The sequence below is a fragment of the Pseudomonas sp. R5(2019) genome (assembly GCF_009905435.1).
Classification (GTDB): Bacteria; Pseudomonadota; Gammaproteobacteria; order Pseudomonadales; family Pseudomonadaceae; genus Aquipseudomonas.
On the sequence record NZ_JAAAMT010000002.1, the window covers coordinates 1 to 113,180 of the forward strand.

General features: G+C 62.2%; 101 protein-coding genes and 4 pseudogenes (1 of these 105 running past the window's edge). 35 read left to right on the forward strand and 70 right to left on the reverse strand.

Translation table 11 applies throughout. From position 1 onward, the window contains the following. Positions 1-231: 231 nt before the first annotated feature. The 6 genes from prpD to GUY40_RS01665 form a co-directional block, all read right to left on the reverse strand. Entirely contained in the window at positions 232-1,716 is a 1,485-nt protein-coding gene (gene prpD, locus GUY40_RS01640; RefSeq protein WP_166567195.1) for a 2-methylcitrate dehydratase, read from the reverse strand. 68 nt (positions 1,717-1,784) lie between these two features. Continuing rightward, the gene (prpF, locus tag GUY40_RS01645; protein ID WP_166567196.1) at positions 1,785-2,975 is read right to left on the reverse strand and encodes a 2-methylaconitate cis-trans isomerase PrpF; all 1,191 of its coding nucleotides are present in this window, start codon (positions 2,973-2,975) and stop codon (positions 1,785-1,787) included. Positions 2,976-3,081: 106 nt separating this feature from the next. Next, entirely contained in the window at positions 3,082-5,670 is a 2,589-nt protein-coding gene (gene acnD / locus GUY40_RS01650) for a Fe/S-dependent 2-methylisocitrate dehydratase AcnD (protein ID WP_166567197.1), read from the reverse strand. 231 nt (positions 5,671-5,901) lie between these two features. Beyond that, entirely contained in the window at positions 5,902-7,029 is a 1,128-nt protein-coding gene (gene prpC, locus GUY40_RS01655) for a 2-methylcitrate synthase (RefSeq protein WP_166567198.1), read from the reverse strand. Between the two features lie 102 nt (positions 7,030-7,131). Next, on the reverse strand, positions 7,132-8,025 hold the full coding sequence (prpB, locus tag GUY40_RS01660) for a methylisocitrate lyase (RefSeq protein WP_166567199.1): 894 nt from the start codon (positions 8,023-8,025) through the stop codon (positions 7,132-7,134). Beyond that, the gene (locus GUY40_RS01665) at positions 8,022-8,732 is read right to left on the reverse strand and encodes a GntR family transcriptional regulator (RefSeq protein ID WP_166567200.1); all 711 of its coding nucleotides are present in this window, start codon (positions 8,730-8,732) and stop codon (positions 8,022-8,024) included. The genes prpB and GUY40_RS01665 overlap by 4 nt, the downstream gene beginning before the upstream one ends. Positions 8,733-9,046: 314 nt before the next feature. Here GUY40_RS01665 and GUY40_RS01670 point away from each other — a divergent pair, with 314 nt between their 5' ends. The 4 genes from GUY40_RS01670 (at position 9,047) to pabB (ending at position 13,618) form a co-directional block, all read left to right on the forward strand. Then, on the forward strand, positions 9,047-9,583 hold the full coding sequence (locus GUY40_RS01670) for an ATP-dependent zinc protease (RefSeq protein ID WP_166567201.1): 537 nt from the start codon (positions 9,047-9,049) through the stop codon (positions 9,581-9,583). A 5-nt stretch (positions 9,584-9,588) separates the two neighbouring features. Then, on the forward strand, positions 9,589-11,121 hold the full coding sequence (locus GUY40_RS01675) for an inactive transglutaminase family protein (RefSeq protein WP_166567202.1): 1,533 nt from the start codon (positions 9,589-9,591) through the stop codon (positions 11,119-11,121). Beyond that, complete coding sequence (locus GUY40_RS01680) at positions 11,121-12,107, forward strand: alpha-L-glutamate ligase-like protein (protein WP_166567203.1); 987 nt, start codon at positions 11,121-11,123, stop codon at positions 12,105-12,107. Before GUY40_RS01675 ends, GUY40_RS01680 begins: the two co-directional genes overlap by 1 nt. Positions 12,108-12,274: 167 nt before the next feature. Then, complete coding sequence (gene pabB / locus GUY40_RS01685; protein ID WP_166567204.1) at positions 12,275-13,618, forward strand: aminodeoxychorismate synthase component I; 1,344 nt, start codon at positions 12,275-12,277, stop codon at positions 13,616-13,618. A gap of 27 nt (positions 13,619-13,645) precedes the next feature. Here pabB and thrH read toward each other — a convergent pair whose 3' ends face one another. Next, positions 13,646-14,263 carry a bifunctional phosphoserine phosphatase/homoserine phosphotransferase ThrH gene (gene thrH / locus GUY40_RS01690; RefSeq protein ID WP_166567205.1) on the reverse strand — a complete coding sequence of 206 codons (618 nt, stop codon included), beginning with the start codon at positions 14,261-14,263 and terminating at the stop codon, positions 13,646-13,648. A gap of 270 nt (positions 14,264-14,533) precedes the next feature. On the opposite strand from thrH, the gene GUY40_RS01695 reads away from it, so the two are divergent. Beyond that, positions 14,534-15,268, forward strand: a complete 735-nt coding sequence (locus GUY40_RS01695) for a phosphoadenylyl-sulfate reductase (protein ID WP_166567206.1) — start codon at positions 14,534-14,536, stop codon at positions 15,266-15,268. Positions 15,269-15,273: 5 nt separating this feature from the next. On the opposite strand, the gene GUY40_RS01700 is transcribed toward GUY40_RS01695, so the two are convergent. The 11 genes from GUY40_RS01700 to GUY40_RS01750 form a co-directional block, all read right to left on the reverse strand. After that, the gene (locus GUY40_RS01700) at positions 15,274-17,133 is read right to left on the reverse strand and encodes an ATP-binding protein (RefSeq protein WP_166567207.1); all 1,860 of its coding nucleotides are present in this window, start codon (positions 17,131-17,133) and stop codon (positions 15,274-15,276) included. A 13-nt stretch (positions 17,134-17,146) separates the two neighbouring features. Further along, positions 17,147-17,773 carry a response regulator transcription factor gene (locus GUY40_RS01705; RefSeq protein ID WP_166567208.1) on the reverse strand — a complete coding sequence of 209 codons (627 nt, stop codon included), beginning with the start codon at positions 17,771-17,773 and terminating at the stop codon, positions 17,147-17,149. 24 nt (positions 17,774-17,797) lie between these two features. Continuing rightward, on the reverse strand, positions 17,798-18,532 hold the full coding sequence (locus GUY40_RS01710; RefSeq protein ID WP_166567209.1) for a molecular chaperone: 735 nt from the start codon (positions 18,530-18,532) through the stop codon (positions 17,798-17,800). 155 nt (positions 18,533-18,687) lie between these two features. Then, entirely contained in the window at positions 18,688-19,890 is a 1,203-nt protein-coding gene (locus GUY40_RS27960) for a hypothetical protein (protein WP_178117635.1), read from the reverse strand. 55 nt (positions 19,891-19,945) lie between these two features. Further along, entirely contained in the window at positions 19,946-20,458 is a 513-nt protein-coding gene (locus tag GUY40_RS01720; protein ID WP_178117636.1) for a hypothetical protein, read from the reverse strand. Between the two features lie 748 nt (positions 20,459-21,206). Continuing rightward, on the reverse strand, positions 21,207-22,412 hold the full coding sequence (locus GUY40_RS27965; RefSeq protein ID WP_178117637.1) for a hypothetical protein: 1,206 nt from the start codon (positions 22,410-22,412) through the stop codon (positions 21,207-21,209). Continuing rightward, on the reverse strand, positions 22,405-24,915 hold the full coding sequence (locus GUY40_RS01730) for a TcfC E-set like domain-containing protein (protein WP_166567211.1): 2,511 nt from the start codon (positions 24,913-24,915) through the stop codon (positions 22,405-22,407). The genes GUY40_RS27965 and GUY40_RS01730 overlap by 8 nt, the downstream gene beginning before the upstream one ends. Positions 24,916-25,011: 96 nt before the next feature. Beyond that, positions 25,012-25,497: a CS1 type fimbrial major subunit gene (locus tag GUY40_RS01735; RefSeq protein WP_166567212.1), complete on the reverse strand. Its 486-nt coding sequence runs from the start codon at positions 25,495-25,497 to the stop codon at positions 25,012-25,014. An 815-nt stretch (positions 25,498-26,312) separates the two neighbouring features. Then, on the reverse strand, positions 26,313-27,287 hold the full coding sequence (gene cysB / locus GUY40_RS01740) for an HTH-type transcriptional regulator CysB (protein WP_166567213.1): 975 nt from the start codon (positions 27,285-27,287) through the stop codon (positions 26,313-26,315). Between the two features lie 122 nt (positions 27,288-27,409). Then, positions 27,410-27,910, reverse strand: coding sequence for a universal stress protein (locus GUY40_RS01745; protein ID WP_166567214.1), 501 nt, complete (start codon positions 27,908-27,910; stop codon positions 27,410-27,412). A 96-nt stretch (positions 27,911-28,006) separates the two neighbouring features. Next, on the reverse strand, positions 28,007-28,912 hold the full coding sequence (locus GUY40_RS01750; RefSeq protein ID WP_166567215.1) for a 5'-nucleotidase: 906 nt from the start codon (positions 28,910-28,912) through the stop codon (positions 28,007-28,009). A 190-nt stretch (positions 28,913-29,102) separates the two neighbouring features. On the opposite strand from GUY40_RS01750, the gene GUY40_RS01755 reads away from it, so the two are divergent. Continuing rightward, the gene (locus tag GUY40_RS01755) at positions 29,103-29,561 is read left to right on the forward strand and encodes a PilZ domain-containing protein (RefSeq protein WP_166567216.1); all 459 of its coding nucleotides are present in this window, start codon (positions 29,103-29,105) and stop codon (positions 29,559-29,561) included. Between the two features lie 158 nt (positions 29,562-29,719). Next, on the forward strand, positions 29,720-30,796 hold the full coding sequence (locus GUY40_RS01760) for a 3-deoxy-7-phosphoheptulonate synthase (RefSeq protein WP_166567217.1): 1,077 nt from the start codon (positions 29,720-29,722) through the stop codon (positions 30,794-30,796). A gap of 94 nt (positions 30,797-30,890) precedes the next feature. On the opposite strand, the gene GUY40_RS01765 is transcribed toward GUY40_RS01760, so the two are convergent. Next, on the reverse strand, positions 30,891-31,172 hold the full coding sequence (locus GUY40_RS01765; RefSeq protein ID WP_166567218.1) for a GNAT family N-acetyltransferase: 282 nt from the start codon (positions 31,170-31,172) through the stop codon (positions 30,891-30,893). Positions 31,173-31,768: 596 nt separating this feature from the next. Here GUY40_RS01765 and oprI point away from each other — a divergent pair. Next, positions 31,769-32,020 (forward strand): outer membrane lipoprotei OprI, encoded by a 252-nt coding sequence (oprI, locus tag GUY40_RS01770; protein WP_003448337.1) that lies wholly within the window; start codon positions 31,769-31,771, stop codon positions 32,018-32,020. Between the two features lie 128 nt (positions 32,021-32,148). Here the strand turns inward: oprI and GUY40_RS01775 are convergent, their stop codons facing one another. The 3 genes from GUY40_RS01775 to GUY40_RS01785 form a co-directional block, all read right to left on the reverse strand. After that, positions 32,149-33,114 carry a L,D-transpeptidase family protein gene (locus tag GUY40_RS01775; protein ID WP_166567219.1) on the reverse strand — a complete coding sequence of 322 codons (966 nt, stop codon included), beginning with the start codon at positions 33,112-33,114 and terminating at the stop codon, positions 32,149-32,151. 104 nt (positions 33,115-33,218) lie between these two features. Then, complete coding sequence (locus GUY40_RS01780) at positions 33,219-33,500, reverse strand: hypothetical protein (protein WP_166567220.1); 282 nt, start codon at positions 33,498-33,500, stop codon at positions 33,219-33,221. Positions 33,501-33,556: 56 nt separating this feature from the next. Further along, positions 33,557-34,162 (reverse strand): arylesterase, encoded by a 606-nt coding sequence (locus tag GUY40_RS01785; RefSeq protein ID WP_166567221.1) that lies wholly within the window; start codon positions 34,160-34,162, stop codon positions 33,557-33,559. 11 nt (positions 34,163-34,173) lie between these two features. On the opposite strand from GUY40_RS01785, the gene GUY40_RS01790 reads away from it, so the two are divergent. Continuing rightward, on the forward strand, positions 34,174-34,857 hold the full coding sequence (locus GUY40_RS01790) for an ABC transporter ATP-binding protein (protein WP_166567222.1): 684 nt from the start codon (positions 34,174-34,176) through the stop codon (positions 34,855-34,857). Continuing rightward, positions 34,857-37,355 carry an ABC transporter permease gene (locus GUY40_RS01795; protein ID WP_166567223.1) on the forward strand — a complete coding sequence of 833 codons (2,499 nt, stop codon included), beginning with the start codon at positions 34,857-34,859 and terminating at the stop codon, positions 37,353-37,355. Before GUY40_RS01790 ends, GUY40_RS01795 begins: the two co-directional genes overlap by 1 nt. A 6-nt stretch (positions 37,356-37,361) precedes the next feature. Here GUY40_RS01795 and greB read toward each other — a convergent pair whose 3' ends face one another. The 21 genes from greB to GUY40_RS01900 all read right to left on the reverse strand — a co-directional run bounded on the left by greB (position 37,362) and on the right by GUY40_RS01900 (position 59,794). Beyond that, positions 37,362-37,844, reverse strand: coding sequence for a transcription elongation factor GreB (greB, locus tag GUY40_RS01800; protein ID WP_166567224.1), 483 nt, complete (start codon positions 37,842-37,844; stop codon positions 37,362-37,364). Positions 37,845-38,076: 232 nt separating this feature from the next. Then, positions 38,077-39,117 carry a Rieske 2Fe-2S domain-containing protein gene (locus GUY40_RS01805; RefSeq protein WP_166567225.1) on the reverse strand — a complete coding sequence of 347 codons (1,041 nt, stop codon included), beginning with the start codon at positions 39,115-39,117 and terminating at the stop codon, positions 38,077-38,079. A gap of 83 nt (positions 39,118-39,200) precedes the next feature. Continuing rightward, positions 39,201-40,055 carry an SDR family NAD(P)-dependent oxidoreductase gene (locus GUY40_RS01810; protein ID WP_166567226.1) on the reverse strand — a complete coding sequence of 285 codons (855 nt, stop codon included), beginning with the start codon at positions 40,053-40,055 and terminating at the stop codon, positions 39,201-39,203. A 95-nt stretch (positions 40,056-40,150) separates the two neighbouring features. Next, positions 40,151-41,383: a helix-turn-helix transcriptional regulator gene (locus GUY40_RS01815; RefSeq protein WP_256675625.1), complete on the reverse strand. Its 1,233-nt coding sequence runs from the start codon at positions 41,381-41,383 to the stop codon at positions 40,151-40,153. Positions 41,384-41,499: 116 nt separating this feature from the next. After that, on the reverse strand, positions 41,500-43,920 hold the full coding sequence (locus GUY40_RS01820) for an RND family transporter (protein WP_166567227.1): 2,421 nt from the start codon (positions 43,918-43,920) through the stop codon (positions 41,500-41,502). 9 nt (positions 43,921-43,929) lie between these two features. Further along, positions 43,930-44,895 (reverse strand): YCF48-related protein, encoded by a 966-nt coding sequence (locus tag GUY40_RS01825; RefSeq protein ID WP_166567228.1) that lies wholly within the window; start codon positions 44,893-44,895, stop codon positions 43,930-43,932. A 258-nt stretch (positions 44,896-45,153) separates the two neighbouring features. After that, complete coding sequence (locus tag GUY40_RS01830; protein ID WP_178117638.1) at positions 45,154-46,353, reverse strand: acetyl-CoA C-acyltransferase; 1,200 nt, start codon at positions 46,351-46,353, stop codon at positions 45,154-45,156. Positions 46,354-46,363: 10 nt separating this feature from the next. Beyond that, the gene (locus GUY40_RS01835) at positions 46,364-46,834 is read right to left on the reverse strand and encodes a MaoC family dehydratase (protein ID WP_166567229.1); all 471 of its coding nucleotides are present in this window, start codon (positions 46,832-46,834) and stop codon (positions 46,364-46,366) included. Between the two features lie 10 nt (positions 46,835-46,844). Then, positions 46,845-47,642, reverse strand: coding sequence for an SDR family oxidoreductase (locus GUY40_RS01840; protein ID WP_166567230.1), 798 nt, complete (start codon positions 47,640-47,642; stop codon positions 46,845-46,847). Between the two features lie 2 nt (positions 47,643-47,644). Beyond that, positions 47,645-48,823, reverse strand: coding sequence for an acyl-CoA dehydrogenase family protein (locus tag GUY40_RS01845; protein WP_166567231.1), 1,179 nt, complete (start codon positions 48,821-48,823; stop codon positions 47,645-47,647). Positions 48,824-48,829: 6 nt separating this feature from the next. After that, the gene (locus tag GUY40_RS01850; protein ID WP_166567232.1) at positions 48,830-49,969 is read right to left on the reverse strand and encodes an acyl-CoA dehydrogenase family protein; all 1,140 of its coding nucleotides are present in this window, start codon (positions 49,967-49,969) and stop codon (positions 48,830-48,832) included. A 15-nt stretch (positions 49,970-49,984) separates the two neighbouring features. After that, positions 49,985-50,869 carry an SDR family oxidoreductase gene (locus GUY40_RS01855; protein WP_166567233.1) on the reverse strand — a complete coding sequence of 295 codons (885 nt, stop codon included), beginning with the start codon at positions 50,867-50,869 and terminating at the stop codon, positions 49,985-49,987. Positions 50,870-51,037: 168 nt separating this feature from the next. After that, positions 51,038-52,189 (reverse strand): acetyl-CoA C-acetyltransferase, encoded by a 1,152-nt coding sequence (locus GUY40_RS01860; protein WP_166567234.1) that lies wholly within the window; start codon positions 52,187-52,189, stop codon positions 51,038-51,040. A 3-nt stretch (positions 52,190-52,192) separates the two neighbouring features. Further along, positions 52,193-53,251, reverse strand: coding sequence for an acyl-CoA dehydrogenase family protein (locus GUY40_RS01865; protein WP_166567235.1), 1,059 nt, complete (start codon positions 53,249-53,251; stop codon positions 52,193-52,195). 10 nt (positions 53,252-53,261) lie between these two features. Further along, the gene (locus GUY40_RS01870; RefSeq protein ID WP_166567236.1) at positions 53,262-54,428 is read right to left on the reverse strand and encodes an acyl-CoA dehydrogenase family protein; all 1,167 of its coding nucleotides are present in this window, start codon (positions 54,426-54,428) and stop codon (positions 53,262-53,264) included. 10 nt (positions 54,429-54,438) lie between these two features. Next, positions 54,439-55,191 carry an enoyl-CoA hydratase family protein gene (locus GUY40_RS01875; protein ID WP_166567237.1) on the reverse strand — a complete coding sequence of 251 codons (753 nt, stop codon included), beginning with the start codon at positions 55,189-55,191 and terminating at the stop codon, positions 54,439-54,441. After that, on the reverse strand, positions 55,188-56,294 hold the full coding sequence (locus GUY40_RS01880) for a nitronate monooxygenase family protein (RefSeq protein WP_166567238.1): 1,107 nt from the start codon (positions 56,292-56,294) through the stop codon (positions 55,188-55,190). The genes GUY40_RS01875 and GUY40_RS01880 overlap by 4 nt, the downstream gene beginning before the upstream one ends. Next, positions 56,291-57,199 carry an enoyl-CoA hydratase gene (locus tag GUY40_RS01885; RefSeq protein ID WP_166567239.1) on the reverse strand — a complete coding sequence of 303 codons (909 nt, stop codon included), beginning with the start codon at positions 57,197-57,199 and terminating at the stop codon, positions 56,291-56,293. Before GUY40_RS01885 ends, GUY40_RS01880 begins: the two co-directional genes overlap by 4 nt. After that, positions 57,196-58,005 carry a CoA-transferase subunit beta gene (locus GUY40_RS01890; RefSeq protein ID WP_166567240.1) on the reverse strand — a complete coding sequence of 270 codons (810 nt, stop codon included), beginning with the start codon at positions 58,003-58,005 and terminating at the stop codon, positions 57,196-57,198. Before GUY40_RS01890 ends, GUY40_RS01885 begins: the two co-directional genes overlap by 4 nt. Before the next feature lie 11 nt (positions 58,006-58,016). Then, positions 58,017-58,892, reverse strand: a complete 876-nt coding sequence (locus GUY40_RS01895; protein WP_166567241.1) for a CoA transferase subunit A — start codon at positions 58,890-58,892, stop codon at positions 58,017-58,019. 2 nt (positions 58,893-58,894) lie between these two features. Then, positions 58,895-59,794 carry a VOC family protein gene (locus tag GUY40_RS01900; RefSeq protein WP_166567242.1) on the reverse strand — a complete coding sequence of 300 codons (900 nt, stop codon included), beginning with the start codon at positions 59,792-59,794 and terminating at the stop codon, positions 58,895-58,897. Between the two features lie 574 nt (positions 59,795-60,368). On the opposite strand from GUY40_RS01900, the gene GUY40_RS01905 reads away from it, so the two are divergent. Then, positions 60,369-60,680, forward strand: coding sequence for a hypothetical protein (locus GUY40_RS01905; RefSeq protein WP_166567243.1), 312 nt, complete (start codon positions 60,369-60,371; stop codon positions 60,678-60,680). Between the two features lie 121 nt (positions 60,681-60,801). On the opposite strand, the gene GUY40_RS01910 is transcribed toward GUY40_RS01905, so the two are convergent. The 9 genes from GUY40_RS01910 to GUY40_RS01950 form a co-directional block, all read right to left on the reverse strand. After that, positions 60,802-61,737 carry an OB-fold domain-containing protein gene (locus GUY40_RS01910; protein ID WP_166567244.1) on the reverse strand — a complete coding sequence of 312 codons (936 nt, stop codon included), beginning with the start codon at positions 61,735-61,737 and terminating at the stop codon, positions 60,802-60,804. 2 nt (positions 61,738-61,739) lie between these two features. After that, complete coding sequence (locus tag GUY40_RS01915) at positions 61,740-62,951, reverse strand: thiolase family protein (protein WP_166567245.1); 1,212 nt, start codon at positions 62,949-62,951, stop codon at positions 61,740-61,742. A gap of 103 nt (positions 62,952-63,054) precedes the next feature. Further along, positions 63,055-64,653 (reverse strand): DUF1302 domain-containing protein, encoded by a 1,599-nt coding sequence (locus tag GUY40_RS01920; RefSeq protein ID WP_166567246.1) that lies wholly within the window; start codon positions 64,651-64,653, stop codon positions 63,055-63,057. A gap of 60 nt (positions 64,654-64,713) precedes the next feature. Then, entirely contained in the window at positions 64,714-65,802 is a 1,089-nt protein-coding gene (locus GUY40_RS01925; protein WP_166567247.1) for an MBL fold metallo-hydrolase, read from the reverse strand. Then, positions 65,802-67,646, reverse strand: a complete 1,845-nt coding sequence (locus GUY40_RS01930; protein WP_166567248.1) for a long-chain-acyl-CoA synthetase — start codon at positions 67,644-67,646, stop codon at positions 65,802-65,804. The genes GUY40_RS01925 and GUY40_RS01930 overlap by 1 nt, the downstream gene beginning before the upstream one ends. Further along, positions 67,643-68,722 (reverse strand): alkene reductase, encoded by a 1,080-nt coding sequence (locus tag GUY40_RS01935; RefSeq protein WP_166567249.1) that lies wholly within the window; start codon positions 68,720-68,722, stop codon positions 67,643-67,645. The genes GUY40_RS01930 and GUY40_RS01935 overlap by 4 nt, the downstream gene beginning before the upstream one ends. Positions 68,723-68,733: 11 nt before the next feature. Further along, a complete protein-coding gene (locus GUY40_RS01940; RefSeq protein WP_166567250.1) occupies positions 68,734-69,363 on the reverse strand; it encodes a nuclear transport factor 2 family protein in 630 nt (209 codons plus the stop codon). Between the two features lie 8 nt (positions 69,364-69,371). Continuing rightward, a complete protein-coding gene (locus GUY40_RS01945; RefSeq protein WP_166567251.1) occupies positions 69,372-70,145 on the reverse strand; it encodes an SDR family NAD(P)-dependent oxidoreductase in 774 nt (257 codons plus the stop codon). A gap of 10 nt (positions 70,146-70,155) precedes the next feature. Beyond that, positions 70,156-70,887: an SDR family NAD(P)-dependent oxidoreductase gene (locus GUY40_RS01950; RefSeq protein WP_166567252.1), complete on the reverse strand. Its 732-nt coding sequence runs from the start codon at positions 70,885-70,887 to the stop codon at positions 70,156-70,158. A gap of 279 nt (positions 70,888-71,166) precedes the next feature. Here GUY40_RS01950 and GUY40_RS01955 point away from each other — a divergent pair, with 279 nt between their 5' ends. The 4 genes from GUY40_RS01955 (at position 71,167) to GUY40_RS01970 (ending at position 76,750) form a co-directional block, all read left to right on the forward strand. Continuing rightward, a complete protein-coding gene (locus GUY40_RS01955; protein ID WP_166567253.1) occupies positions 71,167-72,492 on the forward strand; it encodes an MFS transporter in 1,326 nt (441 codons plus the stop codon). 20 nt (positions 72,493-72,512) lie between these two features. Beyond that, complete coding sequence (locus tag GUY40_RS01960) at positions 72,513-73,349, forward strand: alpha/beta fold hydrolase (protein ID WP_166567254.1); 837 nt, start codon at positions 72,513-72,515, stop codon at positions 73,347-73,349. 18 nt (positions 73,350-73,367) lie between these two features. Continuing rightward, positions 73,368-75,497 (forward strand): FAD-dependent oxidoreductase, encoded by a 2,130-nt coding sequence (locus tag GUY40_RS01965; RefSeq protein ID WP_166567255.1) that lies wholly within the window; start codon positions 73,368-73,370, stop codon positions 75,495-75,497. A 434-nt stretch (positions 75,498-75,931) separates the two neighbouring features. After that, positions 75,932-76,750 (forward strand): DeoR/GlpR family DNA-binding transcription regulator, encoded by an 819-nt coding sequence (locus GUY40_RS01970; protein ID WP_166567256.1) that lies wholly within the window; start codon positions 75,932-75,934, stop codon positions 76,748-76,750. A gap of 90 nt (positions 76,751-76,840) precedes the next feature. On the opposite strand, the gene otnI is transcribed toward GUY40_RS01970, so the two are convergent. The 5 genes from otnI to ltnD all read right to left on the reverse strand — a co-directional run bounded on the left by otnI (position 76,841) and on the right by ltnD (position 82,127). Further along, positions 76,841-77,623, reverse strand: a complete 783-nt coding sequence (gene otnI / locus GUY40_RS01975; protein ID WP_166567257.1) for a 2-oxo-tetronate isomerase — start codon at positions 77,621-77,623, stop codon at positions 76,841-76,843. A gap of 22 nt (positions 77,624-77,645) precedes the next feature. Beyond that, positions 77,646-79,109 (reverse strand): SLC13 family permease, encoded by a 1,464-nt coding sequence (locus GUY40_RS01980; protein ID WP_166567258.1) that lies wholly within the window; start codon positions 79,107-79,109, stop codon positions 77,646-77,648. A 174-nt stretch (positions 79,110-79,283) separates the two neighbouring features. Beyond that, positions 79,284-79,922 (reverse strand): aldolase, encoded by a 639-nt coding sequence (locus GUY40_RS01985; RefSeq protein WP_166567259.1) that lies wholly within the window; start codon positions 79,920-79,922, stop codon positions 79,284-79,286. Continuing rightward, positions 79,919-81,211 (reverse strand): 3-oxo-tetronate kinase, encoded by a 1,293-nt coding sequence (gene otnK, locus GUY40_RS01990; protein WP_166567260.1) that lies wholly within the window; start codon positions 81,209-81,211, stop codon positions 79,919-79,921. Before otnK ends, GUY40_RS01985 begins: the two co-directional genes overlap by 4 nt. A gap of 10 nt (positions 81,212-81,221) precedes the next feature. Continuing rightward, the gene (ltnD, locus tag GUY40_RS01995) at positions 81,222-82,127 is read right to left on the reverse strand and encodes an L-threonate dehydrogenase (protein ID WP_166567261.1); all 906 of its coding nucleotides are present in this window, start codon (positions 82,125-82,127) and stop codon (positions 81,222-81,224) included. Between the two features lie 417 nt (positions 82,128-82,544). Here ltnD and GUY40_RS02000 point away from each other — a divergent pair, with 417 nt between their 5' ends. The 3 genes from GUY40_RS02000 (at position 82,545) to GUY40_RS02010 (ending at position 86,228) form a co-directional block, all read left to right on the forward strand. After that, positions 82,545-83,561: an iron ABC transporter substrate-binding protein gene (locus GUY40_RS02000; RefSeq protein ID WP_166567262.1), complete on the forward strand. Its 1,017-nt coding sequence runs from the start codon at positions 82,545-82,547 to the stop codon at positions 83,559-83,561. Positions 83,562-83,694: 133 nt separating this feature from the next. Further along, positions 83,695-85,158: an ABC transporter permease gene (locus GUY40_RS02005; protein ID WP_371924690.1), complete on the forward strand. Its 1,464-nt coding sequence runs from the start codon at positions 83,695-83,697 to the stop codon at positions 85,156-85,158. Further along, positions 85,155-86,228, forward strand: a complete 1,074-nt coding sequence (locus tag GUY40_RS02010) for an ABC transporter ATP-binding protein (RefSeq protein ID WP_166567264.1) — start codon at positions 85,155-85,157, stop codon at positions 86,226-86,228. The genes GUY40_RS02005 and GUY40_RS02010 overlap by 4 nt, the downstream gene beginning before the upstream one ends. A 418-nt stretch (positions 86,229-86,646) precedes the next feature. Here the strand turns inward: GUY40_RS02010 and GUY40_RS28660 are convergent. The 6 genes and pseudogenes from GUY40_RS28660 to GUY40_RS02035 form a co-directional block, all read right to left on the reverse strand. After that, positions 86,647-86,751: pseudogene (locus GUY40_RS28660) on the reverse strand (type II toxin-antitoxin system RelE/ParE family toxin); the annotation flags it as partial. Further along, complete coding sequence (locus GUY40_RS02015) at positions 86,741-86,986, reverse strand: type II toxin-antitoxin system Phd/YefM family antitoxin (RefSeq protein ID WP_166567265.1); 246 nt, start codon at positions 86,984-86,986, stop codon at positions 86,741-86,743. The gene GUY40_RS02015 and the pseudogene GUY40_RS28660, both read right to left, overlap by 11 nt. Positions 86,987-87,082: 96 nt before the next feature. Beyond that, positions 87,083-87,826, reverse strand: a complete 744-nt coding sequence (locus tag GUY40_RS02020; RefSeq protein ID WP_166567266.1) for a TraX family protein — start codon at positions 87,824-87,826, stop codon at positions 87,083-87,085. Further along, positions 87,823-88,755 carry an aldo/keto reductase gene (locus GUY40_RS02025; RefSeq protein WP_166567267.1) on the reverse strand — a complete coding sequence of 311 codons (933 nt, stop codon included), beginning with the start codon at positions 88,753-88,755 and terminating at the stop codon, positions 87,823-87,825. Before GUY40_RS02025 ends, GUY40_RS02020 begins: the two co-directional genes overlap by 4 nt. Before the next feature lie 9 nt (positions 88,756-88,764). Continuing rightward, positions 88,765-90,029: pseudogene (locus GUY40_RS02030) on the reverse strand (NTP/NDP exchange transporter). A gap of 105 nt (positions 90,030-90,134) precedes the next feature. Beyond that, positions 90,135-91,103: a TerC family protein gene (locus GUY40_RS02035; protein ID WP_166567268.1), complete on the reverse strand. Its 969-nt coding sequence runs from the start codon at positions 91,101-91,103 to the stop codon at positions 90,135-90,137. A 270-nt stretch (positions 91,104-91,373) separates the two neighbouring features. On the opposite strand from GUY40_RS02035, the gene GUY40_RS02040 reads away from it, so the two are divergent. From GUY40_RS02040 to GUY40_RS02060, 5 genes are all read left to right on the forward strand, one after another. Beyond that, on the forward strand, positions 91,374-91,694 hold the full coding sequence (locus GUY40_RS02040) for a transcriptional regulator (RefSeq protein WP_178117639.1): 321 nt from the start codon (positions 91,374-91,376) through the stop codon (positions 91,692-91,694). Then, entirely contained in the window at positions 91,681-91,992 is a 312-nt protein-coding gene (locus GUY40_RS02045; protein WP_166567269.1) for a DNA-binding transcriptional regulator, read from the forward strand. Before GUY40_RS02040 ends, GUY40_RS02045 begins: the two co-directional genes overlap by 14 nt. Positions 91,993-92,417: 425 nt before the next feature. Further along, positions 92,418-92,798, forward strand: coding sequence for a RidA family protein (locus GUY40_RS02050; RefSeq protein WP_166567270.1), 381 nt, complete (start codon positions 92,418-92,420; stop codon positions 92,796-92,798). Positions 92,799-93,103: 305 nt separating this feature from the next. Further along, entirely contained in the window at positions 93,104-94,201 is a 1,098-nt protein-coding gene (locus GUY40_RS02055) for a carboxynorspermidine decarboxylase (RefSeq protein WP_166567271.1), read from the forward strand. Positions 94,202-94,228: 27 nt separating this feature from the next. Further along, complete coding sequence (locus GUY40_RS02060) at positions 94,229-95,464, forward strand: saccharopine dehydrogenase family protein (protein WP_166567272.1); 1,236 nt, start codon at positions 94,229-94,231, stop codon at positions 95,462-95,464. A gap of 213 nt (positions 95,465-95,677) precedes the next feature. Here the strand turns inward: GUY40_RS02060 and GUY40_RS02065 are convergent, their stop codons facing one another. After that, positions 95,678-96,148 (reverse strand): Hsp20 family protein, encoded by a 471-nt coding sequence (locus GUY40_RS02065; protein ID WP_166567273.1) that lies wholly within the window; start codon positions 96,146-96,148, stop codon positions 95,678-95,680. A 261-nt stretch (positions 96,149-96,409) separates the two neighbouring features. On the opposite strand from GUY40_RS02065, the gene GUY40_RS02070 reads away from it, so the two are divergent. After that, positions 96,410-96,796, forward strand: a complete 387-nt coding sequence (locus GUY40_RS02070; protein ID WP_166567274.1) for a hypothetical protein — start codon at positions 96,410-96,412, stop codon at positions 96,794-96,796. A gap of 78 nt (positions 96,797-96,874) precedes the next feature. Here the strand turns inward: GUY40_RS02070 and GUY40_RS02075 are convergent, their stop codons facing one another. Next, complete coding sequence (locus GUY40_RS02075; protein WP_166567275.1) at positions 96,875-97,930, reverse strand: Gfo/Idh/MocA family protein; 1,056 nt, start codon at positions 97,928-97,930, stop codon at positions 96,875-96,877. A gap of 110 nt (positions 97,931-98,040) precedes the next feature. On the opposite strand from GUY40_RS02075, the gene GUY40_RS02080 reads away from it, so the two are divergent. From GUY40_RS02080 to GUY40_RS02090, 3 genes are all read left to right on the forward strand, one after another. Next, positions 98,041-98,985: a LysR substrate-binding domain-containing protein gene (locus GUY40_RS02080; protein WP_166567276.1), complete on the forward strand. Its 945-nt coding sequence runs from the start codon at positions 98,041-98,043 to the stop codon at positions 98,983-98,985. A 343-nt stretch (positions 98,986-99,328) separates the two neighbouring features. Beyond that, positions 99,329-100,324, forward strand: coding sequence for an Abi family protein (locus tag GUY40_RS02085; protein ID WP_256675626.1), 996 nt, complete (start codon positions 99,329-99,331; stop codon positions 100,322-100,324). Between the two features lie 211 nt (positions 100,325-100,535). Next, positions 100,536-101,648 carry a CapA family protein gene (locus GUY40_RS02090; protein WP_166567277.1) on the forward strand — a complete coding sequence of 371 codons (1,113 nt, stop codon included), beginning with the start codon at positions 100,536-100,538 and terminating at the stop codon, positions 101,646-101,648. A 191-nt stretch (positions 101,649-101,839) separates the two neighbouring features. Here the strand turns inward: GUY40_RS02090 and GUY40_RS02095 are convergent, their stop codons facing one another. Beyond that, positions 101,840-102,796 (reverse strand): AraC family transcriptional regulator, encoded by a 957-nt coding sequence (locus GUY40_RS02095; protein WP_166567278.1) that lies wholly within the window; start codon positions 102,794-102,796, stop codon positions 101,840-101,842. 199 nt (positions 102,797-102,995) lie between these two features. Here GUY40_RS02095 and GUY40_RS02100 point away from each other — a divergent pair, with 199 nt between their 5' ends. The 4 genes and pseudogenes from GUY40_RS02100 (at position 102,996) to GUY40_RS02115 (ending at position 105,213) form a co-directional block, all read left to right on the forward strand. Further along, complete coding sequence (locus GUY40_RS02100) at positions 102,996-103,949, forward strand: diiron oxygenase (protein WP_166567279.1); 954 nt, start codon at positions 102,996-102,998, stop codon at positions 103,947-103,949. Between the two features lie 81 nt (positions 103,950-104,030). Then, positions 104,031-104,465: an MAPEG family protein gene (locus GUY40_RS02105; RefSeq protein ID WP_166567280.1), complete on the forward strand. Its 435-nt coding sequence runs from the start codon at positions 104,031-104,033 to the stop codon at positions 104,463-104,465. Then, positions 104,455-104,550 (forward strand): annotated as a pseudogene (locus GUY40_RS28135) (type II toxin-antitoxin system RelE/ParE family toxin); the annotation flags it as partial. The gene GUY40_RS02105 and the pseudogene GUY40_RS28135, both read left to right, overlap by 11 nt. 240 nt (positions 104,551-104,790) lie before the next feature. After that, on the forward strand, positions 104,791-105,213 hold the full coding sequence (locus GUY40_RS02115) for a type II toxin-antitoxin system HicB family antitoxin (RefSeq protein ID WP_166567281.1): 423 nt from the start codon (positions 104,791-104,793) through the stop codon (positions 105,211-105,213). A gap of 73 nt (positions 105,214-105,286) precedes the next feature. On the opposite strand, the pseudogene GUY40_RS28140 reads toward GUY40_RS02115, so the two are convergent. Beyond that, positions 105,287-105,481 (reverse strand): annotated as a pseudogene (locus tag GUY40_RS28140) (site-specific integrase); the annotation flags it as partial. Between the two features lie 103 nt (positions 105,482-105,584). On the opposite strand from GUY40_RS28140, the gene dusA reads away from it, so the two are divergent. The 3 genes from dusA (at position 105,585) to GUY40_RS02135 (ending at position 109,761) form a co-directional block, all read left to right on the forward strand. Beyond that, positions 105,585-106,595 (forward strand): tRNA dihydrouridine(20/20a) synthase DusA, encoded by a 1,011-nt coding sequence (gene dusA / locus GUY40_RS02125; RefSeq protein WP_166567282.1) that lies wholly within the window; start codon positions 105,585-105,587, stop codon positions 106,593-106,595. A gap of 140 nt (positions 106,596-106,735) precedes the next feature. Continuing rightward, the gene (gene tal, locus GUY40_RS02130) at positions 106,736-107,662 is read left to right on the forward strand and encodes a transaldolase (protein ID WP_166567283.1); all 927 of its coding nucleotides are present in this window, start codon (positions 106,736-106,738) and stop codon (positions 107,660-107,662) included. A gap of 173 nt (positions 107,663-107,835) precedes the next feature. Further along, positions 107,836-109,761, forward strand: a complete 1,926-nt coding sequence (locus GUY40_RS02135) for an alkaline phosphatase D family protein (RefSeq protein WP_166567284.1) — start codon at positions 107,836-107,838, stop codon at positions 109,759-109,761. A 43-nt stretch (positions 109,762-109,804) separates the two neighbouring features. Here the strand turns inward: GUY40_RS02135 and rssC are convergent, their stop codons facing one another. From rssC to GUY40_RS02150, 3 genes are all read right to left on the reverse strand, one after another. Then, positions 109,805-110,287 (reverse strand): anti-sigma factor antagonist RssC, encoded by a 483-nt coding sequence (rssC, locus tag GUY40_RS02140; RefSeq protein ID WP_166567285.1) that lies wholly within the window; start codon positions 110,285-110,287, stop codon positions 109,805-109,807. Continuing rightward, positions 110,284-111,468 carry a two-component system response regulator RssB gene (gene rssB, locus GUY40_RS02145; protein ID WP_166567286.1) on the reverse strand — a complete coding sequence of 395 codons (1,185 nt, stop codon included), beginning with the start codon at positions 111,466-111,468 and terminating at the stop codon, positions 110,284-110,286. The genes rssC and rssB overlap by 4 nt, the downstream gene beginning before the upstream one ends. Before the next feature lie 371 nt (positions 111,469-111,839). Then, a complete protein-coding gene (locus GUY40_RS02150; protein ID WP_166567287.1) occupies positions 111,840-112,541 on the reverse strand; it encodes a VacJ family lipoprotein in 702 nt (233 codons plus the stop codon). A gap of 180 nt (positions 112,542-112,721) precedes the next feature. On the opposite strand from GUY40_RS02150, the gene GUY40_RS02155 reads away from it, so the two are divergent. Beyond that, a protein-coding gene (locus GUY40_RS02155) for a hypothetical protein (protein ID WP_166567288.1) crosses the window boundary here: on the forward strand, positions 112,722-113,180 show its 5' portion. The gene runs 144 nt beyond the window's last position; only the first 459 of its 603 coding nucleotides appear in the window; it begins with the start codon at positions 112,722-112,724; its stop codon lies beyond the right edge, outside the window.

Below are 113,180 nucleotides of genomic sequence, written 5' to 3' on the forward strand. Positions count from 1 at the left end.
CTGGCCGCGATGGGCTGCGAAGCGGCCCCGGCGATTCCGAAACCGCCCGCACTCCCAGGGCTTGTCGTAGATATCACCGGCCTCGGGGGCTGCTGCGCAGCCCATCGCGGCCAGGTCCGCTCCTACAAGGGTTTCGTCGTTCTATTCCTTAACTGACTGGCATTGGGGCAAGCCCGGCTCCTACAACGGCTGTAGGAGCAAGGCTTGCCTGCGATGAATTCACCACCGATCTCAGATCACAAACAAATCCACAAACCGATGAACAGCCGTCGCCTCCAGCTTCACCTGATCCTTGCACAGCGCAAAAATCTCAGCCGAACGCTGGGCCGTGAAGCGGGTCGCCAGGTTTGCCCTGAACTTGTCTTCCAACAACGTGATCCCCTCCAACCGGCGTCGACGGTGACCAATCGGGTATTCAACGCAGACCTTCTCGGTGCTGCTGCCATCCTTGAAAAACACTTGCACCGCATTGGCGATCGAGCGCTTGTCAGGCTCCAGGTATTCAAGGGTGAAGCGCGGGTCTTCGACAATCTCCATCTTCTCGCGCAGCAGATCGATCGCCGGGTGCGCCGCGTGAAATGCATCCTCATAGTGCTCGGCCACCAAGGTGCCGTAGACCAGTGGCACGGCAACCATGTATTGCAGGCAATGATCACGGTCGGCGGCATTGGCCAGCTTCCCAACCTTGGAAATGATGCGGATCGCCGACTCAGTGGTGGTGATCACGATCCGGTCGATGTGCGGCAACCGGTTGCGCACCAGCGGGTGCAAGGTGACCGCCGCTTCACAGGCGGTCTGCGCATGAAATTCAGCCGGGAAGCTGATCTTGAACAGCACGTTTTCCATTACGTAGGTGCCGAATGGCTGCGAGAGCTTGAACGTGCGCGCCTCTTGCGGTTTAAGCGCCAGGTCCTTGTTGGTGTGACTGAACAGCACGTCATAAAAGCCCCACTGCGGCGCGCTCAACACGCCAGGGATGCCCATTTCTCCGCGCAGGGCGATGTCCGCCAGGCGCACACCGCGACTGGTGGCGTCCCCCGCCGCCCAGGATTTGCGCGACCCGGCATTGGGCGCATGCCGGTAAGTGCGCAGGGCCTGGCCGTCAACAAAGGCGTGAGACAGCGCCGACAACAACTGCTCGCGATTGGCCCCCATCAGCCGGGCGGCCACTGCAGTGGAGGCGACTTTCACCAACAGCACATGGTCCAGGCCGACCCGATTGAAGGAATTTTCCAATGCCATTACGCCCTGGATTTCATGGGCCATGATCATCGTTTCGAGCACGGTGCGCATGGTCAACGGCGTTTCGCCATTAGCCACCTGTTTTTGCGACAGGTGGTCGGCCACCGCAAGGATGGCGCCCAGGTTATCCGATGGATGGGCCCATTCCGCAGCCAGCCAGGTGTCGTTGTAATCGAGCCAGCGAACGGCGCAGCCAATATCCCAGGCCGCCTTGACCGGGTCCAGGCGATAGGAAGTGCCAGGCACTCGCGCACCATAAGGCACAAGGGTGCCTTCGACCATCGGCCCAAGGAGCTTGGTGCACTCGGGGAAGCGCAGCGCCAGCAGGCCACAACCCAGGGTGTCGATCAGGCAGTTGCGGGCGGCGTTGAAGGCTTCGGGGGAGTCAATCGTGTAGTTCAGGACATAGTCAACAATGTCCTGCAGAACAGTGTCGTAATCGGGGCGTTCATTCAGATCAACGTTGGCGCTCATCTTCGATTCCCTCTCGCAACTGTAGGAGCAACTTCAGCTGCTCCTACGAAAAGGGAGGGTGTCCCGGTTTAGAAAGCATCCCCCGGCACACGCACCCAGCCTTCCATCAAAACCCGTGCACTGCGGCTCATGATGGCCTTGGTCACGGTCCACTCGCCATTGACCTGCCGCGCCTCGGCACCGACACGCAAGGTGCCCGACGGGTGGCCAAAGCGCACCGCGCTGCGCTCGCCACCACCGGCCGCCAGGTTCACCAGCGTGCCTGGAATCGCCGCTGCCGTGCCGATGGCCACCGCTGCCGTGCCCATCATGGCATGGTGCAGTTTGCCCATCGACAGCGCCCGCACCAGCAAGTCGACCTCAGCCGCCGCGACTCGTTTGCCGCTGGAAGCAGTGTAGTCGGCCGGCTTGGCGACAAAGGCGACCTTGGGCGTATGCTGGCGCTTGGCCGCTTCCTCCACATGGGCGATCAGGCCCATGCGCACGGCACCGTGGGCACGAATGGTTTCGAACATCGCCAGCGCCTTGGGATCGCCGTTGATCGCTTCCTGCAACTCGGTACCGGTGTAACCGATGTCCTGGGCATTGACGAAAATCGTCGGGATGCCGGCATTGATCATCGTCACATTCAGCGTGCCAACGCCTGGAACATCCAGGTCATCGACCAGGTTACCGGTCGGGAACATCGAACCACCGGCGCCCTCCTCGTCCGCTGCCGGGTCGAGGAACTCCAGTTGCACTTCCGCTGCCGGGAAGGTCACGCCATCCAGCTCGAAATCACCGGTTTCCTGCACCTCACCGTCGGTGATCGGCACATGGGCGATGATCGACTTGCCGATATTGGCCTGCCAGATCCGCACCACCGCCACACCGTTGTGGGGAATCCGCTCGGCATCGACCAGGCCTGCGCTGATGGCGAACGAGCCCACCGCCGCCGACAGGTTGCCGCAGTTACCGCTCCAGTCGACAAACGCGGTGTCGATCGCCACCTGGCCAAACAGGTAGTCGACGTCATGCCCGGGCTTGCTGCTTTTGGCCAGAATCACCGTCTTGCTGGTGCTGGAGGTGGCGGCGCCCATGCCGTCGATTTGCTTGCCATACGGGTCGGGGCTGCCGATCACCCGCATCAACAGCGCATCGCGGGCCGGGCCCGGGACCTGGGCGCGCTCGGGCAAGTCCTGCAGGCGAAAGAACACGCCCTTGCTGGTGCCACCACGGATGTAGGTGGCGGGAATCTTGATCTGGGGTACGTGTGGCATGTTTATGATTCCGGGTTGGGGCTGAGGGCCTCTTCGCGGATGAATCCGCTCCCACAGGTAATGCAGAGCCCTTGTGGGAGCGGATTTATCCGCGAAGCTTTTTTACTCAGGCATGCGCCGATTCAAGAAAGTCCTGGGCAAAGCGCTGCAACACGCCGCCCGCCTCATAGATCGAGACCTCTTCGTCGCTGTCCAGGCGGCAGGTCACCGGCACTTCCACGCGCTCACCGTTACGGCGATGGACCACCAGTGTCAGGGTGGTGCGCGGGGTGCGCTGGCCGATCACGTCATAGGTCTCGGTGCCATCCAGGCCCAGGGTCTTGCGGGTGGTACCCGGCTTGAACTCCATCGGCAGCACGCCCATGCCGATCAGGTTGGTGCGGTGGATACGTTCGAAGCCCTCGGCGGCAATCGCTTCGACACCGGCCAGGCGTACGCCCTTGGCCGCCCAGTCCCGGGACGAGCCCTGGCCGTAGTCGGCGCCGGCAACAATGATCAGCGGTTGCTTGCGGTCCATGTAGGTCTCGATCGCCTCCCACATGCGCATGACCTTGCCTTCCGGCTCGACGCGGGTCAGCGAGCCTTTCTTGACCTGGCCATCGACCACGGCCATCTCGTTGACCAGTTGCGGGTTGGCAAAGGTCGCGCGCTGGGCGGTCAGGTGGTCGCCACGGTGGGTGGCGTAGGAGTTGAAGTCTTCTTCCGGCAAGCCCATCTTCGCCAGGTACTCGCCCGCCGCGCTGTTCAACATGATGGCGTTGGACGGCGACAGGTGGTCGGTGGTGATGTTGTCCGGCAGCACTGCCAGCGGGCGCATGCCCGTCAGGGTGCGCTCACCGGCCAGGGCGCCTTCCCAGTACGGCGGACGGCGGATGTAGGTGCTCTGCGCGCGCCAGTCGTAAAGCGGGCTGACTTTCGGGCCGTTGTCTTCGTGAATGGCGAACATCGGGATGTAGACCTTGCGGAACTGCTCGGGCTTGACCGCCGCCTTCACCACCGCGTCGATTTCTTCATCGCTCGGCCAGATATCCTTCAGGCGGATTTCCTTGCCGTCGACCACACCCAGCACATCCTTCTCGATATCGAAACGGATGGTCCCGGCAATGGCGTAGGCCACCACCAGCGGCGGCGAGGCGAGGAAGGCCTGCTTGGCGTAAGGGTGGATGCGCCCGTCGAAGTTGCGGTTACCCGAAAGCACAGCCGTGGCGTAGAGATCTCGGTCGATGATTTCCTGCTGGATGACCGGGTCCAGTGCGCCGGACATGCCGTTGCAGGTGGTGCAGGCAAAGGCCACCACGCCAAAGCCCAGCTGCTCGAGCTCGCTCGTCAGCCCGGCTTCGTCCAGGTACAGCGCCACTGTCTTGGAGCCGGGCGCCAGCGAGGATTTCACCCACGGCTTGCGCGCCAGCCCGAGCTTGTTGGCATTGCGCGCCAACAGCCCTGCCGCAATCACGTTGCGCGGGTTGCTGGTGTTGGTGCAGCTGGTGATGGCGGCGATGATCACGGCGCCGTCGGGCATTTGCCCAGGCACCTCTTCCCACTGGCCGGCAATGCCCTTGGCGGCCAGGTCCGAGGTCGCCACACGGGCATGCGGGTTGGACGGGCCGGCCATGTTGCGCACCACCGAGGACAGGTCAAAACGCAGCACGCGCTCGTACTCGGCGTCTTTCAGGCTGTCGGACCACAGGCCGGTATGTTTCGCGTAGTTCTCCACCAGCTTGACCTGCTCGTCTTCGCGGCCGGTCAGCTTCAGGTAGTCGATGGTTTGCTGGTCGATGGAGAACATCGCCGCCGTGGCGCCGTATTCGGGGGCCATGTTGGAGATCGTGGCGCGGTCACCCAGGGTCAGCGCGCTGGCGCCTTCACCATAGAATTCCAGGTAGGCCCCCACCACCTTCTGCTGGCGCAGGAATTCGGTCAGGGCCAGCACCACGTCGGTGGCGGTAATGCCCGGCTGCGGACGACCGGACAGCTCCACGCCGATGATGTCTGGCAGGCGCATCCAGGACGCGCGACCGAGCATCACGTTCTCGGCTTCAAGGCCGCCGACGCCGATGGCGATGACGCCCAGCGCATCGACGTGCGGGGTGTGGCTGTCGGTGCCGACCAGGGTATCGGGAAAGGCCACGCCTTCACGGGCCTGGATCACCGGCGACATCCGCTCCAGGTTGATCTGGTGCATGATGCCGTTGCCCGGCGGGATCACGTCGACGTTCTTGAACGCCTGCTTGGTCCAGTTGATGAAGTGGAAACGGTCTTCGTTGCGACGGTCTTCGATCGCGCGGTTCTTGCTGAAGGCTTCCGGATCGAAGCCACCACATTCGACCGCCAGGGAGTGGTCGACGATCAGCTGGACCGGCACCACCGGGTTGACCTTGGCCGGGTCACCGCCCATGTCGGCGATGGCATCACGCAGACCAGCCAGGTCCACCAGCGCGGTTTGGCCGAGGATGTCATGGCAGACCACACGGGCCGGAAACCACGGAAAGTCCAGGTCGCGCTTGCGCTCGATCAGTTGGCTCAGCGAGGCGTTCAGGGTGGCGGGGTCGCAGCGCCGTACCAGGTTTTCGGCAAGGACCCGGGAGGTGTAAGGCAGCGTGGCGTACGCGCCCGGTTTGATGGCCTCGACCGCCGCACGGGCGTCGAAGTAATCCAGGGCGGTGCCGGGCAGAGCTTTGCGAAATTCAGTATTCATGGCGCGGGGACTCAATCACGGAATAGTCAGTGCCAGGGGAAACCGGTAACGCTGCTCTTTGTGTAGGGGCCGGGCCTACCCTTGTGGGAGCGGATTTATCCGCGAATGAAGACGACGCGCAATATCTGAAAAACTGCGGTGCATTCATTCGCGGATAAATCCGCTCCCACAGAGTCTATGCCTTAAGCTCCTACAGGCATCAAAGCGTGTTACCGGTGCTTCCCTGGCTTGTCAGCGTTGCTCGATTGGCACGAACTTGCGCTGTTCAACGCCGGTGTACTCGGCGCTCGGGCGGATGATGCGGTTGTTGGCGCGTTGTTCGAACACGTGGGCAGTCCAGCCGCTGGTGCGCGAGCAGACGAAGATCGGCGTGAACAGCTTGGTCGGGATGCCCATGAAGTGGTACGCCGAAGCATGGTAGAAGTCGGCGTTGGGGAAGAGTTTCTTCTGCTCCCACATGGTCTTGTCGATGGCTTCGGAGACCGGGAACAGCACCGTGTCGCCCACCTCCTCTGCCAGCTTTTTCGACCAGCCCTTGATCACCTCGTTGCGCGGGTCGGACTCTTTATAGATCGCGTGGCCAAAGCCCATGATCTTGTCCTTGCGCTCGAGCATCTTCAAAAGCTCTGCCACGGCTTCGTCAGCCGAACCGAAACGCTCGATCAGCTCCATCGCCGCCTCATTGGCACCACCATGCAATGGCCCGCGCAGGGTGCCGATGGCACCGGTGACGCAGGAGTACAGGTCCGACAGGGTCGAGGCGCAAACGCGGGCGGCAAAGGTCGAGGCGTTGAATTCGTGCTCGGCGTAGAGGATCAGCGAGACGTTCATCACCTTCTCGTGCAGCGCGCTTGGCTTCTTGCCATGCAGCAGTGCGAGGAAGTGGCCGCCAATGGTGGCTTCATCGGTCACGCAGTCGATGCGCTTGCCTTCGTGGCTGAAGTGGTACCAGTAGGTCATGATCGCCGGGAACGCGCCGAGCATGCGGTCGGCCACGTCACGCTGCTGGTCGAAGTTCAGCTCCGGCTCCAGGTTGCCGAGCACCGACGCGCCGGTGCGCATCACGTCCATCGGGTGGGCGTCCTTGGGCAGGCGCTCCAGCACTTCCTTGAGCGCTTGCGGCAGGTCGCGCTGAGCCTGCAGTTTTTTCTGGTACGCGGCCAGTTGCGAGGCGTTTGGCAGCTCGCCGTACAGCAGCAGGTAAGCGACTTCCTCGAAGATCGCACCCGCCGCCAGGTCGCGCACATCATAACCGCGGTAGGTCAGGCCGGCGCCTTCCAGGCCGACGGTGGACAGGGCTGTCTGGCCGGCGACCTGGCCACGCAGGCCCGCGCCACTCAGTACTTTTGCTTCAGCCATGGTTATCTCCTCATTCTTGAACTTGTTCTGTGGATCCATCAACCGCAGGTATTCGGTGCCCGGGCCCCTAATGAAACTTGAGGGGCCCGGGCCGGGCCGGGATCAGCCGTTTTTCTTCTGGGCGAACAGCGCGTCGAGATGCTGCTCGAAGGCGTGGTAGTTGATACGGTCGTACAGCTCCATGCGCGTCTGCATGGTGTCGATGACATTTTTCTGGGTGCCGTCGCGGCGCAGCGCGTTGTAGACATTCTCGGCAGCCTTGTTCATGGCCCGGAACGCCGACAGCGGATACAGCGCCAGGGAAACATCGGCCGAGGCCAGTTCTTCGGTGGTGTACAGCGGGGTCGCGCCAAATTCAGTGATGTTGGCCAGGATCGGCGCCTTCACCCGCTCGGCAAAGGTCTTGTACATCGAAAGCTCGGTGATGGCTTCCGGGAAGATCATGTCGGCACCGGCCTCGATGCAGGCAGCGGCACGTTCCAGGGCCGACTCCAGGCCTTCGACCGCCAGCGCATCGGTACGCGCCATGATCACGAAGCTGTCATCGGTACGGGCATCGACCGCGGCCTTGATGCGGTCGACCATTTCCTGCTGGGAAACGATCTCTTTATTAGGGCGGTGACCGCAGCGCTTGGCGCCAACCTGGTCTTCGATGTGAATCGCCGCCGCGCCGAACTTGATCATCGACTTCACGGTACGGGCCACGTTGAAGGCCGAGGAGCCGAAGCCGGTGTCGACGTCCACCAGCAGCGGCAGGTCGCACACATCGGTAATACGCCGCACGTCGGTCAGCACGTCGTCCAGGCCAGTGATGCCCAGGTCAGGCAGGCCCAGGGAGCCTGCGGCAACGCCGCCACCGGACAGGTAGATGGCCTTGAAGCCAGCCCGCTTGGCCAACAGGGCATGGTTGGCGTTGATCGCGCCGACCACTTGCAGCGGGTGTTCGGCGGCAACTGCATCGCGAAAGCGCTGGCCGGGACTGCTCTTCTGACTCATGACTCACCTCGTGGGCTGTTAGCGTCCAGGTAGTGACGCTCTATATTGCGTTTGGAGGCGCCGATGTGGCGGCGCATCAATAGCTCGGCCAGTTCGCCGTCACGGTCGGCAATGGCATCGAGAATCCGGTGGTGTTCGGCGAACGCCTGGCGGGGGCGGTTCGGCGTGGCGGAGAACTGGATGCGGTACATGCGCACCAGTTGATAGAGCTCGCCGCAGAGCATCTGGGTCAGCGTGCGGTTGCCGCTGCCCTGAATGATCCGGTAGTGAAAGTCGAAATCGCCCTCTTGCTGGTAGTAGCCGACGCCGGCCTGGAACGCCGCATCGCGCTCGTGGGTGTCGAGCACCCGGCGCAGTTCGTCGATTTCAGCGTTGCTCATGCGCTCGGCGGCCAGGCGACAGGCCATACCTTCCAGCGATTCACGGATTTCATACAGTTCGATCAGCTCGGCATGGCTAAGTGACACCACCCGCGCCCCGACGTGCGGCACCCGCACCAGCAGGCGCTGGCCTTCAAGGCGGTGGATGGCCTCGCGCAATGGACCGCGGCTGATGCCGTAAGTCCGCGCCAGCTCTGGCTCGGAGATCTTGCTGCCCGGGGCGATGTCACCCTTGACGATGGCCGCCTGGATGCGCCGGAAGACGTTTTCGGACAGGGTTTCCGAATCTTCCTGATTGAGGCCGGGGGCTTGGGCTGCATCCCACATATTGTCGACACCTTAGAATTCCATGCCTGCAAAACTAGCTAAATCGGCGCTGACAGTCAAAGAAAAAATATACATTGTCGACAATTATCTAATAACGAACTTACATAGCCCTGCGGTTGTCTGAAAGCGCATCCGCTGGCGTCATAAAGCCAGCGTGATAGAATGCCGCCCCGCCCCGCCTCGACCCGAGGGGCGAAGTACTTTGTCTGTCATCTGCTTTTTGGAAAGCAAAGAGTGGTAGGCACCGAGGAAGCTTGCGCAGTACTGCCAGTCGCCTTGACCCGAAAGATCGCACAGCACCGCGCCCAGGATTTATGAGACTCAAGCCTTACCTATTGCTGCTTTGCCTGCTCGCCCTGCCCGGCTTGAGCGGGGCCGTTGAAAAGTCCGTGTACGGCCTGAACGAATACGCCAGGCTCGCCGACATCGACCTCGAAGTCGCGGCCAAGCTCGACACCGGCGCCAAGACCGCCTCGCTCAGCGCCCGCGATATCAAGCGCTTCAAGCGCGATGGCGAGTCATGGGTGCGGTTTTACCTGGCGATAGACGCGGCCCATTCCCATCCGATAGAACGGCCACTGGCGCGCGTGAGCAAAATCAAGCGCCGCGCCGGCGACTACAACGCGGAAGAAGGCAAGCCGTACACCGCCCGCCCGGTGATTGCCCTGGACATCTGCATGGGCAATGCCCTGCGCACCATTGAAGTCAACCTGACCGACCGCAGCGCCTTCCAGTACCCGCTGCTGATCGGCTCCGAAGCGCTCAAGCGTTTCGATGCACTGGTCGATCCAAGCCTTAAATACGCTGCCGGCAAACCCGCCTGCGCCACTGACGCTCATACCGCAGAGTAACCCCAATGCGCTCTCTGACTCTTCATCTGAAAATCCTGATCGCCGTGCTGGTGACGCTGGGCATTGCGATCACCGCCTACCAGATTTTCGCCCTCGGCATCCCGGTCACCGAGGATGAAACCGACGACCTGTGGAACATCGACGCCAAGGTCGAATTCGTGGCCAGCACCAAGGACCCGGTCAAGGTGCAGATGTTCGTGCCGCCCTTGAACCGCGACTACGTCAGCCTCAATGAAAGCTTTATCTCCAACAACTATGGCGTGAGCGTCAACCGCGTCGACGGCAACCGCAAGGTCACCTGGTCGGCCCGGCGCGCCAACGGCAACCAGACCCTCTACTACCGCCTGGTGCTGACCAAGCGCTATGCCACCGACAAGGCCAAGGTCAAAGGCCCGACCTTCCGCGACAGCCTGCCGATCGAAGGCCCGGAAAAGATCGCCGCCGAAGCGCTGATGGCGCCGATTCGCCAGCACTCGGCCGACGTCGAGACCTTCGTCGGCGAGACCATCAAGCGTGTCAACAATCTCAACGATGACAACGTCAAGCTGCTGCTGGCCGGCGATACCTCGTCCCAGAACAAGGCCCGCATCATCGACCTGGTGCTGTCGATCGCCCACGTGCCGCTGGAGAAGGTCCACACCATCCGCCTGGTAGCTGACCAGCCGCAAACCCCGGAACTCTGGCTGCGCAGCTTCAACGGCACCGACTGGCTGTACTTCAACCCGGACACCGGCGAACAAGGCCTGCCCGCAGACCGCCTGCTGTGGTGGACCGGCGATGACAACCTGATCACCGTCGATGGCGGCAAGAGGGCCGCCGTCAGCTTCAGCATGAACAACAGCGAAATGAACGCCATTCGCCTGGCCAAGCTGACCGACGAAAACACCGACGCGGACTTCCTCGAATACTCGCTGTACGGCCTGCCGCTGCAAACCCAGCAAACCTTCATGATCATGGTAGTGATCCCGATCGGCGTACTGGTAATCCTGATCCTGCGCAACCTGATCGGCCTGCAGACCCTGGGCACCTTTACCCCGGTGCTGATCGCCCTGGCCTTTCGGGAAACCCAACTGGGCTTCGGTATTGCGCTGTTTACCGTGATCACGGCACTGGGCCTGTCGCTGCGCTCCTACCTTGAGCACCTGAAGCTGCAAATGCTGCCGCGCTTGTCGGTAGTCCTGACCTTCGTGGTGGTGTTGATTGCCGCCATCAGCCTGTTCAGCCACAAGCTGGGCCTTGAGCGCGGCCTGTCGGTAGCGCTGTTCCCGATGGTGATTTTGACCATGACCATCGAGCGGCTGTCGATCACCTGGGAAGAACGCGGCGGTGGCCATGCGATGAAAGTCGCCATCGGCACCCTGTTTGCCGCCTCGCTCGCGCATCTGTTGATGAGCGTGCCGGAGCTGGTGTACTTCGTGTTCACCTTCCCGGCGGTCCTGTTGATTCTGGTGGGCTTCATGCTGGCCATGGGTCGTTATCGCGGCTACCGCCTGACCGAGCTGTTCCGGTTCAAGGCCTTCCTGAAGGCTGAAAGCTGATGTTCGGTCTCTGGAAAACCTGGAAGGCCCTGGAAGCCCGGGGCATCATGGGTATCAACCGGCGCAATGCGGACTACGTCCTCAAGTACAACAAGCGCCACCTGTACCCGATCGTCGATGACAAGATCATCACCAAGGAACGCGCCATCGCGGCGGGCATTCACGTACCCGAACTCTATGGGGTGATCTCCACCGAGAAGGAAATCGACCGGCTGGGCGAGATCATCGGCGGGCGCAGCGACTTCGTCGTCAAGCCCGCCCAGGGCGCGGGCGGCGATGGCATCCTGGTGGTCGCCGACCGTTTCGAGAACCGCTACCGCACGGTCTCGGGCAAGATCATCAGCCACGAAGAGATCGAGCACCAGATCTCCAGCATCCTCACCGGGCTGTACTCACTGGGCGGTCACCGTGACCGCGCGCTGATCGAATACCGGGTTGTGCCCGACCAGATCTTCAAGAGCATCAGCTACGAAGGCGTGCCGGACATCCGCATCATTGTGCTGATGGGTTACCCGGTGATGGCCATGTTGCGCCTGCCCACCCGTCAGTCGGGCGGCAAGGCCAACCTGCACCAGGGCGCCATCGGCGTCGGTGTCGACCTGGCCACCGGCCTGACCCTGCGCGGCACCTGGCTGAACAACATCATCAGCAAGCACCCGGACACCACCAACGCGGTGGACGGGGTGCAACTGCCGAACTGGGACGGCTTCATGAAGCTGGCTGCGGGTTGCTATGAGCTATGCGGGTTGGGCTATATCGGTGTCGACATGGTCCTGGACCAGGAAAAGGGCCCGTTGATTCTCGAACTCAACGCCCGCCCCGGCCTGAACATCCAGATCGCCAACGACTGCGGCCTGACCCAGCGCACCCATGCGGTCGAAGCCCACCTGGAAGCGCTGGCCAAGAACGGCGAGCAGGAAACCCCGGAGCAGCGGGTGAAATTTGCGCAGGAGCTGTTTGGGCATATCCCTGCTCGGGAAGTATGAACAACCTCAAAAGCTTCGCGGATAAATCCGCTCCCACATGTGGGAGCGGATTTATCCGCGAATGACGCCCGCCAGACCAGCAATGTATTCATGCACACCACAAAGCTAGGCGCTTTTCCTGCAGCAGACTACAATCGCTCCCCCGCACCCATGGCAATCCGGCCCTGATGTCTATCTGCACCGTACACCCCCTGCCCTACCACGCCGACCCCGCGGCCTATTTCGCTGGCGTGCGCCACGCCCCCGGCGCCGTGCTGCTGGACAGCGCCCGCCCAGTCGCCGAACGCGGTCGCTTTGACCTGCTCAGTGCCTGGCCGCTGGAGCAGTTCAGCCTCAAGACCGATGAATCCGGACTGGCGTTTCTGCAGCGCTTGCGCGAGGGCCTGGCGCAACTGGGCCGGGCTGAATTGCCGGATGCACTGGAGCTGCCCTTCGCCGGCGGCCTGATCGGCTACCTGAGCTATGATTTCGGCCGCCGCCTGGAGCGCCTGCCCGAACACGCCATCGATGACCTGCAATTGCCCGAGGCCGGGCTGGGCCTCTACGCCTGGGCATTGATCAGCGACCACCAGCTGCGCACCAGCCAACTGGTGTTCCACCCTCGCCTTGCGGCCCGCGAACGGGATCGCCTGATTGCGCTGTTCAGCCAGCCAACGCCGAGCGCCGAACTTGCGTTCAGCCTGCTGACGCCTATGCGCCCGGACATCAGCGCCCAGGCCTATCAGCAGTCCTTCGACCGGGTGCAGGAGTACATCAAGGCCGGCGACTGCTACCAGATCAACCTGACCCAACGCTTCAGCGGCACCTGCCAGGGCGACCCCTGGACCGCCTATCGTGCGTTGCGCGCGGCCTGCCCAACGCCCTTCTCCGGTTTCCAGCCGCTGGCCGACGGCAGCGCCTTGCTGAGCTTTTCGCCGGAGCGCTTTATCAAGGTCCGCCAGAACCAGGTCGAGACCCGCCCGATCAAGGGCACCCGCCCACGCGGGCGCACGCCGGCCGAAGATGCCGCCAACGCCGAAGAGCTGCTGGCCAGCGCCAAGGACCGCTCCGAAAACCTGATGATCGTGGACCTGTTGCGCAACGACCTGGGCCGCAGCTGCCGGATCGGCTCGGTCAAGGTGCCGGAGCTGTTCAACCTGGAAAGCTACCCCAACGTGCACCATATGGTCAGCGCCGTGACCGGCGAACTGGCGCCCGGCAAAGACGCCCTGGACCTGATCGGCGGCAGTTTCCCCGGCGGTTCGATCACCGGCGCGCCGAAGATCCGCGCCATGCAGATCATCGATGAGTTGGAGCCGAACCGCCGTGCGCTGTACTGCGGGTCTTTGCTCTATGTGGACGTGCGCGGCGAAATGGACAGCTCGATCGCCATCCGCAGCTTGCTGATCAAGGACGGCAAAGTGACGTGCTGGGGCGGCGGCGCGGTGGTCGCTGACTCCGAGTGGCAATCCGAATACGAAGAGTCGATCACCAAGGTCAAAGTGCTGCTCGATGCCCTGCAAAACATTTGATGCCGGACCACCGCGAAGTTTTTGACTTTAAAGGCTGAGGGTGCGGCAGGAAGCCTTGATGAACGCCTGCTTCAACGCCGTAAAATCATGCACCGCCGGGAACTGCGGGAACTCGCGAATCACATTCTCCGGCGCATGGAACAGAATCCCCGCATCCGCCTCCCCGAGCATGCTGGTGTCGTTGTACGAGTCACCGGCGGCAATCACCCGGTAGTACAGGCTCTTGAACGCCAGCACCGATTGGCGTTTCGGGTCTTTCTGGCGCAGTTGGTAGCCGGTCACCCGATCGGTCTCGTCGGTGATCAAACGGTGGCACAGCAGCGTCGGGAAGCCCAACTGGCGCATCAGCGGTTGCGAAAACTCATAGAAGGTGTCCGACAGGATCACCACCTGGAAGCGCTCGCGCAGCCAGTTGACGAAGTCAACCGCGCCATCCAGCGGCTTGAGGGTGGCGATCACTTCCTGAATATCGGCAAGTTTTAGGCCGTGCTCATCGAGGATGCGCAGGCGCTGCTTCATCAGCACGTCATAGTCGGGAATATCGCGGGTTGTTACCTTGAGCGCTTCGATTCCGGTTTTTTCTGCGAAGGCGATCCAGATCTCCGGGACCAGCACGCCTTCGAGGTCGAGACAGGCAATTTCCACAGCACACTCCTCGATCAACACAAAATGGAAGCCGAACTCTAGCAACGCCACTGCATCAACGCGACCCGGCCCGAGGTAATAATTGATCGACACCGTTTTGGTAAGAGCCGGGCTCGCCCGCGATGAACGATGACGCGCAATAGCTGTAAAATCGCGGCGTCCTTATCGCGGGCGAGCCCGGCTCCTACAGTTGCCCGGCTTGGGGTCATTTTTTGATAAGATCTGCCTCATACGAGCGCCAAGCGCCATTCAATGACCGGAAGCCGCCTGATGAGCCAACCCTTCGACGTCGCCGCCCTCGCCGCGACTTACGCCAACAAGTCCCCCCAGGACATCCTCAAGCTTGCCTTCGAGCACTTTGGCGATGAGCTGTGGATTTCCTTCAGCGGCGCCGAAGACGTCGTGCTGGTGGACATGGCCTGGAAACTGAACAAGAACGTCAAAGTCTTCAGCCTCGACACCGGCCGCCTGCACCCGGAAACCTACCGGTTCATCGAGCAGGTGCGCGAGCATTACAACATCGCCATCGAGGTGATCTCCCCCGAGCACAGCAAGCTGGAAGCGCTGGTCAAGGAAAAGGGCCTGTTCAGCTTCTACAAGGACGGCCATAGCGAATGCTGCGGCATCCGCAAGATCGAACCGCTGCGCCGCAAACTGTCCACGGTCAAGGCCTGGGCCACCGGCCAGCGCCGCGATCAGAGCCCCGGCACCCGCAGCCAGGTGGCCGCGCTGGAAATCGACGGCGCCTTCTCCACCCCGGAACGCCCGCTGTACAAGTTCAACCCGCTGACACAGATGACCAGTGAAGAAGTCTGGGGCTATATCCGCATGCTCGAACTACCGTACAACAGCCTGCATGAGCGCGGCTTCATCAGCATCGGCTGCGAGCCTTGCACCCGCCCGGTATTGCCAAACCAGCACGAGCGCGAAGGCCGCTGGTGGTGGGAAGAAGCCACCCAGAAGGAATGCGGGCTGCACGTGGGCAACCTGATCAGCAAGGGCTGACGCCATCAGCGCTCGCAGTAGCGCTCAAGATCCTGCTCAAGTTCCAGAATCGCCTGACGCAGTACCTCCACCAGCTGGGTGATGCGATGGGCCGGCGCGCTGTGCGAGCATGCCTGCTCAAGCTGCGCACAAACCCCCAGCAGACCTTGCGCCCGGATAATCCGGGCGCCACCCTTGAGCCGGTGCACCAGGTCGGCAAGCGTGCGCAAGTCCTTGCCATTGTGCAGGCTGTCCAGGCGCCGCAGATCCTGCCGATTGCTGCTGAGCAGATCCCCGAGCAAGGCCTTGACCGCCTCTCGGTCGCCGCCCGTCAAGGCCAGCAGGCTGGACATATCCATCCCCGCCGGGGCCTCCCCCATCACCGGCTCGGCTTCGCTTCGCGACGCACCACTGAGCGCATCCGACAAGCCATTGAGGCTCAGCGGCTTGAACAGACAGGCATCCATCCCCGCCGCCCGACAGCGTTCGTGTTCAGCGGCCTGCGCATTGGCGGTGAGCGCCAGAATCAAACAGGCCGGCTTGCGCCTGCGGCGTTCATGTTCACGGATGGCCCGCGCCAGCCGGTAGCCATCGAGCACCGGCATGTTGCAATCGGTAATCACCACATCGAACGCTTCATTCAGCCAGCTGCGCAACCCTTCACGGCCCTGCTCGCACACCCGGACCCGATGCCCCAGGTAGCTGAGCTGTTGCATCAGCAGCATCCGATTGGCCGGGTAGTCATCCACCACCAGAACGTTCAGTGGCCGGGGCTGACGACGGGTTGGCATGGGCAGCGGCGCAATGGCGCGGGCAGCCAATGTCGGCAAACAGCTAAGGTCCAGGTGCAGCTCAACCCGCGTCCCCACGCCCATGGCGCTCTCCAGCTGCAGGCGCCCGCCCATCAGCTCGCACAGCGAACGGCTGATACTCAAGCCCAAGCCGGCACCGCTACGGGCTGATTGCCGGTTGTTGCTGGCCTGGCAATAGGGTGCGCCGAGGCGCGACAGGTCGGCGGCGGGGATGCCCATACCGGTGTCCTCGACCACCAGCCTGACCGCCAGCAGCTGCCGCTCGCGGGCCGCCTCAAGACAGACCCGCACTTCGCCCTCGAGGGTAAACTTGATGGCATTGCTGATCAGGTTGGAAAGAATCTGCTTGAAGCGCAGCGCGTCCAGCAACACCTCGCCGTCAAGATCACCGGCAACCTCCAGCCGCAACCGCAGCCCCTTGATCATCGCCTGATGTTCGAACATCCGAACAACGCCTTCAACGTGCTGACGCAGTTGAGTACGCCGGGGCTCAAGGGCCAGCTGACCGGACTCGATACGGGTGATATCCAGAATGTCCCCCAGCAACTCCAGCAAACCTCGGGCGGAGCTCAACGCCACGTCAATCGCCAGGCGGTCGAGCACACCCTGATCAGCCTTTTCCAGCGCCAGTTCGAGCATGCCCAGCAATGCGTTCATGGGGGTGCGGATTTCGTGGCTCATGGTCGCCAGAAAGGTGGTCTTGGCCCGATTGGCGGCCTCCGCCTGATCCTTGGCCTCCTGAAGCTCGGCATACAGGCGGCTCAAGGCCTGTTCGGCCTGTTCACACTTGCGAATCGCCTGGTGCAGGTAGTGAATCCAGATCAGCGCCAGTGCCAGCAAGCTGGCGACCAGGGTACAGGCCTGCGCAATCAGTCGACCGTGCTGGTGCCAAAAGCTGTCGACCCTCGACAACGTTGCACTGTGTGCGATCGAGGCCTGCGCCTGCGCTTCGAAGGCCCGTAATCCCCGGACTGCATCCGGCCAGATGCCGCGCGGCGCTTCCTGGGCGGCAGCAGTCAGCGCCAAGCACAGCAGCGCCAGCAACACTGCCCATTGCAACAAACGGTAGCGCACAAAATTCGGCAACCTAGATAAGCAGATTGCGCTTGGCGACATCCGCCAGGTCCACCACCGATTGGACCCGCAGCTTTTCAATCAGCCGGGATTTGTAGGTACTGATGGTCTTGTTGCTGAGCAGCATGGTTTCGCCAATGGCCTTGTTGCTCAGGCCACGGGCCAACTGCTGCAGTACCAGCAGTTCGCGGTCGGTCAGCCTGGCGATGCATTCGGCTTCCGAGCTGCGCACATCAACCTTTCTCACCGAGCTGAGCGACACTTGCGGAAAGTAGCTGTAACCCGACATCACCGCGTGCACTGCCTTGCTCAGTTCGCACAGGTCATCGGTTTTCGACACATAGCCGACTGCCCCGGCTTTCATGCAGCGCAGGGAAAAGTAATCGGCATGTTGGGAGGTCAGGATGAGGATTTTCACCGTCAAGCCCATGGCCTTGACCCGGGCGATGACTTCAAGCCCATCGAGGCTCGGGATACTGATATCGAGGATCATCACGTCCGGCTGCAGCTCTCGCGCCAGCCGCACGGCATCGATGCCGTTGTCGGTCTGGCCGACCACCTCGAACCGCTCGCTCTTGAGCAGCAGGTTGACACTGGAACGGATAAACGGGTGGTCATCAACGATCAATGCCTTGTACATGGCGAGTAGTCCTCGGCGCAGCCCTCAACCCTTGAATTCGATCTCGCGACTGGTTCCACCCTCAATCAGTTCAAAACGGTAGTGTCGGCCACTTTCTTTCTTGAATTCACGGCGGCTGCCCGGCAACAGGTGATGCTTGGTCGCGGCCTCGCACTGTTGGCCATTGGCCTGGCAGTGCTTGAAGTGATCGAGCACGATCGTGGCGTTGCCCTTGTTGGGAACGAAGAAGCGGCCCGGCTCATGTTCAACCTCAGTCTGGTAGCGGGTGTCGCCAGGCCGGACAAACAGCAGCGAACCGTAGCCGGCGAGAATATTGACGCCCACCTTGAGGGCTTGTTCGTACTGCTCGGCTTCGGCTTCGGTGATGGCAAAGCCGTCGTTCGCCTCCGGCAGCACCGGAATGAAGCGCACCCTGAAATAGCGCTCCTGGTCGCGCGAACCGCGGTACAGCAGGCGCACCGCCTGCATGCCATTGGCAGGTACGATCAAGCGTGCGGGGCTGACGATCAGGCCGCGCTGCTCCGCCTGGAGCCCGTCCATTTCAATTTCCCGAGAGCCGCCCGCGCTGTCATACACAAGCTCAGCCACGCTGACCTTGACGAATGCGGTGGTGTCGCCACCGTTACGGACACGCTTGAGCAGCGTGCTCTTGTTGCCGTCCAGATAGTCGTAGAGCCCGCCGATGTTCAACTCGGGCGCGGCGTTCGCCGACAGTGGCAACAGTAACAGCGACAGCAGTGCAATCTGCTTCACTTTCATCCTTTACTCTCCTGATGAGACATAACAAGTAGAGGCCACTTGATATCGCCCTTCATGGGCGCCATGGATTATCCCGGCCTCCATTCCAATCTGCCTACAAGACGTTTCCGATATTGGCAGAGAAATTTCCGATGGTGCTTCACCAGCGCTGTCGGTCATAGCTCCGCATCGAAGACCAGGGTCACGTTGCCTGAATAGGTGGTGCCGGGGTATTTGAGCATCTCGCCAGCGTGCTCTCGGGCTACCTCGTAATGCAGGCGCCCTTGCCGATTGAGGGTCGGGGCAAGGCTGTCGAACACCAGCGCAGCGGTCTCACGGGTGGGGATGGGCAGTTGTTTGACCGGCGTGCCCGAGTGGGTGATGGTTTCCGGCAGAGACAGTGCCACCTGCACCGGCACATCGTGCCCCTCACTGTTCTGGATGGCGCACGCTTCACCCACAGACTGGTCGCAGCGCATGTAAACCTTGAACGGCCCGGAAGACCAGATTCTGAACGGGTGCTCGCGATACAGCCGCTGGGGCTTGCGCCCGCGGTTGACCCAGTCGAGCCAACCGTTGGGCGGCTCAAGTACTGCTCGCTCCGAACCTGGCGGAAAATCCAGCACAAAGGCGTGCTTCACATCCAATTCGAAATTGAGGGTCACGGTCGGCGAGTTCAGGTTGGTTACATTGTTGCCGAAATCAAAATCCGCACCCGGACCGATCGTGTAGATGATCTGCCCTCGATAAAGGCCGTGTTTCATTCGTAAAGGTGAGGGCATGGCCAGCCCGTATTCAATGCCAAAGTCAGTGTTGCGGGTGTCTACCTCAGTCCCTGCGACAGGGCCGTCAGCATTGGAACTGCAACTGGGAGGACTCACAGGATTTGGCACTCCCCACAAATATTGCGACCAATTGACAAAGCCGTAGGTCAGGCGATATCTACAACCCCCGACATACGCAGTGAATACCGGGTTATTGTATAGACCTCCGCTTGCAGCGACCCGTTGACTGATTGCACGGAACTCGAACGTTATAGGGTAAGAACTCCCATTTTCGGCATTCGTTACGGTCACGACACGTGATGCAGGCACTTTCACAAAGAACCGGTCTCGCACATCGGGTGCAGTTTTGACGGCCTTTTTGTCGTAACTGATGGGTAGGCCCACGGTGAAACGACCTAAGCAGTTGCCAGGCCAGCGCCCACAAAACCCGGCCTGAGGCGTAGTGTTTTCAAAGTTGACGCCATTTCCCATATAGCGAGCCGTGATGGTCACTTCGTCGGCGCTCAGTGGCGCGGACTGCAATCCAGACAGCATCATCCCTATGCCTGCCAGTAGCCTGCACCAAAGCCGCTGCTGCCTGAGTATCTTAAACATCGCGCGCTCCTTGCCTATCGGGCTCATTCCGCGATGGAGAGCCCGGCGTTGCCTGTCATAGTTCCGCATCGAAGACCAGGGTCACGCTGCCTGAATAGGTGGTGCCGGGGTATTTGAGCATCTCGCCAGCGTGCTCTCGGGCTACCTCGTAATGCAGGCGCCCTTGCCGATTGAGGGTCGGGGCAAGGCTGTCGAACACCAGCGCAGCGGTCTCACGGGTGGGGATGGGCAGTTGTTTGACCGGCGTACCCGAGTGGGTGATGGTTTCCGGCAGAGACAGTGCCACCTGTACGGGCACCTCGTGCCCCTGAGCGTTCTGAATGGCGCATGCTTCACCCACAGACTGGTCGCAGCGCATGTAAACCTTGAACGGCCCGGAAGACCAGATTCTGAACGGGTGCTCGCGATACAGCCGCTGGGGCTTGCGCCCGCGGTTGACCCAGTCGAGCCAACCATTGGGTGGCTCAAGCACTGCTCGCTCCGAACCTGGAGGGAAATCCAGCACGAAGGCGTGATTCACTTCCAGTTCGAAATTGAGGGTCACGGTGGGTGAGTTCAAATTGGTCACGCCGTTACCCAAATCGAAATCCGCACCCGGGCCAACCGTATAGGTGGTTTGCCCCTTATACAATCCGTGCTTCATCCGTAATGGCGAAGGCATGCTTAACCCATATTCAATGCCAAAAGCCCTGGTGCTGGTGTCTGCCACGGTCTCTGCGGGTGAGCCGATAGCACTGGAACTGCAACTGGCCGGACTTTGAGGGTTGGGCACGCCCCACAGATACTGCACCCAAACGTGAGTGCCATACGTCATTAGATACCTGCAACCCACGGGATATCTAGTGAACACAGGGTTGGAGTAAATACCTCCACTAGAGATGATGACGGTTTGGCTGAATGCCCGAAACTCGAACGTGACAGGGTAAGATGTCCCATTTTCAGTACTCGTTACAGTCACTACACGTGGTGCAGGCACTCTCATGAAGTACCGATCACGCGCATCCGGTGCTCCCTGGACGGCTTTTTTGTTGTAAATGATGGGTAGCGCCACAGTGAAACGGCCGACGCAGTTTTGAGGCCAGGTCACGCAAAACCCTGCCTGCGGCGTGGTGTTTTCAAAGTTGACGCCATTTCCCGTATAGCGAGCCGTGATGGTCACTTCATCGGCGCTCAGTGGCGCGGACTGCAATCCAGACAGCATCATCCCTATGCCTGCCGGCAGCCTGCACCAAAGCCGCTGCTGCCTGAGTATCTTAAACATCGCGCGCTCCTTACCTGCCGGGCTCATTCCGCGATGGAGAGCCCGGCGTTGCCTGTCATAGCTCCGCATCGAAGACCAGGGTCACGTTGCCTGAATAGGTGGTGCCGGGGTATTTGAGCATCTCGCCAGCGTGCTCTCGGGCTACCTCGTAATGCAGGCGCCCTTGCCGATTGAGGGTCGAGGCAAGGCTGTCGAACACCAGCGCAGCGGTCTCACGGGTGGGGATGGGCAGTTGTTTGACCGGCGTACCCGAGTGGGTGATGGTTTCCGGCAGAGACAGCGCCACCTGCACCGGCACATCGTGCCCCTCACCGTTCTGAATGGCGCATGCTTGACCCACAGACTGGTCACAGCGCATGTAAACCTTGAACGGCCCGGAGGACCAGATTCTGAACGGGTGCTCGCGGTACAGGCGCTGGGGTTTGCGCCCGCGGTTGACCCAGTCGAGCCAACCATTGGGCGGTTCCAGGACTGCCCGCTCCGAACCCGGTGGGAAATCCAGCACGAAGGAGTGATTCACTTGCAACTCGAAGTTGAGGGTCAACGTTGAGCTGTTGAGATTAGTCACACCGTTGCCGAAGTCGAAATCTGCGCCTGGGGCAATGGAAAAAGTGGTCTGCCCCCTATACAGGCCGCGCACCATGCGTAACGGTGAGGGCATGGTCAGCCCATACTCAATGCCAAAGTTAAAGGTGCTGGTCTGAACAACCGTGCCTATAGCGCCACCGGTTGCACTGGAGTAGCACCCCACCGGACTCAAGGGGTTACGCACCCGCCACAGATACATCGTCCTGCCTGGCACGCCATAGGCTTGGAGATAGGTACATCCACCCGGGTTATGCGCAATAAACACAGGATTGAGAAGTGTACTTCCAGGCGCATTGACCTGTTGACTGATTGCCCTGAACTCAAAGGTCACCGGATAAGTCCGGCCATTCTCGACACTCGTGACGTTGACGACTCGCGCCCCCGGCACTTGAACAAAATATTGATCACGCGGATCAGGGGCGCGGTTCACGGCACTTTTGTCGTAAGTGATGGGTAATCCGACCGTAAAACGACCTGCGCAATTTTGGGGATATCGAATACAAAACCCCGCCTGCGGCGTGGTGTTTTCAAAGTTGACACCATTACCAGAGTAACGGGCTGAGATAGTCACTTCATCGGCACTGAGGTGTGGGGACAACAGCCCGACCGGCAGGACGCAAGCAGCAATCAGCCACTTGAGCCGTTGTTTCTGCTCCTTCAAGACGTCAAACATCGCCTTTGACTCCCTGCGTTACCTGCACCAACTCAGGCGCCACACACGCCTGATCACCCACCAGCAATACATCGTTCTCCCGCTCTGCCTTGCCCGGTTCAAAGCTGAGCACACACACCGCCCCACCGCCGTGGCGAACCTCCAGGGTCGGCGTCGATTCGCTCATCTCCACCGCAAAAAAGCCGTCCGCCTCACTGACACTGCGGCTGGCATGGTTGATCACCAGGGCGCCCCTGAGCGGTTGCCCCTTGGCATCGACCAAACGCCCGATCACCGTCAGCGTGCGCATCACCCGAATCTGCCGGTACTCGACCCCGCCCCGGTTCAGGTGATACCCCACGCTCGGCGGCTGGATCACGGCGGCATGCGCATCGCCGCTGGCAAAATCGAACTGCACCTGGCCTGACTTGTAGGCTTTCACAGGGATCACGTTGCGCCCGGGTCGCAGCGACGCGCTCTGCCCCTGCGGGTCATCGGCGCGCAACTCCAGGTCTGGAAGGTCAGAGGTTACGTCGACAATCAAGCCGGCCTCATGGGGCAGGTATTGCCCGGTCACTGCCACTTTGCCGGCGCCCACGGCAACGATGCTGTCCAGGTTCAGGCCGGCGCTCAGCGCGCCGTTGAACGACGAGGTTTGCGCATAGGCATCGCCGTGCAGCACGCTGTTCTGGAACTGGGCATTGCCCGACAGCCCTGTGCCATATCGGTCCACGGTTGCGGTGGTACCGACGCTGCGCAAGGTGCTGTGGTCGAGATCCTGCTGATAGGAGAGCGAGGCGTTCTGATCACGACCGCCATCGCGTGAGGTACGGCTACCCAGGCTCGCCGAGACCCGACGGCCGGGGCCGCCCAGGCTCATGTTCAGGCTCAGGTTCACGCCGCGGTTGCGGGCATCGCCGGTGCTGGCGCTGCCGGGCCGGTCAAACACTGAAAGCCGCCAGTTGGCATCGGAGCCCAGCAACTTGCCGTAATAGCCCCAGCCCAGATCAACGCCCGTGCCGCTGGCCGCGCCGGTGCTGTGGGACAAACGCACGGTAGCCGTGCTTTGGCGGTCAATCCGGTGGTTGAGCGACATCGAACTCTGACTCACCTCGCGCACCTGCGAGCGGTCAACCCCATTGTCGTCCGTGCCTTGCAGCCAGGAACGGCTGTGGCTCAGCACCAGCGAACCGAGGTCATAGTTGTAGATGCCTTGCAGGTCGTATCCGTTGCCAAGGCCCTGGGAGTGAAAGACATTGCCGTAGAGTTTCAGGCGGTCGACCAGGTCCCAGTCCAGCGAACTGCCGTACTGCATGCGCTCATCGATGCGCTGGGCCGAGAGGCCGACCACCGCTCGCGGGTGCAACAGGTAATTGGTGAAAATGCCGCTGGTCAAACTGCCCTCGGAATCGTTCTCCCAATTGCTCAGCAAATTGCTCTGGCGCCCCACATAGGCGTTGTAGCGCCACGGCGACTGCGCTCCGTTCCAGTTGGACGGTTTGTAGATGAATTCTTCATTGCGCGAGGTTTCCTGGCCGTCTTCGATCAGGCGCACCTCCACCTCATAGATGCCACCGGGCAGTACCCGGGTATCGAGGGTCTGCAAGCCGAGTTGCACCGGCTGGCTGTTGATCAGTACCCCGTTGCGGTAAATCTCCACCACGCCCGGACGGTTGGGCGTGACGTAAATCGGCGTGGCGCTGGCCTTGCCGTTATCGATGACCAGACCCTCACTGCTGCCGAACATCAGGCCCAGCGTGGTGTCCGGCAGGTTGCCGAGCAAACGTGGCTGGCGCGTCAGCCCTTGCACACCCGGCGTGAAGTAACCCAGCCGATAGAAATGCGCTTCGTGCAGCCGCTCGCCATAGAGCTGGTCGACTCGATGGCGCGTCTGATCGGCGTTGTCGCTGCTGCGATCCACCTGCGCCTCGGCCAGTGCGGTCCAGTGACCGACGCTGCCTTGCCCTTGCAGGGCATAGCGGCCGGTAGTCTGGTTGTCGCCACCGGTCAAATTGAGTTGGTTGCGCACCAGCAAGCCGTAACTGCCTTGCTCGGGCTGCGCATGGTAAATCGCCGCTACGCCGTCGCGCTCGGCTTCACGGGTGAGAATGGAGAGCTGCGAGTTCACCAGGCTGTAGTGCAAGGCCAGTAATTGGTTGGTGCAGTCGCGGGTGCAAGTGCCCAGCGCGCGCTGTTGCGACAGAAACTCGACCCAGCGCTGGCGGGTGGCCTCGGGCTCCAGGCTGTCAGTGGTATCGGTGAACGCAAGCAGTTGGACTCGCTCATCGCGAGAGAGCACCACCATGGCATCCCCCAGGTTGCGACCGTCCAGGTCAACCCGTACAGCCAGGGGCACATCGAAAAAGTGTTCGTCAAATTCCTTCGGCAGCCCTTGAGCCTGGCTCAATACGCCCAGGTAACTGTTCTGGCCCGGTGCGTCGGCCAAGGCCGGCGGCAGGTTCAAGCAAACCGTGCAGCCCAGCGCCAATCGGACTGATGCTGCAATAGACACGTTTTTGGCCATGACCATCTTCGCAGGCAATACTCACCCCGCCCTCAAGCAAGCGCATGAGGAACGAGGTGAACAGAGGGGATGTTGGATAAGTACCGGAGGTGCGACTTAAGGCGTTGGCGCTGCGGTCTCGAACATCATGTTGACGACACCCTGGTAGTTGCCTGCTACATATTTCCCGGCCGCAGGTTTAATGGCAGCGATTTCAAAACCGACGACGGTGCCTGGCGCGGCGGCGGCGGCAGCCACCACAGGCTGAGCGCTGGTGGTCAGTTCAGTGCCGGCGATCGAGACGGCCAGACCGATGCTGTTGGCTCCGCTGGCGATGATCGGTGGATCCAGCAGCCGCGCCGAGATCGCGCCTATGGTGCTTTTGACCTGCAGCTGTTTCTGGATCGGCTCCAGGCTTTCCTGGACAGGGTTCCAGCGCATGGACTGAGGGTCGTTCATCCAGTTGCCACCGACGGGTTCAACGTAGAAGTTCTCGGTAGGGATCGACGCCGTAACCGTGACTTGCTTCTCGATCGGGTCGGCAGCGAAGGCGTTGCCCGCGACCAGCAGGGCCAGAGGCAAGGCGAGAAAGGTGTTCTTCATGAATAAACGCTCCTTGGGTAAGACCTGTGAAATTCGTCACAGATGCCGTGCCAGTACCGCACTGTGCGGTTGGCGAGGAGGATTATTCGGTAGATGACGCGCACAAAAAGTCGGACCGGTCCCAGCGAGCCTCAGAAATTTCCCAAATAAAACGAACGTTTAATTGCCTACGGCAACGGACGACGTATCACCCACTTTGCGGAGAAAATACAGCGTAAAAAAGGTTCATCGCGCAATTGCGGGAAAGCCACACCGAAACCACACAGATCTAAAGCCGAACAAACAAGGCTGGCAACTCCAAATTCACAGGCCATGGCACGTTGCAACAAATGTGGGAGCGGATTTACCGGAGCGCCGGACCGCCGCGAAGCGCCGCGCGGGCGGCGCTCGATTTCGGCAGCGCCGCAAAACCCAAGGCAAGCACCTGGAAGCCTTGATACGGTCCTCAGGCAACCTCTTCATCCTGATGGGGGAGGCGTGGGGGCCTGCCAGCAGATCGCATGAGCCGTGGGAGGTGCCTGCCTTGGTTTTTCCATTGTTCTTGAGATAGCGCGCCGCCCGCGCGGCGCTTCGCGGATAAATCCGCTCCCACATTTGTTGCAACGTGCCATGGCCTGTGAGATTGGGGTTGTCAGCCTTGCTTGTAGGGCGGGAGATCGCGGTGGCGCAAAAAAAAACGCCCCGGCCGGGGCGTTTCAGACTAAGCGTTGACTTCAAAGGCGCCATCATTCTCTTGTTGGAGCGGACCCGGCCGCGATGGGCCGGGACGCCGGACCGCCGCTCCTACAGAGGGTTGCGTTGTTCAATTCCTTGACTCAATGTACCGGCAGTTCCACGCCATCAAACAGCTCTTCAAGTTCCTGCTTGTTATGGCACTGAATCGCCTTGGCCATCACTTCACGGGTCAGGTGGGGGGCGAACTTCTCGATGAAGTCGCACATGAAACCACGCAGGAAGGTGCCGCGACGGAAACCGATCTTGGTAATACTGGACTCGAACAGCTCGCTGGCATCCAGCACCACCAGGTCACTGTCGAGCTTCGGATCGACCGCCATCTTGGCGACGATGCCCACGCCCAGGCCCAGGCGCACATAGGTCTTGATCACGTCGGCGTCGGCTGCGGTGAACACCACTTTAGGGGTCAGGCCACGGTGGCTGAAGGCCTCGTCTAGCTTGGAACGGCCGGTAAAGCCGAATACGTAGGTGACGATCGGATACTCGGCCAGCACTTCCAGCGTCAGCTTGGGCAGCTTGGTCAGCGGGTGCCCCTGGGGCACCACCACGCAGCGGTTCCAGCGGTAGCACGGCATCATCACCAGGTCGCCGAACAACTCCAGCGCCTCGGTGGCAATGGCAAAATCAACCGTGCCGTCCGCGGCCATTTCGGCGATCTGCATGGGCGAGCCCTGATGCATGTGCAGCGCCACTTCCGGGTATTGTTTGATGAAGTTGCTGATCACCGGTGGCAGCGCATAACGTGCCTGGGTGTGGGTGGTGGCGATCGACAGGGTGCCTTTCTTCTCGTTGGAGAATTCCTGGGCGATCTGCTTGATGCTTTCGACCTTGCGCAGGATCTCGCCTGCGGTGGTGATGATACGTTCGCCGGCCGGCGTGACGCGCGTCAGGTGTTTGCCGCTGCGAGCGAAAACCTCCACCCCCAACTCGTCTTCCAACAGGCGAATCTGCTTACTGATCCCGGGCTGGGACGTATACAGGCTCTGCGCCGTAGCGGAAACGTTGAGGTCGTGGTGCGCCACCTCCCAGATGTAGCGCAATTGTTGAAGCTTCATAGGTATCCCTCAAATCAGCCGGATGCCACATGCTCCAGCGACGTGTTTATAACTATATTAACGACACGAAGAATAAATCTAGAACTTTTTATCGAATTGCCTACATTCTTTGGTCGGCAAACCTACGCTTTTCGTCGCCCCAGATGTTGCGACAGCGGCACCATGTACACCGGCACCTTGGACAATTGCAGCACCCGGGCGGCGGTGCGCCCCAACGGAATTTCGGCGCCAGCGCCTTGACTGTGGCTGCCGACGATCACCAGGTCCACCGCCAGACGCTCGGCCTGGTCGAGGATGACTTCTGCCGGGTCGCCCTGGCGGACCCGAACGGCACGGATCAGTGCCAGATCCTGCTGCCCTTCCCCCAACTCTTCACGAAAACTGGCGAGCACCTTTTGCTCGATATTGGCCATGACCGTGGTGACACCCTGGTTCTGCAGGTTGGTCAGGGTCGATTCATCCAGATAGCTCTGCAACACCGACTCGGCGAACAGCCCCATGGGTTCGACGGCGTGGATGACATAGAGCTCGGCGTTAAAGGCACGTGCCAACGTCAGGGCATGCTGCATGACATAAGGAGCGTAAAGACCGAGGTCGGTTGCATACAACAGAGAGCGAATCATGTGACCTCCTCGACTGCCGATACGGCAGGACAAGCTTGAGCTTAGCAGCGCCATTGGCACTCGGAAGCGCCACTCAAGCGTGTCAGAATCAGGGCGTCAGATTTTCCGCTCGTTGCTGATTCCGTGGGGTACATGACCGGTCGCGACCACGCCCAGCGCCAGTTCGCAGTGCCCGGGCTGGTCGTCGAAAAACACGTCGGCGGCGAATGCTTCGAGGAACGCGGCCTTTTCCAGCCCTCCCAGAAACAGCGATTCGTCCAGCCGAATATCCCACTCGCGCAAGGTCCGGATCACCCGCTCATGAGCCGGTGCCGAGCGGGCTGTGACCAGCGCGGTGCGGATCGGGCAGGTACCCTCGGGGAATTCTTTCTGCAGCACATTGAGCGCCGCCAGAAACGGCTTGAACGGGCCGCCCGGCAATGGCCGCCGAGCCGATTCGCGCTCATTGGCCTGAAAGGCTTCCAGCCCATCCAGTTGATAGACCCGCTCGGACTCATCGGAAAACAGCACCGCATCGCCATCGAAAGCAATCCGCAGCTCCGCGCTGTCAGCACGGCGGGCACCGCCGGACAAAATGGTCGCCGCTGCGAAACCGTTGTCCAGGGCGCTGCGTACATCTTCGGCATCGGTGGACAGAAACAGGTGACAGCCAAATGCCGACAGGTACGGATAAGGGCTACGCCCACCGACGAACGCAGCACGGGAAATGCCCAGCCCATGGTGCTGGATGGAGTTGAACACGCGCAGGCCGGTGTCGGCGCTATTACGCGAGACCAGTACCACTTCCACGCGCGCCTGGCCCAGCCGGGCATTGAGGCTGAGCAATTTTTCCACCAGCAGATAGGCATCACCGGGCTCGAGGATTTCGTCCTCATGCTCGATCTGGTACTGGCGGTAGGCCTCTACCCCTTCGGTCAGATAGACCCGATGGCTTTCACTCAAGTCGAACAGCGCACGCGACGAAATCGCGACGACCAGCTTGTCCCCCAACCCCTTGCCCATATCACCGATTCCCCTGCCTTATATGCCGATGCCCACATGGTAGCTGGTCAGGTGCTCGACGGGCCGCCTTGTCGAGCGCATCGGTCAGCGCGCCAGCAGAGCCTGATCTATATTCAAATCAGTGTGTTCCATTTCGCTCACTACACTCACATCAGGACAGTCAGAAAGTCGACGCTCGGAGTCGGTGTTCATGAATCGTTTTCTACCCCATCCCTTCGATGTTCCCGTGGTATTGAGCCCCCGTAAATGCTCAAGTCTTTCCCGGCAACGGCTGCACACGATCAGCCTGGGTGGCGTGGCCTGCAATCATTACCGTGCCTACCGGCGCGGCACCGCCATCGATATGGCCATACCCAGCCTTGGCGAAGACACCCACTACCCGGGTTATGTGGCCTGGTGCTACAAACTCGACGAAGGCTACCTGATCGGCATCGCCTTTACCGACGAACAGACGTTGTTCGGCGCGCGCATGGGCGAGCAGGTGTGCCAGATCAAGCATTACTGCGAGCAGCATGCCCAGCTCGATGGCAGCGACGACGCAGCCATCGCCGCCCTCGCCCAGGAATGGGTCGAGCATCACGCCGTCGAGTTTTCCCATGCCAGTCTCAGCCTGATTCAGGAAGAAGCACCGCCGCCGCTACAACTTTAGTGGCCCAAACGTGCCGCAAAGGCACGAAACCGGGCGCCCCCCATTGTCCGCCCCGGTGTAACGCGCTAAGGTTCCGATCCCCGCTGCGCTCAATCATGCTGCGCTCCGCCGCGCGGGGATCGCTGGCGGCCGGCACCCGTGACCTGACGAGTAACACGATGGCTGATTTACCGATCGACGACCTTAACGTTGCCTCCAACGAGACCCTGATCACCCCCGATCAGCTCAAGAAGGAAATTCCCCTGAGCGCCACTGCGCTGCAGACCGTGACCGGTGGTCGCGAAGTCGTGCGCAATATTCTTGATGGCAAGGATCATCGCCTGTTCGTCGTGGTCGGCCCGTGCTCGATCCATGACATCAAGGCCGCTCATGAATACGCCGACCGGCTCAAGGCGCTGGCCGAAGAAGTCAGCGACACGCTCTATCTGGTGATGCGCGTCTACTTTGAAAAGCCGCGTACCACTGTGGGCTGGAAAGGCCTGATCAACGACCCGTACCTGGACGACTCGTTCAAGATCCAGGACGGCCTGCACATTGGTCGCCAGCTGCTGCTGGACCTGGCCGAAAAGGGCCTGCCGACCGCTACCGAAGCCCTGGACCCGATTTCCCCGCAGTACCTGCAAGACCTGATCAGCTGGTCGGCCATTGGCGCGCGCACCACCGAATCCCAGACCCACCGCGAGATGGCCTCCGGCCTGTCTTCGGCGGTCGGCTTCAAGAACGGCACCGACGGCGGCCTGACCGTTGCCATCAATGCCCTGCAGTCGGTTTCCAGCCCGCACCGTTTCCTGGGCATCAACCAGGAAGGTGGCGTGTCCATCGTCACCACCAAAGGCAATGCCTACGGTCACGTGGTGCTGCGTGGTGGCAACGGTAAGCCGAACTATGACTCGGTCAGCGTTGCGCTGTGCGAGCAGGCCCTGAAAAAGGCCGGCATTCGTCCGAACATCATGGTCGACTGCAGCCACGCCAACTCCAACAAGGACCCGGCCTTGCAACCGCTGGTGATGGAAAACGTCGCCAACCAGATCCTGGAAGGCAACCAGTCGATCATCGGCCTGATGGTCGAGAGCCATCTGAACTGGGGTGCCCAGTCGATTCCGAAAAACCTGGACGACCTGCAATACGGCGTCTCCATCACCGATGCCTGCATCGACTGGACGGCGACCGAAACCACCTTGCGCAGCATGCATGCCAAGCTCAAGGATGTGCTGCCCAAGCGCGCCCGCGGCTAAAAGCCGATCAAGCACACACAAAAACGCCGGGCATCGCCCGGCGTTTTTGTTTGAAGCGTTTCAACCCCGCTGCCAACGCAACAAGGTCGAGAGTTCAGATTTTTGCCGAATGGCGCTGGTGACGTTCCATGTAACGCTCGACATAGGAGCACGACGGAATCACCGTGTAGCCCATGCTGTCGGCATACTCCAGTGCCTGCTCGGTGAGTGCCGCGGCAATGCCCCGGCCTCGCAGCGCGTTGGGTACGAAGGTACGGTAAATATCCAATGTCTGCTTCCCCAGATCCATATAGGTCAGATAGGCACGATGACCGTCGACATTGGTCTCGAATTGATGACTAGCCTGGTCATGGTGGATGGACAACGCCTCGCTCATCACTGCTCCTCGCGGGTCTTGTAATCTGACCCCTACCTTACCGATGTTTTGCCGGCGAAGGAACCTCTACGCCACCCCGTGCCTGTTTCGACACTGAAAACCGCCAAGTCGTTCTCTTCAAAATGTGCACGTACCAAATAGTAGGCGCCAATCCTGCCAACGCTCAAGACATCGATCAACAAATCTCGGATTTGAGACAGCCGAATATCCGAGCCCGAGGTTCGGCAAGAGGGCCTGTTGTTGTGCAGGGGCAAGACGAACTCTGGCAACTAAAGTCACGAGAAGTTCACAAAAAACAACAACAAACTGCTTGCCCTCGCAGGCCAGCCCGAAGAATAGCAGCGGATTGCTTATTGCCACCCTCAAGTATTCGCCAACACAGCGGTGGCGTTTGGCTCCACGTAACAGGGATTGAACCAGCCGGTTGCTGGTTTTTTGCTCAAGGTGTTCAATCACTAGTGCAAAAAGCGTAGATTTTTTCGCAGTTCTTGCGCTCAGTCAGTTTACTTACTACAAGTAATGGGTACTATGTACGCCGGCTATTTTCTCACTCACGAGAGATGGCTATTAATAGAAAGTCCTTGAAGGGGAACACGATGAACAACGTTCTGAAATTCTCTGCTCTGGCTCTGGCCGCAGTTCTGGCTACCGGTTGCAGCAGCGTATCTAAAGAAACCGAAGCTCGCCTGACTGCTACCGAAGACGCAGCAGCTCGTGCACAAGCTCGTGCTGACGAAGCGTATCGCAAAGCTGATGAAGCTCTGGCTGCAGCTCAAAAAGCTCAACAGACTGCTGACGAAGCTAACGAGCGCGCTCTGCGTATGCTGGAAAAAGCTAGCCGCAAGTAATAATCCTTCGGGGTTATTGCAAAAAAAAAAGCCGATCCATTCGTGGGTCGGCTTTTTTATTGGGCGCTGGACTTAATTCAGCGCCAAGGCCTCTCACCCGGCTCACGGGCCAGAGGCTGACAAGGCAGTTACTCCAACTCGACCGGCGCGCTCGAAATCATCGGCGCCTGGCCCGGTACAGCAATCTCGACCGGCATGCCATCTTCGGCAGCAATCACGTCACGTACCAGGTCCCAGTTCATTTGCAGGTTCTCGCCCAGATCCTTGCGGCTGAGCAAGGCATTGATCACTGCGGTGTGTTTATCCACCACCGATGGGTCACCCTTGTCGTCCAGCGGAGTGTGCGCTTCCAAGTAGACCTTGCCGCCGCTCACACCGAACTTGTAGGGTTCGTTGATGATGCGCACCGGCGTGCCGACCGGGGCCATGCCCGCCAGTTCCAGCACGTTGTTGTTGAACATGCGGAAGCAACCGTGGCTGGTGCGCATGCCGATGCCAAACTTCTTGTTCGAGCCGTGAATCAGGTAGCCCGGTAAGCCCAGGGTGAACTTGAACGGCCCCAGCGGGTTATCCGGGCCGGCCGGGACCACGCTTGGCAGCGGGTCGCCGTCAGCCGCGTGCTCGGCACGGATGGAGGCCGGCGGCGTCCAGCTCGGGTTCGGGGTCTTGGCCGCGACCCTGGTTTGCGCAATCGGCGAACCCCAGCCTTCGCGACCAATGCCCAGCGGGTAGGTATGCACCACGTTCTGGCCTTTGGGGAAGTAGTACATCCGGTATTCAGCCAGGTTGATCACGATGCCTTCACGTGGGCCCGGCGGCAGGATGAAGCGGGTCGGCAGGATGATTTCGGAGCCGGCGCCCGGCAGCCAGGCGTCGACACCCGGGTTGGCTGCTACCATTTCCAGATAGCCAAGGTCGTTGGCGGTACCGATGTCGGCAAAAGTATCTTCATACTTGGCCTGGATCGTCTGGATCTGGCCAACGATGTCCTCGCCAGGAGGCGGCAGAGGAAGCTCCAGGGCCGATGCAGAACCTGTCGCGAACAAAGCGGCCACGGAAAGGCAACGGGTAACGGCGGAAAAACGCGGCAACATCCGGAAAATCCTTCGCAAATTCGATTAAGTCAAGGCATCGATTGTACACCGCCATCCGAAAATTCGGGAGGTGCACTGCCGCGCCGCCCATTCGGCGCCGCTGATCAGAGCTCAGGCCAGATAGGCCGGGTGCCGCGCCGTTGCGCGTCGAGGATGGCGCGACACAGTTTGCATAACCGTTTGTCGCGATAAATGGCAGACTCCACGCCCAACCAGCGTGGTTGAGCGGGCAGCAGGGTCCCGCACAATGTGCGGTCGGCCGAGCCCCCGAGTTCCAGTTGACGTGCGACCAGGTGCACCCTCACCTCCTGACAGGCGAACAGGTCCAGCTGCTCGTCAGGTTCGATCAGTTTGTAGGCGTAAAGGGACCAGGCGGGACGCGACATCGAGGGCTCCAGATCGGGGGGCGCCACCTTAGCCCAAAGCCGGTCCATAGAAAAGCTCAAAGCAGCGGTTTTAGCGTCGGCCAGACATTTTCCAGCAACTTGCCCTGCGCCCCCTGGGCGGGATGAATACCGTCGGCCTGCATCAGCTCCGGCACGCCACCGACCCCTTCGAGAAAAAACGGCACCCACGGCAGTTTTTTATCGAAGGCCAGCTGTTTGTAGACACCGGCAAAGGCCTGGGTATAGCGCGCGCCGTAATTGGGTGGCAGTTGCATGCCCAGCAGCAAGACCTTGGCGCCCGCCTCCCGGGAGCGATCCACCATCGAGGCAAGATTTTGTTGCAATTGCGCTGGCTGTTGGCCACGAAGGCCATCGTTGCCTCCCAGCTCAAGGATCACCAGGCTCGGCTTATGCTCGGCAAGCAGCGCCGGCAGCCGCGCCTGGCCCCCGGCGCTGGTGTCGCCGCTGATGGAGGCATTGACCACCTTATCGTCGAAACCCTCGGTTTCAAGGCGTTGCTGCAGTAACGCGACCCACCCCTGGCGGGTATCCAGGCCGAAAGCCGCGCTGATACTATCGCCAACGACCAGGACGGTCCCCGCCGCTGCGCCTTGGGCCAGGCACAGCATGGCCAGACCGGCACTCACTAACCACACTCGCATACGGACTCTCCATGGGCGCAAGCATTCTCACTGCGCGGAACCTTAGCAAAGTGGTTCCCAGCGCGGAAGGCGATCTGACCATTCTGCACTCACTCTCGCTGGAATTGGCCCGAGGCGACAGCCTGGCCATTGTCGGCGCCTCGGGCTCGGGCAAGTCGACCCTGCTCGGTCTATTGGCTGGCCTCGACCTGCCCAGCGTTGGCGCGGTGGTTCTGGCCGGCAACGACCTGAGCACTCTGGATGAGGACCAACGCGCCCAGGTGCGGGCCGAGCATGTCGGCTTTGTGTTCCAGTCGTTTCAATTGCTCGACAGCCTCAACGCCCTGGAAAACGTCATGTTGCCGCTGGAGCTCGATGGCCGCAAGGATGCCCGCTCCCAGGCCCGGCACCTGCTGGAGCGCGTGGGCCTGGCCCAGCGCCTGACCCATTCGCCACGCCAGCTGTCCGGTGGTGAGCAACAGCGCGTCGCCATCGCCCGGGCTTTTGCCGCCGAGCCGTCGGTGCTGTTCGCCGACGAGCCGACCGGCAATCTCGACAGCCACACGGGCGAACGCATCAGCGATCTGCTGTTCGAACTGAACAAGGAACGCGGCACCACCCTGGTGCTGGTGACCCATGACGAGCGACTGGCGCACCGCTGCCATCGCCAGATCCGCCTGGACGCCGGCCGCCTGGTCGGCCCTCTGGAGCCCTGATGACACCTCCCTCGCGCTTGTTCGGCCTGGCCATGCGGCAACTCTGGCGCGATGCCCGCGCCACGGAACTGCGGGTGCTGTTTTTCGCCCTTGTGGTGGCGGTGGCCGCCAGCACCGCCATCGGCTATTTCGGCGCCCGCCTCAATGGTGCCATGTTGTTGCGGGCCACCGAATTTCTCGGCGCTGACTTGATCCTTCAAGGCTCATCCCCAGCGCGGCCAGAACAGATCCGCAGCGGTGTCGACCAGGGCCTGACCCACGCCAGCGTGGTCGAATTCTCAAGCGTGGTGGCCACCGACAACGGTATCCAGCTGTCGAGCATCAAGGCCGCCGACAACACCTACCCGCTTCGCGGCGAGCTCAGGAGCGCGGCCGAACCTTATGGGCCCGAAGTCAGTGGCGGCGGGCCGGCGCCCGGAGAAGCCTGGGTCGAGCCGCGGCTGTTGGCGGCACTGAACCTGAAGGTCGGCGACAGCATCGACGTCGGCATGAAGTCCCTGCGCATGACCCGGGTACTGACCCACGAGCCGGACCGCGCCGGCAACTTTTACAGCCTTACCCCGCGCGTGCTGATCAACCTCGACGACCTGGGCGCCACGGGCGTGGTCCAGCCCGGCAGCCGAGTGACCTACCGGGAACTCTGGCGCGGCAACCCCGAGGCACTGCTGGTCTATCGCAATGCCATCAAAGCGACCCTTGAACCCCATCAGCGCCTGCAGGATTCGCGCGACGGCAACCGCCAGATCGGCGGCGCGCTGGGCAAGGCCGAACGCTACCTGAACATGGCCAGCCTGGTCGCGGTGCTGCTCTCTGGCGTGGCCGTGGCCTTGTGTGCCAGCCGCTTTGCCAGCCGCCGCTTTGACGCCAGCGCCCTGCTGCGCTGCCTGGGCCTGTCGCGTCGGCAGGCCTTGAGCCTGTTCTGCATGCAGTTGGCCGCGCTGGGTCTGGTCGCCAGCGTGGCCGGTGCGTTGCTCGGCTGGCTGGCGCAACTGGTGCTGTTTCAGTTGCTCCAAGGCCTGTTGCCGGCCGAGGTACCGCCCGGCGGCGTGCTCCCGGCGCTGGCGGGCATCGCCACCGGGCTGGTGGCACTGACCGGGTTTGCCCTGCCGCCACTGGCCGCGCTGGGCCGGGTGCCGCCCTTGCGGGTGCTGCGCCGCGACCTGCTGCCAGTCCCGCCCAGCAGCTGGCTGATTTATGGCGCGGCGCTGCTGGCCTTGACCCTGATCATGTGGCGGCTGAGCCTGGATCTGGTCCTGACCTTCGCCCTGTTGGGCGGCGGGCTGGTCGCTTCAGTGCTGCTCGGGGGGGTGTTGCTGCTCGGCCTGCGCACCCTGCGCCGGGCCTTGGCCGGGGCCTCGCTGCCCTGGCGACTAGGCCTGGGCCAGCTGCTGCGTCATCCGCTGGCGGCGGCCGGCCAGGCGCTGGCCTTCGGCCTGATCCTGCTGGCGATGGCGCTGATCGCGCTACTGCGCGGCGAGCTGCTCGACACCTGGCAAAACCAGTTGCCCAAGGATGCGCCCAACTATTTCGCGCTGAACATCCTCCCCGCCGACAAGGACAACTTCGCCGCCCAGCTCAGCGATTTTTCGACACAGGCGGCGCCGCTGTACCCGGTCATTCCCGGCCGCCTGACGCAGATAAACGGCGAAGCGGTCCGCCAGATCGTCAGCAAGGACTCCAGCGGCGACCGCGCGATCCAGCGCGATTTAAGCCTGACCTGGGCCACCGAGCTGCCCAGCGGCAACGCCCTGATCTCCGGCAGCTGGTGGACCGACATCAAGGCCGATGACCTGCCCGGTGTCTCGGTGGAATCGGAACTGGCCACCAGCCTCAAGCTCAATCTGGGCGACCGCATGACCTTCAACGTCGGCGGCATGATCCGCGAGGCCCGCGTCACCAGCCTGCGCCAGGTCAACTGGGACAACTTCCAGCCCAATTTCTACATGATCTTCCAGCCCGGCACCCTGCAAGACCTGCCGACCACCTACCTGACCAGCTTCTACCTGGCGCCCGGCCACGACCAGCAAGTGGTGGCGTTGTCCCGGACCTTCCCGGCAGTGACCATTCTGGAAGTCGAAGCGTTGCTGGCGCAGCTGCGCAGCATCCTCGCGCAAGTCACCCTGGCCGTTGAATACGTGCTGTTGTTTGTGCTGGCGGCGGGCCTGGCCGTGCTCTTCGCCGGCCTGCAGGCGACCCTGGATGAACGTATTCGCCAGGGCGCGCTGCTGCGGGCCCTGGGTGCCGAACGGCGCCTGTTGCTCAAGACCCGGCGGATCGAGTTTGGCCTGTTGGGCGCCACCAGCGGCCTGCTGGCGGCGATCGGTTGCGAGGTGATCAGCCTGGTGCTCTACCGCTACGCACTGGACCTTGCGTGGACACCGCACCCCTGGCTGTTGCTGTTGCCCGTGGCGGGCGCTGTGCTGGTCGGCGGTGCCGGGATCTACGGCACCCGCCGGGCCTTGAACACCGGCCCACTGACCGTATTGCGCGAAGGGTGAGTGGATTCAATCAGGCTTGGGGAGGTAGTGGATGTCATTCACCCACCAGCACATGTCGCCTGAAGGCGTGGGGACGATGACCTCGTCCCCGACTTCTTTCTTGAGCAGGGCCCGGGCCATGGGTGAATCGATGGATATGTAGTCCATGCGCCCATAAATCTCGTCATAACCGACGATACGGAACTTCTTCAGTTCCCCTTCTTCGTTCTCGATCTCGACCCAGGCACCGAAAAACACCCGGCCGTCCTGCTCGGGGGAGTATTCCACCACGCGCATGTCTTCCAGGCGCTTGCGCAGGTAGCGGACGCGGCGGTCAATTTCGCGCAGCAGCTTCTTGTTGTACTGGTAGTCGGCGTTTTCGCTGCGGTCGCCCAGCGAAGCGGCCCAGGCGACCTTCTGGGTGATATCGGGACGGTGTTCGCGCCAGAGGTAGTCAAGCTCCTTTTTCAGCGCGTCGAAGCCTTCCTTCGTGATGATCTTGGTACTCACAGCCTGCTTTCCTTCTCTGCGCACAGGGCAGGAAAATACCACAAGCCCAACTACCTGCGCTGTAGCAGCGCTTGCTTCTAGTGGGAGCGGATTTATCCGCGAATGAAGGCACCGCGCAATACCAGAAAAACCGCGGTGTCTGGATTCGCGGATAAATCCGCTCCCACAGGGTTTATGTCGTTCAATGCCTTAACTGACTGGCATTGAGGCAAGCCTTGGTTTGCCAGTCAGGTCAACGATGATCGGCAGTGATGATCTCCCGACGCTGCGCCCACTCCGCCGGCACCTGCGCCTCGTCCATGTAAAACTGGCTATACCAGTCGCGCAGCTGGTAGATCGGCCCATCGCCCTCGGCCAGCACCGGCGCCTCGACCCGGGTCTTGGTCTTCCAGATGTCGACGTCCTGGTAGAACGAAGTGCGGTTGTTTTGCACGTACTCCAGCGCCAGGGCGCGGTTTTGCTCTTCGCTCCAGCCCGGCACCTTCTTCACCAATACGCCAAAGCGCAATTCGAAGCTGTTGGGCGTGACCGGCACATGGCAGTTGAGCAGGATCGAGTGCACGGTCATGCCGTCGAACTCGGCGCGCATGCGTGTGAAGTGGGTGGCCGGGCCGTAGTAAGCGCTATCCGCCACCAGGTCACCGCCCAGGCGCTCCGAATCGCCGTGGAAAATCTGATGGCCAATATGGCCTTCGAATACGTTGGCGAAGTACTTCACCGGCGTGCCGTGCACCGGGCCGAAGTGCTGGGCATCGGCCAGGTTATCGACCAGCTCGCGCGGGTGGGTCTCGATCGTCAGCAGGTCGATGTGCCAGTCGCTGGACCACTCGTCGCTGTCGATTTCCGGCAGGTAAGGAATCTCGACCCCCTGCGCCGGTGGATTGCCTTCCGGGTTGTTCCAGATAAACAGCAGTTTGTTGACTTCGCAGGTCAGCCAACGGCGGGTCTTGGCCTTGGGTGGAATGCGCTTGCAGTAGGGGATCTCGCTGCAACGGCCGTTGGCCTCGTAGGCCCAGTGGTGGAAGGGGCAGACCACCCGGCCATTGACCAGCTCGCCTTGCGACAGGTCGGCGCCCATGTGCGGGCAATAGGCATCCAGCACGCTGATCTCGCCGGCCTGATTGGCGAAGCCGACCAGGCGACCGCCAAAGATATTCAGGGTGTGCAGCTTGCCATCGCGAAAGCTGTCAGCCTCGCCCAGGCAGTGCCAGCCGCGGGCGTAGCGATAGTCCGCGGTCTCGGCGACCGGCTTGATATCGATCAGTTGGGTCATCTCAAGGTCCTCATTCTCATTCTTGTCGGTGGGCCAAAGACCACATCGTTGTCAGGGAATGATCGCCAAGCCCGCTGGCGTGCTCATCCTTCAAGTGGACTAGGTTCGCGCCAATCGGCCACGATCCGTTGCTCCAGGGCGAAGGGCTGGACGTTGATGGTGCGGCGCTGATGCTTGCCTTCCCGGTCTTCAAGCGCCAGCCAGCGCATCACCTGGGCCGGCACGCTGGGCGGGGCCGAGCCGTTGCGCAGGGCGATCACGCCTTGTTCGCCAATGGTCGCCTGCAAGGCTTCGGTGCGAACCACCCCAGGGTTGATCGTGTAGGCCCGCAGCCCGGCACCGCCCAGCTCGACGGCCAGCACACCCGAGAGGCGCGAGACCATGGCCTTGCCGGCCCCATAGGCATACCCCCAGCCGCCTTGCCCGGCGGGCACCGGCGGGTTGCTCTCGCCCGCCCCGGAGGTGACGTTGATGATCACCCCATCGCCGCGCTCGAGCATGTGCCGCGCCAGCGCCTGGCAGAGCAGCACCGGGGCCAGCAAGTAGGCGCGGTAGATGCGCTCGAGGGTGTCGGCGGTCAGCTGCAACAACGGCAGATTCAGGTCGCTGCCCTGGTAGATCGCATTGTTGACCAGTACATCGACCCGCCCGGCCTCGCGCAGCACCTGCTCGGCAGCGGCAGTGACCGAGGTGGCATCGAGCAAGTCCATGGGAATGATCCAGGCCCGGCGACCGAGGGCTTCGATGGCGGCTGCGGTGCCGCGCAGACTGCCCGCCAGCGGGGCGCCATCGGCGTGGCTCAGGGCGTGGGCATGACGCTCGCCTTCTTCCAGGGTGCGGGCGCTGATGGCCACATCGAAGCCCTGGCGGGCGAATTCCAGCGCCGTTTCGCGGCCAATGCCACGGCTGGCGCCGGTAATGAAAGCTACCTTGTTCATTGACGATCTCCTGGGGTCCGGTCACCAGCATGGCGCCGGACCGCGGGGACTAGCATCGTCAATTCAGACCAGAAGGGCTGGGCGCAACACCGATTCTACCGAACGCGCTTGAGCTCCGGCCGTGGTGCGGCTTCGGCCGGGCGCTGCAACGGCGTCATGCCATTGGCCCCCAGACTCACCACGCTGTTGAGCATCACCCGCACCAGCTCGGCCTGGCGTCGTACCCCGGTCTTGGAGAAGATCGCGCGCAGGTGCGCCCGCGCGGTGTTGCGCATGATTCCCAGCTCTTCCGCCGCCTCTTCCAGCGACAGGCCGTTGGCCAACTCGAGCGCCAGTGCGGTTTCCGCCGGGGTGAAGTTGAACAGTTGCTTGGCGACGCCGTTGTTGGCCTGGGACTTGCCCACCGCATCGCGCACATACACCACCACCCGCGGCTGGCCCTTGCCCTCGCCCCAGCCTTGCGCCGGAATGGCTTCCACCACTACCCCAAGGTTGACCTCGCCCGACGGCCGGGAAATCGACAGCACTTCGCGCGAATCCCGCGCTCCCTGTTGGTGGGCCTGGTCGAAGGCACCATGCAGCAGTTTGTGCAGTTCGCGGTTGTCGCTGGGATAAGTGGCTTCCAGCCGGCCACCGACCAGTTTCAACCCGTCGGCCTGGTCCAGCAGGCTGCGGGCCACGTCATTGAGTTGCAGCACGAAACCGGACTCGTCCAGCACGATGGAGGCCAGCGACAGCCGGTTGATCGCCTGTGCATACAGCTCACCCAGCGACTCGCTGCGGCCCAGCAGGTTGTGCACGTGCAGACTCTGGCGCAGGTGCGGAATCAGCAGGGCGCAGAGCGCGCGGTCTGCGCTGTCAAAACTCGCCCCCTCGCTGGATCGGGTGATGCGCAGGCGCAACACGCCTTCATCAACGGTGGAAACGTTCACGCCCATGATGTGGCGCACGTCGTAGCTACGGCAGCAATCGAGGAAGTAGCTGCACGAGACCCACTGTTCGTCGGTCATCACGTCTTGCTCGGTGAACACGGTGTCAACCGGTTGGCGCGCGAACGGCGTGATGGAGTGACGGTAAGTCAGGTAGGTCACCTGGCCATGGGCCTCGAAATTGCCGACCACCATCATCAGGCCGATATCCTCGACGCCGGGAATGCGCAGGATCAGGGTCACGTAGTTGGCATCGAATTGTACGCGCAAGGCTTCCAGCGCCACGCTCAGCGCCTGGTTCTCCAGGCCACCTTCATGAATCGCGCGAACCAGCCGGTCATAGTCGAACATCGAGATTTGCGGTTGTACCACAGGCGCCACCAAAGACATCGAACGCATGACGTGAACCTCATTGGCCGATCACCTCGCGCGTGCGGGTGTCGGCATTATTGTTTTTGTTCATGGACTCGGCTCGCTGCCCGGTCCAGGCAGTAAGCCACTCTAACCACAGCGTCCTACTTCAACAAGCGGCCCGACACGGCGCCCGTCCGATGACCCGCTGCTGCAGTCGCCTGGCTTGCAGGTTCCACCGCCACCAGCGCCCGCGAGCGGTGGAACCAGGCCGCCAGCCCAGGCAGCAGGAAGATCGCGCCGAACACGTTCACCAGGAACATGAATGCCAGCAGGATGCCCATGTCGGCCTGGAACTTGAGCGGTGCAAACGCCCAGGTGCCCACGCCGATGGACATGGTGAAGGCGGTGAACAAGGCGGCGGTGCCGCGTTGGCACATGGCCTCGTAGAAGGCGTTGCGCAGGTCCTTGCCGCTGGCCAGTTCATGCTGCATGCGCTCATACAGGTAGATGCCGTAGTCCACCCCCACACCGACCCCCAAGGCCAGGACCGGCAGCGTCGCGACTTTCAGGCCAATGTCCAGGGTCGCCATCATGGCGTTGCACAAGGTGGCGACAATCGCCAGTGGCGTGATGATGCACAGCACCGCGCGCAAGGAGCGGAAGGTCAGCCAGCAGAACAGCGCCACCGAACCGAGCAACGCGGCGTGCATCTGTACCTCGGCCCGCTTGACCGCCTCGTTCGAGGCCGCCATGACCCCGACGTTGCCACCGGCCAGGTGGAACTGCACCTTCGGCTGCTCGATGGCCGCAATAATGCGCTCAAGCCCGGCGACCACCTGGGCCACCGTGGCGCCATCGTGGTTGTTGAGAAACACCAGAATCTGCATGGTGCCGCAACCGTCGACCACCAGCCCATGAGAACTGGTGTAGGCCTGGGAACCTGGCTGCAGGCCGCGCTCGGAACCGGGGATGGCGGCCCAGCGCGGGTTGCCTTCGTTGTTGCCGGAGATGGTCACCTTGCCCATGCTCGCCACGCTCTGCACCGACTGCACACCCGGCAGGCTGCGGGCCTTGAAGTCGAGCTCTTCGATGGCGCGCATGACGTCCGGGTCCAGGCAGGCTTCCTTGACCTGGGGGGCTTGCATGTAGACCGCCAGCACGTCCAGGCCGATGGAATAACGGTCAATGATGTTGGCGTTGTCGCGGTTGTAGCGCGAGTCGCTGCGCAGCTCCGGTGCCCCGGTGCCGACATCGCCTACCACCAGCTCGCGGCTTGTCAGCGTGCCACCGACCAGCAACGCCAGGCTGATGGCAAACACCAGCAATGCAGGCTTGGGCTCGGCCACCACCGACAGCCGCCACCACAGCCGATGCTTGTGGCCGGGGGCGATGTAGTTGGTGTGTGCCGAGCCAGGCTCAAGGGTCAGGTGCGAGATGATGATCGGCAGCATCATCTTGTTGGTGACGATCATCAGCATCACGCCGATGCAGGCGGTGACCCCCAGCTCATGGACGATGGGAATGTCGATCAGCATGATCACACCAAAGCCCAGGGCATTCATCAGCAAGGCCAGGGCGCCGGGAATGAAGATCTTGCAGAACGCCGAGCGCGCCGCCTGCACCGAATCGCTGCCGGCCAGCACATCCTGTTTCCAGGCGTTGGTCATCTGCACGGCATGGGACACGCCGATGGAAAAAATCAGGAACGGCACCAGGATCGACATCGGGTCGATACCCAGCCCCATCAGCGGCAGCAAGCCCAGCAGCCAGACCACCGGCAGCATCGCCACCACCAGCGAGACCACGGTCAGCTTGATCGAACGGCAGTACAGCCAGAGCAGGGCCGCGGTAATAAAGAACGCCATGATAAAGAAGCCGACCACCACGAACAGGCCATCGACCACATCGCCGACCAGCTTGGAGAAGCCGACGATATTCAGCTCGATATCGGCGTTGTCATACTTGGCCCGGATCGCTTCCAGCTGCGCGGCGATCTTGACGTAAGAGACCCGCTCACCAGTCTCCGGGTTGAACTCCTGCAAGTCGGCCCGAACCATCGCGGCGCTGAAGTCGTTGGCCACCAGCGCGCCAATCTGCCCGGAACGCGCGGTGTTGCTGCGCACCTGTTCCAGGTCCTTGGGCGTACCGCTGAAATGCGGTGGCACCACCACGTCGCCGAAGTAACCGTCTTCGGTGATCTCGATGTAGCGCACGTCGGGGGTGAACAGCGAGCGCACGCTGGCGCGGCGCACACCGGGGATGAAAAACACGTCGTCGGTGACGTTCTTCAGTGTTTGCAGGAAGGCCTTGTTGTAGATATCGCCCTCACCTTTCCAGCGCACGCTGACCAGCACGCTGTTGGCCCCGGAGAAAATCTCGCTGTAGCGCAAGAAGCTCTGCATGTAGGGGTGAGTGATGGGTATCTGCTTGTTGAAGCCTGGGTCCAGGCGCAGATGCGTTGCGCTGTAGCCCAGCGCTGCGGTGATCAGCAGGAACACCAGCATCAGTGCCTTGCGCCATGCCAGCAGGCGGTCGGCACAGCCGTGCACCCAGCGATTGACCCGATTGTCGCGCTTGCTCATGTTCACCTCTTACTTGCTCGCCGCCGTGAGAAGGCCACTGCGCTGCTGCAACAGGCCACGCTGGCCCGCCACGATCAATGTGCCGTCCGCCAATGTGACCGCCGATGTCAGCGTACCCAGGCCCTTGATGAAACCGCTCTGGCCCAGGCTTCCCTGGCCGTCCAGGCGCACGAAGGCGCCGCCGGTGCCGACAATCACCACCCCGGCGCCCTGGGCAGCCTTGGCATGGCCATACAGCGGAAATTCGTGTTTCAACTCGACCTGCACCCAGTTGCGACCGTCGTCGTGGCTGACGAACACATGCCCGCGCATACCATAGGCGACCCAGTTGTGCTCGCTGAGCAGGGCGACGCCGAACAGCGAACCGTTGTAGAACGGCTCGACCGCGCTCCAGTGCTGGCCATGGTCGTCGCTGCGCAGCACCAGCCCGGCCTCGCCGACCAGCACCTGACGGCCATCGGCGCTGCCATCCAGGCTGTTCAGGTGCTGGCCGGAGATGGGCAGCGCCTGGGCAGTCCAGGTCTGGCCGGCATCGCTGGAGAGGAAGAATTTGCCGAAGCTGCCGAAGGCGTAGGCATGTTTGCCATCGCTCCAGACACCCAGCAGTGGCTCGCCCTGGGCGGTGTCGAGCATGACCTGCTGCCAGTGAGCGCCGCCATCGTGGCTGCGCAGGATCAGGCTGTCATGGCCGACGGCCAGAAGCGTGCTGGCATCCAGGGCGGCGACGTCAGTGAGTGTTACCCGGCTGTCGCTGTTTTGCAGCTGCCAGGTCTTGCCCTCATCCGCACTTTTGACGATCAGCCCGCGCTCGCCCACTGCGACCAGTTGCGAACCAACCCGAATCAATTTGTTGATCTGCACCCGCCCGAGGTCCAGGGCCAGGCCCTGCTGGTCACGTGAATCACGGGGAGAAAAGGCGAAGAGCACCAGTGCGGCCACGACAAGACAAAAGGCATAGCTGATCAGCTTGCTCATGGGCAACCCGTCCTCTAATGATTGTTGTTATGAGTGGGCAGCCAGGCCGTCGGGCCGCTGCCTTGAGCCGATACTCGGCTTGAATGGGGGGGAGAGCATCGTCCGAATGGCTTACTTGGAGGGGGAATGTCTGAGATCGCTGGGGGCCGCTGCGCGGCCCATCGCGGCCGGGTCCGCTCCTACATACACCGCGTGATCAATGTAGGAGCGGACCCGGCCGCGATCGCCTGCGAAGCAGGCGCAGGATCTAACGGCCAATCACAACTCAAACAACCCCGCCGCCCCCATCCCGCCGCCGATGCACATGGAAATCACCACATACCGCGCCCCACGCCGACGCCCTTCCAGCAACGCATGCCCCACCATCCGCGCACCGCTCATGCCGAACGGGTGGCCGATGGCGATGGCGCCGCCGTTGACGTTCAGGCGCTCATTGTCGATGCCCAAGGTGTCGCGGCAATGCAGGACCTGGCAGGCGAAGGCTTCGTTGATTTCCCACAGATCAATGTCCGACACCCGCAGCTTGAAGCGCTCCAGCAGCTTGGGCACCGCCAGCACCGGGCCGATGCCCATTTCTTCCGGACCACAGCCGGCCACGGCGATGCCGCGGTAGGTGCCCAGCGGCGTCAGCCCACGGCGGCGGGCCTCGGCGGCGCTCATCAGCAGGCAGGCTGCCGCGCCGTCGGAAAACTGCGAGGCGTTACCCGCCGTGATGAACTCGCCCTGCTCCACCCATTGGCCATCCTTCCAGGCCGGCTTGAGGCTTTGCAGCCCTCCCAGCGTGGTGCTGGCGCGGTTGCACTCGTCACGGTCGGCAGTCACCTGCTTGTGCCCGGCCGGGTTGCCCTCGGTGTCAAACAGCAACTGCTGCACGGCCAGCGGCACGATCTCTTCGGCAAAAAGCCCGGCCTGCTGGGCGGCGGCGGTACGCCGCTGGCTTTGCAGGGCATATTCGTCCTGGGCCAGACGGCTGATGCCATAGCGACGCGAGACGATTTCGGCGGTTTCCAGCATCGGGATATAAGCGCTCGGCATCCGCTCCAGCACCGCCTGCGACCGCGCACGGTAGGCGTTCTTGTATTTGTTCTGGGTCAGCGACAGCGACTCGACACCGCCGGCCACGGCAATCTCCAGGTCGCCGGTGATGATGCCCTTGGCGGCGTGGCCGATGGCGATCAGGCCAGAGGCGCACATGCGGTCCACGGCCATGCCCGGCACGCTGGTGGGTAAACCTGCGGTGTAGGCGCTGAGGCGGCCGATGTTGTAGCCCTGGGTGCCCTGCTGCACGGACGCGCCCATGATCACATCACCCACCTCGCTGGGGTCTATGCCGGCGCGTTCGACCACGCTGCGCACCACATGGCCGCCCAGCACCGGCGCTTCGGTATCGTTGAACGAGCCCCGGAAGGATTTGGTCAGCGCAGTGCGCGCAGTGGAGACAATGACAGCTTCTTGCATGGGAATATCCTCAAGTCTCGGGGTTGAAGGTGTAACGGCTGATGGTGTCGACCACACAGCCCGGGCGCTGGGCGCCTTCGATCTCGATGCTGACCCGCACGACGACTTGCAGGGCGCCATTGGCCTGAGGTTCGACCGCGGTGATTTCACCGACCCCGCGCACCCGCGCGCCGACCGGCACCGGCGCCGGGAAACGAACCCGGTCGCAGCCGTAATTGACGCCCATCAGCAGGTTGTCGACGCGCATCAGTTGCGGCAGGAAGTAGTTGACCAGCGCCAGGGTCAGGTAACCGTGGGCGATGCAGCCGCCGAACGGCCCTTCGGCGGCGCGAGCCGGGTCGACGTGAATCCACTGGTGATCGCCGGTGGCCTCGGCAAACAGATCGACGCGGGCCTGCTCGATCGGCAGCCAGTCGGTGGCGCCGAGGCTCAGGCCACACGCGCCAAGCAGCTGTGCGGGGCGGGAAAAAATCTTGGTCATGGCACTGCCCTCATGCCTGTTGAGAACTGACCGGCAGAATTTCGCCGGTCATATAGGAGGCGTAGTCACTGGCCAGGAAGATCATCACGTTGGCGACTTCCCAGGCTTCGGCGGCGCGGCCAAACGCTTCCTTGGCCTCCAGTTGTTCGAGCAACGCCTCCGGCGCCGACTTGCGCAGCATCGGGTGCAGCACCAGCGACGGTGCCACGGCATTGATGCGCACATTGATTTCGGCCGCTTCCAGCGCACTGCAACGGGTCAGCGCCATGACCCCGGCCTTGGCGGCGGCGTAATGGGCCTGCTCCTTCTGCGCCCGCCAGCCCAGCACCGAGGCGTTGTTGACAATGGCCCCGCCCTTGCCGCGCGCCTTCATCACCCGCAGCATGTGCCGGGTCATGCGCATGGTGCCGGTCAGGGTCACGTCGATGACCTTGTGCCATTCGGCATCCTGCATGTCGATCAGCGCACAGCTGGTGCCCAGGCCTGCGTTGTTGATCAGCACATCGACGCCTTGCAGGCGGTCTTCGGCAAAGTCGATCAGCGCTTGCACCTGCTCTTCTTCGGCAACGTTGCAGACCTGCCCCCACACCGCGGCGAGCCCGGTTTCGGCCTTGAGCGCTTCGACCGAGGCTTGCAGCCGGCCTTCATGAATGTCGCTGATGACAATGGCGCGACAGCCTTCTTCAATGGCCTTTTTTGCAGCGGCAACACCAATGCCGGCACCGGCGGCAGCGGTGATCAACACCGACTTGCCAACCAGCAGGCCATGGCCAGGAACGTATTCGGGGCGTTTCAGATCAATACTCATGATTAGCGGCCTTTGGATTGCTTGGGCATGCCGAGCCCGCGCTCGGCAATGAGGTTGCGTTGGATCTGGTTGCTGCCGCCGTACAGGGTGTCGGCGCGCGTGAAGAGGAACAGCGACTGCAGGCGCGTGAGTTGATACGGCGCGGCTTCCAGCAGTTCGGCTTCGGGGCCGAGCACGTCCATGGCCAATGCGCCCAAATGGCGGTGCCAGCTGGCCCAGTGCAGCTTGTAGACCAGTGCCGCCGGGTCATCGCCGGCCTTGGCCGAGAGCATGCGCAGGGCGTTGTAGCGCATCAGCCGCAAGCCGGTATGGGCCTCGGCCAGGCGCTGGCGCAAGGCTGGGTCCTGCGCCGCGCCGTTGGCCCTGGCGATGCGCACGATCTCGTCCAGCTCGTTCTGGAACGCCATCTGCTGACCGAGGGTCGAGACACCGCGCTCAAACCCCAGCAAGGCCATGGCGATTTTCCAGCCATCGCCGGACAGGCCAATCAGGTCCGTGGCCTTGGCATCGTCGAAAAACACCTCGTTGAACTCCGAAGTGCCGGTCATTTGTTCGATGGGCTGCACCGTCACGCCGGGCTGCTGCATCGGCACCAGGAAAAACCCCAGGCCTTTGTGCGCCACGGAACCGGCTTCGCAGCGCGCCAGCACAAAGCACCAATGCGCTTCATGGGCCAGGGAGGTCCAGACCTTCTGGCCCTTGATCGTCCACTGACCAGTGGCCGGGTCAAGGTGGGCGCGGGTCTTGACGTTCGCCAGGTCCGAACCTGCCCCCGGTTCCGAGTAGCCCTGGCACCAGAGTTCGGTGCCATTGATGATCCCCGGCAAATAACGCTGGCGCTGTTGCTCGGTGCCGAAGGCGGCGATGGTCGGGCCCGCCAGGCCTTCGCCAATATGACCGACACGGCCCGGCGCACCGGCGCGGGCATATTCTTCAAAGAAAATCACTTGCTGGGCGATGCTCGCCCCGCGCCCGCCGTGCTCGCGCGGCCAGCCGACGCAGGTCCAGCCGCCCTCGGCGAGCTTGTGTTCCCACTGGCGGCGTTCGGCGGCAAAACTGTGTTCATCGCCCGGCCCGCCGCGAAACCGCAGGGCGGCGAATTCACCGCTGAGGTTGGCCTGCAGCCAATCGGCGACTTCCTTGCGAAAGGCTTCATCTTCAGTGCTGAAAGTCAGTTTCATGGCCGTTCAATCCAACAGAAGTCGAGCAATCAGTTCACGTTGCTGTGCACCGTTGCCCAGATAGAGTTCACTGGCCTTGGCGCGCTTGAAGTACAGGTGCACGTCGTATTCCCAGGTAAAGCCGACGCCGCCGTGCAACTGGATGGCGCTGCCGGCGTTGAAGAACGCCGCATCGCTGGCGGTGGCCTTGGCCATGGCGGCGGCCTCTTCCAGCTCGGGCGTGGCTTGCTCGGCGACACAGGCGGCGTAATACACCGCTGCGTGGGTCAGCTCGCACTTGAGTAGCATGTCGGCGGCCTTGTGCTTGAGGGCTTGAAAACCGGCCAGCGGACGCGCGAACTGTTCGCGCTGTTGCAGGTAGTCAACGCTCATGTCCAATGTGCGGCGGGCCACACCCAACTGCTCGGCGGCCAGCGCCACCTTGGCCAGGGCGATTACCTGTTGCAACTGCGGCCAGGCGTCGCCTTCGCTGCCAAGACGCTGGCTGGCCGGAACGATCACCTGATGAAGATGGATTTCACCCTGGCGGCGAGTCTGGTCCATGCCAGGCAGCCAGCGACGCTCGATACCCGGATGGTCAGCGTCGAGGGCAAACAACGAGACGCCCAGTTCGCCACGGGCCGCGATCAGCAGCAGGTCAGCGTTATGGCCGTCGATCACATAGCGCAGGCAACCCTCGAGTTGGTAACCCTCGGCCACGGGCCGGCAGGTGGCACCGATGGATTCGATGCCCCACTGCCCGCCATTGCGCGCGGCCTGCGGCCCGGTGTAAGCCAGGGTCGCGGTCAGTTCGCCGGCGGCAATCGCTGGCAGATAACGCTGCTTTTGCGGTTCATCCGCTGCCAGCAACAGGGTCGGCACCGCCAGGCAGACGGTGGCGAAAAACGGCGAGCACGCCAGCGTGCGGCCCATCTGCTCCAGCACAATCGCCAGCTCCACATAGCCCAGCCCCAGGCCTCCATAGGCTTCTGGAATGCTGATGGCCTGACAGCCCAGTTCCTGGCACAAGCGCTGCCATACCGTGCGGTCATACCCCAACTCGCTGGCCATGGCCTCGCGTACCGCTGTCGACGACGACACTTCACTGAAGAAGGCCGCCGCGCTGTCACGGATAAGGTGCTGCTCATCACTGAAGCGAAATTCCATGCTCAGTTCCCCGACTCAGGTGCCGTAAACCTTCTGCGCCGCCACTTCAGTGGCCAGCAGTGACTGGATCGCTTCGCCGACTTCGGCCGGTGCCCAGCGCGCGCCCTTGTCGACACCCGCCGTGCTGCGCCAGCCATCGGCAATCGAGATGCGCCCGCCTTCGGCCTCGAACACCCGGCCCGTAATGCCGGACGCGGCGCTGGAGGCCAGCCAGGCCAGCAACGACGAGACGTTCTCCGGTGCCCAGTAATCGAACCGGTCACCCTCAGGCTTGGCCATGCGCGTGGCCATCGATTCGACCGCTGTCGTCATGCCGGTGCGCGCCGCGGGTGCCACCGCGTTGGCGGTGATGCCGTAGCGTTGCAGTTCGGCGGCCTGGTTCAGGGTCAGGGCGGCGATGCCGGCCTTGGCGGCGGCATAGTTGGACTGGCCGATAGAGCCTTGCAGCCCGGCGCCGGAGGTGGTGTTGAGAATCCGCGCATCCACCGCTTGCCCGGCCTTGGCCTGATCGCGCCAGTAATGCACAGCGTGGGAGCTGATGCAGAAGTGCCCCTTCAGGTGCACCGCCATGATCGCGTCCCAGTCGGCCTCGGTCATCGAGGCGAACATGCGGTCGCGGTTGATCCCGGCGTTGTTGAGCACCCCGTGCAGCGCACCCCAGGTGTCGAGGGCCTGGCGCACGGCCAGGCCGCTGTCGGCGTAATCGGTGATGTTGCTGGTGTTCACCGCCGCCTGCCCGCCGGCTGAAATGATCTGATCGACCACCGTTTCGGCGGCCTCACGGTTGATGTCATTGACCAGCACGCAGGCGCCTTCAGCGGCGAACACCCGCGCGTGGGCCGCGCCCAGCCCGCCACCGGCGCCGGTGATGATGAATACCCGTTTATCGAGAATGCCCATGATTGCTCCTGATAAATAATTGGTGCCCCACCACCCTGTGGGAGCGGATTTATCCGCGAATGCGGACAACGCGCAACGCCTGAAAAACCGCGGTGTATCTATTCGCGGATAAATCCGCTCCCACATGAATTTCCCACATGGATTACGGCGGTCCATTCCTTAACGGCGTCAGAGCCGTTCGATGATCGTGACGTTGGCCTGCCCGCCGCCTTCGCACATGGTTTGCAAGCCATAGCGGCCACCGCTGTGCTCCAGCTCGTGCAGCAAGGTGGTCATCAACCGCACGCCGGTCGCCCCCAGCGGGTGGCCAAGGGCAATGGCGCCGCCGTTGACGTTGGTGCGCGCCGGGTCGTAATCGAGCTCCTGCTGCCAGGCCATGACCACCGAAGCGAAGGCTTCGTTTATTTCCACCCGGTCGATATCGGCCAGGCGCATGCCGGCTTTTTTCAAGGCGGCGCGGGTGGCCGGTATCGGTGCGGTGAGGTGCCAGATCGGGTCGTCGGCCAGCACGCTCAAGTGGTGAATGCGCGCCCGTGGCGTCAGGCCGTAACGCTTTAACGCCGCTTCCGAGACCACCAGCATGGCCGCCGAAGCGTCACAGGTAGAGCTGGAAACAGCGGCCGTGATCGATGGATACGCTGGGTCGACCGGCTCCAGGCTGGCCATTTTTTCCAGGCTGCTCTGGCGCGGCGTTTCATCGAACGACAAACCTGCCAAAGGCACAATCTCGCGCTCGAAACGCCCTGCTGCCATGGCCCGCAGTGCCCGCTCATGGCTTTGCAGCGCATAAGCTTCCATGGCCTCGCGGCTGATGTTCCAGTGCTCGGCAATGCGCTGGGCGGCATAGAACTGGTTGACCGGCTGGTTGCCAAAACGCGCCTGCCAGCCGCGGCTGCCGCTGAACGGGTCGGGAAAGCCCAGTGGCTGGCCCGCCAGCATGGCTGAGGCAATCGGGATCCGGGTCATGGTCTGGACGCCGCCGACGGCGATCACATCCTGGGTCCCGCTCATCACCGCCTGGGCGGCGAAGTGCAGGGCCTGCTGGGACGATCCGCACTGGCGATCGACGGTGGTGCCGGGCACATTCAGCGCCAGCCCGGCCGCCAGCCAGCTGCTCCGGGCAATGTCACCGGCCTGGGCGCCAATGGTGTCGACGCAACCGAAAATCACATCGTCATAGTCTTCGGACGGGATGCCGTTGCGCTCCACCAGCGCCTTGAGCACGTGGGCGCCCAGGTCAATGGCGTGGACATCGGCCAAGGCGCCCTTGCGCTTGCCGGTCGGGCTGCGCAGGGCATCGACGATATAGGCTTGTGGCATCGTTCAGTCCTCGAAGGTGTAAGACGGACCGATGGCCGCGTCGTCTGCAAGGATGGCGCTGGCCACCCTCGATTTGTGCAACGCGCGGTCGCCCCAGGACGAATCCAGCGCCCAGGCGCGCTTCATGAACATCTGCAAGTCGACTTCCCAGGTGTACCCCATGGCGCCGTGCACCTGGATGCCATGACGCGCCGCCAGCCAGGCCGCTTCGCAACACGCGAGCTTGGCGTGGGAGACGTGCAGGTCCCGGCTGGCTTCGCCTTTGGCCAGGGCATGGGCGGCGCGGTACAGCACCGGCTTGGCGAATTCGATGCGGCTGGCGACGTCGGCCAGTTGGTGCTTGATGGCCTGGAAGCTGCCGATGGCCTTGCCGAACTGCTTGCGCTGCACGGCGTAGTCAATCGACAGGTCCAGCATGCGCTGGGCCAGGCCCAGGCATTGCCCGGCCACGGCCAGGGCGCCACGGTTCAAGGTATCGGCCCACAACGCCTGGCCGACCTTGCCGTCGACCAGCAAGGTGCTGGCGTCCGGGTGCCAGTGCACCCGGCTCAAGCGCCGCGAGCTGTCGATGCTGGCGTTGCGTTCGGTGCCCAGCGCATGGCCCGGCACGGCGTGTACCGCGCCCTCGTGTTCAAGCAGCACCAGGTCGGCCAGGTGCACATCGGCGACCATCGGGTTGACCGGATGCCCCACCGCAATCCGCACATCACCCTCGGCGATGCGCGCCAGCAGCACTTCGCGTTGTGGCGTGCCTTCCGGCAGGCTGCTCAGCAGACCGGTGGCGACATAGGCGGTGTCGGCCATGGAGTCGGGAATCGCGTAGTAACCCAGCTCCTGGGTCAGTTGCGACCAGGCAATGTCGTCCATGCCCAGCCCGCCCTGTTGTTCGGGGACCGAGAGCGCCGTCAGCCCTTGCTCGGCGATCTTGCGCCGCAGTTCGGGGGAGCGGCCCTGTTCGGTTTCCCAGAGGTCGCGGAGCAGTTCCGGCGGCGCTTCGGTCATCAGAAAACGGCTGATGGCCTCGCGAAAGGCGAGTTGATCGTCGGTAAAGGTAAAGTCCATGATCGCCCCCTCAATCTCTGGGCAGGCCGAGCATCCGCTCGGCAATGATGTTGCGCTGGATTTCGTTGGTGCCGGCGTAGATGGGCCCGGCCTGGGCAAACAGGAAACCCTCCAGCCACTGGCCGTGCTCGACCGCCTCGGGGGCGTTGCCGCGCAGCTCGCCACGGGCACCGAGAATGCGCATGGCGGTCTCGTGCATCTTCAGATCCAGCTCCGACCAGACCACCTTGTTGATGCTGGCCTCGGCACCGATCTTGTTGCCTTTGTTGATCAGTCCGACCGTGTGGTACGCCGAGCAGGCATACGCCTGGGCGCCCATCCAGCTTTCGATCACGGCATCACGCAGGCCCGGGTCCTGACGGGCCACGTCGGGGTTGGCCTTGTACAGCGCCACCAGGCGGCGGGCGGTCTGTTGGAAGCGGGCCGGCGAGCGCAGCAGCAGGCCGCGCTCAAAGCCGGCGGTGGCCATCGCCACATGCCAGCCCTGGCCTTCGTCGCCAATACGGTTGCTGACCGGCACGCGCACATCGTCGAAAAACACTTCGGCAAACGCATCCTTGCCGTTCAGCGCCTTGATCGGCCGCACCGTCACGCCGGGGGTGTCCAGCGGCACCATCAGGTAGCTCAAGCCGTGGTGACGACTGCTCTCGGGGTCGCTGCGAAACAGGCCGAATACCCAGTCGGCGAAGCTGGCGCGGGTCGACCAGGTTTTCTGGCCATTGATGACGTACTCGTCACCCTCGCGAACCGCCTTGCTGCGGATCGCCGCCATGTCGGAACCGGCGCCCGGCTCCGACCAGCCCTGGGCCCACATGTCTTCACTGGAAGCGATGCGCGGCAGGAAGTGGCGCTTCTGCTCCTCGGTGCCGAACTCCATCAGGGTCGAGCCGAGCAGCAATTGGCCGTTCTGATTGACCCGCATCGGCGCACCGGCGGCGTAGTACTCCTCTTCGAAGATCAGCCACTCGATCAGGTCGCAGCCGCGACCGCCCAAGTGATCAGGCCACATGACCATGGACAGGCGGCTGTCATACAGCTTGCCTTCCCAGGCGCGGTGCTGCTCGAAGCCTTCGCGGGTGTCATAGCTGGCCAGCGGCCGGGTCGGCGCATTGGCCTTGAGCCAGTCGCGCACGTGGGCGCGGAAGGCCTTCTGTTTGTCGGTGTAGGTCAATTGCATGGCGTGGGTCTCAAAAAGTCGCTTCGCGCTTTTCAACAAATGCCCGGCGGGTCTCGGCCGAGTCCGACTGGTTGTAGGCTTCGAGGGTGAAGCCCTGCTCCCAGCGGTATTTGTCTTCCAGGTTGCCGTCCTCGATACCGTTCAAGGCCTCTTTGGCGATGCGGATCATGGCCGGGCTCTTGGCCGCGATCGATGCGGCGATTTCACGCGCGGTAGCGGCCAGTTCGGTCTTGTCCACCAAGCGCTCGATAAAGCCGTACTGCATGGCGTCCGGCGCACTGATGGCGGCGCCGGTGAAGAACAGGTAGCGAACCTTTTGCACCGGGAACAGGCGCTGCAAGTGCGCGCCGCCACCCATGGCACCGCGGTCGACTTCCGGCAGCGCAAAGCGCGCGCAGGTGGAGGCCACGACGATGTCGGCCGCGCCGGTCATGCCGATGCCGCCGCCGAGCACAAAGCCGTGCACCGCGACGATCACCGGCACCGGGCAACGGTGGATGGCCTTGAAGGTGGCGTAGTTGCCGGCGTTGACCTTGACGATCCGCTCGGGGTGAGCGTCCAGCTCCTTGATATCGACCCCGGCGCAGAAGCCCCGGCCTTCGGCGCGGATGATCAGCACCCGCACCTGCGGGTCAGCGCCGAGTGCATCGATGGCACCCGCCAGGGCCAGCCATTCGCTGCTGTCCAGGGCATTGACCGGGGGTTTGTCGAGGATCAGTTCGGCGATCCCGCCGTCACATTTCACGTTGAATGCGCTGTTCATGCCTGGGCTCTCCCCGCTGGGCTGATGGTGGACGCGTGAGCACGCGCAAAAAGCTGTTGCAGACAGGCCTCGGCCTCGGCTGCGATCTGTTCGAGCAGGGCCTGGCAACTGGGCAATGAGTCGATGGCGGCGGCCACCTGGCCGCTGGGCAGAATGCCTTCGTCGGGCCGGCCTTCGACCATCGAGTGCTGCAGCAGCACCGGCTGGTTGGCGGCCATGACCACCTGCGAAAGGCTGGCCGGGTCTTCCTTGATCGCTTTGAGCAAGGTCTTGAGCATGTGCGCGCTGCTCATGCCGGTCTGCGCCTGCCAGCGCCGGGCGCTGCGCAGGGCCAGCCACAAGCGGCCCAGGGGGCTGGCGCTTTCCAGGCGCTGGATAAAAGGGTTATCGATCATGCGGTGGCGCATGCCGTCGACGGCGGTGGTGACGCGAATCTTCTGCGGGTCATCGACCGCCAGGTAGCGAGCCAACGTGGCACGCGGGGTTGGCGAATCGCTGGTCATCATGAAGCGCGTGCCCATGGCGATGCCGTCGGCACCGGCGGCCAGTGCCGAGGCCAGGCCACGACCGCAGGCATAACCGCCAGCGGCGATCACCGGCACCTTCACGGCGTTGAGCACTTGCGGCAGCAGGATGGTGGTCGGCACGCCGCCGGTGTGGCCGCCGCCCTCGCCGCCCTGCAGGGTGATCATGTCGGCACCCAGTTCCACGGCCTTGAGCGCATGCTTGAGCGCACCGACGGTGGGGATGCACAGCACGTCGGCCTTCTTGAAGCGGGCGATGGTGGCCTTGTCCGGGCCACGGCCGTAGCTGACCGCGCGCAAGCGGTAGCGGATCGCCAGGTCAACGCACTGGGCGGCGTTCTCCTGGAACATATGAAAGTTCAGGCCGAACTGGCTGCCGCCGGTGGCTTCGATCACTTTCTGGATCTGCCCTTCCAACTGCTCGGCGGCAATGGTGGCGCCGGCCAGAAAGCCAAAGCCGCCGGCGCGGGTGGTGGCCGCCACCAGGTGGGCATCGGCGACCCAGCCCATGGCGGTCTGCACCACCGGGTAACGGCAGCCGAGGGCTTGTGTCAGCGGAGTCTGCAACAGGCTGCTCATGACTGCCCGCCTTCGGCCTGGGCCTTGTTGGCGGCGGCCATGGCCTTGCCGTCGAAGCCGCCGAGCTTGTCGCCGCTGATCTGTTCGTTGTGGACATGGGCGAAGTGGTGCCAGGCGAACGCCGCGTCCATGCCGGTGCGCTTGCCCTGCAAATCTTCGATGTGATTGACCGCCTGCTTGGTCAGCGCCAGGCCCATGCGCGGCTGGGCGCCAATGCGTCGGGCGATGTCGAGCGTGGCGCTTTCAAGCTGCTCACGCGGCACCACGCGGTTGACCATGCCCAGCTCATAAGCACGCGATGCGGGCATGCGCTCGCCGAGCATGAGAAATTCCTTGGCGATGCGCGGGTGCATTTCGAAGGCGTGGGCGAAGTACTCGACGCCGGGAATACCCATGCGCACCACCGGGTCCTGAAAGAACGCGTCGTCACTGGCGACGATCAGGTCGCAGACCCAGGCCAGCATCAGCCCGCCGGCAACGCAGGCACCCTGGACCATGGCGATGGTCGGCTTGGGCATCTCGCGCCAGCGCCGGCACATGTTCAAGTACACCTCTTGCTCGCGGGCATAAAGGAACTCGCCGCCGGGCTTGTTGCTGTGGTCCCACCACAGTTGCACGCGCTCGAACGGCTTGTTCACATCGCGACCGGGAGTGCCAATGTCGTGGCCGGCGCTGAAGTGCTTGCCGACCGCGCCGAGTACGATCACCTTGACCGCGTCATCGTCGATGGCGCGGCGAAAGCAGGCGTCCAGAGCGTAGGTCATCTGCGAGTTCTGGACGTTATTGAACTGCGGGCGGCTGAGGGTCAGGATCGCAACGCCGTCTTCGACCCGGTACAGCACCGGCTCCTCGGTCTCGTAGACCGATGCATCCTGCCGGCTGACAAATTCGGCGTCATGGCTCATGCGCGCACCTGCTCGAGTGTGCGGATACCCGCCGGGTTGCCCTTGAGCTGTTTGCTGCGCAGGTCATGCGGGTCGAGGCGGCGAATCAGCGCCAGTTGCGCGTCGGTGGGGTGCGCGGTTTCAGCCAGGCCGGGGGCCTTGAGCAGCTCGAAACCGGTACGTTCCTGCACGGTGGCAAAGTCCACGCCGGGGTGCAGCGACAGCACCTGGGGCGCGTGGTCCGGGCCATTGAAGTCCATCACGCAGAGGTCGCTGACCACGCGGCCGACGCCCATGAAATCGCGGCGCATGCCCGGCTGCCAGCGCTCGGGGTTGAAGCCGACGCCGCTGACCATGTCGACTTCGCCGTCGACAAACACGCGCTTATTGTGGCTCGGCACGAAAAACGAATTGAGGTGGTTGATGCTGTTGCCCGGCAAGCCACGCACACCGAGCATGGCGACCTTGGGCTTGTGGTAGTCACCGACCACCGAGAGGTTGGTCTGGGCCCAGCGATCAATCTGGGTCGGGCCGATCATGGCGTGCCGACGGCCGTGCCAGACGCACTCGAAGATCCGCTCGAAGGGCATGTAACCGGCGTATTTGGGCACGTAGTCGCCGCGCGGGCCGACCGGGATCGGCTCCTCGACCAGGAAGGCTTCGCTGTCGGTCATCAACAGCTCGGGGCTGTGGCTGAGTTTGGCCAGGCCCGCGCCCAGGCGCGGAATAATGCCAAGGCCGGAGGCCAGCAACTCGCCGTTGCCGCGCCAGGCTTCACTGGCGGCGACGATCATCAGTTCAGCCAGGCTGAAGGATTGGTTGGACATGCTGCAGCTCCTCAAAAAATCGGCAGGGGCAGGTTCGCCATGCGTTCGCTGCCGCCGTTACGCTCGCGGTATTCGATGTCGCTGCACGCCACATAGGTGTGCAGGTACTGCTGCCAGCCAGCCTCCTCGTTCGCGCTGTCGCTGTAGGCTTTGAGGTGCGTCATGTCCCAGCCGTAGTCCGGGCCGCAAGCGGTCGGGTGGGCGCCCAGCGGTGCTTCGATCACACCGCTGACCAGGCTGCGCTCGAAGGTGTTGAAGCGCGCACTGTTGGCGTCCAGCTGCAGTTGTGGGCTGACTTGCTCGGCCGAAACGAAGCAGCGCTCGGCGGCGCGGGCGAACAGGTGGTCGAAGTAGCTGTCGGCGCCGGTCACCAGGGTGTTGCCCAGGTAATCGGCGTGGTTGACGTGGACAAAGGCCACGTCCAGGTTCAGCGCCGGCATGGCCAGCAGCACTTCGCCGTCGGCATAGGGCGAGGTGACGGTGCGCAGCTGCGGGTTGTGAGTCAGCACGTCGGTGGCAAGGCCGGCGCGGGCCGGCAGGAATGGCACGCGCATGCCGGCGGCTTTCAGGCCCCACTGGAACAGGCCTTCATCCAGCTCCATCACCGGCAAGCTGCCCGCCTCGCGGGCCTTGCGGAAATACGGCTCCAGCGGGATGGCATCGAGGGTGGCAAAGCCGAACACCAGTTCGCGGACCTTGCCGGCAGCGCAGAGCATGCCGACTTCCGGGCCACCGTAGGCCACTACGCGCAGGTCTTTCACCGGCGAGCGCAGGATCTCGCGCACGATCGCCATGGGCTTGCGCCGCGGCCCCCAGCCACCAAAGCCGACGGTCATGCCGTCGCGCAATTGGCCGACGGCATCGGCCGCTGTCATCAGTTTGTTCATGGTTATTCTCCTTGCGCCTGGCCAACACTGAAGTCATGGCCCCAGACGCTCACGCGGGTGAATTCGAAGGCCGAGTGCTGTTGCCAGTCGACCAGCAGCCCGCCGTAGCCGTATTCCAGGTCGAAGCCGGACGGGGTCTGCATGTAGAAGGAGGTCATGCGGTCATTCAGGTGCTGCCCCAGGGTCGCCGACAGCGGTACGCCATGGGCCTGGAGACGGTCATGGGCGCGGCCGACTTCGGTCATCGAATCGACCTCGACCATCACGTGCACGCAGTTGGACGGCACCGGGTATTCGGCAATCGCCAGGCTGTGGTGACGCGGGTTGCCGCAGTGCATGAAGTGGATGCGGACGGGGTCCGCATCCGGGGCGGGTCGGAAATTGAACATGTCGGAAATTTCGAAGCCCAGCACGTCCTGGTAGAACGCGGCGCAGTCATCGAATTGCGGTGCTGGCAAGACCGTGTGGCCCAGGCCCATGTCACCGGTGAGAAAGCGCGGTACGCCCTGCGGCGAGATGAAAGGCTGGCAGTCGGACAGGTAGCCCCAGCTCAGTTCGTGGCAGTTACCGACCGGGTCGCGGACCACGGCAATGTCCTGCACCTTGCGCTGCTCACGCAAGGCGGCATCACCGCGCTGGTATTCGACGCCGGCGGCCTCCAGACGAGCCAGCAGGCGCTCGAAGGCGGGCTTGCTGCCGGTGTCCCAGCCCGAGGCCAGGTAGCAGGAGGTCGGGCCCTCAACAATTAGAAAGCGAAAGGGGCGATCGTCCATTTTCACGTACAGACCGCCGCCGGGTGCAGGTTGGGTCATCATGCCCAGCACGTCTTCGGCGTAGCGCTGCCAGCGGTCCAGGTTATCGATTTGGGCGACGCAGTAACTCAATGCGCGGATGTCGGTCATGCTGCAGAACCTCAAGCACTGAAGGGGTGGCTTGAGGGGATTGTCGCGGGTGGGGGGTGGGGGCGAATCGTCCGTTGAGACTAACGGGGTGGTACGGGATAACCTCAACACTTGTAGGAGCGGACCTGGCCGCGATGGGCTGCGAAGCGGCCCCGGCGATTCTGAAATCACCTGCACTCGCTGGCTGAATCGCAGATGCCGATCGCCTCAGGGGCCGCTTCGCGGCCCATCGCGGCCAGGTCCGCTCCTACATGGACCGTGCGCACTGATGAAATGTCTTACGCGTTTTGGAGCAATGTTCTGTAGCAGGGCTCAGGGCTTGGGAAATACCCTACGCACCGCGTCGTCTGCCATGAACTTGTCCATGGGAAGCCATGCCCCTAGGCTTTTGCGGTCGCTGAATGGTTCAGCGATCGGGTGTGGTAACCCGGGGGGAATTAGCTGTCTCAATGGCGGCTGTACGCGGGAGAGCTTCGGCTCTGCCGGCCTTATTCCTCCGGTTTACCACCCCGCGTACAGCTGCCACCCACCGTGTGGTAACGAGTGGATTGCGGCTTAGCCCAAGGAATAACTCATGAAAAAAGTAGTGCCCGATCCGCCAAGGAAAGTCCTCGCCAAAACCGCCAAAATGCCCATCGACAACTGCAACGCAGGCCACATGCCTCTGCTTGCCGTCCAGCCCGGCATCCACGCTGAAGACGCACTGATCCACACCACCCTGTTCTTGCAAAACAGCATCGACACCCTCAACAGACTCATCGACCAAGCCCCCGCCCCCTGCAAAGGCCTGGCGTTGACGAGCCTGCATTCCATCGAGATGGCCAAAGGTGTGGTGGAGTCGGTTCTGGGTGGCATGAAGCGGGGTGATCCCGGGACCCGAAACTGACACCTCCACCGGCACACCCTCTAATGTGGGAGCGGATTTATCCGCGAATAGCCTCACCGCGCTTCGCCTGACACACCGTGGTGAAGCAATTCGCGGATAAATCCGCTCCCACAACCCCCACTCACATATACAAAATCACCAGATCATTGATCACCGAAGGCCGCTCCTGCCCGACGATGTGCACATTCACTTCCAGGGTCATCTGCACACCGCGCTTGCCGCGCTCAACCGATTTGACCCGTGCCCGGGAATGCACCAGCGAGCCAGCCGGCACCGGCGAGGGGAAGCGCAAGCGGTCGGAGCCGTAGTTGACCATATTGGTGAAGCCTGTGACTTCGAAGGTCAACGGCACGTTCATCCTCGACGCCAACACCTGCACCAGTGCGCCATGGGCAATGGTGCCGCCGAACGGCCCTTGCTTGCGGGCCCGCTCGGGGTCGGTGTGCAGCCAGTAATCGTCGCCGGAAAGCTCGGCGAAGGCGTCGATCAGCGGCTGGTCGATCAGTACCTGGTTGCTCCAGTCGCTGTACTGGTCGCTGACCAGCGCCTTGAGCGCGGCGTCGTCATTGACGTCGACAGGCGTGCGCGCAGGCGCTTCAGTCTGCACGGCGTCGGGCTGGCGTACGACCTCATCACGGTGATCCAGCGCCACCTCGGCACCGGTGTAGCGCAGCAAGGTGGTGCCATCCTCTTTCACTCGCGCGAACACCGGCTTGACCGGCATGCCGATACGGATCGCTTCCGGGTCCAGACCAATCAGGTTGGTGTTGATGCGCACGCCTTCAGGCAGCTCGACCACCGCCAGAATCTGCGGCTCGGGGCCGCCGAACTCTGGCAAGGTCGGCACCCGCGCCACGGTAAAGGTGTACAGCGTGCCGTGGCCGCTGACGGCCTTCCAGCTCAGGTCATGGGCCAGGCAGTGGCTGCAGTGGCGGCGCGGGTAAAAGGTGAAGCGCTGGCAGACGTTGCACTGCTGCAGGCGGATCTCGCCGGCTTTCAGGCCGTCCCAGAAAGGCGCCGACAGGCTGGTGTGCAGCGGCATGGGTTTGTTTGACATGCTCAAGCTCCCTGAAGAATCAATGCGCCCTGCTCACTCATCACCCCACCGGTGCCGGAGACGAAGACCTGGTCGCAGCGTTTGAGTTGACGGTCACCGGCCTTGCCGGCCACCTGGGCAAAACCTTCGATCACCTGCGAAAAACCGCCGGCGGCGCCGGCCTGGCCAAAGCTGAGCTGGCCGCCGTGGGTGTTCATCGGAAAGTTGCCGCGCCAGGTCAGGTCATGCTCGCGGATAAAGCGCATGCCCTCGCCCTTGGGGCAGAATCCGGCGTCTTCCAGGGTCAGCAGGACGGTGATGGTGTAGCAGTCGTAAATCTGCGCCGCATGAATGTCCGACGGCTTCAGGCCGGCCATCTGGAAGGCGCGCTGGGCGGCTGGGCCGACCGGCGTGCGGGTCATGTCGACGGCGTAGCTGGGCGACTTGTAGCCCAGGTGTTCGCCAAAGCCTGTGATCATTGCCGGGCGGTTGCGCGAGCGTGCGGCCACCTCTTTAGAGGCGACGATCACTGCCGCGCCGCCGGCCACCGGCATGACGATTTCAAGGATGTGCAGCGGGTCGGCGACCAGTTTGCTGTTGAGCACGTCTTCGGCCGTCAGAGACTGGCCGAGAAAGATCGCATCGGGGTTGGCCTGGGCATTGGTGCGCTGGTCGACGGCGATCTTGGCCAGGGCCAGCGGGTCGTAGCCATACTGGGCAGCATAACGCTGGGCGATCATCGCGTAGCCGGTGTTCTGGCCCATATGCCCGTACGGCAAGTCGAACTCGGCCTCGGGCGCGCCGAAGTTCGTGCTGTGGCCACCAAAGCGCATGGAGCGAGCCATGGCGCTCGGGTCTTCATCAGGCCCCATCGGCGCCAGCCGCGCCGGCAGCACACAGAGCACCGCCTGGCACAGGCCCAGCTCGATGGCGGCCGCCGCGCGCCAGATCATCCCGACCGCCGTGGTGCCACCGAGGTCGACCACCTCGGCGAAGTTGACGGCAATGCCCAGGTATTCAGCGGCCATGGCCGGCACGAATACCGAGGCTTCATGAAAGTGCGGGCCGTTGATCACCAGCCCGTCCAGATCGCTGGCCTGAAGGCCGGCATCGGCCAACGCGCGGGCGGCAAGGTCGGCCACCTGCTCCAGGTGAAACATGCGCGGGGCAGTGGCGTAGCGTTCAGGCTTGTACTGTGCAGCGCCAACAATGGCTGCGTGGCCTTTTAGTCCCATGACGGGGTAACTCCTTATTTGAAATATCTGTGCAATTGGGGCTGCTTTGCAGCCCATCGCGGCCAGGTCCGCTCCTACAGGAATCGTGGAGCGGCCCCAACACTCAGAAGGTGTATTTGGCCGAAAAGGTCAGGTAATCCCGGTCTGCCAGCTTGCGGCGCAGCGGGTCGGCCTCGCCCAGGAAGGCGTTGTACTTGGTCGACAGTTCCAGGTTGCCCAGGCGCTTGAAGGTCGCACCGACCGACAGTCGACGGTCACCCGCACCGCCGGCAATGGCCCCGGCCATCGGCGTGAAGCCGTCGACCACGTGGCTGAAGCTGACCGGTACGTTCATGTCCCAGCCCGGGAACAGCCCGGGATAGCCCAGGGTCACGCCCAGGGTGTAAGCCGTCGCCGAGGCGCTCTGGCGTGCCGCGCCGGTGTTGAAGGTGAAATCGTGGGCGCCACGCACGTCCTCGACGCTGGTTACCCAGACCCGCACCACTTCGCCGGTGAGGGTGGTCTGTGGGGCCCAGAAGCGGTCGCCTATCAGGTACACCATCGACAATTGCGCCTGCTGCCCCTTGGCCTTGGTCAAGGCGGTGGCGCCGGTTGCGGTCCGCACGCTGGTCGGCGCGCCGTCGCGGTAGCTCCATTCACCGCTGACCTGCACATCGCCAATGCGGGTCGAGGCACTGAGGCCGCTGAGCTTGATGTCTTCGAAGTACTCGATGGTGTAACGCAGTGCCGGGAAGGTTCCCCCCACCGTCACGCCGGCCGGGTTCTTGTCGTGGTAGTTGATGTGAAAGGCCGACAGTTCCCAGTCGGAGTTCGGCCGGTAACGCACTTGCACCCCGTACTGGCCGCTGTCGCGCGGCTCATTGGTGCCGGCATAGCGGATCGGGATCACAACGCCCGGCGCCACTTGCTGAGCGATAAACTCGCGGCCCGGGCCGACCACGTCGGTGGTCGACAGGTAGCTGCCCACCGGCGGCAGTTCGGTACCCAGCCACTCGTACTGGTAGTAGGCACCGAGGCTGAACTTGGAGTTGATATTCCACAAGCCCGAGACCTGGCCGACCGGCAGGAAGATTTCCTTCACCTCGACCCCCGGCAACGAGGCCTTCACCGCATCGGAAGGCGACTGCGCCCCGGACACGCCCGGGTAGAACAGGCTCTCGCCCCAGGACTCGACATGGCGGCCGGCCTTGACGTCCAGGCGCTGGCCGTTGTCGAAGCTCCAGCCATTGAACGCATAGGCATCCAGGAAGCGGCTGCGCCCACCGCTGTAATAACGCGTGCGGCTGGTGAACTCATCGAAGTCGCCGGCCTTGTTGACGGTGGCCGGCGAGTCATTGTCGTTGTGGCGGTGGTACACCGCATCATAGAAGGTACTGCCGCGCAGCACCGCGCCGTAGCTGTCCTTGCGCACGATCAGCTCGCCCAGCGCACTGACCTGGTTGGTGACCAGGCTGTGGCGATTGAAGTTGCGATCGCCGTCGTCGGCGTTACGCGGCGCGGTGAGTTCGTCCGCCTGCTCTTCCATGCGCATGCCGATGCCGTAGTTGGTGGTCAGGCTCCAGTCCACCGTCGCGCCATTGTCGAAGTAGATCGTTTCACCGGCCTGCGACACCCCCGACTGCAAGGTCAACGCCACCGCCGTAGCGAGGCTGGCGAGGGCGAAGCGTTTGGGCGCAAGCCCACTGTTATTGTTATTTTGCATGTCACTCTCCAGAGAACGGACACAGGCCCCAGGGCCCAACTTTTAACGACCGCGACCGGCTCAGAGGTGGATATCCGCTGACAGGTCAATCGGCTGGTCACCTGAGTGGCTCAGGCAGAATCGGTACACCCCGTGACTGCGCTCACGCAGCAACACTCCCTGCTCGACCAGCAGGTGCAGGTGTGCCAGCGTTTCCCCGAGGGCCATCAACAGGTCGAAGCGGTTCTTGATTTTCGGGAACAGAATCGGGCGGATTTGCGCCGCGCTCATGGGGCCGCGCAGCTGCTCGGTGAGCGCGCGCAGGTGGACCTCATGGTGGCTGCGCAACTGATCCAGGCGCTGGTGCAGGCCATAAAACGGCCGCTCATGGGCCGGCAGCACCAGCACGCTGTCGGGCACGCTGCGCAGCTGCTCGACCGAGTTCAGCCAGTCGCCCAGTGGGTTGGCCAAGGGTTCAGTGACGGCGACGCACACACTTGAAGTGATGCGCGGCAACACCTGGTCACCCGAGATCAGCAGCTGATCCTGCGGGCAGTACAGGCAGGCATGCTCCGGCGAATGGCCGGAGCCGATCACCACCTGCCACCGGCGGGTACCGATCTGCAGGGTCTGGCCGCCTCTGAGACGGCGAAAGCTGCGCGGCAGCTCGCTGTGGAAGACCGAGTCGTTGATCACCGGCACCAGGCCCTTGACCTCCTCCTCCTCAAGCCCGGCCTGGCGGTAGAACTGCTCGAACTCCCAACCCGGCGTGGCGCCCTTGCCGGGCAGCACGTGCAAGGCCTGGAACTCGCCGGCGGTCATGTACAGCGGGCAACGAAAGCGCTCGGCCAGCCAGCACATCAACCCGGTGTGGTCGTGGTGAAAGTGGGTGGCGATCAGCGCGACAATCGGCAGGTTGGCCATGGCAGTGCTCAATACCTGCTCCCAGGTCGCCTTGCCGACGTCGGTGTTCAGGCCACTGTCGACCACCACCCAGCCCTCGCCGTGGCGCAACAGGTAGAGGTTGATATGGTCCAGGCCGAAGGGCAGCGGCATGCGCAACCACAGCAATCCCGGTGCGATTTCCAGCGTATGCCCGGCCGGCGGCGGCTCAATGAAGGGAAAGCGCAGGCCGTTGCGCACTTCCCCACCCGCTTCGATCTCGCCCATTACTGGTCTCCCGCGAAGGGCAGCAAACCGTTGTTTGCCAGCACCTCTTTGCTGTAGGGCAGGTAACGGGCGCTGCGTTCGTCGCGGACAAACAGCGGGTCGTCGAACTGGCGCGGGTCGTAGCCCTGGCGCTGCAAGTCGACCTTGCGCAACTTGAAGGTGCTGGTCAGGTCGGCGCTGGCGCAAACTCGCACGAACAACGGCGCGGCGTAGCGCGGCACGCGTTCCTGGGTCAGCTGGAAGAACGTCTGCGGGTCGAACACCTGCCCCGGCTGCATCAGCACCGCGGCCATGCCGGCCCGGCCTTCGTTCTGCGGCACCTGCACGCCGTAGATATTGATCAGCTCAAGGCCCGGGTAATCGCCCAGCGCATCGGCGACTTCCTGGGTCGAGACGTTCTCGCTTTTCCAGCGGAAGGTGTCGCCGATACGGTCGACGAAATAGCAATAGCCGTCCTCGTCATAACGCAGCAGGTCACCGGAACTCCAGTAGGCATCGCCCGGCTGGAAGACGTTGCGCAGGATCTTGCTTTCAGTGGCTTCGCGGCTGGTGTAGCCCTCGAAGCGCCCGGCGCCGATCTGCGGGTGGTCGATGATAAAGCCGATCGCCTCGCCCACTTCACCCGGCTCGCACTGCACGTAGAAGCCCTGTTCATCACGTACATGGCTCTGGCTTTCGGTGTCGAAGCGGATCAGCCGCACGTTGGTCTTTTCCCAGAACGGAACGCGTCCACAGGAGCCAACGCGGTTGTCGACGTTGAGGATGTTGGCGTTGGCCTCGGTGGAGCCCCAGCCTTCGTAAATCGGCAGGTTGCCGAAGCGCTCGATCCAGCGTTGCCAGATGTCCGGGCTTAATCCCGCGCCCAGCATGCAGCGCAGGCCGTGGTCGCGGTCATCGGGCTGCGGTTCGCGGCTGAGCAGGTAGCGGCAGATTTCGCCGATGTACTGGAACACGCTGATGCGGTGCTGGCGCACGTCCGGCCAGAAGGCGTTGACGCTGAACCGGCGGCGCACCACGATCGAGGCGCCGGCCGTCAGTGCGGTGGACGTCACCGAGGTAGCGGCCGCGCCGTGATACAGCGGCAAGCAGCAGTAGAAGACGTCGTCGGGGCTGACATCCAGGGTCACCTGCATCACATCGCCCGAGCTCATCCAGCGCATGTGGCTGTACCTGGCGGCCTTGGGCAGGCCGGTGGTGCCACTGGTGAAAATCAGCAGCATGGTGTCTTCGGCTCGCACCCCGGCTCGGCACACCGGGTCAATGGGCACAGGCTGCGCCTGGCTCAATTGCTGGCTGAAGGTCGGGTCGACGAAATCGCAGACCGACGGCGGCGCAGTCAGCTGCGGGTCATCGACCTGCCACAAGGGGTAGCTGGCCGTTTCCGGGGTCTGGACGAACGCCTGCAGGCATTCCTGGCCGACGATCACCGCTTTTGCGCCGGTGCTTTGCAGGGCATGCAGCAGCGGCTTGCCGGCCAGATGATAATTGATGAACGCGGTGACCGCGCCGAGCTTGGCCAGGCCGAACCAGGCAAAGAAAAACGCCGCGCGATTCTCCATGGCCAGGGCGCACACATCACCGCAGCCGATGCCGCGAGCGCGCAACACGGCAGCATAGCGATTGGCCTCACGGTCGACTTCGGCGTAGCTGTAGCGCCGTTCGCCGATCACCAGCAAGTCACGCTCGGCAAAGGCCGCCGCGCGTGCTTCGAGGCGGTCGGCGAGGGTGTAAAGATCGGCCGGCTTGATGGCCGACGCCGCCTGGGCGCGGCGGTCGAGCAACTGTTGGGTGTGCTCGCGGGATACCACGCCAGGCACCTGCCCGGTCATGCCAAGGTCGCTCATACGCCCTCCTCCACGGTTTGGTGCACGGGGTAGTCGCAGTAACCGGCGGCGCCTGCGCTGTACAGGGTTTTACGGTCGAAGCGAGCCAACGGCAGGCCGTGGCGAAAGCGCTCGACCAGATCCGGGTTGGCGATGAAATGACGGGCGAACGACACCGCCTGCGCCGCGCCATCGGTCAGCGCCTGGTGGGCGCTGGCAAAGTCAAAACCGTCATTGATCAGCAGGGCACCGCTGAAACCTGCACGGGCGATGGCGAAGGCGTCCAGATCCGGCACCTGTGCGCGCATCACATGCAGGTACGCCAGGCCCATGCCGTTGATACCGGCGAGCAGTGCCTGCAAGGTGGCCAGCGGATCACTGTCACGCACATCGTTGTAGGGGTTGCCGGGGCACACGCGCAGGCCGACGCGGCCGGCGCCGATGGCCTCGCTCATGGCCTTGAGCACCTCCAGAGGAAAGCGCACGCGGTTTTCCAGGCTGCCACCGTAGGCGTCGGTGCGCTGGTTGCTGTTTTCGGCCATGAACTGCATCGGCAGGTAGCCGCTGGTGGCGTGTAATTCGACCCCGTCAAAACCGGCGGCGCGGGCATTGAGCGCGGCCTGGCGGTAGTCTTCGATCACCGCGCCGATCTCGTCGGCGGTCAGGGCGTCGGGTGTCAGGGTCGGCACAAGGCCCGCGCTGTCGGTAAACAGTTCGGTCTGCGCAGCGATGGCCGACGGCGCCACGGTGCGCGCGCCGGCCGGTTTGTTCTCGGCACAGGCGACGCGGCCGCAGTGCATCAGCTGCAGGACGATGCGCCCGCCGCCGCTGTGCACCGCGTCAGTCACCCGGCGCCAGGCGCTGATCTGTTCGGGCGAATAAATGCCCGGTGTGCGGCAATAGCCTAGGCCGTGCATCGACGGCGCCGTGCCTTCGGCAATGATCAGGCCGGCGCTGGCGCGCTGAGCGTAGTACTCGACCATCTCGGCGGTGGGCAGTGCCTGTTCATCGGCGCGGCTGCGGGTCATGGGCGCCATCACCACGCGGTTGCGCAGTTCGAGGTCGCCAAAGCGCGTGGGCTGGAAAAGCTCGTTCATCAAAGGCCTCCTTAACGCACGCGAATGCGCGGTGCCGGGGTGTCGCGACGGATGCCGCGCAAAAAACCGTCCAGCGGCGCGGGGGCGGCGACCTGGGGCAGGCCGTCATCCGCGGGGCATTGGTTCCAGAAGGATTTCCAGGACGGGAACAGTTCGTGGAAGGTGCCGTGGTAAGGCTCGCGGCCCGGCCAGCGCATCTTCATGTCGCCGATCGGCGGTTTATTGAGGTCGGTGGCGTACCAGTAGCACGGCAGCCGACGGCGGAAGTACCACTGGCCGTCGATGCGCTCGTAGTCGTCCCAGTAGAGCATCTGCATGATGACCCACTCGTTGCCGGCCTCGTGCTCGTTCTTCGAATACACCACGCCGATGGCATGGTCAGGGTCGCTGAACTCGATAATGTGCTGGCCGACGTGGTGCGAGGTGCCGGTGAACTGGTAGCGCAGGGTGTCGTCGACCCAGGCCTTGAGGTGCGCGCGGCCGATCTTTTCACGGCCCACGCGGATATCGGCCGCGAACAGATTGACGTGGGCATCGAGGTCGCGCATGTCCAGCGACAGGGAGTATTTGCCCACCAGTTGGCGGATGGCCTCGGTGGATTCAAGGCGGTCGAGGCGTTCAAGCAGTGCTTGCTGATCCATGGTTGCGCTCACTCCAGCACCGTGTACAGCTCGGAGCCACGGCCACCGTCCACCGCCAGGCTCGCGCCGGTGATGTACGAGGCTTCGTCGCTGGCCAAAAACAGCACGGCGTTGGCCAGTTCGGTGGCGTGCCCGACGCGGCGCATGGGGATCAGCCGCTCGGTTTTTTCGCGGGTGCTGGCGTCTTCGAGCATGCCTTCGGTGGCCGGGGTGTGGACCACGCCCGGGATCACCACGTTGCAGCGGATGTTGCTGGCCGCCCCTTCCGAGGCCACCGCCCGGCTGAAGTTGATGACGGCCGCCTTCGCTGCCGAATAGCCGGCCATCCACGGCATGCCGAACAACCCGCAGATCGAGGCCAGGTTGACGATCGAGCCGCCGCCACTGGCCTTCATCAGGCGCATGGCCGTGCGGGTGCCCCAGAAGGTACCGTCGACGGTGGTGGAGAAGTTGGCGTGCCAGTCGGCGGTGGACATGTCGTCAATCGCGCCCCAGGTGTAGGCCATGGCGTTGTTGACCAGCACGTCGAGGCGGCCATATTGGTCGGCCACCGATTCGATGGCGGCGATAAAACCTTGCTCGTCGCTGACATCGGCGACCCGCAGGTCGGCCTTGCCACCGGCTGCGCGGATCTGTTCAACGATCTCGATCAGCGGCGCCTCGCGGCGGCCGCAGACAATCACCATGGCGCCCTCTTCGGCCATGCGCCGGGCCGTGGCGGCGCCGATGCCCGAGCCGCCACCGCTGATGAACACCACTTTGTCGTGCATTCTTGTTGTCATGGCTTGTTCCTCAGATGAAGGCCATGCCGCCATTGACGGCGACGTTTTGCCCGGTAACGAAGCTAGCTTCGTCGCTGGCCAGGAAGGCCGCCACCTGAGCGATTTCTTCAGGGCGGCACAGGCGCCCGAGCGGGATGGCCTTGACCATGGCCTGCATCCACTCGTCGGGAATGCCCTGCATCATGGGCGTGTCGGTCGGGCCCGGGACCAGGGTGTTGACGCGGATGCCGTGAGGCGCCAGGTCGCGTGCCAGGGTGCGGGTCAGGCCCATCACGCCGGCCTTGGCGGCGACGTAATGGCACGGCCCTTCACCGGTCACGGCGGCGGTGCTGGAGAGGTTGACGATGGCCCCGGATTGGCGGGCGCTCATCAGCCGGCCGGCTTCCCGGGCGCAGAGAAACACGCCGGTCAGGTTGACGTTGATGACTCGCTGCCAGTTTTCCAGAGGTGTTTCCAGAAAGGCGTCCACCGAACCGATGCCGGCGTTGTTGACGAGGATGTCCAAACGCCCGGCTTCGCTTTCGATGCGAGCCATGGCTGCCTGCACCGAGGCTTCTTCGGCGACATTGCAAATCAGCGGCCGGGCGCTGTTGCCCAGGCCTTCGCAGGTTTGTTCCAGCGCCTGGGCATTGATGTCGGCGGCATATACTGTGGCACCCTGCTCGACGAAATGACGGACGATGGCACGCCCCATGCCTTGCCCGGCACCGGTCACCAGGGCGATCTTGTCTGACAGTTTCATAGCGGTTCCTTGTCCGATTGCGTTGGTCGCCATCATTGCGACGCCGGGACAGGGGAACATCGTCCGTTGAGACTAACGCCCGACAAGAGCTTGAATTGGCTGGGCCGCCTTACCCTTGTGGGAGCGGATTTATCCGCGAATTGCGGTGTGTCAGACCCACAGCGGTGAAGCGATTCGCGGATAAATCCGCTCCCACAACATGATGGTCTGAACGGACGATGCCCCACCCCGCCACAACACTGACCATCAACCCAATACAACAAGAACAGGAGCATCACAGTGAGCGCCTCACCCCCCGTCACCTGGCGCACGCACTATGCGCTGGCCGTCATCGCCCTGATCTACATCTTCAATTACATCGACCGGTTGCTGGTCTCGATCCTGATCGAGCCGATCAAGACCGAGTTCGGTGTCTCCGACACCATGATCGGGTTGCTGTCAGGCGTCGCCTTCGCGCTGTTCTATACCGTCTTCGGGCTGCCGCTGGGGCGCCTGGCCGACCGCATCGGGCGCAAGCCGGTGGTGGCGCTGGCCTGCATCGCCTGGAGCCTGATGACCATGCTCTGCGGGCTGGCCACCAGCTTCGGCCTGCTGTTGTTGTTTCGCATCGGCGTGGCGATTGGTGAGGCCGGCGGCGCAGCGCCGTCGGTGGCGATGGTCGCCGATCTGTACCCCAAACACCTGCGTTCACGGGCCTTATCGGTGCTGTTGATGGGGCCGGCGGTAGGCGCGGTGGTGGGCCTGGGTGCCGGCGGCTGGATCGCCGAGCACTACGGCTGGCGCATGGCATTCATTCTGGTCGGCGCCCCCGGGGTGCTGCTGGGGCTGATTCTGGCCTGGACGGTGCGCATCCCCAAACATGTGCGCCCACTGGCCACCCAGGTCAATGATGGACTGGTCCAGACCTTGCGTACCTTGCTGCAAACCCCGAGTTACGGCCTGATGGTGATCGGCGCCAGCGCCGCCGCCGTTGCCGGGTACGCCCTCGGCACCTGGAACCCGAGTTTTCTGATTCGCTCCCACGGCCTGAGCATCCAGCACGCAGGGCTGCTGATCGGCCTGGGCGGCGGCTTGATCTCCGGTGTCGGTACGCTGCTGTGCGGGCTGGTCACCGACAAATTGTCGGCCCGCGACCCCGGCTGGCAGATCGGCACGGCGCTGGTGGGCACCCTGTTGAGCGTCCCCTTCGGCGTGCTGTATTTCATGTGGCCGGCGGGCATTGCCTTCACGCTGGGCAGCGTCCCGGTGCCCGCCGGGTTTCTGTTCTACCTGGGCTTCGCCTTCTTCGGCACCTGGTGGTCGGTGCCGTGCATCAGCGCCCTGAGCCACTTGTTCCCGGCCAGCAAACTGGCCCAGGCCACGGCGCTGTTCTTCATGGGCATCACCCTGCTGGGCGTCGGCCTTGGCCCGCTGGTCACCGGCCTGCTCAGTGACTTCTACAGCGCCCGGATCGGCATCGAGGCCCTGCGCTACGCGCTGGCCAGTTCCATCGGGTTGTTACTGATCACCTGTTTGTGCCTGCTGCTGGCCATTCCCCGCTACCGCGCTCAGATCCTGCAGCAACACCGTATCCCGTCAGCGCCCGCAGAAGCCGCCGCTGCCTGATTCCCTGAAGAGGACGTTACATGAGCCACAACGAAAAAGACTTGCCCCTGCCCACTGGCAACTACGTTCAGTTGCCCGATGGCCTGCGCCTGCATTACCTGGACATCGGCGAGGGCCCGGTGGTGATCTGGCTGCACGGCAGCGGCCCGGGCGCCAGCGGTTTCAGCAACTTCAAGGGCAACTACCCGGCGTTCCAGAAAGCCGGGTACCGCAACATCATCCTCGACCTGCCAGGCTTCGGTCGCTCGGACAAACCCTTGGATGCTCACTACAACCTGGACTTTTTCGTCGGCCACCTGAAGGCCCTGATGGATGCCATCGACATCGAGCGCTGCACCCTGCTCGGCAACTCACTGGGCGGCGCCATTGCCCTGGGGCTGACGCTGGCCCATCCGGAACGGGTGGAGCGGCTGATCCTGATGGCGCCCGGTGGCGTCGAGGAGCGCGAGACCTACTTTCAGATGCCCGGCATCGCCCACATGGTCCAGGTCTACAGCGAAGGGCCAATGGGCCTGGAGCAGATGCGCAGCGTGATGAACCTGCAGTTGTTCGACGCCAGCCAGCTGCCTGACAGCCTGCTGGCCGAGCGCGTGGCGGTGGCGGCGACGCAACCGGCCAACCTGTTTGCGACCATGCTGGTGCAGAACATGACCGAGCGCCTGCACGAAATCCGCTGCCCGATCCTGGGTTTCTGGGGCAGTGACGACCGCTTCAACCCGCCGGCGGGGGTGTTCAAGTTCCTGGCCCATGCGCCGCACGCGCGCTTCACTGTGCTCAACCGCTGCGGCCATTGGGTGCAGGTTGAACATCAGGCGCTGTTCAACCGTCAGTGCCTGGATTTCCTTCAGGAAGCCTGACCGCCGAGGATCACTGCCATGAGTCATTATCCTCATCTGCTCGGCCCGGGTCGCATCGGCTCGCTGGAGTTACGCAACCGCATCATCATGTCGGGAATGGGCTCCAACTTCGCCGAAGCCGACGGCACCTGTAGCGAGCGTATCCAGGCTTACTACGAAGCCCGCGCCGCCGGCGGCGCCGGGCTGCTGATCATGGGCGTCGGCTCGATTGCCTATCCGGCCGGTACTGCCGAGCCGTTTCAGGTCGGCCTCTCCGACGATCGTTTCATCCCTGGCCTGAAGGCCCTGACCGAGCGCGTTCACCGTCACGGTGCCAAGATCGCCATCCAGCTGCAGCATGCCGGCAAGACCGCGGTGCGCGACCTCGCCGAAGGTCGCGAGCTGTGGGTGCCGTCGATGCCGTCTGCCGTGAAGAGCAACATGATGAACTCGCTCACCCCTGAAGAACTGGGGTGCTTTATCAGCTCGGCCAAGGGCCTGGCCGGCAAGCCGGCGATCCGGGTGATGGGCAAGGCCGATATCGCCCAGATGGTCGAGTGGTTCGCCGCCGCGGCCGAACGCGCGCAGCGGGCCGGCTTCGATGGCGTGGAAATCCATGCCGCGCACAGCTACATCATCGCCGGCTTCCTCTCGCCGTATTACAACAAACGCGATGACGAGTACGGCGGCTGCCTGGAAAACCGCGCCCGCCTGTTGATCGAGGTGCTGCACGAGACCCGTCGCCGGGTCGGCCCGGACTTTGCGATCTGGTTGCGCCTGGATGCCTGCGAGCTGGGCCTTGAAGGCGGCATCAGCCTGGATGATGCCAAGGCGGTTGCACGCTTGGCGACGGCGGCAGGTGCTCAGGCGATTTCAGTGTCGGCCTATGCAGCGTTTACCACCGGCACGGCTTTTACCGAAGCGCCGCTGGTGCATCAACCGGCCGGCTTTCTCGCGTGGGCCGCGGCGATTCGCCAAGTGGTCGATGTCCCGGTCATCACGGCCGGGCGCCTGGAGCCGGAGGTGGCCGAGCGCGCCATCGCCGAGGGCCAGTGCGACTTTGTCGCCATGGCCCGCAAGCTGCTGGCTGACCCTGAGCTGCCGAACAAATTGATGCGTGGCGACCCCAAGGCGATACGCCCATGCATCTACTGCTATGTCTGCGTCAGCCAGATTTTTGTCAATGAACGGGTCAAGTGCGCGGTCAACCCGTTCACCGGCCATGAGTTTGAAGCAGTGATCAGCCCCGCCGCCGTGCCTCGGCATATCGCCGTGGTCGGCGGCGGCCCGGCCGGCATGGAAGCGGCACGGGTGGCGACGCTGCGCGGGCACAAGGTGACGCTGATCGAGCGCAGCAACCGGCTCGGCGGCACGCTGTTCTTCGCCGCCCTCGCCTACCCGGAAAACGGCGCACTGCTGGATAACCTGGTGCATCAGGTCAAGGCCCTGCCGATCGAGGTGCGCCTGAACACCGAGGCCACGCCAGAGCTGCTCCGACAGCTGGGGGTGGACCAGGTACTGGTCGGCAATGGTGCCCGCCGCGACGCCCCTGATATCCCCGGGGCGAAACAAAAGCATGTGTGGAGCGGCGACGAATTGCGGCGCTTGATGACAGGTGATCGCGCCGACGAAATCGCCCGCGAAAAGCTTTCGCTCACCCAGCGCGCGATGATGAAAGCCGGCAGCCTCAGTGGCGTGACCGACAGCGCCGATGCCCTGAAGACCCTGTCGAAACTGTGGATGCCGCTGGGCAAGCGCGTGGTGATCATCGGCGGCGGGCTGGTCGGGCTTGAGCTGGCGGAGTTTCTGCTTGAGCGCGGCCGCCAGGTGACCGTGCTGGAACCGGGCACCCATCTGGGTCGCGAGTTGTCGATCGTGCGGCGCTGGCGGGTGCTGGATAACCTGGAGCAGCATCAGGTGGCGATGTTGACCCAGGTCCACATCGACAGCATCGGCACCAAGGACGTCAGCTTCCGCCAGGGCGATGGCCCGCTGCAGCAACTGGCGGCTGACTCGGTGGTGCTGGCCTTGGGTGCCGGGCCTGATAGCCGCTTGGCCGATAGCTTGAGCGCCTGTGATGTGCCGATCAGCCGGATTGGGGATTGTGGCGAGATGGGCTATATCGAAGGCGCCCTGCGCAGCGGTACCCACGCGGCGCTAGCCTTGTAACCCCTGTAGGAGCGGACCTGGCCGCGATGGGCCGCGCAGCGGCCCCTTGGGCCTGTGACATCTGCGAATCAGCTTGCGAATGCCGGCGGTTTCAGAATCGCCGGGGCCGCTTCGCAGCCCATCGCGGCCAGGTCCGCTCCTACCAGAACGGTGTCGCTCAATCCTTAACTGCTACGGTCCGGCGTCCCGGCAAGCTCGGCTGTCTTTGGTTTATGCGCCTTTATGCTGAAATCCATAATTTATGAATATTTGCATAATTACGCATAATTGCGCTGATGTGACGCGTCGGTGCACACCGCATTGAGCTCAAGCATACTGCGCGAGAGCGCCGCAGAACTGTTCAACATCCCGTCAGGCTGACGTGTTGGCGCTTATGGCCTGGCCCCGACAACTGCTATGCTGCTCCCGATTTCTCCCAGATTCCGGAGCCCGAATTGCCCAGCCAAAAGGACATCGCCGAAGGCGCTGCACCGATGATTCCCGAGCAACGCCGCGAGCTGATCCTGCGGCAGTTGCGCAAGCACCAGGTACTGAGCGTCCATCAATTGATGGAGATGTTCGACTGCTCGCACATGACCGTGCGCCGCGATATCGCCCTGCTCGAACAGGAAGGCCGGGCGTACTCGGTCACCGGTGGCGTGCGCATCGCCAGCCAGCTGCACAGCGAGCCCAGCCATCAACTCAAGGCTGTGGTCGAATTGCCGCAGAAACAGGCGATGGCCAAGCTGGCCGCCAGCTTGTTGCACAACGACATGACGGTGTACCTGGATGCGGGCACCAGCACGCTGGAGATCGTGCCGTATATCAAGGCGATGTCCGGGATGACCGTGGTGACCAACGACTTCGGCGTTGCCCACGCGCTGACGGACGCACCGCATGTGACGGTGATTCACACCGGCGGGCAACTCGACCATTCCAACCTTTCCTGCGTCGGCGGCCTGGCCGTGGCGACCTTGCGCCAGATCGTCACCGACATTGCCTTCATGTCGACCAGCTGCTGGGACCTGCGCCGTGGCATCACCACGCCGTCGGCGTTGAAGGTCGAGGTCAAGCAGGTAGCGATGCAGTCCGCTTCCCAAGTGGTGCTGGTGGCCAGCAGCTCGAAGTACGGGACGTTCAGCATGTACAAGATCGCCGGGCTCGAGCAGTTCGACATCATCATCAGCGATGATGAACTGGCGATTGCGGCGGCGGACGGGATTCGCAAGCAGGGGGTGGAGTTGTTATTGCCTTCGGGGAAGGCTGGGCTTTGATTTGCGCTATTCGCGGCGGTCCGGCGATCCGGTAAATCCGCTCCCACATGTGGGAGCGGATTTATCCGCGAAGCTTTTGGCTATTTCAGATCAAAGCGCCTTCCAGTCCCGCAACCACTTCAACCCCACCGAAGTATCGCCCTTGGGCCGGTACTCGCAGCCTACCCAGCCGTCATACCCGAGCTTATCGATCAACGCGAACAGGTAGGGGTAGTTCAGCTCACCCAAATCCGGTTCATGACGGTCCGGCACGCCAGCAATCTGGATGTGGCCAATACCGGCGAAATCCCGGCGCAGCTTGGTCGCCAGATCCCCTTCGACAATCTGGCAGTGGTAACAGTCGAACTGCACCTTCACATTGCTCGCCCCCACTTCCCGGCAGATCGCCTGGGCCTGGTCCTGGCGATTCAGGAAAAAGCCCGGCATGTCGCGGGTGTTGATCGGTTCGAGCAGCACCGTGACGCCGACCTTGGCCGCCTGGGCCGCGGCATAGCCGAGGTTTTCCAGGTACACGCCGTGGTGACGCGGGCGGTCGCTTTCCGAGGGCAGCAAGCCGGCCATCACATGGATGCGCGAGTTACCCAGCACCGCGGCGTATTCCAGCGCGCGGTCAAAACCGCTGCGAAATTCCGCTTCGCGACCCGGCAAGCTGACGATGCCCCGCTCCCCCGCCGCCCAGTCACCCGGCGGTGCATTGAACAGCGCCTGCTGCAGGCCGTTGTCGCTCAAACGCTGTTTGAGTTCCGCGGCGCTGTAGTCATAGGGAAACAGGTACTCCACCGCTTCAAAGCCGTCGGCAGCGGCGGCGGCGAAACGGTCCAGGAAGGCATGTTCGGGGTACAACATGCTGAGGTTGGCAGCAAAACGAGGCATGGTAACTCCTTGGAAAAGAGGGTCAGACAAAGGGCCAGATCAGCAAGGTAATACAGAAGCCCAGGGTGCCCAACAGCGTGGTAATCACCGTCCAGGTGCGCAAGCCGTCGGCCACGTTCAAACCGGCCAGTTTGGTGAAGATCCAGTAACCGGCATCGTTGATGTGCGACATGGCCAGGCCGCCACCGCCCATGGCCAGGCACAGCAGGGCCATGTGGTTGGGGGTCAGGTCGAGGGTGGTGATCAGCGGGCTGATGATGCCGGCTGTGGTCACCAGTGCAACGGTGGTCGAACCCTGCACCGCACGCAACAGCATGGTCAACAGAAAGCCCAGGGCGAGCACCGGCAGACCCGTGGTGCGCAGCACGTCCGAGACCACCGCGCCGATGCCGGTGTCGACCAGCACTTTACCGAACACGCCGCCAGCACCGGCAATCAGGATCACCATGGCCACGCCCGGCAAGGCCGAACCGATGACATCGGAGACCTGGCTGCGGCTCCAGCCCCGGCGCGAGCCCAGCAGCCAGGCACACAGCAGGGTGTCGATCAGCAGCGCGACGAGCGGTGCGCCGAGCACGGTCATGACACCGCGCAGGGCCGATTCAGGCGGCAGCAACGAGGTGGACAAGGTTCCCAGCAGAATCAGGATGATCGGCAACAGGATCAGGCTGACGATCAGGCCAAAGCCCGGCGGCGGCGCCGGTGGCAGTTTGGAGACGATGGCGCTGGTGGCTTCTTCCAGGCCCATGTGCGAGGCGGCCTCGGCGGCCCGTGGGCTGGTGCTGCCGTTTTCACCGTTGGTCCAGGCGGCGAGGTCTTCGTTGGTGACATGCGGGCCGTAGACTTCGGCCCGAATGTCATCGGTCATCGGGTAATAACGACGGGTCATGCGCCCGGCCACGCGGTAGCCGACATAGCAGAGGAAGGCGGTGATCGGCAGGCCGAACATCAGCACCCGGCCCAGGTCCGCACCCAACTGGCTGGCGGCGGCGACGGCACCCGGGTGCGGCGGCAGGAAGGCGTGCACGGTGAGCAAGGCGGCGCACATCGGCAGCGCGAACACCAGCAGCGGCTTGCGTGCGCGGCGAGCGATACCATAGGCCAGTGGCATCAGGATGATCACACCGACCTCGAAGAACACCGGCACGCCGATGATAAAGCCGGCGATGGTCAGCGCCAGCGGTGTGCGCCGGTTGCCGAAGCGTTCGATCAAGGTCTTGGCCAGCGCCTCGGCGCCGCCGGAGAGTTCGATGATCCGCCCGATCATCGCGCCCAGGGCAATGATGATCGCGATATGGCCCAGGGTCTTGCCCATGCCGCCTTCGATAGTGGCGACCAGATCAGCCGGTTTTACCCCGGCCACCAGGGCCACCAGGATGCTCACCAGCATCAGCGCCACGAAGGGCTGGAACTTGTACTTGAGCACCAGGAACAACAGCAGCGCGATGCCCGCGCCCGCGGTCACCATCAGCAGAAGCGGGCTCATGTCCGACCTCCTGCACAGCGGCATGAAGGCAGGTGCATGTAATCAGAAACGAGAGTGCAGCAGCGAACATAAGTCATGCTGGAATGTCCTGTTGTTATTGTTTTCCAGGCAAGCCAGAGCCTTCGAAACCTCCGGACCCGGCTTGCACTATGGGGTGTTGGTCAGTCCGGCGCCTTACCAATGCGCGCCGAAGGTGTCTCGCAACTCATCGAGCGCTGCCTGATCCAGCGGCGCCGGCCTGGGCTGGCTCATCAGCCACAGCCGCGCGGTTTCCTCGAGTTCTTCCAGGGCGTAGCTGGCCTTGGACACCGAGCTCTCCCAGACCACCGGGCCGAGCCGCTCGAGCATCACGCCGCGCACACTGTTGGCCAGCTTGGCGACCTGTTCGGCGACCTTCGGCGAACCCGGGCGCTGGTAGCTGATCAACGGGATATGGCCGACTTTCATGACCTGGTACGGGGTCAGCGGCGGCAAGATGTCGTCCGCCTGCCAGACGCCGGCCAGGGTCAGCGCCACCAGGTGGGTGGAGTGAGTGTGGACCACGCCGCCGACACCGGGGTTGCGGTCATAGACCTGGCGATGCAGGGCCAGGGTCTTGGACGGCTTGTCGCCCGAGACCCACTCGCCGGCCAGGTTGACCTTGGCAATCCGCGCCGGGTCCAGGCGACCCAGGCAGACGTCGGTCGGCGTGATCAGCCAGCCGTCGTCCAGCCGCGCACTGATATTGCCGGCACTGCCCACGGTGTAACCGCGGGCGTAGAGGCTGCGGCCCACGTCACAGATTTCTTCGCGCAGGGCGTTTTCATTGCTCATTGCGCGGCTCCCGCGAGTTGCTTGAGGGCCTTGCTGAAAAAGTCGCGAGCACCAAAGTTGCCGGATTTGAGTGCCAGGGCCAGCGGCTGGTCACCGCTGCTGACGGTCGCCGGCACACCCGGATCAATCTGCGCACCGATTTTCAGCAGGCTGACATCCAGCGCCTGTACCACCGCGCCCGAAGTCTCTCCACCGGCGATGACAAAACGGCGCACACCGCTCTGGCGCAAGCCTTGAGCGATGGCACCAAAGGCTTGTTCGACCAGCGTGCCGGCCTGCTCGACACCGAGCTGGCGCTGCACGGCCTTGACGTCTTCCGGCGAGCTGGTGGCGTAGATCAACACGGTCTGTTCGTTGTCGCGGGCAAAGGCCAGCGCCTGTTCAACCACCGGCTCGCCGGCGGACAGCGCCAGCGGATCGAGACGCAGCGCCGGGCGACCGGCTTCAAGCCAGGCCGCGACCTGGCCATTGGTGGCGACCGACGCGCTACCGGCCAGCACCACTTCACCGCCCTGCACCGCCGGCAATTGGGCCGCGTCGAGGTCGCGCAGCTTACCGGCGCGGCGGAAGTTTTCCGGCAGGCCCAGGGCCAGGCCCGAACCGCCGGTCAACAGTGGCAGGTCGGCACAGGCGGCGCCCAGGGTATAGAGGTCGGCATCGCAGACGGCATCGGCAATGGCCATGCCGGTGCCCTGGGCGCGCAACTCGGCAATCCGGGCACGTACTGGCTCCACGCCCTTGGCGACGGTGTCGTAACGCAACAGGCCGACCGGCCGGGTGGTTTGCGCTTGCAGCACGCGCACCAGGTTGGCGTCGTTCATCGGCGTCAGCGGGTGATGCTGCATGCCCGACTCACTCAGCAGCTGGTCCTGGACAAACAGGTGGCCGCGAAAGATCGTCCGGCCGTTTTCCGGGAACGCCGGGCAGGCCAGGGTGAAATCGCTGCCCAAGGCCTTGAGCAAGGCTTCGCTGACCTGGCCGATATTGCCGGCGGCGGTGGAATCGAAAGTCGAGCAATACTTGAAGAAAATCTGCTCGCAGCCCTGCTCGCGCAGCCAGGCCAGCGCCGCCAGCGATTGTTCGATCGCCTCATTGACCGGCAAGGTGCGCGACTTCAGGGCGATCACGACGGCGTCGGCGTCCAGCCCCGCCGCGGCGTCGCCGCTGGGAATGCCGATGCTCTGGATGGTGCGCATGCCGCCGCGCACCAGCATGTTGGCCAAATCCGTGGCGCCGGTGAAGTCATCGGCAATGCAGCCCAGCAAAGGGCGTACCGTGGGGTGGGTCATCAGAGGCTCCTCAAACAGACTCGGGCTTGGCGGTCGGCAGGTCGATACCGGGGAAAATCTTGATCACGGCCGAATCGTCTTCACGGCCGAAACCGGCGCTGGAGGCCTGCATGAACATCTGATGGGCGGTGGCCGACAGCGGCAGCGGGAATTTGCTGGCCCGGGCGGTATCGAGCACCAGGCCCAGGTCCTTGACGAAGATATCGACGGCCGACAGCGGCGTGTAATCCGCCTTGAGGATGTGCGGTACACGGTTTTCGAACATCCAGGAATTGCCGGCGCTGTGGGTGATCACTTCGTAGAGGGCATCGGCATCGACGCCCTCGCGCAGGCCCAGGGCCATGGCTTCGGCGCTGGCGGCGATGTGCACCCCGGCCAGCAGCTGGTTGATGATCTTGACCTTGGAGCCCAGGCCATGGGCGTCGCCCAGGCGGTAAACCTTGCCGGCCATGCCCTGCAGCACGGCTTCGGCCTTGGCGTAGGCCGCTGCCGGGCCCGAGGTCATCATGGTCATCTCGCCCGCGGCAGCCTTGGCGGCGCCCCCGGAGATCGGCGCATCGAGGTACAGCAGGCCGGCTTCGGCCAGGCGCTCGCCCAGCTCGACCGCATAGGTCGGCGCCACGGTGGCGCAACCGATCACCAGGCCGCCTTGGGCCAGCGCCGCCACGGCTCCGTTTTCACCAAACAGAACGGTTTCAGTCTGCTCGGCGTTCACCACCACGGTGATGATCACATCGCACTGAGCGGCCATCTGGGCAGGCGAAGCGCAAGCCACGCCGCCTTCGCTGGCGAACTGCTCGGTAACTGCCGCGCGGACATCACAGGCATGCACATTGAAACCGCTGCGCAGCAGCGAACGAGCAATACCCAGGCCCATCGCGCCCAGACCTACAACACCGACATTCTTGTTGTTCATGGGGACTCCAGAGGAAAACAAACACTGTTGCCCCATCGCGCACCACGGCGGGGCTGTGAACAGATAATCCTCCAGTGAACGAATTATGTGAAGTAATTTTTTCACATAACATTTTTTAACATCGACATTGTCTTTTCAGTTTCCTGCAGCGCCTTGTCTTTCGCGGTGTATCGACGATTGAAGATGACGGCCGGAGCCTGGACGGCTTTCACAGATCACAACATCAGACCGCCATGACCGGATTGCGCGCACGGTGCAGCCCATCGGTTTTAGCGAGTTTTTCTCATCCACTGCCCGACAGTCTCCTAGAATCAAAATGCAAACAATTCGCTTTGATCTGGTTGGTTTAGTGCTTGACAGCCTGCGCCACACAGACCTGTGCCTGATAACTCAAAAAATCGCAGGAGTTGCCCAAGAATGTCTGCTCGTATTCCTTCGCTGTTCAAGAAAGCCCTTTTGACCACGGCCCTGCTCAGCGCAGGCGTTGTCAGCGCCGCGACGAGCCCGGAGGGCATCGTGGTCTACAACGCGCAACACGAAAGCCTGACCAAGGCCTGGGCCGAGGGCTTCACTCAGGAGACCGGCATCCCGGTCACGCTGCGCAATGGCGCTGACACCGAAATGGGCAACCAACTGGTGCAGGAAGGTGCCTCGTCCCCGGCCGACGTGTTCCTCACCGAAAACTCACCGGCCATGGTGCTGGTCGACAACGCCGGGTTGTTTGCCCCTGTCGCCCCGGGCACCCTGGAGCAAGTCGGCGCGCCGTATCGCCCGGCCCACGGCAAATGGGTTGGCATCGCCGCGCGTTCGACGGTGTTTGTCTACAACAAGGACAAGCTCAAGGAGGTCGACCTGCCCAAGTCCATCGTCGACCTGGCCGAGCCGAGCTGGAAAGGCCGTTGGGGCGCATCGCCCGCGGGTGCGGACTTCCAGGCAATCGTCAGCGCCATCCTGGAGCTCAAGGGTGAAAAAGCCACCCTGGACTGGCTCAAGGCGATGAAAACCAACGCCACCGCTTACCGTGGCAACAGCGCCGTGCTCAAGGCGGTGAATGCCGGGCAGATCGACAGCGGCGTGATCTATCACTACTACAGCTTCGTCGATCAGACCAAGACCGGCGAAAACAGCAAGAACACCGCCCTGCACTACTTCAAGCACAAGGACCCGGGCGCCTTTGTCAGCCTGTCCGGTGGCGGCGTGCTGGCATCGAGCAAACACCAGGAAGAGGCCCAGGCGTTCCTCAAGTGGATCACCAGCAAGGACGGCCAGGCGATTCTCAAGGACGGCAAGTCGTTCGAGTACGCGGTTGGCAAGGGCGTGGCGTCCAACCCGAAACTGGTGCCCCTCGACCAGCTGGATGCGCCCGCCGTCGACGCCTCCCGACTCAACAGCAAAAAGTCCGTCGAGCTGATGACTCAGGCGGGGCTGCTGTAAGTCGATGAACGAGCACCTGTCGTTGCCGGACACCGCCGAGGTCGCGGCGCCGGCGCTTGCACCCTTGCGTCGGCGGCGAACCGGCGGCGCCTGGGTGATTGGCCTGTCGGTGCTGGTGTCGGTGCTGGCCCTGATGCCGATTGCATTTGTGCTCGGGGTATCACTGCAGACGGGCTGGGACGGTATCGTCACCCTGGTGTTTCGACCCCGGGTCGGCGAGCTGTTGGTCAACACCGTGCTGCTGGTGCTGCTGACCCTGCCCTTGTGCATCGCGCTGGGGCTTGCCCTGGCCTGGCTGACCGAGCGCACCGACCTGCCCGGACGGCGCCTCTGGTCGCTGTTGGCCACCGCGCCGCTGGCGGTGCCGGCCTTCGTTCACAGCTATGCCTGGGTCAGCCTGGTGCCGCCGATTCATGGGTTGTTTGCCGGGGTGCTGATTTCGGTGGTTGCCTACTTCCCGTTTCTCTACCTGCCGATTGCCGCGACGCTGCGGCGCCTGGACCCGGCCATTGAAGATGTCGCCGAATCGCTCGGGCTCAAGCCCTGGGCGGTGTTTTACCGGGTGGTGTTGCCACAGTTGCGGCTAGCGATTTGCGGCGGTGCCTTGCTGGTGGGCCTGCACTTGCTGGCCGAGTACGGGCTGTACGCGATGATCCGTTTCGACACCTTCACCACGGCGATCTTCGATCAGTTCAAATCCACCTTCAACGGCCCGGCGGCGAACATGCTCGCCGGTGTGCTGGCGCTGTGTTGCCTGGCCATGTTGACGGTTGAATCGGCCGCTCGCGGGCATCTGCGCTATGCCCGGGTCGGTTCGGGCAGCGCGCGGGTGCAGCGGCTCACCGTGCTTGATCGCAAGACCTCGGCGCTGGCCTTGCTGCTGCCGATCCTCACCAGTCTGCTCGCCCTGGGCGTGCCGCTGGTGACCCTGGGCAGTTGGCTGATCGCCGGTGGCATCGAGGTCTGGCACCTGGACGAAATCGTGCCTGCGCTGGAGCAAACCCTGGTGCTGGCCACTGTGGGCGCGGTATTGACCACCTGCGCGGCGGTGCCCATCGCCTGGTTGTCGATTCGCTCGCCGGGGCGCTTGCACCGAGTGCTGGAAAGCTGCAACTACATCACCAGTTCACTGCCGGGCATTGTCGTGGCCCTGGCGCTGGTGACGTTCACGATTCATGTTGCCCGGCCGATCTACCAGACCCTCGTCACGGTGCTGCTGGCTTATTTGCTGATGTTTTTGCCCAGGGCACTGGTCAGCCTGCGTGCCGGCATTGCCCAGGCCCCGGTCGAACTTGAGCACATGGCCCGCAGCCTGGGCCGCACCCCGGGCCAGGCACTCTGGCTGATCACCCTGCGCCTGGCCGCGCCGGGCGCCGCGGCCGGTGCGGCGCTGGTGTTTCTGGCGGTGACCAATGAACTGACGGCAACCCTGCTGCTGGCCCCCAATGGCACCCGGACGCTGGCCACCGGCTTCTGGGCCATGACCAGCGAGATCGACTATGCCGCCGCCGCGCCCTATGCGCTGATCATGGTGCTGCTGTCGCTGCCGTTGACCGGGCTGCTCTACCACCAATCCCAACGCATGGCAGGCCGATGAGCGCCCTTGAACTGACCGCCCTTTACAAGTCTTTCGGCCCGCTCGCGGCACTGGAAAACGTCAATCTGTCGGTGCCGGCCGGCAGCCGCACCGCCATTGTCGGCCCGTCCGGTTCGGGCAAGACCACCTTGCTGCGCATGATCGCAGGCTTCGAGTTTCCCGACGCTGGCCGTATCGTGCTCAATGGCCGCACGCTGGTCGACGGGCGCCATGAAGTCCCCGCTCATCAGCGCCAGATCGGTTATGTACCGCAGGACGGTGCGCTGTTCCCGCACATGACGGTGGCTGGCAATATCGGTTTCGGCCTGCCGGGCACCGCGGCCGGCAAGCAGCCGCGCATCGATGAGCTGATGGACCGGGTCGCGCTGGACCGGCGCATGGCCCAGCGCTGGCCGCACGAGCTGTCCGGCGGGCAACAGCAGCGCGTCGCGCTGGCCCGGGCGCTGGCCCAGCAACCGCGGCTGATGCTGCTGGACGAGCCGTTTTCAGCACTCGACACCGGTCTGCGTGCCTCCATGCGCAAGATGGTCGCGCGGCTGCTGAGCAACGCCGGCGTCACCACCATTCTGGTGACTCACGATCAGGCCGAAGCACTGTCGTTCGCCGACCAGTTGGCGGTGATGCGCCAGGGCCGGCTGGTGCAGGCCGGCCCGCCGATGGACCTCTACCGCTGGCCGCAGGATGAGGAAACGGCGCTGTTTCTGGGGGATGCGGTGGTGATGCCGGCCTGGATCGAAAATGGCAGGGCCACGTGCGAATTGGGGTTGGTTCACGTCAACGGCACCTCGGTGACAGGCGCGGCGCGCATCATGTTACGGCCTGAACAACTGCTATTGACCAGCGAGCCGACTTGCCTTGAACGCACACCCGGCTGCTTCGGCGTGGTGACCGACCGCGACTTTGGCGGCAACACCTGCACCCTGACCGTGGAGCTGGCGGCGCCGCCCATGGCTACCCATGGCAGGCCCATGAACCGCGCCTTGCTGGTGCGCAGCTCGAGCATCGATATCCCGCCGACGGGGAGTACGGTGCGGATCACCGCGCTGGGTGAGGCGCATGTGTTGGGGTAAGTTTTTTGTCGCCTGTGCTGGCCTCATCGCTAGCAAGCTCTGCTCCCACACCCATCCCCGGTTCTGCCGAATCTAGATGTAGGAGCCGGGCTTGCCCCAATGCCGGTCAGTTAAGGCATAGATTCTGTGGGAGCGGATTTATCCGCGAATCCATTCACCGCGGTTTTTCTGGCATTGCGCGGCGCCTTCATTCGCGGATAAATCCGCTCCCACATGGATCTCGCCTTAACTGACTGGCATTAGGGCTTGCCCGCGATGAACGATGACGCGCAATCACTGAAAAACCGCGGTGTCCTCATTCGCGGGCAAGGTTCGATGCGGCTGCTGCCGACAAGTTTAAGCCATAGCCTAAGCTATCGAAGCTTCAGCGCTTTTTCATAGACTGCACCACGCTCTCGCTTGCCCACTGTCACTACGTTTCAAGTCGTTCGGCGAGTTTTTTCTTGAGTTGATCCCTTAGGGTATGTCCCAGCTTGCCCCATTCCTTGAGTGCTGATGGCAGAAACTCAAGCTTATAGGTCATCCAGACCTACCGGGACAGGTGTTTCGTGGCGTCGAGCGCGGACTAGCTCGGCCAGATCGAGATCATCCAGCCGCTCCATCATCGCTTCAAATACTTCGGCAGGCACCATATAGCCCATGACGCGGTTGTGGTTAAGCACGGCGACCGGGCTACCACCGGCGCCGCTCAACACGGCCGAGGGGTTTTTCTTCAATTCAGATACGCTGACTGCGATATTGGCCAAGACGTTTTGCATGATTAAGACTCCAAATTAGGTCTTAATACCGGTCCAAATTACTCTATTCATCAACCGCCACTTGGCGCCGAGACATCCTTGGCACCAAACCTCGATTCACATCAGCACCCGAACAGCCTGCAACGCCACCATGTGCCCCGGGTAAAACCAATACCCCCACTGCCGCACCGGCCAGACCTTGAAGGTGAGCCGCTGGCGCAGAAGCCACAGCCCAATCAGCGGCGCAGCCACCGCCGTGGCCAGCGACAGCAACGCAAACATCTCAAGACCCGCCGCCCTGCCCAGCAGTCCGGTGCGGCTGTTGATCAGCAAGCACAGGAGCGAGGGCAGCGACCACAAAATCCCCGGCTTCTTGATCGCCAGCAGCAATGCCGCCGGCACCAGCACGCCATGGAACCCATACATCAAGGGCTTATCCAGCGCATACCCCACCCCGACGGCAATCACCGCCAGCACCACGCTGGCGGCGGTGCGATGCTGAACGCCCCAGGCCACCACCAGCCCCAGCGCCAGAGTGGGCAGCACATTGAAGGTGCCCGAGGTACCGATGAAGTGATATGGCACTTCAGACAGGGCGCCGAACACGACCATCAAGGTGAAGTAACGGGCGTTGGCTGCCGTCAGAAACTCACCCGGTTTGGCGCGGGCGACGTTTGCGGCAATGGCGAGGCAGAAAAACGGGAAGGAGAAGCGTCCGAGAATGAACAGGTCGACCATGTGGGGCCAGACCAGGCGCATATGGTCGAGCAGCATGGTCAGCAGCCCTATCCATTTGATCAGGTCCAGGCTGGCGCTTCGAGTCTTGAGCGTGCCTGGAGCGGTTGCTGTGAGGGTCGTCATCTCCACGATTCAATCAGCTGCTGACGCTGAGCCTCACTGAGCAGCGGCCCGAACCCGGCACCGGCATTTTCCGCCATGTAACGCGGGTTACCTGTACCGGGGATCACACAGGTTACCGCCGGATGAGACAGCAGAAACTTGAGTGCCAGTTGCGGCCAGCTAACCGCCTCCACCTGCGCGGCCCATCCCGGCAGCGGCTTGTCTTTCATTCGGCCTATCAGCGCCCCGCCGCCAAACGGCCGGTTGCAGATCACCGCCACGCCGCGCTCACGGCATAATGGCAGGATTCTGTTTTCGACCGCGCGATCGTCCAACGCGTAGTTGATCTGCAAGAAATCCAGGGGCTCAGCCCTCAGCACTGCCTCCACCTGGTCGTAGGCGGACGAGGTGTAATGGGTGATGCCGATGTAACGGATGCGCCCTGCTTCCTTCCATTGGCGCAAGGTGGGCAGATGGGCCTGCCAGTCCAGCAGGTTGTGAATCTGCATCAGATCGATACGTTCGGTTCGCAACCGTTTGAACGACTGCTCCATCTGCGCAATGCCCGCTTCCCGGCCGCGGGTCCAGACCTTGGTCGCCAGAAACGGCGTAACGCGCGGGTTGAGGTTTGCCAACAGTTCGCCCGTCACCTGTTCGGCGTGACCGTACATGGGCGAGGAGTCGATCACCGTACCGCCCTTCTCGAACAAGGCATCCAGCACGGCAGGCAGGTCCTTGTAGCCCGGGTCGGACGGCGTGACATCAAAGCCGCGATAGGTCCCCAGCCCGATGACTGGCAGTGGCTCGGCGCTGGATGGGATCAGTCGGGTCAGCATTTTCCGCGACGACATGGCTGATTCTCCAAAGGCGGCATTCAAGCCCACCGCTGCCGAGGCGCCAGCAGCGAGCTTGAGGATGTGTCTACGGCTGAAAACAGTTGCGCGCGCCATACGGTTTCCTCATGAATCATTGGTTTTCGAGCGCTGCTCATGGCGCTTTGCCAACCAGCAGCACAATCCACCCCAGAGCCCGACAAAGGGCACGATCAGCACAGCCACCAGACCGAAGCCGGCGCCCAGTGCGGTGAGGCCAGCCGACAGCCAGCCGCTGGCCGCATCGCCGCCGCGATACACCACGGTTTCGATGACATTCTTGGCCTTGTACTTTTCTTCTCGACTGACCACCGTCCAGAGCATTTCCCGCGCCGGTCGCACCACCGAGAACTCGACCGCGCGGCGCAACCCTTGCGCCAACGCGACGGTTGCAGGAACGGGCGCCAGAGCCATCGCGCAAAACGCCACGATCGTCGCCAAGGGTAGCGCGAGCAACGCACCCACGACGCCGACCAGACGAATCAACGGCGCCGTCAGCAGTAACTGAAAGACCAGCGTCAGCGCCGACACGATCAAATCGACGACCGCAAAAAACTGTGTGCGACTGGCCACATCGGAAAAACTGCCGGCCACAATTCGACCCTGCTCGAAGTACAACAAGGTCGCCGCGCTGGTGTGCAACAGCATGAACAGCACTAGCCCGAGCAGATAGGGCGAGCCAAGAATCAGCGTTACCCCGCCAAGCATGCCACCGCCCAGGCGGCAATCATCGAGCGTGGATTTTCCGCTGCGCGCTTGAGTTCGGTGCAGAAGCGCCCAGTAACATCGCACCGCCAGCTCCAACAACACAGCAGCGCCCACCGTTAACGCAACCGGCCCCAGTTTCGTGACCGCGGTCGCCGCCAGCAGGGGCCGACGAATGTACCCAGGGTCCCGCCCGCCGCAATAAAACCAAACAGCCGCTTACCTTGCTCGCTGGAAAACCGGTCGACCAGCACGCTCCAGAAGATGGAGACAATGAACAGGTTATAAATGCTGATCCACACGAAAAATGCCCGCCCGACCTGAACCGGGCCGACGCGGTTGGCGATCAGCACCCCGAACACCAACATGGACAGCGCGATCAGACGATAAATCAACGGCACGAAGCGCCGGGCCGGCAATCGTGACACCAGCGCTCCAAACAGCGGCACCATCAACAGCATCACGATAAAGGTCGCGGTGAACAGCCACTGCAACTTGTCCGCCCCGCCCTCCAGCCCCATCGCATCGCGCAACGGCCGCACGAGGTAGTAGCTGGCGAGCACGCAGAAATGGAACAGGAAGCCCAGCAGCACGGCTGAACGTTCGACGGGGCGAACGTCTACCCATTTCAGCGTCGTCACTGGCACGCTTGTGTCCTCTGAGCCAGACAGCGTCAGCCATTAACAATAGGTGATTGATCAGGGAATCAGGCCATCGGGGCCAGTGCCCGTTTTCTATTTCGTCCGCCCCTGTTATTCCATGGTTGGCGTTTTGTCGCGGGTCAGGATCAGGCTCAGCAGCACAGAAGTCAGGATAATGCCGCCGACCAATGGCAGCGACCATTGAACTGGCATGTGGAACCACGGCGTGACCAACATCTTGCCGCCAATGAAGGCCAGCACGATCGCCAGGCCATATTTGAGCAGATGGAAACGATAGGCCATGTCTGCCAGCAGGAAGTACAGCGCCCGCAGGCCCATGATGGCGAAGATGTTGGAGGTGAAGACGATGAAGGGGTCGGTGGTGACGGCGAAGATCGCCGGGATGCTGTCGACTGCGAACACCAGGTCGCTGGCTTCGATCAGCACCAGCACCAGGAACATCGGCGTCGCCCAGCGAAGACCGTTCTGCATCACAAAAAATCGCTCTGCATGAAAATCGGCGGTGATCCGCAGGTGACCGCGCAACCATCGCAACAAGGGGTTCTTGTCGAGATCGCGCTGCCGCTGGGCAAAGATCAGCATCTTGATACCGGTAATGATCAAAAAGACGCCGAAGACATACAGCACCCAAGTAAACTGCGACACCAGCCAGACACCAGCGAAGATCATCGCGGCCCGCATGACAATCGCCCCGACCACGCCATACAAAAGGACCCGTCGCTGCAATTCCGCCGGCACGGCGAAGTAGCTGAAGATCATGACGAAGACGAACATGTTGTCGATCGACAGTGATTGTTCAATCAGATAGCCGGTGAGGAACTCCAGCGTTTTGCGCTGGGCAACTTCAACACCGAACGCGCCATTCAGATACCACCAGAGCAACGCGGCAAAGGCCAGTGCCAGCCCCGTCCACACCAGCACCCAGGACAGCGCCTCCCGGACCGAAACACGATGGGCCTTGCGCCCGCCGAACACAAAAAGATCCAGCGCCAGCATGGCAATGACGAAAGTGACGAAAGCACCCCACATCCAGGGTTCGCCGATGGTCATGCGGGACATACCGTGCTCCCGTTCCTATGACGGAGATTTCGCCGGCTCAACCTCGTTGGGCGCCGGGTCGGCGATCCTTCTGACTGTCTAAGTCATGCTAGCGATGATGTTGCTTCAGGAAAAATCGTTAATTACTTACGCTGGGTTCGTTTTTTTCGAAGTATTGGGAAGCCGATGACAGGTATCGTGATCGATTTTTCCGCAGAGCTAGAAACGCCTGTTGATCAAACTGACAACCACAGTTGAACAAATATACGTCAAAGACGTATGATCCCATCCATGCTGACGATCATCGAATCCCCGTTGTTTTCCAAGCTATGGCCTGACTACTGGACCGAAGAAGAACGTGGTGCCTTCATGTCGTATCTAGCGAACAATCCAGATGCCGGTGCGGTAATACCTGGCACGGACGGATGCCGAAAGGTTCGCTGGAGTATGGAGGGCAAGGGGAAGAGTAGCGCGGTAAGGATTATCTATACCGCGCAGCTTGCCTGTGGCGCTTTGGTGACTCTACTCATTTACGGTAAAGGCGCCACCGAGAATATACCTGCGCATATCCTGCGCAAAATCGCTAAGGAGCTGAATCATGCCCCTGACTGAAAAAGAACTCCTGGAGCGGGACGCCAAACGGAATATCGGTGAAGAATTGCTGGCTTCAATTCTGGACGTGAAGGCCGGGCGCCACGGTGCCGTTCACAAGATTGAGGTAACAGAGGCAGCCGAGGCTCGCAGCAAAACGGGGCTCTCACAACCGAAATTTGCCGAATTGCTCGGCGTGTCTGTACGTACGCTGCAGGAGTGGGAGCAAGGACGTCGCACGCCGTCTGGCGCAGCGCGGTCTTTATTGCACATTGCAGCATTGAGGCCTGATGTTTTCAGGGAGGTGTTGGCGCAATAGCTGCTTTCGAGGCAGCGACCTTTCAAAGGACAGGGCTGACCAGACGCCTGTCATCTTGAATCAGCAGACCTCGCCAGCACACCGGGGCGGATCGCGCGGCAAAGTGGCCGTGGACCCTGGGCAGGCGCTCTGACTGGGCCACTCCCCGAAACTGAACCGTACGCCTGTGGGCAGAGCTTGCTAGCGATGAGGCCAGCACAAGCGACAAAAAACTTGCCTGGGTAGACGCAGCTATTGGCGGCCCATTCTGAGACCAGGTCGGTACCATCGCGGCGGTCCGGCGTCCCGGCAAGCCTTGCCCACAGGCCGATGGCCACGCATCGTTGCACGCTCGTTTGAAGCATAATCACCTTCGCGCAGATATCCACTCGCCTTCCTCACTATCGGGCGGACCGCCTCCCTATTCACTCAATCAAGAGATCCCCATGGCAAACCACGACATCACCTTCCTCCCCGACCCCGACCCGGAGTCCATTTCCTCCGACGTTGCCGGTTTCGGCGGCCTGCTGGTCTCAACCCAGATCCCTACCCGCGCCGATGGCAGCCTGGAGCTCGGCGGCATCATCGAGCAGAGCGAGTGCACCCTGCAGGCGCTCAAGGTAGCGCTGGAGCGCGCCGGCAGTTCCATGGACCGGGTCCTGCACCTGACCATCTATCTCACCGACATGGCCGACCGCGCCGCCTTCAACGAGGTCTACCAGCGCTTCTTCGCCAAGCCCTGGCCGGTGCGCGCCGCCGTTGGCGTGGCCGCCCTGGCCGTCGAAGGCATGCGCGTGGAAGTCACCGCGATGGCGGCCAAGGGCTGAGTTCGCAGTCCGACGCGGTGCCTGCGGCGTAACCGGCGTCGGACCTATGCCTCGGCATGAGAAGGGGCATTTGAAATCGGAGTATGCTGGCGGCGCACCTCGTGCTCAGGCATTGCCGAGAGGACTTCCCCGCCCGGGTGAAATGCGCCGTTACAGTTGCATGCGTTTCTGGGCCTTCGGACCGCCAATGACGACGCCAGCCCGAGACATTGACTCAGCGAATTGCACTTGCGCCCTTTCGATATGTGTCAAGAGAAGGCACAATTCGCGTCCTTTTTTTGGCTGGCCTTGCCGGAGGCCTCGAAATGATCAAAACGCCGTACTACCTCATCGACAAACAGAAGCTGCTTGGCAACATGCAGAAGATCGCCTACGTGCGCGAACAGTCCGGGGCCAAGGCCCTGCTGGCACTCAAGTGCTTCGCCACCTGGTCGGTGTTCGACCTGATGCAGCAGTATATGGATGGCACCACCTCGTCGTCGCTCTACGAGCTCAAGCTGGGTCGCCAGAAGTTCGCTGGCGAGACCCATGCCTACAGCGTGGCCTGGGCTGACGACGAGATCGAGGAGATGCTCGACAACTGCGACAAGATCATCTTCAACTCCATCGGCCAGCTGCAGCGCTTCGCCGAGGCGTCCGAAGGCAAAGTCCGCGGTCTGCGGGTCAACCCTCAGGTCAGCAGCTCGGATTACCTGCTGGCCGACCCGGCGCGGCCATTCAGCCGTCTGGGCGAATGGGATCCGGTGAAGGTCGAGCAAGTCATCGAGCAGATCTCCGGCTTCATGTTCCACAACAACTGCGAAAACGGCGATTTCGGCTTGTTCGACCAGATGCTGGGCACCATCGAAGAGCGCTTCGGCCACCTGCTGCACAAGGTCGAGTGGGTCAGCCTCGGCGGCGGCATCCATTTCACCGGTGACGACTACGAGCTGGACGCTTTCTGCGCGCGCCTGAAGGCTTTCTCGCAGAAATACGGCGTGCAGGTCTACCTGGAGCCGGGGGAAGCGGCCATCACCCAGAGCGCGTCGCTGGAAGTCACCGTGCTCGACACCCTCTACAACGGCAAGCATCTGGCGGTGGTGGACAGCTCCATCGAAGCGCACATGCTCGATCTGCTGATCTATCGTCTGAATGCGAAGCTTGCGCCCAGCGAAGGCGAACACACCTACATGGTATGCGGCAAATCCTGCCTGGCCGGAGACATTTTCGGCGAATACCCGTTCGATCGTCCGCTGGCCATCGGCGATCGGCTGTCGTTCATCGACGCAGCAGGTTACACCATGGTCAAGAAAAACTGGTTCAACGGCCTGAAAATGCCGTCCATCGTCGTGAAACAACTCGATGGTAGCGTTGAAGTGGTTCGTGAATTCGGTTTTGACGATTACCTGTCCAGCCTCTCGTAAGCTGGCACATAAGGAGAGATAAAGAGATTGAAGAAGAACGTTCTTATCATTGGAGCAGGAGGTGTCGCCAAGGTGGTGGCCCACAAGTGCGCGCAGCATAACGATGAACTCGGTCGTATTGCCATCGCGTCGCGCAGCATCTCCAAATGCCAGGCCATCATCGACAGCGTCAAGGCCAAGGGCAGCCTCAAGCAGCCCGCCGAGATCAAAGCCTTTTCGCTGAACGCTCTGGATGTCGAGGCGACCAAGGTGCTGATCCGCGAAACCGAATCGCAGATCGTCATCAACGTCGGTTCCGCCTTCCTCAACATGTCGGTGCTGCGTGCCTGCATCGATACCGGCGCGGCCTATCTGGACACCGCCATTCACGAAGAACCGGGCAAGATCTGCGAGACGCCGCCCTGGTATGGCAACTACGAGTGGAAGCACCTCGAGGAATGCAAGCAGAAGAACATCACCGCCATTCTCGGCGTGGGCTTCGACCCAGGGGTGGTCAACGCCTATGCGGCACTGGCGCAACAACAGTATTTCGACAGCATTGATTCGATCGACATTCTCGATGTCAATGCCGGTTCCCACGGCAAGTATTTCGCCACCAATTTCGACCCGGAAATCAATTTCCGCGAATTTACCGGACAGGTGTGGAGCTGGCAGAACAGCCAGTGGACCAGCAACACCATGTTCGAAGTCAAGCGTACCGACGACCTGCCGGTGGTCGGTTCGCAGAACCTGTACCTGACCGGCCACGATGAAGTTCATTCCCTGTCGAAGAACCTCAACGTGCCCAACGTGCGTTTCTGGATGAGCTTCGGCGAGCACTACATCAATGTGTTCACCGTCCTCCGGAACCTGGGCCTGCTCTCCGAGCAGCCGGTCAAGACCGCCGAGGGCCTGGAAGTCGTGCCGCTGAAAGTGGTCAAGGCCGTGCTTCCTGACCCGAGCTCGCTGGCGCCGGGCTACACCGGCAAGACCTGCATCGGCGACCTGGTCAAGGGCACCAAGGATGGCCAGCCGCGCGAGCTGTTCATCTACAACGTGGCCGACCACGAAGAAGCCTTTGCCGAAACCGACAGCCAGGGCATTTCCTACACCGCTGGCGTACCGCCGGTGGCCGCCGCCCTGCTGGTCGCCCGCGGCGAGTGGGACGTGCAGCGCATGGCCAACGTCGAAGAACTGCCGGCTGAGCCGTTCCTCAAGGCGCTGGACGTGATGGGCCTGCCGACCCGCATCAAGGACGAGAACGGCGATCGTCCCTGGAGCTGAGTCAGCTCAAGCGCCAAAATGACGAGGTGCGCCGCGTCGCCTGCTTCGCGGGCAAGCCGGAACGCCGGACCGCCGGCTCCTACAGGGTTTTTGTGTAGTCCCGGCGTGTAGGAGCTGGGCTTGCCCGCGAAGCGATCTTGAAGGCCGCATCATCATTCGATCTGCCCATTCGAGTGCTATAAAAAAGGCGCTCCGTAGAGCGCCTTCGAAGGGTTACTGAACTTCAACTTTATGCTCACCTGCAATCTCATCCTCGCGATTGATTGCAATACGTTTGGCTTTGGCTTCTTCCGGGATCTCGCGCAGCAGTTCAATGCTCAACAAACCGTTCTTGAGCGTTGCACCTTGCACTTCAATATGATCGGCCAAACGGAAGGACAAGCGAAAAGCCCCGTGCATGATCCCTTGATGAAGGTACGTTACGTCGCTGCCCGTTTCCCGTCTTTCCCGGCGCTCACCGGAAACCGTCAGCACACCTTTTTCAACCTGCAACTCCAGATCCTCTTCGACCAGCCCGGCGGCAGCAATCACGATTCTGTAATGGTCATCGCCATACTTTTCAACGTTATGGGGCGGATAGGTCGTGCCTGTTTCGCTGCGCAGCGCCGACTCGAAAAAATCGTTGAAGCGGTCGAAGCCGATCGACTGGCGGAACAGTGGAGCCAACGAAAGTGTGGTAGCCATTTCGAAACCTCCTGAGTGTAAGCTCATTGAATCAAAGCGCCCTTGCGGGTAACGCTTATCACACTACATCGGGTACGACGGCAAAACAATCAAGGCCCCCTGCGCTGTTTTTCCGTGAGCGATAGAGCCTTATACGTTTGACTTATTTAAAGTTGAAGGCTCATTCCCTTTATGAACATCCAACACTTCATCAATTGTCCGTTGACAACAGCAGCATCGAGTTCAAGATTTAATACCCATAAACAACCAGGAGATCTTGTCATGGCTAAAGTCCAGATTTTAGCCGGCGATTTTCTGTGTGGTGACGGAGAGTATGACGACGGTGTTTTCAAAATAGAGACGCCTCTATTCCCTTGGCCAGGCCTGAAAATTCCGACTTCATGGATAGAATCGATCAAGACCATGGAAGACAAGGGCTCCGACCCGATCGACACAGCGCTGACATTGGGACTGGCAGGCGGCCTGGTTCTGGGCCCTCTCGGAGCGATGGCGGGCTTCCTGTTTCCTGACGATGATGCGCAGGTCACATTTATCGTCACGTTGAAGGATGGCAGGAAACTCACGCTGCTCTCCGATGGCGACACGTATCAGCAAATAAAGCAGCCATTGCTCCGCAAGCATCCGGCTGCTGATCGCCATGCAGGGTGAAAAGTCAGCCGCGCGAGCCATGAGCCACTGCAACGATACCGGCCAACACTGTGCAGACGCAGGCAATGCAACCGACGATCAGGGGAATGTTGTGCGCACGATTGCCCCGGTCCGGGCCGCCTCGGCGATAGCTTCGGTGATGATCAGATTTCGCAAGCCATCGCGTACGGTGACCAAGGGCTCCTCAGCCCCTCGAATAACCTGGCAAAAATGCTCGAGTTGAATCTCCAGCGGGTCGCGACGTTTGACTTCGGCAGTCGCGGTTTGAAACGGCTTCCACCACGATCGGTCTTCGACTCGCGCGAAATACTTCAGTCGCATGGTTGGTACTGAAAGTGAGCCACCCTTGCCGCTGACGACATAGCAGTCTTCGTCATCAAAAGCGGGGTAGCTCGCATTCTCCTGGGAGGTTTGCTCCCAGCTGCGTGCGCAGCCTGCCGAGTCCGAGAGCAGGAATGACCCCAACGCTCCATTTTCGAAGCGCAGGCCGATACAGACCGTATCCTCGACCGGAAAACCGCGCGCAGCGTTCGATTGCATGGCCTGAACCGCAACGATCTCGCCGCACAGGGAGCGCAGGTTGCCGATCTCATGAATCATGTTGATCAGAATGGGACCGCCACCCACCTGACGACGCCAGACGGCTGCATCGAAGTAATCGTCGGGTTTGTAGAACAGGGCGCTGCCTTGTACCGCAACGATCTCGCCGAGGACTCCTTCGCGGATCACTTCGCGAGCCTTTGCCAGGATAGGGCTGTGTGCCCGGTGGTGCCCCACAAGCAAACGCGCGCCCGTGGCCTGCGCGGCGGCCAGCAGACGCTTGCCCTCCTCGACGCTGTGAGCAACGGGTTTTTCAATCAGTGCGGCAACACCTGCATCGATACACTCCAGTGTCTGGGCGACATGCAGGGCATTGGGGGTCGCAAGTATCACGCCATCAGGCTTGCACTCGGCAAAAAGAGAGGACAGATCAGTGTATTGAGGAACGCCCAGGCTGTTCAGGTAGTCAGCGGGCACCTCCATGGGATCGACCACGGCAACCAGCTCGCAGGACGGGCTCGCTTGTACCAGTTCGATGTGACGACGGCCGATCAGGCCAACGCCGGCCACGGCAATTTTGATTTTTTCAGACATGGTTTGATCTTCGCGGGTTTTGTTTTTGTGTACCTGAGGGGCAACGCTGCCCCGCCAGATGCTGCTAGGATCAAGACTACTATCCCCGCCGAAGACCATAATTGGCTCAAATGGAAAATCAGAATTCTCTGCTACTGAACAATGATCCGTTCCTTCGGGATCTTCTGCTGTTCTCGACCATTGCCAGGCGTTCGAGCTTCGTCAGTGCGGGCGCTGACCTGGGCATCTCGCCCGCTCACGTCAGTAAACGGGTCGCGACCCTTGAGCAAACCCTTAACTGCAAACTGTTCAACCGGACCACCCGGCGCGTCACCATTACCCGTGAAGGCGAGGCCATGCTGATCTGGGCGAAACAGATTCTGGAAAACGTGCAGGGAATGCTGGAGGTGTCCCATGGAGACAGGGTCGAGCCCCGGGGTCTGTTGAGAATCAGCACCAGTCAACGACTGGGCCGTTTCCATATAGCGCCAGTGCTTGCGTTGCTGCGCAAACGCTACCCAAAACTGGAAGTCTGGCTTGAGTTGATGGACAGACGCACGGACCTGACGGGTGAGCAGTTCGACATTGATATTCGGGTTGGGGATGTCACCGAGCAGAATCTGATTGCCCATAAAATCGCCAGCAGCCAGAGAATTCTTTGTGCCGCCCCCAGCTATCTGGCTGAGCGAGACTATCCGACTTCGCTGACAGACCTGACGCAGCACGACTGCCTGTTGTTTCGTGACAGGGACAGCAGCTTTGGCATCTGGCGCCTTGAAGGCCCTGCCGGGATGGAAACAGTGAAGGTTACCGGGCCGATGGCTTCTAACTACAGCGACATCGTTCGCGAATGGGCCTATGAAGGTTTTGGCATCATCATGGCCTCTACCTGGGATGTAGCCCCTAGCATCGATGAGGGCAAACTCGTACGAGTGTTACCGGCCTACCGCCAACACGCCGATGTTTCAGCGGTCACCACGGTACGCGCATCGCAGTCCGAGAAAATCAGGGTTTGCCTGGAGTTTTTGAGCGAACAGTTGAGTAGCGGACCTTATGCACTCCGAGGGATCAAATGACGCCAAAGGGCAGCTCTCCTAAAGTCACAAAGGCAAAGGCCGGTCCTGGATGACCCGCTTCATGAGGCGCGTCCGGCCGCGGCTGTTGTCGTCAGTCGGCTGTCCGGGGCGGTGATGATCATCATCGCGGGGGTTTTGCTGAGTGAGCAGGTGATGGGTTAGTCCGTTGTTTTTCAGCGAGACAACACCCTGTGCATCCGCAGAAGGGGGTATGTCAACAATCTTGTCAGAGCGTTGACACGAGCATCCAGCAGGCACAAAATTGCCCCCAATCGCGCCCGAACCTCTGGTGTTGGCTTGTCCAGCATTATGTTTGGGCCTTCTTTTTTGTGGGACATGGACGTTGCAACAGTTAGCGCCCCCTAAACCATTCCAGTCGTATAGCGACCTGGCAAATCTTCTCGCTCATCGCGGTATGCAATTACCCGATAGAGCCCGTACCGAACGTAAACTGGTTCAGGTGGGTTACTATCGCTTGAGTGGTTTCTGGTTTCCCTGCCGTGAATTCATTCGCGACCCACAGAACAATGTTGTGATGTGTCGGGTCAGTAAAAAGCCTCTGCGCCAAGACTCCTTCGTGCCTGGCACCCAATTCGATGCAGTCTTTGATCTGTATCTTTTCGACAAGAAATTACGACAACTGATGCTCGATGCCATCGAGCGCATCGAGATTCATGTTCGTTCGGTCATTGCCCATGAGGTCGGATACCACGACCCTATGGCCTATCAGGACCCAGGCTTCATCAATCCGACACAGACTAGAAACTACACCGATAAGTCGGGTAAGCAGCGCAACATCTGGAGTGAATGGCTCAAGCGCCAGAACGACCAGATCAACAGGAGTCGGGAAGACAGCATCGAGTGGCACCGACGAAACCACAAAGCCATGCCGTTCTGGGTCGTCGTGGAAGCGTGGGACTTCGGTACAGTGTCGAAATATTTCGAGATTCTGAAAGGTAGCCACCAGAACCGAATCAGTCGTCGATTTGGAATCGCCAACCCTAAGGTGCTGAAAGATTGGCTGCAAGAGATCAACACCTTGCGCAATCGATGCGCGCACCATGCGCGGATCTGGAATCAGGTATCGTCAAACCCACTTCCCGTCATCACAGGCGATGCTTACTTTCAGGCGCTTTCGCTGGATGCAAACGCGGTAACCCGTCTTTATGGATTGATCGCTGTGCTGTGGTACCTGGTCAAGGCAATCGGCTCCAACTCGCAATGGATTCACCAAGTTGCAGACGTTATCGACTCGAAGCCCACCCTTCCTGGTTGTCCTTATACCGCCTTGGGCTTCGCCGACGAATCAGGTTTTCCGCGCAAGCACTTCGGCATCTGAAGGACCTTATCTGCTTCGGCACCATTGCCGAGGTGCAGTTGCGGCCCTCTATCAGTCGATGCTGAACCGAGTGTCAGCCGTCATATGGCTGGCCTGATTGAGCACACCACCCAGCTATAGTTGAGACGTGATGATCGTTGTGATGGGGCCGCAGGTGAGCTAATCGGGGGCTGTCCCCGGTTCAGGTTATTCGGGATATCTGGAGGGTGCCATGGCAGCTGTTACCGATACGCTGAAGCTGTTTCTCGCCGGCGACGTCATGACCGCCCGCGGCATCGACTCAATACTGCCGCATCCTGGCGATCCGCGGCTTTACGAAGCTTACGTCAAGAATGCCGGCGATTACGTCCGGCTGGCAGAAAGACTCAATGGCTCGATTCCCCGTCCAGTCGATTTCACCTATGTCTGGGGCGCTGCGCTGGATGAGTTCGAACATCGCCAGCCACACGCACGCATCATCAATCTGGAAACTGCGGTGTCCCGCCGCGGGCGACCGGAGCAAAAGGGCATTAATTACCGCATGAGCCCGGAGAACTTCCCGGCCATCAGCGCAGCCGGCATCGACTGCTGCGTGCTGGCCAACAACCATGTGCTGGACTGGGGGGCAGCTGGCCTGGCCGATACGCTAGATACCCTATCGAGCAACGGTATGTGCAGCGCCGGCGCCGGGCACAACCGGCAGTCTGCCGAAGCGCCCGCCGTGCTGTTGCAGACTGGCGGGCGGCGCTTGCTGGTGTTTGGCCTCGGCGCACCCGACAGCGGCATTGCGCCGCACTGGGCCGCCACGGATAGGCGCGCGGGCGTCGCGCGGCTGGAGGATCTGTCGATGCAAAGCCTGCGCCCTGTGGCCAAACGGATTCTGGAGGGCAAAAATCCGGGGGATCTGGTGGTCGCCTCCATTCACTGGGGCGGCAACTGGGGGTTCGATATCACGCGCGAGCAGGTCCGGTTCGCCCATGCCTTGATCGACGAGGCCGGAGTTGACGTGGTGCACGGGCATTCCTCGCACCACGTCAAGGGCATCGAGGTATACCGCGAACACCTGATTCTCTATGGCTGCGGTGATCTCTTGAACGATTACGAAGGCATCGAGGACCACACAGCCTTTCGCGGCGAGCTGGGGCTTCTATACTTTGCCTCGTTGGACCCGGGCGGGCGCCTGCAGTCACTTGAGCTGATACCCACCCGCCTGCGTCGCTTTCGCATCTGTCGCGCCGAAGGGGATGACCGTCAATGGCTGCACGACACCCTTTCTCGCGAGTGCGCACGCTTGGGTAGCAGCATCCAGCCGGGCGCGAGAAATGCCTTCGAGTTGCGTTGGTAGCTCGCGCGGACAGGGAAGGAACAACCTGGCTAGCGCAGTCAGAATGAACGCTATTTTTATCTTGCAAAATAGGGGACAGACCACGTTTTCCACGCAAGCTGACTTGAAAAGCTCTCGATAAGCTTCAATACGCCGAACGTCCGCGCTACCCAACGCCTTGTACTCAACATGAGGCGTCACAAGGGACCTTCTCATGCTGATTGTCTGCGCCAAGTGCCAGGTGATGTGCCGAACTGGCGTTTGAATGCGCGACTGAACGCAGCTTCGGACTCGTAGCCCACTGCAAGGCCAATTTGCGCCACATTACCGCGACCTTCGCGCAGGTGTTGAGCCGCCACGTGCATACGCCAGAGAGTCAGGTATTGCATCGGTGGTTGTCCGACCAATGCCGTGAATCGCTCCGCGAATACCGAGCGCGACATGCCCACTTCAAGCGCCAGGGCTTCTGCAGTCCAACCTTCCGTTGGACGAGCATGGAGCAGTGCCAATGCGCGCCCAATATGCGGATCTCGCAAACCCGCCAGCCACCCGCGCCGCTCAGCGGGGAGGCTCGCGACATACTGGCTGACGGCTTCGACGAATAGCAATTCGGATAGCTTGGCGATCACCGTTGTCGAGCCGACGCGCCCGGCCGCGGTCTCACTGACAGCGAAACGGAATGAGCTTTCAATCCAGGCTCCCGAAGCCGTCGCACGTACGTCTAATTTCAATACCGATGGCAGCGACGAAAGCAACGGACTGAAGGGTGTTTCAGAGCCGAGGAATCCGCACAATAGCTGCGTGGCCTCGCCGCCCCCGCCGTACTTGATTCGTGAAATGCCGCCGACTTCTGGTGGCCGAATAACTTCGCTCGCCGGCATGGGCGCAATGCTCAGGTCGCTGCCAAAAGAATGAGCGTCATTGCGAGGAAGCAGAACGAGTTCGCCTGCCCGCACGTCGATGGTGGCACCACCGTCGATTCGTAATTGCATGTTTCCGGCGGCGACAAAATGCGACGCAATGATATGTCGCGGTGCCGCCAGGAACGGCTTGCAATCGTCCGCGGAGATTTTTCCGTTGATGCACCAGGGCGCAGTGAATTCCGACTCGAGAAAGACCCCTCCAGACAGCCGAATCACGCGCAAGACATCAGATAGCGCATCCAACAATTGCCCGCCCTCTTTTCCGGAGTCCAGAGCACGTAATCAGGCGGACTGGTCATTCACTGCCTGAACTGCGAGGCCTAGATTAGCACCAATGCGGACTCAGTGATCGAGACCATCCCCAGACGCTTCACCAAGGGTCATTGGCTCCGACGTTAACCGTAATTGCCCCTTTCCAACTCGACCAGGGAAGCAGGAGATCGATATGAACACCGTCGCTACCATACCCGGCGCAGATTCGGGCAACACCGCCCGTTATGCTCAAATTCTCAGATCATCGAAGAAAGCGGAATGGCAGATCGATCGCGATTTGCTACAGGATCGCAGTTTCGACTTCTCGCGCAAATTCTTGCCCGACGGACTATCGCGGATCGACCGCCTGACCTTTCTCGCCGCAGACGAGGTGCGCCTGCTCAGTCAGATTCAGGGCCGAACCTATGCGTATATCTTTGGCCTGGTCGAGCGCTTTATCAGTGCCAAAATGCTCGATCAAGGTCGGGCCCATGTATTTGACGATCAGCTCGCACTCGAAGCGCTGGTGCGCTTTTCTAACGACGAGATCAAGCATCAGGAGCTGTTCCGGCGCATGGAGACGATGATGGGTTCGCAATTGCCAGCGGGATATCGTCAAGTTGCCGATCCAAACGATGTGGCGCGCGCGGTACTTGCGGCCAGCACCTGGTCGGTGCTGGCGCTGACCTGTCATATCGAGCTGTTTGTCCAGGCGCACTACGCGCAAAGCATCGCCCCGCGCGAGGAGTTGTGCCCACTATTCAAGGATGTCTTCAAATTTCACTGGAAGGATGAAAGCCGGCACGTCGTACTCGATGAACTGGAGTGGATGGCGGAGCACGCGAAACTCTCGCCAGCCGAGCGTGACCAGGCAGTGAACGATCTGATTGCGCTGGTGGCGGCTGTCGACGCAATCCTGCAGGCGCAATCGGCATCCGATGCCGACTACTTTATTCGAAATGTTTTACGATCGTTCAGTGTCGATGAAACAGCCCAAATCAAAGCCTCCGTACTGAGCGCCTACCGCTGGCAATACATTATCTCGGGCGTGCAGCATCCACACTTTGGCCGGCTGCTTGCGCGCATGACAACACCAGCACAGATGTCCATGATTCAGACCGCACTGGCGCCCATCATGAGCAATTGATCGACAGGGGGCGGCCGACCGCGCGTCGGCCCCGCGGCTGTGGGATGACGTGCTGAAAATGATTTATTGCGGATGGCAGCCATGACGATACCGATGTGGATGTTACTTGGATTTGCGACCTGGACTTTGCTGCTGTTGATGGCAACCGTCGGGGTGTATCGCTGGGTCAGAATCTTGTTCTCGAATGTTCCGATTGCCTCTTTCCGAAGCGATCAGCTCGAAGGCAAGGATTGGTATCGGCGCGGGACAAGAGCACACGCGAACTGTGTGGAAAATCTGCCTGTCTTTGGCGCCATCGTGTTCGTGATTTCAGCCCTTGGTGTCGACGGCCCTGCAGTGAGCTACTTGTCCATAATCGTTTTAATCGCCCGCGTGTGCCAGTCTCTGGTTCACGTATCCCATGTGCAAACCGATACGTTCGTGGCTGTTCGGTTTACCTTCTTTTGCGTTCAGTTGGTCTGTTTTCTTGCGCTCATTGTTATAGCCGCTTGTTACGGCGTATGGAATGCAGGTTGAGTGGCTGGAAAAAGCCCTCAAAAACCTGGAAGACGAAGCCAATTATATTGCCCTTGAAAATCCCAAGGCTGCTGACGACTTCGCAAGACGGCGCGCATCAGGTGTCGGCTGTCATCGGCGCCCGAAGGCGCACCAATGTAAGGGGCACAGCGTCGGCCGGTGAGCCTCATGAGCGTCGCGCTGGCAGCCAATAAGGGTTGCGGATACTGAGGATAATACGTGCAACATAAATGTTGCGCATGCAACATAAGAGTTGCACAATGCCTTCACCGAAACAGCACGAGACTTGAATATGAAGTACATTTTTCAACAGAGGTGAGGACCTATGTACGAGTACCCGCTTGAGATTCACCAGGAGCCGTCCGGTGTATGGCTGTCCTGCTGGGACATTCCCGAGATGCACGCATCCGGCGATACCCTGGCCGAGGCCTTTGCCGATGCCACGGATGCCATGGAGACCGCCCTGTCGATCTACGTCGATCAGCGCCGGCCGATTCCCGAGGCACAACCGCGGGGCGAACCGCACCAAGTGTTGCGTCTGCCGGCGCTAACCGTGGCGAAAATCGCCCTGTGGAATGCGCTGCTGGCCGAAGACGTCAGCAAGTCGGAACTGGCGCGGCGCCTGCAGGTGGCCCGGCCACAAGTCGACCGGCTGCTGGACTTCCTGCACGCCTCGAAGATCGAGCACGTCGAGCGGGCTTTGCGCCTATTGGGTCGCCGCCTGTCGCTGACCGTAGAGGCGGCGTAATCGGGGCAAGGTCCCATGCCGTGTTTTCTGGGGCCACGCGAGGACGATGCGGCATCGGACATCGGCCGGCAGCGCCAAGCCTCGCGCGCTCAATCGCACCGGGCTCATTCAGCTCTGTCTCCCGTCGCTTTGCCCAAGCCTGAGCAGCCTGGTTGCGGGCGAATGTCTGGCTCTCTTGGTAGACTAGCCGCTTGTCGCGGTTGATTCGGATCTGGACGGTGTAGCTGGTGGTGCCATCGGCCCTTTTGCGCGCTCTGATCGTTACCATTTTTGAATTGGTACACGTCGTTGTCGGCTTGGCACATTGTCCCAACCACCCGTCAAAAACCACCGAAAACCCCTGAATATTGGTACAAGACACGTAGAGCAAAATGCTAGATAAATCAGCCTCAAACCCACGAAATACAAGCTCTGCGCTGTCCCGGCGCTTCAGCGTTGCACCGATGATGGATTGGACCGACCGCCACTGTCGCTTTTTCCTGCGCCTGCTCTCCAGCAACGCCCTGCTCTACACCGAGATGGTCACCACCGGCGCGCTGCTGCACGGCGATCACGAGCGCTTTTTGCGCCACGACGACACCGAGCATCCGCTGGCCCTGCAACTGGGCGGCAGCGTGCCGGCCGACCTGGCCGCTTGCGCGCGCATGGCTCAGGAAGCGGGCTACGACGAGGTTAACCTGAACGTCGGCTGCCCCAGCGACCGGGTGCAAAACAATATGATCGGCGCCTGCCTGATGGGGCATCCGGCACTGGTGGCCGATTGTGTGAAGGCGATGCGCGATGCGGTGTCGATTCCGGTGACGATAAAGCACCGCATTGGCATCAATGGTCGCGACAGTTATGAGCAGCTGTGCGATTTCGTCGGTCAGGTTCGGGAGGCCGGGTGCCGCAGTTTTACCGTGCATGCACGGATCGCGATCCTTGAGGGGCTGTCGCCGAAGGAGAACCGCGAGATTCCGCCGCTGCGCTACGACATCGCGGCTCAGCTGAAAGCTGACTTTCCCGACCTTGAGATTGTGCTTAACGGTGGGATCAAGACGTTGGCCGAGTGTCAGGCGCATTTGCAGACGTTCGACGGGGTGATGTTGGGCCGGGAGGCGTATCACAACCCGTATGTGCTGGCGGAGGTGGATCAGCGGCTGTTCGGCAGCAGCGCGCCGGTGATTTCGCGCTTTGAGGCGCTGCAGCGCTTGAGGCCGTATATCGCCGCGCATCTGGCATCCGGCGGGGCGATGCATCATGTCACTCGGCATATCCTCGGGCTGGGCCAGGGCTTTCCCGGCGCGCGCAAGTTCCGCCAGTTGTTGTCGGTCGATATTCACAAGAGCAAGGACCCACTGGGGTTGCTCGACCAGGCCGGCGAGATTCTCGAAGGGCGCTAACCGACAGGGCGCTCGGAACCCACGCCCACCTGTGCACTCCAACCATTATTACCCACATCGAAGCCACTGCCCGCCGCAGCGCTTGAGCGGTTGGCAGTGCTCGGGTAATGTCGTCTAAACGCAAAGGACAGAGCACGCACATGACCTCCAAGCTGGAACAACTCAAGCAGTTCACCACTGTGGTCGCCGACACCGGTGACATCGATGCCATCTCCCGCCTCAAGCCGGTCGACGCCACTACCAACCCCTCTCTTCTGCTCAAGGCCGCGGCAATGCCGGGCTATGCCGATTTGCTGAATGCCTCGGTGCGCGACAGCAAGGGCGACCTGGGCCTGGCTTGCGACCGTTTTGCCGTTGCGGTCGGCAGCGGCATTTTGAAGGTAATTCCGGGGCGAATCTCGACTGAAGTCGATGCGCGCCTGTCGTTCGATGAGCCGGCGCTGCTGGCCAAGGCCCGTCAGTTGATCGAGCTGTACGACAAGGCCGGTATCGGCCGTGAGCGAGTGCTGATCAAGCTGGCTTCGACCTGGGAAGGTATCCGTGCCGCCGAGAAGCTGGAAAAAGAGGGCATCCAGACCAACCTGACGCTGCTGTTCTCGTTCGCCCAGGCCGTGGCCTGCGCCGAGGCCGGTGTGTTCCTGATTTCGCCGTTCGTGGGTCGTATCTACGATTGGTACAAGAAGGCCAACGGCACCGAGTACGTGGGCGCGGACGATCCGGGTGTGCAGTCCGTAACACGCATTTACAACTATTACAAAGCCAATGACTACAAAACCGTGGTCATGGGCGCCAGCTTCCGTAACATCGGCCAGATCGAAGAGCTGGCCGGTTGCGACCGCCTGACCATCAGCCCCGAGCTACTGCAACAATTGTCCGAGGACACTGGCACTCTGGCCCGCAAGCTTGCACCGGGCAATGCCGGTGAGCCACGTCAGCATCTGACCGAGAGCCAGTTCCGCTGGGCTTCGAACGAAGATGCGATGGCGACCGAGAAACTGGCTGAGGGTATTCGTCAGTTTGCTCGTGATCAGGAGAAGCTTGAGAAACTGCTGGCTTCCAAGGGCTGATATTTACGCGCCTGAAAAGCTTCGCGGGCAAGCCTCGCTCCTACACACCCCCCGCAGTTCGAATGCGGGGCATGTGGGAGCGAGGCTTGCCCGCGAAGGGGCCCGATCCAATTGTTTGCCAGCCCAAGGGCGACTTCGGTCGCCCTTTTCCATGAGTAGAGTTTTTAGTCCTGATGCCCGCTCCTGCTGATTCTTGCTCTCCCCTGCCGCCGGTCGTGGCCGGCCCGATGTTGCGTCGCATGGAAGCCTCCCGGTTGGTGATCTGGCTGGTTGGATCACGATCGCTGCAGCTGATACTTCGCCTGACCGTGCGCGGCGAGCCGCAGGAACATGATTTAAACTACGACAGCTGCCAGATCATCCCGATCGGCGAGCACGCCTTCGTCCACCTGATCGACCTGAAGCTGCCTGCCCCGCTGCCGCTTGACGAGCAGATCGACTACGACTTGCTTGTCTCGACCGACGGCGCGCGGCAAGGGATCGCCGAGTGGGCCCCCCACCTGCTGTACGGCCAGGCCCGACAGCCGAATTTTGTCCTGCGCTCCCGACTGGACCATATGCTTCACGGCTCTTGCCGCAAACCTCATCACCCTGCGCCGGATGGCCTGCTCTGCGCCGACCGCTTGCTCGCCAGCGCCCCTGCGCCTGATGAGCGCCCGGCGCTGTTGATGATGAGTGGCGACCAGGTCTACGCCGACGATGTCGCAGGCCCCATGCTGCGGGCCATTCATGCGCTGATCGAGCGCCTGGGCCTGTTTGGCGAGCAGCTGGAAGGCGCCGTCGTCGACAACAGCGAGGCGCTGTACAGGCATCCTGCCAGTTACTACCACCGAGTCGACTTGCTACCCGCGCTCAAGAGCAACGAAACCCTGCGCGAACGCTTTTTTGGCGGCGTCAAAAAGCCGATTTTTACCAGCAGCAGCGCCGATAACCACTTGGTCACCTTTGCCGAAGTGATGGCCATGTACCTGCTGGTCTGGTCACCAACGCCGTGGACGCTGATCAACCCGACCATGCCCACGTTGACGCTCGCGCGGCGCGAGCGCTATGTGCAGGAGCACGCCCATATAGAGGCGTTCAAGGCCGGGTTGGGCGGCGTGGCGCGGGTATTTGCCCACTTGCCCTGCCACATGATTTTCGATGACCACGACATCACCGATGACTGGAACCTCAGCGCCCAATGGGAGCTGACCGCGTATGGCCACCCTTTCTCCCGGCGCATCATCGGTAATGCGCTGATTGCCTACCTGCTGTGCCAGGGCTGGGGGAACAACCCGCAGGTGTTTGTCCAACCCCTGCAGGGTTGCCGGGCAATGATTGCAGAGGAATCCGGCAGGCATTTGAATGCTACAGCGCAGGACGCCTTGATCGATCAACTGCTGCGCTTTCACGACTGGCAATACGTGTTGCCCACCACGCCTGCGCTGATGGTGCTGGACACCCGCACGCGCCGCTGGCGCAGCGAGAGCGACCCGCAACGGCCCTCAGGTCTGCTGGATTGGGAAGCGTTGTGCGAGTTTCAGCACGAGTTGCTCGATCACCCGAGTGCCATCGTGGTGTCGCCGGCGCCGATTTTCGGGGTCAAGTTGATTGAGACTGTGCAGCGAGTGTTCAGCTGGCTGGGTTATCCGCTGCTGGTGGACGCTGAAAACTGGATGGCCCACCGCGGGGCGGCGAAGGTCATGCTGAACATCTTCCGGCATTCGCGCACGCCGGGGAACTACGTGATTCTGTCTGGCGATGTGCACTATTCCTTCGTTTACGAGGTGCTGATTCGCCACCGGGATCGCGGCCCGCAGATCTGGCAAATCACCAGCAGCGGGATCAAGAACGAGTTTCCGCGGCGTCTGCTCGACACCTTTGATCGCCTCAATCGCTGGCTTTACTCGCCCCGCTCGCCCTTGAACTGGTTTACCAAGCGCCGGCTCATGGAAGTGGTGCCACGCACACCCGAGCACAGCAAATCCGGCGAGCGACTCTGGAACAACGCAGGTCTGGGTCAGGTATTTTTCAATGAACAGGGGCAACCTCGGCGCATCTTCCAGATGAACGCCGACGGATCATCGCCGACCGAGTTTCCTCAGCAGCGTCGCGAATAAGGGAAGTGGCCGAGGGCGCCTGCTGGCGCCCTCAAACGAGCGGTCAGGTGCGCTCGAGGGCGTTGACCAGGTCGTGAAAGGCTTCACGGTTGGAGTCGTTCAAGCCCATGAGGATTTTGTGCGCTTCCAGAACCTTGGCCTTGACCACGTCTTCGGACTGGTCCTGGGACGGTAGGTCCGCCAGGCATTCCGGACAAGGGATCGGCTGGTTGACGATGTTGAACACCTGATCGAAGCCCATCGACTGCAGCAACCGGGTGATGTCTTCGTGGGTGGTGACGACGGTTGGCAACAGCCCCACCTTTTGCCGCGAAAGGATCGACAGTTTGGCCAGAAGCCCCAGCGTGGTGCTGTCGATGCTGCGGGTTTCGGTGAGATCGATGACGATCGCTGAAAAGTTCAGCGCCGTGAAAATCCGCTCAATCGTCGCATCCAACGCCGAGCAAAGGGTCAGGCGCACCTCACCGACGAACTTCAGCACAAAGGTGCCATCCTGCTCGGCAAACTGGATTCTACCGGTACTCATTGAAGATTCCTGCTTAACACCAATAGGGCGATATCATCCGGCATCTCCCCAAGCGTAGCTAAACCAAACCGTTGCCGCAGGCCATCCAGGCTGCCGCCCGCTGCACTGACTATTTCAGGCAGTGCTGCTTCCTTATCTTTGAGTGTTTCGCCGGGCAAAAGGTCCAGAATGCCATCAGATAACAGCGTCAGGCTGAAGCTTGGCGGCAGCTCCAGCACATTGTCGGCGTAGGTGGCTTCGTTGAACAGCCCTACCGGCAGCCCGCGGCCGTCCAGGTAGCGCGCTTGCCCTGGCGTGTACAGCACCGGCAACGGCAGGTGCCCGCCAATGCTGTAGGTCAAAAGCCCGGTGTCTTCATCAATCACGCCGCCCACCATCGTCACATGCTTGCCCAGCTTGCAGTTGATCAGCCCGCGGTTGATGTGGCCCAGCACTTCCGACGGCATGAATTCGCGCAACTTGCCGCCGCGCTTGAATTCAAACAACAGCCTGGTGGTCATGAACTTCAGCAGCACGGTGACAAACGCCGAAGAGGCACCATGGCCGGACACGTCAGCGAGGTAAAACGCGATACGGCGCTCGTCCACGCGGAAGTAGTCGACAAAATCTCCAGACAGGTACAGCGACGGAATGATCTGGTGTTCAAACGCCAGGTCATCAGCGTGCCACGGGCTTCCGGGCAGCATGTTCATCTGCACCTGCCGCCCCGCCGTCTGGTCTTCCTGCAACAGGTGCAGGCTGGCCTCGAGCTCGCGGTTGGCGGTTTCAAGTTTCTCCCGGTAGCGCTGGTTTTCCTGCACCAGGCGAGCGCGATCCAGTGCTCGGTGCACCGAATGCTCAAGCACCGCGAGGTCTTCCAGAGGTTTGATCAGGTAATCCGCCGCACCCAGGCGCAAGGCCTCGACCGCATCATTCATGACCCCTGCGCCGGACACGACGATAACCGGCGTGTCTGGAGCGCGTTCGGTGACCTGGCGGATAAGCTCGAGGCCGCCGACCTGCGGCATGCGCAAGTCACAGATCACAAGATCGGGGTTTTCCCGCTCGAATACCTGGAGACCTTGCAGGCCATTGCTTGCCTGAAGGACGCTGAAGCCACTGTCTTCAAGGTAGGCGGCAAGGCTTGCGCGCACTACATCGTCATCATCGATTATCAGCAGCGTGGCACTGGGTTTCTGCATGTGGGCAAACGGCGCCAGAAATTAAGTTGACGTAGGCAGCCAGGACGAGCCTGGACTCACTTACCGGATTTCACTTCCAGCCTCTCTGCTATGAGTTGTAGGACAAGAAGCCCTACACAGCAAATTCAGAGGTGCCCTGTAAGGCGCAGACGGTACTCCCATCCGCCGGGCGTTTCAAGCTCACACCGATGGTCGCTTGAGGACTTTTCCCACACAAATCACCATGGGTTATAAAAAACCTGCCAAGCGTGACACAAAGAAAGGTTGAAGCAGGACGGGATCCAAACAGACGCTCTGCGTCCCGGTATTCAGTATTCATTTGAAACAAAGAAGGCGGCACATTTGGCCGCCTTCCGTTTACCGCTGATCAATCAGAAATCGTCTTCGACCTGCCCGTCCTTGACCTTGAACTCGCGGTTCTGCAGGTAGGCGTTGCGGATGAAGGTGTACTTGTCGCCTTTGATCAACTTCTCTGCCGGCAGTAGCGCGACACGGGTATCCACCACCTTGACAGCCTGCGCAACGTTGCGGGTCGGCACGTGGTTCATGTAGCGGTAGGGCGAGGTGTAGCCGTCCGGATACTTGGAGATGGCATCGCGCACGGTGCTCGGGCCCAGCAGCGGCAGCATCACGTACGGGCCACTGCCCACACCCCAGTAGCCCAGGGTCTGGCCGAAGTCTTCATCGTTACGTTGCAGGCCCATGCGGGTGCCCACGTCAAAGAAGCCCAGCACGCCGAAGGTGGTGTTGAAGATCAACCGTGCGGTGTCGACACCGGCGGCCTGCGGCTTGAGCTGCAGCACGTTGTTGGCCAGGTTGCCGACATCGCCGATGTTGTTGAAGATGTTGTGAACACCGTCTTCGAGAAACTGCGGCGTGACCGCCTGGTAGCCTTGCGCGATGGGCTTGAGCGCATAGGTGTCGACCGTATCGTTGAATCGGAAGATCGGCCGGTTGATGCTCTCCCACGGGTCATCTTCGGCCGCTTGGGCCGCCACCGGCACCAGCACGACGCTTGCACACAGGCAGGCACGGGCCAGACGATCGATCAATACCTCACCGATCAAACGCATACACTTACTCCTCGACAATCACGGTTGCAGGCATGCAGCCTGCGGCAAAATCGGGAGTATAAAGGGTCTGCCGCGAATTAGGCAGCGGTGGCACTTCGGCGGCGCAGGCTGTCACATAGCGGAAACAGGACTGTCACGGGCTTGGCGTACGCTTGAACGTCATTTTACAGGGACGTTGCCATGCCATCCTCTGCCCCCGCTGTGACTGCCCTTCTGTTCGGCCTGCGCGGCTGCCTGGTGGACTTTGGCGCCCAGGCCTGCGCCCAGCCGGGCAAGCCACTGGAACCGGCCAAGCCGACACCCGGTGCGATGGACACCCTGAGCGCCTTGCGCAAGCAAGGCGTGCCCTGCGCCTGGCTGGACGAACTGCCGACGCAAACCGGGCGCAAGCTGGCGGCGACTCTGCCCGACTGGGTCGCCGCCACCCATAACCCCGCAGGCCTTGCCCCCTGGCCAGCGCCGGATGCGTGCTGGCAGGCATTGATGGCGCTGAAAATCCCGCGCCTGGACGGTTGCGTGCTGGTCAGCGGCGAGCCACGGCTGCTGCAATCGGGGCTCAACGCCGGGTTGTGGACCATCGGCCTGGCCTCGTGCGGAGCGCTGTGCGGGCTGTCTGCACAGGAGTGGAAAGCGCTGGAC

What these genes read in the sequence shown, in the direction of transcription:
- GUY40_RS01815 (WP_256675625.1), bottom strand. Translation starts at nt 41,383, where the DNA reads ATGCGTTCGATGTCTTTGGTGGCGCCTGTGGTACAACCGCAAATCTCG.
- GUY40_RS02065 (WP_166567273.1), bottom strand. Translation starts at nt 96,148, where the DNA reads ATGGCTACCACACTTTCGTTGGCTCCACTGTTCCGCCAGTCGATCGGC.
- GUY40_RS02135 (WP_166567284.1), top strand. Translation starts at nt 107,836, where the DNA reads ATGCCCGCTCCTGCTGATTCTTGCTCTCCCCTGCCGCCGGTCGTGGCC.
- GUY40_RS02035 (WP_166567268.1), bottom strand. Translation starts at nt 91,103, where the DNA reads ATGTCCCGCATGACCATCGGCGAACCCTGGATGTGGGGTGCTTTCGTC.
- GUY40_RS02080 (WP_166567276.1), top strand. Translation starts at nt 98,041, where the DNA reads ATGGAAAATCAGAATTCTCTGCTACTGAACAATGATCCGTTCCTTCGG.
- GUY40_RS01880 (WP_166567238.1), bottom strand. Translation starts at nt 56,294, where the DNA reads ATGAGCAGCCTGTTGCAGACTCCGCTGACACAAGCCCTCGGCTGCCGT.
- GUY40_RS01905 (WP_166567243.1), top strand. Translation starts at nt 60,369, where the DNA reads ATGAAAAAAGTAGTGCCCGATCCGCCAAGGAAAGTCCTCGCCAAAACC.
- GUY40_RS02100 (WP_166567279.1), top strand. Translation starts at nt 102,996, where the DNA reads ATGAACACCGTCGCTACCATACCCGGCGCAGATTCGGGCAACACCGCC.
- rssC (WP_166567285.1), bottom strand. Translation starts at nt 110,287, where the DNA reads ATGAGTACCGGTAGAATCCAGTTTGCCGAGCAGGATGGCACCTTTGTG.
- GUY40_RS02040 (WP_178117639.1), top strand. Translation starts at nt 91,374, where the DNA reads ATGCTGACGATCATCGAATCCCCGTTGTTTTCCAAGCTATGGCCTGAC.
- GUY40_RS01730 (WP_166567211.1), bottom strand. Translation starts at nt 24,915, where the DNA reads ATGGCCAAAAACGTGTCTATTGCAGCATCAGTCCGATTGGCGCTGGGC.
- GUY40_RS01910 (WP_166567244.1), bottom strand. Translation starts at nt 61,737, where the DNA reads ATGTCAAACAAACCCATGCCGCTGCACACCAGCCTGTCGGCGCCTTTC.
- GUY40_RS01845 (WP_166567231.1), bottom strand. Translation starts at nt 48,823, where the DNA reads ATGAAACTGACTTTCAGCACTGAAGATGAAGCCTTTCGCAAGGAAGTC.
- GUY40_RS01835 (WP_166567229.1), bottom strand. Translation starts at nt 46,834, where the DNA reads ATGACCAAGATTTTTTCCCGCCCCGCACAGCTGCTTGGCGCGTGTGGC.
- GUY40_RS02010 (WP_166567264.1), top strand. Translation starts at nt 85,155, where the DNA reads ATGAGCGCCCTTGAACTGACCGCCCTTTACAAGTCTTTCGGCCCGCTC.
- pabB (WP_166567204.1), top strand. Translation starts at nt 12,275, where the DNA reads ATGTCTATCTGCACCGTACACCCCCTGCCCTACCACGCCGACCCCGCG.
- GUY40_RS01915 (WP_166567245.1), bottom strand. Translation starts at nt 62,951, where the DNA reads ATGGGACTAAAAGGCCACGCAGCCATTGTTGGCGCTGCACAGTACAAG.
- GUY40_RS01680 (WP_166567203.1), top strand. Translation starts at nt 11,121, where the DNA reads ATGTTCGGTCTCTGGAAAACCTGGAAGGCCCTGGAAGCCCGGGGCATC.
- GUY40_RS02050 (WP_166567270.1), top strand. Translation starts at nt 92,418, where the DNA reads ATGGCAAACCACGACATCACCTTCCTCCCCGACCCCGACCCGGAGTCC.
- prpB (WP_166567199.1), bottom strand. Translation starts at nt 8,025, where the DNA reads ATGAGTCAGAAGAGCAGTCCCGGCCAGCGCTTTCGCGATGCAGTTGCC.
- GUY40_RS01945 (WP_166567251.1), bottom strand. Translation starts at nt 70,145, where the DNA reads ATGACAACAAGAATGCACGACAAAGTGGTGTTCATCAGCGGTGGCGGC.
- GUY40_RS01675 (WP_166567202.1), top strand. Translation starts at nt 9,589, where the DNA reads ATGCGCTCTCTGACTCTTCATCTGAAAATCCTGATCGCCGTGCTGGTG.
- GUY40_RS02020 (WP_166567266.1), bottom strand. Translation starts at nt 87,826, where the DNA reads ATGACGACCCTCACAGCAACCGCTCCAGGCACGCTCAAGACTCGAAGC.
- GUY40_RS01890 (WP_166567240.1), bottom strand. Translation starts at nt 58,005, where the DNA reads ATGTCCAACCAATCCTTCAGCCTGGCTGAACTGATGATCGTCGCCGCC.
- GUY40_RS01755 (WP_166567216.1), top strand. Translation starts at nt 29,103, where the DNA reads ATGAATCGTTTTCTACCCCATCCCTTCGATGTTCCCGTGGTATTGAGC.
- GUY40_RS01780 (WP_166567220.1), bottom strand. Translation starts at nt 33,500, where the DNA reads ATGTCGCGTCCCGCCTGGTCCCTTTACGCCTACAAACTGATCGAACCT.
- GUY40_RS01735 (WP_166567212.1), bottom strand. Translation starts at nt 25,497, where the DNA reads ATGAAGAACACCTTTCTCGCCTTGCCTCTGGCCCTGCTGGTCGCGGGC.
- GUY40_RS01790 (WP_166567222.1), top strand. Translation starts at nt 34,174, where the DNA reads ATGGGCGCAAGCATTCTCACTGCGCGGAACCTTAGCAAAGTGGTTCCC.
- GUY40_RS01795 (WP_166567223.1), top strand. Translation starts at nt 34,857, where the DNA reads ATGACACCTCCCTCGCGCTTGTTCGGCCTGGCCATGCGGCAACTCTGG.
- GUY40_RS01745 (WP_166567214.1), bottom strand. Translation starts at nt 27,910, where the DNA reads ATGATTCGCTCTCTGTTGTATGCAACCGACCTCGGTCTTTACGCTCCT.
- prpF (WP_166567196.1), bottom strand. Translation starts at nt 2,975, where the DNA reads ATGCCACACGTACCCCAGATCAAGATTCCCGCCACCTACATCCGTGGT.
- cysB (WP_166567213.1), bottom strand. Translation starts at nt 27,287, where the DNA reads ATGAAGCTTCAACAATTGCGCTACATCTGGGAGGTGGCGCACCACGAC.
- GUY40_RS02115 (WP_166567281.1), top strand. Translation starts at nt 104,791, where the DNA reads ATGTACGAGTACCCGCTTGAGATTCACCAGGAGCCGTCCGGTGTATGG.
- GUY40_RS01960 (WP_166567254.1), top strand. Translation starts at nt 72,513, where the DNA reads ATGAGCCACAACGAAAAAGACTTGCCCCTGCCCACTGGCAACTACGTT.
- GUY40_RS01860 (WP_166567234.1), bottom strand. Translation starts at nt 52,189, where the DNA reads ATGCCACAAGCCTATATCGTCGATGCCCTGCGCAGCCCGACCGGCAAG.
- GUY40_RS01865 (WP_166567235.1), bottom strand. Translation starts at nt 53,251, where the DNA reads ATGGACTTTACCTTTACCGACGATCAACTCGCCTTTCGCGAGGCCATC.
- GUY40_RS01750 (WP_166567215.1), bottom strand. Translation starts at nt 28,912, where the DNA reads ATGGGCAAGGGGTTGGGGGACAAGCTGGTCGTCGCGATTTCGTCGCGT.
- GUY40_RS01825 (WP_166567228.1), bottom strand. Translation starts at nt 44,895, where the DNA reads ATGAGCAAGCTGATCAGCTATGCCTTTTGTCTTGTCGTGGCCGCACTG.
- prpD (WP_166567195.1), bottom strand. Translation starts at nt 1,716, where the DNA reads ATGAGCGCCAACGTTGATCTGAATGAACGCCCCGATTACGACACTGTT.
- GUY40_RS02105 (WP_166567280.1), top strand. Translation starts at nt 104,031, where the DNA reads ATGACGATACCGATGTGGATGTTACTTGGATTTGCGACCTGGACTTTG.
- GUY40_RS01980 (WP_166567258.1), bottom strand. Translation starts at nt 79,109, where the DNA reads ATGAGCCCGCTTCTGCTGATGGTGACCGCGGGCGCGGGCATCGCGCTG.
- GUY40_RS01985 (WP_166567259.1), bottom strand. Translation starts at nt 79,922, where the DNA reads ATGAGCAATGAAAACGCCCTGCGCGAAGAAATCTGTGACGTGGGCCGC.
- dusA (WP_166567282.1), top strand. Translation starts at nt 105,585, where the DNA reads ATGCTAGATAAATCAGCCTCAAACCCACGAAATACAAGCTCTGCGCTG.
- ltnD (WP_166567261.1), bottom strand. Translation starts at nt 82,127, where the DNA reads ATGAACAACAAGAATGTCGGTGTTGTAGGTCTGGGCGCGATGGGCCTG.
- GUY40_RS02000 (WP_166567262.1), top strand. Translation starts at nt 82,545, where the DNA reads ATGTCTGCTCGTATTCCTTCGCTGTTCAAGAAAGCCCTTTTGACCACG.
- GUY40_RS02070 (WP_166567274.1), top strand. Translation starts at nt 96,410, where the DNA reads ATGGCTAAAGTCCAGATTTTAGCCGGCGATTTTCTGTGTGGTGACGGA.
- GUY40_RS01885 (WP_166567239.1), bottom strand. Translation starts at nt 57,199, where the DNA reads ATGAGCCATGACGCCGAATTTGTCAGCCGGCAGGATGCATCGGTCTAC.
- GUY40_RS01935 (WP_166567249.1), bottom strand. Translation starts at nt 68,722, where the DNA reads ATGAACGAGCTTTTCCAGCCCACGCGCTTTGGCGACCTCGAACTGCGC.
- GUY40_RS02075 (WP_166567275.1), bottom strand. Translation starts at nt 97,930, where the DNA reads ATGTCTGAAAAAATCAAAATTGCCGTGGCCGGCGTTGGCCTGATCGGC.
- GUY40_RS27960 (WP_178117635.1), bottom strand. Translation starts at nt 19,890, where the DNA reads ATGTTTAAGATACTCAGGCAGCAGCGGCTTTGGTGCAGGCTACTGGCA.
- GUY40_RS01810 (WP_166567226.1), bottom strand. Translation starts at nt 40,055, where the DNA reads ATGAACAAGGTAGCTTTCATTACCGGCGCCAGCCGTGGCATTGGCCGC.
- oprI (WP_003448337.1), top strand. Translation starts at nt 31,769, where the DNA reads ATGAACAACGTTCTGAAATTCTCTGCTCTGGCTCTGGCCGCAGTTCTG.
- GUY40_RS01900 (WP_166567242.1), bottom strand. Translation starts at nt 59,794, where the DNA reads ATGACCGACATCCGCGCATTGAGTTACTGCGTCGCCCAAATCGATAAC.
- prpC (WP_166567198.1), bottom strand. Translation starts at nt 7,029, where the DNA reads ATGGCTGAAGCAAAAGTACTGAGTGGCGCGGGCCTGCGTGGCCAGGTC.
- otnI (WP_166567257.1), bottom strand. Translation starts at nt 77,623, where the DNA reads ATGCCTCGTTTTGCTGCCAACCTCAGCATGTTGTACCCCGAACATGCC.
- GUY40_RS01805 (WP_166567225.1), bottom strand. Translation starts at nt 39,117, where the DNA reads ATGACCCAACTGATCGATATCAAGCCGGTCGCCGAGACCGCGGACTAT.
- GUY40_RS01820 (WP_166567227.1), bottom strand. Translation starts at nt 43,920, where the DNA reads ATGAGCAAGCGCGACAATCGGGTCAATCGCTGGGTGCACGGCTGTGCC.
- GUY40_RS01665 (WP_166567200.1), bottom strand. Translation starts at nt 8,732, where the DNA reads ATGTGGGATGCAGCCCAAGCCCCCGGCCTCAATCAGGAAGATTCGGAA.
- GUY40_RS01925 (WP_166567247.1), bottom strand. Translation starts at nt 65,802, where the DNA reads ATGGGCGAGATCGAAGCGGGTGGGGAAGTGCGCAACGGCCTGCGCTTT.
- GUY40_RS01870 (WP_166567236.1), bottom strand. Translation starts at nt 54,428, where the DNA reads ATGCAATTGACCTACACCGACAAACAGAAGGCCTTCCGCGCCCACGTG.
- GUY40_RS01930 (WP_166567248.1), bottom strand. Translation starts at nt 67,646, where the DNA reads ATGAGCGACCTTGGCATGACCGGGCAGGTGCCTGGCGTGGTATCCCGC.
- GUY40_RS02015 (WP_166567265.1), bottom strand. Translation starts at nt 86,986, where the DNA reads ATGCAAAACGTCTTGGCCAATATCGCAGTCAGCGTATCTGAATTGAAG.
- GUY40_RS01965 (WP_166567255.1), top strand. Translation starts at nt 73,368, where the DNA reads ATGAGTCATTATCCTCATCTGCTCGGCCCGGGTCGCATCGGCTCGCTG.
- GUY40_RS01830 (WP_178117638.1), bottom strand. Translation starts at nt 46,353, where the DNA reads ATGCAAGAAGCTGTCATTGTCTCCACTGCGCGCACTGCGCTGACCAAA.
- GUY40_RS01840 (WP_166567230.1), bottom strand. Translation starts at nt 47,642, where the DNA reads ATGAGTATTGATCTGAAACGCCCCGAATACGTTCCTGGCCATGGCCTG.
- GUY40_RS01875 (WP_166567237.1), bottom strand. Translation starts at nt 55,191, where the DNA reads ATGAACAGCGCATTCAACGTGAAATGTGACGGCGGGATCGCCGAACTG.
- GUY40_RS01765 (WP_166567218.1), bottom strand. Translation starts at nt 31,172, where the DNA reads ATGAGCGAGGCGTTGTCCATCCACCATGACCAGGCTAGTCATCAATTC.
- GUY40_RS01855 (WP_166567233.1), bottom strand. Translation starts at nt 50,869, where the DNA reads ATGGGCATTCTCGATAAACGGGTATTCATCATCACCGGCGCCGGTGGC.
- GUY40_RS02055 (WP_166567271.1), top strand. Translation starts at nt 93,104, where the DNA reads ATGATCAAAACGCCGTACTACCTCATCGACAAACAGAAGCTGCTTGGC.
- GUY40_RS02005 (WP_371924690.1), top strand. Translation starts at nt 83,695, where the DNA reads ATGCCGATTGCATTTGTGCTCGGGGTATCACTGCAGACGGGCTGGGAC.
- acnD (WP_166567197.1), bottom strand. Translation starts at nt 5,670, where the DNA reads ATGAATACTGAATTTCGCAAAGCTCTGCCCGGCACCGCCCTGGATTAC.
- GUY40_RS27965 (WP_178117637.1), bottom strand. Translation starts at nt 22,412, where the DNA reads ATGTTTGACGTCTTGAAGGAGCAGAAACAACGGCTCAAGTGGCTGATT.
- GUY40_RS01775 (WP_166567219.1), bottom strand. Translation starts at nt 33,114, where the DNA reads ATGTTGCCGCGTTTTTCCGCCGTTACCCGTTGCCTTTCCGTGGCCGCT.
- GUY40_RS01670 (WP_166567201.1), top strand. Translation starts at nt 9,047, where the DNA reads ATGAGACTCAAGCCTTACCTATTGCTGCTTTGCCTGCTCGCCCTGCCC.
- tal (WP_166567283.1), top strand. Translation starts at nt 106,736, where the DNA reads ATGACCTCCAAGCTGGAACAACTCAAGCAGTTCACCACTGTGGTCGCC.
- GUY40_RS01850 (WP_166567232.1), bottom strand. Translation starts at nt 49,969, where the DNA reads ATGGAATTTCGCTTCAGTGATGAGCAGCACCTTATCCGTGACAGCGCG.
- GUY40_RS01705 (WP_166567208.1), bottom strand. Translation starts at nt 17,773, where the DNA reads ATGTACAAGGCATTGATCGTTGATGACCACCCGTTTATCCGTTCCAGT.
- rssB (WP_166567286.1), bottom strand. Translation starts at nt 111,468, where the DNA reads ATGCAGAAACCCAGTGCCACGCTGCTGATAATCGATGATGACGATGTA.
- GUY40_RS01895 (WP_166567241.1), bottom strand. Translation starts at nt 58,892, where the DNA reads ATGAACAAACTGATGACAGCGGCCGATGCCGTCGGCCAATTGCGCGAC.
- GUY40_RS01920 (WP_166567246.1), bottom strand. Translation starts at nt 64,653, where the DNA reads ATGCAAAATAACAATAACAGTGGGCTTGCGCCCAAACGCTTCGCCCTC.
- otnK (WP_166567260.1), bottom strand. Translation starts at nt 81,211, where the DNA reads ATGACCCACCCCACGGTACGCCCTTTGCTGGGCTGCATTGCCGATGAC.
- GUY40_RS01940 (WP_166567250.1), bottom strand. Translation starts at nt 69,363, where the DNA reads ATGGATCAGCAAGCACTGCTTGAACGCCTCGACCGCCTTGAATCCACC.
- GUY40_RS01695 (WP_166567206.1), top strand. Translation starts at nt 14,534, where the DNA reads ATGAGCCAACCCTTCGACGTCGCCGCCCTCGCCGCGACTTACGCCAAC.
- GUY40_RS02045 (WP_166567269.1), top strand. Translation starts at nt 91,681, where the DNA reads ATGCCCCTGACTGAAAAAGAACTCCTGGAGCGGGACGCCAAACGGAAT.
- GUY40_RS01760 (WP_166567217.1), top strand. Translation starts at nt 29,720, where the DNA reads ATGGCTGATTTACCGATCGACGACCTTAACGTTGCCTCCAACGAGACC.
- GUY40_RS02150 (WP_166567287.1), bottom strand. Translation starts at nt 112,541, where the DNA reads ATGCGTTTGATCGGTGAGGTATTGATCGATCGTCTGGCCCGTGCCTGC.
- GUY40_RS02090 (WP_166567277.1), top strand. Translation starts at nt 100,536, where the DNA reads ATGGCAGCTGTTACCGATACGCTGAAGCTGTTTCTCGCCGGCGACGTC.
- GUY40_RS02025 (WP_166567267.1), bottom strand. Translation starts at nt 88,755, where the DNA reads ATGGCGCGCGCAACTGTTTTCAGCCGTAGACACATCCTCAAGCTCGCT.
- GUY40_RS01785 (WP_166567221.1), bottom strand. Translation starts at nt 34,162, where the DNA reads ATGCGAGTGTGGTTAGTGAGTGCCGGTCTGGCCATGCTGTGCCTGGCC.
- GUY40_RS01710 (WP_166567209.1), bottom strand. Translation starts at nt 18,532, where the DNA reads ATGAAAGTGAAGCAGATTGCACTGCTGTCGCTGTTACTGTTGCCACTG.
- GUY40_RS01950 (WP_166567252.1), bottom strand. Translation starts at nt 70,887, where the DNA reads ATGAAACTGTCAGACAAGATCGCCCTGGTGACCGGTGCCGGGCAAGGC.